Genomic DNA, 115343 nt, shown 5'->3' on the forward strand with positions numbered 1-115343 from the left:
CTATTGGATTTATCTATGCCGATCGTGAATTTGCTGCACCCGAAGGGATAACACCTGAAGAAACAAGGCTCATCAAGACGTTAAAAGGGCAAATATTGACAGCTTTAAACTTGAAATAAATACAGACTCGATATTGATATAAAATGATTAAAACTGCAGGTTGTTTATTCATTATTAGCGCGCCTTCCGGTGCCGGAAAGACCAGTCTGGTCAGGGCATTGCTTCAGTTAGATACCCATCTCAGCCTATCGGTTTCGCATACTACGCGCCTGCCGCGTTCGGAAGAAATGGATGGCAAGGACTATCATTTTGTGGATAGCGATACATTTCGGAAGATGCTGATCAATGGAGAATTTCTGGAGAGCGCGGAAGTGTATGGCAATCTGTATGGCACTTCACAACAATGGATCAACGAAGCTATCGCATCTGGGCAGGATATCTTGCTTGAAATAGACTGTCAGGGTGCAAAACAGGTGCGCCAGATTTTTCCTCAATCAACAGCTATTTTCATTCTTCCTCCATCAATCGAAACCCTGGCTACGCGCTTAAAAACACGGGCACAAGATAATTCAGAAGTGATTCAGAAACGGCTTGCTGCAGCACGTGAGGAAGTCAGTCATATCGGTGAGTTTGATTATGTTATTATTAACAGCAAACTGGAAGAAGCGCTGAGTGATCTGATTTGTATCATCAAGGCGGAGCGCTTAAGTAAAGATCGGCAAGTGGTAAAATATCAATCACTCATTACCCAGCTATTGTAAGTTTTTATAAAGAATGGCGTAGCTTGCTAATTCTTTGTTGTAAAATCCAATTGTTATTCCTAATATCCGAGATAAAAACCATGGCACGAATTACTGTAGATGATTGTTTAAAGAGAATTCCTAATCGTTTTGATATGACGCTGGTTGCCACTACGCGCGCCAGACAATTGGCTATCGGTTCAGCACCTTTGGTCGAGCCCGCACGCGATAAACCGACAGTTATCGCACTGCGTGAACTGTCACAAGGTAAAATAGGGTTGGATATTCTCAATCCGAAAAACATGTAATTGTGCATTCAACATTCTTGAATATGGAATGCATTGATTTGATCTATGTTTTGACTGATAAGAACTGAGTATCAATCAGACTATTCGATGCATCGTATCACCACACCGCACCACTAGAACTTGGTTTCGGAAATAAGCAAAAATTACTTGCTTTCATTCCAAGTAGAGATCAGTTCAAGAAAGAAAGCTTAGAATTTTTCTTAAACAGACCTCTGGTTTGTGATCCACATTGAAAAATACTGATAGCACATCAAAGTCTATGCCTGAAGCAGAACTTCTATTTTCCGAGACATCTCAATATCTTAAATCCGAAGATGTTGCTCAGCTTAGAAATGCCTATTTGTTTGGCCAAGGCGCTCATTCCGGGCAGTTCCGCAAATCGGGCGAACCTTATATCTCGCATCCTTTAGCGGTGGCTAGGATTCTTGGCACTTTACATTTGGATGCACCCACTCTGACGGCCGCGTTATTGCATGATGTCGTAGAAGATACGGACATCTCCAAAGCCGAAATCAGTGAACGGTTTGGTGAGCCCGTGGCGGAATTGGTGGATGGCGTTTCTAAACTGACCAAAATTGAGTTCCAGACACAGGAAGAAGCCCAAGCTGAGAATTTTCGCAAGATGCTTTTGGCGATGGCGCGGGATGTTCGGGTGATACTCATCAAGTTGGCTGATCGGTTGCACAATATGCGCACGCTTGGTGTGATGGACCAAGTAAAACAACGCCGTATTGCCCGTGAAACGCTGGAAATTTATGCACCCATTGCGCATCGTTTAGGGCTGAATAATATCTATCAGGAATTGCAGGAGCTGGGTTTCCGATATTCCTATCCTCTGCGCTATAAAGTGCTGGTGAAAGCGACCAAAGCAGCGCGTGGTAACCGTCGTGAGGTCGTTGGCAAAATTCTTGACGCCATTGATCTCAAGTTAAAAGAGGTGGGGCTGGATGCGGAAGTGACCGGACGTGAAAAACATTTGTACAGCATTTACATGAAGATGGTAGATAAGCATTTGTCATTTTCAGAAGTTCTGGATATTTATGGATTTCGTGTCATCGTCAAAGATATTTCTTCATGCTATGTCGCGTTAGGTATGCTGCATAGTTTGTACAAGCCGATTCCGGGAAAATTCAAGGATTACATTGCCATCCCTAAGAACAATGGTTACCAATCGTTGCACAGCACTTTGCTGGGGCCGTTCGGTATACCGATAGAAATGCAGATTCGTACCGCCGAGATGCATCGAATTGCTGAAAACGGCGTGGCTTCACATTGGCTGTATAAAAGCTCGGATGACGATTTTGATGATCTGCACCCGGAAACCAGTCAATGGCTGCAGAGCCTAGTGGAAGCACTGAGTGGTTCGACAGATTCTTTGGAATTTCTGGAGCATCTTAAAATTGACTTGTTTCCCGGCGATGTGTATGTGTTCACGCCACAGGGAAAAATCATGACGTTGCCAAGAGGATCGACGGCGGTTGATTTTGCCTATGCCGTGCATTCCGATGTGGGTAATTGCTGTGTGGCTGCTAAGATCAACGGTGAGAATGCGCCGTTGCGCACCCTATTAAAAACGGGTGACCGGGTGGAAATCGTTACTGCACCTTACGCCAAGCCCAATCCCTCGTGGCTCAGTTATGTGGCAACGGGAAGGGCACGTTCGCATATTCGTTATTTCCTGAAAAACATCCAATACGACGAATCGGTCAAGTTGGGTGAACGCATGCTCAATCAGGCGCTACTGTCTTTTAATATCAATCCGGATACGATTAATGAAACGCAGTGGGAAAAATTAGTACGCGACAGTGGCGTTAAATCGAAAGATGAATTACTGGCTGAAATGGCTCTGGGCAAGCAGTTTCCTGCTGTCGTGGCAAAACGCCTGACTTTGCCGCTGGAATCGGTGTCCAATGAGCAAACAGCAGGTCCGATTACGATATTGGGAACTGAAGGATTGACGGTGCAGTTTGCCAAATGCTGTCGCCCCATTCCAGGCGATGCCATTGTGGGGATAATTAAAAAGGATCACGGTCTCGTCATTCATACGCATGATTGCGCAATCATAGCCAATAGTCAGAAAAGCTCGGAAAGTTATCTGGATGTGGCGTGGGGAAAAGATATCACCAGAACCTTTGAAGCTAACATCAAAGTAACGGCAGTAAACAAGCAGGGGGTGTTAGCCCGGGTTGCCGCCGAAATAGCCAAAGCGGAATCGAATATCGACGACATTGCGATGGAAAGTGATGGGGATTACACGCGAATGCGCTTTATTTTACAAGTGAATAATCGACACCATCTCGCACAAATTCTGCGCAGCCTGAGACGTATCAAGGATGTTGCCAGAATCATCCGAATTAAAAGTTGATTGAGCAGGACTGATTTACGGTGATGTGGAATCAATTTGCAGGTTTTTTTGTCACACGACACTGATTTTGGAGAAAATGAATGATCCGCCATACACTGATGTTATTTGCACTAAGCGTTCTGCTGCTACTGGTTGCATGCGCATCTAAAACTCAGGAGAAGAAACCTGTGGATTCGGCGGCTGGGTCAAAGATTGCCACACCTTTTGAGCAGCTATCCTTGAAAACATCGGGAAAAACGGTTCTTGAGGATGCCGGAAAATTCATCCTGATTGAGGGCAGCAAGTGCATGCAGCGCGAAAATGGCGCGGAGGCTGCAACTATTCTGCAATGGATCGAAATGCCTAGCTACGTGGATAATGGCACGGTCGTGCTAAATGGCTGGGATTTGCGTTATCTGCAAAGTGAACGCGAAGTCAATTCGATGCGTGTTGACATTACGCACAGCAAATTGGTGAAGAATACAGGATCTGCCATGCTGATGTTTGAAGTACAAGGCAAATTGACCGATCAGAACCATAAAGACGCGTACGAATTTTGTGTGTTTTATAGCGCATTCGGCTATCACTCAGCCTGGTTTAATGCCACGATAGAGAGCGATTACAGTGGTATTGAGATGTCGGCGCTGCAAAATAAAAACCAAGGCGCGGTTGCCACGCTGGAAAATACCGGCAGCAAAGGTACGCTCAAAGGCAACGATGCGATTGCGATCATGCCGCGCGGATTTGATTTTCAATTCGATGACACCTTTGAATGTAAATGGCGTTTCTCTTCCTGCAAATGGGCGGATCGTGCCGATTACCGTTTGTTGCAGGCTGCTTACAGCCTGTCCCAAACCGGCATTTCACCTAATCCGGACGGCAGTCCGCACTGGGTTACTCAGACCATTTTTAAGGATAACGCCACACGCACGCACCGAATTAAAACACGTGCTGCGTTGATTCGCGGCAGCAGCGTCAAATTGCGCCCGGATTTTCTGGCGCTGAATCCGCGCTCGACAAACACCGGCGACTGCCGCAAAAACTCTGACGGCATTGTCCGCACCCAAACATTCCGTATCAATGACTTACCCTACGATTATGCGGTACCGATGCTGACAGGCTGGGATCTTTCCTACGAATGCGAAAATCAGCAGGTACAACGAGCTGGCATCTGGATCCATGACATCCATTTTGACCCAAGATCCAGCAGCATGGAATATAAAGTGTCGTCGATTCTGCGCGACCAAGACGGCGCACCCGGCTTTAATGCTGCGCACCGCATCACGGTACTGGGGCTAAATCGCATACTCCCACCGGCTCAGCGCAGCGCACCGGAAATCAATATCAGGATTAGAGGGCACTGACGGGCAGTCAGCGCATTTAAGGCAAAGCTGGGTTGCTACATTCCAATTTGTTCTCAATTTTCCCGCTGTTGTAACCAACGTCTGCCTTTATGAGTCAAGCGATAGCGTTGCGTTGGGCTGCACGGTGTTTCCATCAGACTCGACCACATATCTTGATGAGCGGTTGTAGCGCTCTTCTTTTTGCGCATCTCCTTTGGCAAGTGCTTCAAAAGTCCTTGAAAAGGAAGTCTTCATTAGTCTATTGAGTGCATAGCTGGCATAGACTTTGATCTTTGGTTTGTTTGGATTAGAACCAAAATCAAAATCGCGATCCAAAGACTGAATACCATAACAGTTGTTGAGGCTAACCTTAAGCTTATTCATAACGCGCCCCTAAGCTCTTCCCTGTTTAATCATTCGACAAAATAGAATATCGAACCATAGCGCCACTAACGTTCAACCAAAATCACCTCAACCGTCTCCACTTTACCATCCCGCCGATATCGCAGTTCAGTTTTTTCCCCTGCCTTAAGCGTTCTTAAAATATTGGCATACGACGCCAAATCACTAATCGGTTGCCCAGCCAGTTGAGTCAAAATATCGCCTTGTTGTAGTCCCGCGAGCTGCGCCGGAGAGTCGGGGATGACGCTGTCCACGCGCACGCCGTCGCCTTGGTAGGAGAAGTCCGGCACGGTGCCGAGGCTGGTTTTGCGTTTGTCTTTGGTTTTTGCTTCTGTGGACTCGTCTTGCGTGTTCTGCGATTGTAAGGTAACGGTCAACGGTTCGATGCGGTTCGCCAGATATTCGGTAGCTTCCTTGAGGATGGCGGCGACTTTGACCAGTCCGGCGGTGTCGATTTTATCCACGGTGTCGCCGGGAGCGTGGTAATCCTCGTGTGCGCTGGCGAAAAACTGCACGGCGGGGATGCCGGCTTTGATGAATGCAGCCTGGTCGCTGGAGCCGAAATCATCTTGCACAGCATTAACGGGAATGCCGGTGACAAAGCCTGCGCCGCGGAAAACGTGCACCAATTCACGCGCACTGCCGGTGCCAAACAGGGTGACCGGATTGTTGCCCAGTCGTCCGACGGTATCCAGGTTCAGCATGGCCGCAATTTTTTCCACTGGAAAGTCTTTGGTGTTGTTGATGTAATGCTTGGAGCCGAGCAAGCCGGCTTCTTCACCGGTAAACGCTATAAAAATGATGGTGCGTTCCGGCTGCCATTTGGGAACGATTTGCCGCGCCAGCTCCAGCATGACGGCGATGCCGCTGGCATTATCGTCCGCGCCGTAATGAATTTTTCCTTGGTGGGCTGCGCGGACATCCGGCCAACCCATGCCTAGATGGTCATAATGTGCGCCGATGATGAGGCTTTGCCCGGCGAGTTGCGGATTGGTACCCGGTAAAATGCCGATGACATTGCGTAATGCGATGTTGCCTTTCGGTGCGCCGACATCCTGTTGCCAGTTCTGAAAATAACTGTTGTCATCACCGCCCGGCACCAGGTCAATCTGCTGAAATTGCTTGGCGATATAGGTTGCCGCGGTATCCAGTTCAGGGCTGCCGAGTTCGCGCCCCTTGAATGCCGCACTGGATAGATGCGTGATATCGGCCAACATGCGAGCTTCGGAAAATACCGGTGGCAGCTCTGCCAATGCGCGGCGCGGTTTTGTGGTGCCAGCGTGAGCAGCAGTCACTGTTGCATGGTCTTTTTGCTGTATCAATTGGGTGAGCGGTGATTGCGTGACAGGCCACTGGCCTTTATGCACGTTGGCCAGCTCATCGCCGTTTTTAAATACCAAATAACTGTATTTGCGGTAGTGCGGCAATTTATTGGCTAATTCTGCAATCGCCTTGGGCTGATCGGAAGCTACCCATAACAGCGTTTTATCCGGGTTGGAGGGTTGCCTGGCCGTCAATACAATGGCGTGTTCAGTCTGCTGGTACGTTTGTTGATCGAGTTGCAGCTTGCCATGTTGATAAGCGACACCTTGTTCCGCTAAGGTGTCGAGTAGTGCGTTGCTGAATTTGTTTTGCCAGCCCATGATCCAAACCGTTCGGTCTGTGGGTAAAACAGGTAATTGATCGTCGGTGATGACTTCCAGTGCGGCCGATTGGGTTTTTTGCCATTGCATCGCCAGTGAGCGATAGGCTTGCAGTATTTCCTTGTCAGCCTTTGCCGGTAGCACCAATAATGGCTTTTCAGCACCGAATCCTTGCGACAACGCAGCAGGAATCTCGCGGCTATCCAAGCGTCTGAATACATCAAATTGCGGGTCGATGTCGATGCGCACGGGGCGTGCGTGAAAATCCATTGCTATTTGGTGCGTCTTACCATCGAAAGTGATTTGCGATGAATGCGCTTGCGCTTCTCCTTCCAAAGTGACCGAAATGGGTATCGTCAACTGATACAACTCGCCGGGCTGGGTTTGTTCGAGTTGCGCTTTGAGCCTGAATCCTTGCGCAGTGGGCTCGGCTTTCGCATGGCGCAATAATAGATTGGGAGCGCCGCTGCGATGCACCCATTGATCAAATTGCCGGGAGAGATCCTTGTCTGTCACTGTGCTGAATGTGGCCTTCAAGTCGTCAAAAGTCGCCTGCTTGAATTTGAATTGTTTATAAAACTGCCGCAACGCGCGCACAAAATCCTCATCACCTAATTCCTGGCGCAGCATATGGAAAAACATCATGGTTTTTCCATAGCCGACGGCTTCCGAGCTGGCACTATGCCGCGACACAAACTGAATAATTGGAAAATCCTTTTCCTTGTTGACAAAATCTGCGTATTTTTGCAGCACGTCACGGCGATATTCTTCGCCTTTGCCGCGTTGCTCGTTGACCAGATGATCGGCGAGATAGGCGGTCAATCCTTCCGCCCAGTTTCCTTTGGCATAATCGACAAACACGCCGTTGCCCCAATAATTATGCAAAATTTCATGCGGGTACGAGGAATGCAGGATGAATGGGAAGCGAATCACCTTGGGGCCCAGCAGCGTAAAAGAAGGCATGCCGTAGCCGGTTTCCCAGAAATTTTCAACGAGCGCGAATTTCGTGTAAGGGTAGGGGCCGAGTAGCTTGTTGTACATGGCAATATATTGCGCCGTGGTATCCAGATATTTTTGTGCGAGCGCTTCATCGGCATTGCGCAGATAAACCAGCGCGTTCACCGCACCGGCGGATTGCGTGTAACGTTGATAGCGCCCGGCAACGATGTAAATGTCATCCTGCGGTTGCTTTTCTTCCCAAGTTACCTGTTGGGTTGTCGGTGTTTTGTGTTCACGCACTAAAGTGCCCTGGCTGACGACATCCCAATCGACGGGTACCTGAATATCCAACTGAAACGACACCATGGCGTCGTCAAACTGCGGATACCAGGCAGTGGAATTCGCCAGAAAAATCCCTTCATTCGAGATGATGCCGGGGGTGTAACTGAAACTGCGCGCGTATTCCTGACCGGGGCCTTGTACCGGGTGATTAATGGTGCCATTGAAATGCAGGGTGAATGTTTTCTGCTGGGGCGGCAATGTGAGTGTGTAATGCTTTAACGGGATGGCTCTGTTCGAAGTCGCGTTACTCCCTCGCAGCGTGATTTTCGCGCCTTGAACTTCAGTGATCGTTAAACCGGCGTGCAGGCTGAAATCAAGCGTAATCGGTGTGCTGTGCTGCTGGAATTGCTCTGGCACGGCGATATGGTCTTTGACACGAATCTCAGAAATATCTGGTGCCAGCACAATTTCCATCTGATGCTGAAATGTTTGATTGTTGGCTGATACGATCATGCTATAGAGCATGCAACTGACGACGGCAATCCACGTCACACTGAGGTTTATTAATTTTTGCATTCTTTTTATAGGGATAAGTTATTTATTCGAAGCATTGTGGCAGATACCGGTTATTATCACCAAACGCATTCTATAACACATAATGTTTACTTTCCTTTTACAGCTATGTTTAAATGTTTTTCATTTAGCAATAGGGCTTGTAAGTCAAATGAAACCAATGAAAAATTATATTCAAACTCCTTTCTTTACTGATTCTGCTGTCATCAGCAGCTTTTTATTACCACTGGCTTTCCTGGCGGTCAGCCATGCTGGTGCGGCGGACTTCATCACCGGCGAACAGCAGCTTTCCACCAAGGAGAAAAGAGCCGGCGAAGCGTATTACCGCCAAGACATGAAATGGATGGTTTATCAGGCGGAACTGTCCGATGACAATCCTTTTTACCAGATTTTCCTGAAAAATATTGCCAGCGGTACAGTGCAGCAGGTTTCGCCAGGAAATGGCAAAACCACGTGCGCGTGGGTTCATCCCGCGCAGGAAAAAGTGCTGTTTTCATCGACGCATGAAGATGTCGGGGCAAAAGCCAAGATGGATGCGGAAATCGAGCGCAGGAAATCCGGCGAGCGGCAATCGTATGCATGGGATTACGATGAGTTTTATGACATCTACGAAACTGATTTTACCGGCGGGAAAATCAGAAATCTTACCAAAACGCTGGGATACGATGCAGAAGCCTCCTGGTCGCCGGACGGTAAGCTGATCGCTTTCGCTTCCAACCGCAGGGCGTATACGGAAAAATTATCCGATGAGGAAGCTGCGTTGTTCAAAGCTAATCCGTCTGCCATGATCGATATTTACATCATGGATGCGGATGGTTCCAACGTGAAACGATTAACGCACACCAAAACCTATGATGGCGGCCCGTTTTTCAGTCCGGACGGAAAACGGATCGTGTGGCGGCGTTTTTCTGAGAATGGCCGGGATGCTGAAATTTTCACCATGAACATCGATGGAACCGATCAGAAGCAAATCACGCGCTTGAATGTCATGTCGTGGGCGCCTTTTTATCATCCGTCCGGAAAATATGTCATTTTTGCGACGAATGTGCATGGACACCGCAATTTTGAACTGTACATCGTCGATGTCGATGGCCAGAAAGAACCGGTGCGCGTGACGGATAAAGAAGGTTTTGATGGATTGCCGGTATTTACGCCGGATGGCAATTATCTGACCTGGACCAGCGATCGTACGCCCGAGAAAAAGGGGCAATTGTTTCACGGCAAATGGGATCATCAGAAAGCACTGGAAAGCCTTTCGTTGAAATAATGACGGAAATTTTGTAGCCAATGTGTTGCCGGAGCGAAGAGATGGGCTCTTCGCCTTGCGGTCACATCAACCACTAGCCTGAATCAATCCATGACCCAACCATCGGCGCCCAACAATCCATCTGCTGTCACCATGCAGGCTTCCGACCAGCTTTATCAGTGGCTGGAAAGTGAGCAGATCAGCTTTGCTTTCACGACTTATCAGGCCAATCGCTTGTTTCTAGTCGGACGCAAGGAAAATGGCCATTTGGCCGTGAATGAGCGCCTGTTTGACAAGCCGATGGGCTTGTACGCCAGCGATGAGAATCTCTACATGGCGACCCGTTACCAGATTTGGCAACTGGAAAATCGTTTGGCACAAAGTGAGCAACAACATGGCTGTGATCGTTTGTATGTGCCCAGCCAATCCCATACCACGGGTGATTTGAATGTGCATGATGTCGTGGTCACGGAAGAGCAAAAGCTATTATTTATTAACACTGATTTCAGTTGTGTTGCTACCTTGCAACCAGGGTTCAGTTTCGCACCTGTGTGGAAACCGCCATTTATCACCAGGTTCGCAGCCGAAGATCGTTGTCACTTGAATGGCTTGGCCATGCAAGACGGAAAACCCACGTATGTGACCGCGTGCAGCGTCACAGACGAAGCGGCAGGCTGGCGCAATCATCGCCTGGATGGCGGGGTGGTGATGCACATTCCCAGCAATGAAATCATCGCCACTGGCTTGTCCATGCCGCATTCGCCGCGCTGGTATCAAGGTAAATTGTGGCTGCTCAATTCCGGCACTGGCGAATTCGGTTATTTGGATGGCGATACATTTGTGCCGGTATTATTTTGCCCAGGTTTCGTGCGGGGTTTGGCCTTTTGGAAAAATTATGCCTTGGTTGGCTTATCAAAACTGCGCTCAAAAGTTTTTTCCGGTTTGTCGCTGGAGCAGCGGCTTGCGGCAGATAACATGACATCGCAATGCGGCCTGATGATTATTGATCTCAAGTCGGGCAATATCATCCACACGCTGACCATTGACGGCGTCGTGCAGGAATTGTTCGATGTCGTGGTGCTGCCGAATGTCCGTAAACCCAGAGCGCTGGGTTTCCAGGATGATGACATTGACCGCATGATCTCTTTTCCCGGTTCAGGGGGGATGATTGCGACCAAACCGACGGTAAAGCGCCCCGGTTTGAGTCAACCGGTGCAGGTGCCCGGCGTGCCGCGCGCTTCACAATTGGATCAACCGGGCGAGCCGGCGATAAAGTATCAGAAAGTCTTTCATCTCACCCCGGAAAGTCTGCTTCCTTACGAAGCAATGACTTATCCCAGTTTGCAAAAACGCTGGCAAACACATCCGCAACGCGGCGAATTAGTGGGCATATCCGCATCAATTGCAGGCGAAATGATTGGTTTCGCCGTAGCGGAATGCTGGCAGGAAAACGAGCAACCGCACGTTGAGTTGCTGTCATCGTATGTTTTGCCCGCCTACCGGCATCAACCAATTGAAAGGCAATTGCATCAGCACTTGCAGCAAGTGACGAATGATGTGGTGCAACGTGTTAAATCTTAGGATCTATTATTCGGATAGATGATATGTTGGATGAAAGATACTTCAACGAATTCGATGTGCTGACGTTGCGAATTACAATTTTAAGAGGCTACCGACTGATCAGTGCACTGGGATGTTGAATCAACATGGTGTAATAGTCTTTGTTGCGCGCGACCCAGCCGCGGATTTCGAGCGGTTTGCCAAGGTAAGTCGTTGGTGCGGGAAACAGCTTGAGATTGGTATTGGCGATGCGTATATCAACCTTGTCACTAAAAATCAAGCGTGTGTATTTGCGGCTTTTCTTGATACTGACCGGAGTGCCGGTGAATCGTTGCCAGCCTTTGGTGTGATTGGCAATCTGCGTAATGGGCCGGGACTGATACTCCGGCATTGACCAAATGCCCAGTTTGAGTTTTTCGGCGTGCTGTTGCGCTTGGATCAGCTTGTCGGTGTACAGTGAGTTAGGGGGAATGATACTGACGATCGCCAGACCATTCTCTAATAAAGCCAGGTTGAGGTGTTTGCCATCCGGTAAAAATACATGCGCCAATAAGCGCTTATATTTATCCCGCTTTTCCTGATCAAATTCCAGATAAACCTTCTGGTCCTGCAATTGAGCTTGCAGCCACTTTTTTGCGGCAACACCCCCTGGTTCTTCCTCGCGCTGCTGGCTTTCGATTTCGGGCGTGTTGATTCCCAGTAAGCGGACGTGCTTTTTATCGTCTAATATAATCGTATCACCGTCATAAACCCTGGCGACTTGATGCAATTGGCGGCTGGGCTGGCTGAGGATCTCGATTTGCCGGGCACCGACAGAAGGCTTGTCAGAATAAGTGACGCGTCCTTGAGGATCAACGTTGCGGTAAATTTCGGCCGCAAATCCAGTGGATGCGACAAGACAGAGGATCAGGTAGAGGATGAAATAATGCTGCTTGCTGAAAAACATCGCAGGTATTTTCAAAAAATGGATTTTGGATAGCATATGGCACACATGATGCCATAATAGATTAACTCGTAGAATAGAGTAAAACAGAGCGGATTGACGCCTATAAACTAGGCAGTCCCTCACAAAGTGATTGTGGGGGAGAAGCGCACAAAAATTCGCTGGATTAATGTGTCACTGTGACTAATGAACGGGCGAATTGATATTTGGATTTTTTCTGCGATACCTCAAAAAACCCAGCAGTCCCAATCCGGCTAACCACATGGCATAAGTTTCAGGTTCAGGAATCTGTGGTGGCGATGGTCCTTCAATACCGCCAGTTATTGTACCGCCGATGCCAAATTCACCACCGATTGCGCTGTTTAAGGCTGAGATGCCATCAGCGTTCAACAGGATGGAACGAAATTCATTGCTATCGGAGGAATTGTAAATAAACGATCCATACGATACGCCGGTCATCAAGTCGTCATAAACGGCAGCATTGGTTCCTGTCGCATGCACTTCGGACAATGGGGAAGTGACATCGAATAGCTGATAATCCACCGAGCTGCCCGCGACTGTGTAGGTGAATAAATTGAACGATGCCGAGGTTATGGTCCCACTGATACCTGATAGATCGAAGGTAAAGTAGTTGTTATGGTTGCCTGTAGTTGCAGTTGAACCGTGGCCAGCAAAGTAATTTTTGTTTGACGCATCATGACCGAAATCGCTAGTCCACCAGCCGCTATCAGTGATTGGCACAAAAAAATCTCCACTGCTGGTGGTAATATTCAAGCTATTGGAACTATTGAGACTGCTATGACCATAAACATACAAATCTGCCACTGCAGATCCCGACAACGAAATCCCGATAATAGATACCGCATAACCCAGTCTGCTTTTTAGATTCATCACTGCTCCTCAGTTCGGTTGTTATTTGAGTAATCAACAAGATATATAGCAAAGATAACTTATATCACAATTTTGTTCAGACAGTATTTCAATTTCTAAGCATGTCAGTCGCCGATTTTTTGCAAACGAGAAAATTGCGATGAAAGTCAACATAAGCCAAACTTCCGGAAGAAAGTAGATTAAAATTGGCGCTTATCGGATTTCAGGAATATTTATCAGTTCATCGCGACACGTTTTATGGTTAAAATCAGACTGGTTCAGCTGATTGATGCTAATATCGGCGCCAGTTAAGTCTGCGATGAATACTTGTACGTTGACCAGGAATATTTTAATTCATTTAAAAATCATGAGACTGTCGTTTGTTCGCTGTTTCTCCAAATAAATTTCACCATTAACATTTAGTATGCCACCTGAAGTTCTCATTGAGGCTAATAACCTGAGTTTCTCCTACGACACGCGCCCGATTCTGAAAGGTATCGATATGTCCATGCGGCGTGGTCAGGTGGTCGCCATTATGGGCGGTAGCGGGTCGGGTAAAACTACGTTGCTGAGACTGATCAGCGGCGCAATTCAGCCGACGTCCGGGCATGTGAAGTTTGCCGGAGAAGTGGTGCATGAACTCAATCGTGATGCGCTGTTCAAGTTGCGGCGCAAGATGGGCATGTTGTTTCAGTTTGGTGCGTTGTTCACCGATTTGTCGGTGTTTGACAATGTCGCATTTCAAATACGCGAACATACCAATTTGCCGGAATCGATGATTCGCGATCTGGTGCTGATGAAATTAAATGCTGTCGGTTTGCGCGGTGCGCATCAGCTCATGCCCAATGCACTATCCGGTGGCATGGCGCGGCGCGTGGCGTTGGCGCGCTCTATCGCATTGGATCCGATGCTAATTATGTATGACGAACCGTTTACCGGACTGGATCCGATCTCATTGAGCGTGATCGGGAATCTGATTCGCCGCTTGACCGATGCGCTAGGTATGACATCGATCGTAGTGACGCATGACGTGCAAGAATCCCTGAAAATTGTGGATTATGTTTACTTCATTGCAGATGGTGTGATCGCTGCGCAGGGTACGCCGAAAGAAGTGCGCGAATCGGTAGCACCGTTTGTGCACCAGTTTGTGCATGGTGAAGAAGATGGACCGGTACCGTTTCATTATCCGGCACAAACTTACCAAGAGGATTTGAAGTTGGAGGATACTTTTGCCTAGACGTATCGTATCCGCTGTTCAACATATCGGGCATCGCGTGATTGAAAGCATCTGGCGGTTGGGCTACGCCAGTCGTTTTTTTATTCTGGTGCTATTAAAATCCGGCACCAGTTTGCGCCGCTTTGGTTTGGTCATGCGGGAGCTGTATTTTACCGGTGTTTTGTCACTGATCATCATCGTGGTGTCCGGGCTTTTTGTCGGCATGGTGTTGGGTTTGCAAGGCTATGAAACGCTACAAAAATATGGGTCGGAATCTGCGGTCGGCACATTGGTTGCCTTGTCTTTGGTACGCGAACTGGGTCCCGTAGTGGCTGCCTTATTGTTTGCCAGTCGTGCCGGTTCGGCGATTACCGCAGAAATAGGTTTGATGAAGGCAACGGAACAACTGGCAGCGATGGGCATGATGGCGGTTGATCCGGTCGCCCGCGTAGTGGCGCCGCGTTTCTGGGCAGGCGTTATTTCCATGCCACTTCTGGCAGCAATATTTTCTGTCATGGGTGTTTTTGGTGGTTATCTGGTCACTGTGGTATTCATTGGCGTGGATGAAGGTTCCTTCTGGTCGCAAATGCAAAGCGCGGTTGATTTCAGGTTTGATATATTGAACGGTTTTATTAAAAGCTGCTTTTTTGGCGTGGCTGTGACGGCTATCGCAGTGTTTGAAGGCTACGACGCGCCGCCCACGGCGGAAGGCGTTTCAGGCGCAACAACACGTACCGTGGTGACTTCGTCATTAGTGATTTTAGGGCTTGATTTTATTTTGACCGCTTTCATGTTTAGAGGAGTTAGTTGATGCAGCGGACAACAATGGATTTGTGGGTGGGATTGTTTGTGATCACAGGAATTATCGCACTCATGATATTGAGTCTTAAAGTCGGTAATCTGAATGTTTACAATCCGTCACAAAGCTATGTAATTACTGGGAATTTTGAGAATATCGGCGGCCTGAAAGTGCGTGCACCGGTAAAAAGCGCCGGCGTTGTCGTGGGACGTGTCACGGATATTCAATTCAGCACACAGACTTACGATGCGGTGGTAACTATGGATATGGATAGTCGCTTTCCCTTTCCCAAAGATACCTTTGCCAGCATTCTGACAGCGGGCTTATTGGGCGAACAGTACATCGGGTTGGCTGCGGGCGGGGATGAGGTGATGTTGAAAAATGGCGATAAAATCATGAAAACCAACTCCGCTATGGTACTTGAAGAATTAATTGGCCGTTTTCTATTTAATAAAGCTGCTGATGACGATTCTTTCTGATTAAGTGGAATTTGTTAATTTGATGTTGATTGGTTTAGTATTGCGTAATACTTAAAATTTTGGTGAGGAAACGATGAAAAGATTTTTTGGGATAATTTTATTAATATTTTCTAACTTGCTGGTATTCCCTGCGTGGTCAGCGGATTTGGCGCCTGATAGACTGGTTGATGAGACCGTCAAGGAAGTGATCGAGATTATTCAGAAAGATGAGCAATTGAAGAATGGTAACAAGGAAAAAATGCTCGACTTGATCGAAACCAAAATTTTACCGCATTTCAATTTCACACGTATGACCCAACTGGCGATGGGCCAACATTGGTCAGCAGCAGTGCCGGATCAGCAAAAAAAATTGGTGGATGAGTTTCGCACGTTGTTGGTGCGTACCTATTCCAACGCATTGACCAGCTATAACCACGAAACGATTAAAGTGAATCCGTTAAAGCAACTGGGTAATAATGTGGAAACTACGGTTCGGACGGTAGTCATTCAGGGCAACGGAAAAGAACCGGTACCGATTGATTACAGCATGGAGAAAAAGTCGGATGGTTGGAAGGTTTATGATGTCACGGTTGCTGGCGTGAGCCTGGTTACCAATTATCGCGGATCCTTTAACAGTCAGGTTCGCAAGGGCGGCGTAGAAGGACTGATTAAAACGCTGTCTGACAAAAATAAATCGTTGGAAGGTAAAAAATAATTCGGTCGAATCAGTAACTCGAGTTCTTTAACCTCATGGTACTTCGTGAAGATCATAAAATTATCGTGCAAGGCGCGGTCACCATCGAAAATGTGGTGACCATGACGCGGCGCGGGGTGGCGTTATTCGACGAACAGCATGTCGTAATTGACCTGAACAAAGTAACCGAGGTGGACTCGACCATTATCAGTATGCTGTTGGAATGGTTACGTGCAGCCCGCAAGAAAGGCTGTCAATTACAGTTCATTAATTTACCCGCTAACCTTGAAAGCTTAATTCAATTGTACGGTATTGCCGAATTGATTCCGGTGATGCCAGGTCATGAAACTCAGCAGCGCAATGCCTGATTCGATTCATATTCGTTGTTGTTAAAATCCCAGAGTAACCCTTCTGATTGATACGTCCAATGTTGCCTGCCATTGAAGTCAAGCAAGTGAGTAAATGCTATGGCAACTTGTGTGCGCTGACTGATATTGATCTCGAAATTCATTCCGGTGAATTTTTTGCGCTGTTGGGTCCCAATGGCGCCGGCAAAACAACACTGATCAGTATTATTGCCGGCCTGTCACATGCCAACAGCGGCTCGGTGCGTGTGATGGGGCACAATGTTACTTCGCAGTATCAACAAGCACGGCGAAATCTAGGCGTAGTGCCACAAGAGCTGGTTTTTGATCCTTTCTTCACTGTGCGTGAGACCCTATTAATACAATCGGGTTATTACGGCATCAAGGGGAATGCGGATTGGATCGATGAAATCATTGAACGCTTGGATTTAGCGGATAAGGCGAATGTGAACATGCGTGCGTTGTCAGGCGGCATGAAACGCCGCGTTCTGGTTGCGCAAGCACTCGTGCACAAGCCGCCGGTGATTATTCTGGATGAGCCGACAGCCGGCGTGGATGTTGAGTTACGCCAAACACTGTGGCATTTCATTCAACAACTGAACCAGGATGGGCATACCATTGTGTTGACCACGCATTATCTGGAAGAGGCCGAGACACTCTGTCATCGTGTTGCGATGCTGAAGGCAGGAAAAATTATCGCACTGGATAGTACGCAGAACATGATTGGAAAAATGACTTCGGGAAATTCGTTGAAACTTCGACTGCTGCCGGATACCTTGCCACCGGTGTTACAAGCGTTACAAATTAGCCACCACAATGGAATGTACGAACTTAAGATCGAGAACTATGCACATGTTGAATTTATTTTGGCGTCATTGCGGTCTGAAAATAACCAGATATTGGAAATGCACTTGCAGCAACCCGATCTGGAAGATGTCTTTATCAATTTGATGAAACACGACAGGAAGCGAGCACAATGACCGGATTCTTGACATTGCTGTATAAGGAATTACTGCGTTTTTGGAAAGTGGGCTTCCAAACCATCATCGCACCGATGGTGTCAACGCTATTGTATTTGCTGATCTTTTTTCATGTGTTAGAGGTGCATACGCAGGTTTATCCGGGAGTCGCATATACTACTTTTCTGATCCCGGGATTGGTTATGATGACGGTCATTCAGAATGCATTTGCCAACTCATCCTCCAGCATGATTCAATCAAAAATCAGCGGTAATATCGTATTTGTCTTGTTATCGCCATTATCGTATCGCGCCATTTTCTTTGCCTATATTCTGGCGTCGATTGTGCGGGGATTATTGGTTGGCATGGGTGTTTATCTGGTTACACTGATATTCTTCGATATTCCGTTGCTATTACCTTTATGGACGTTACTGTTTGTGATCCTGGGTAGTGCGATGCTGGGTGCATTGGGATTGATCGCAGGTATCTGGGCTGATAAATTTGATCAATTGGCGGCTTTCCAGAATTTTATTATTCTGCCTTTCACATTTTTATCGGGTGTGTTTTATACCATACATTCGCTGCCCATCGGCTGGCAGTACTTGTCGCATCTCAATCCATTCTTTTATATGATCGACGGATTTCGGTATGGCTTTTTTGGGGTATCCGATATTTCGCCTTATATTAGCCTCATGATTGTGGCAATATGCTTAATGGTGATTTCACTATTGGCCATTCGAATGCTTAAAATCGGCTATAAGTTGCGCTACTGAATTTATGATGTTAATACTAACTGACTTAATTTTGCATACATAAAATGTATGATGGAGACTAAAATGATTACAGCAGAAAATATAAAGACGACGATTGAATCATCGTTGCCGTGTGAACATGTACAGGTCGAGGGCGATGACGGGCGCCACTTCAGTGCACTGATTGTGAGTGCTGAATTTAACGGAAAAAATACAGTTCAGCAGCATCAATTGGTCTATAAATCGTTGGGCGATAAAATGAAGCAAGAAGTTCATGCGCTATCCATGAGAACACTGACACCGGAACAGTGGGGACAAGAATCCTAGGAGTTTTGATATATCCCTCCTAGGTGGTTAAGCAAGTCTCAAAACAGCTCTGCCGATTGACAATTCGTTATAATCACTGCTTTTATCACTCAGTCTGGAATTCCATTGTTTAGAATACTTGGCGCCATAGTTGGCTTCTTCATGCTTGGTTTTTTGGGTATCTTCCTGGGGTACTTAGTCGGGAGTTTCATTGATCGATTTAAAGCGCTGGGACCGAGCGGAATGAATCCGTTTAATACCACGCGCCGTCAATCGGTTTTTCTTGAAACTGCTTTTGTTTTAATGGGGAAATTGGCCAAGGCGGATGGCCGCGTTTCAGAAACGGAAGTGTCCCATGTAGAGCAATTCATGCAAAAACTGGGTATGACGCCTGAACACCGGCTCAAGGCAATCGCGCTGTTCAAGCAAGGTGCCGCGGTAGATTACGACATTCATCCCAAAATGAATGAATTCCTTGCAATATGCGGTCATTCCAATAACCTGAAGCAGATGCTATTGGTTTATCTGATTATCATGGGATTATCCGATGGACATTTGAATTCCGACGAAGAAGGATTACTGCATGTGATTGCCGGTCGCCTGGGCTATAGCCATGCTGCGTTCAATCAATTGCTCGACATGGTGCTGAATCAAATGCATTTTGCCGGAGGGCAAAGTACATCGGCCAGCGCGCTGGATGATGCATATAAAGCATTGGGTGTCAGCAAAGACAGTACCGATCAGGAAATCAAGCATGCTTATCGCAAGTTGATGAGCCAATATCATCCGGATAAATTGATGGGGCAGGGCGTGCCGGAGGAAATGATCGCGGTGGCAACCGAACAAGCCAAAGAAGTGCAAACCGCCTATGATTTGATCAAAAAAAGCCGCGAATAGAGTCGTGCCGCCGCTTAGCAGGCCGCTGAAAGATGTTTTCGGGGCAAGCCGGTACCAGTCAAGAACAGGGGAGAAAGCGCAGCTTATGCGTAATAAATGAGCATTTTGAGCCTATTTTTAACACCGTAGCGGCAACGCAGATAGTTTTTCAACGGCCTATTAGTTTTTTTGTATCTTGATTTAATTGATTTTCAAAATGAAACCGTTACTCTATAGCTTTCGCCGCTGCCCTTTTGCAATCCGCGCCAGACTGGCAATCCAAGTCAGTGGCGTGGCAGTGGACACACAGGAAGTCAGCTTGCGCGCCAAGCCGAAAGAAATGCTGGCATGTTCGCCCAAAGGCACAGTGCCGGTGTTAAAGTTTGCCGATGGCCATGTGCTCGAACAAAGCTTGGACATCATGCACTGGGCGCTGGCTCAGAATGATCCTGAGCACTGGCTGGATAACGATCAGACGGTAACGGCTGAAATGATGTCATTGATCCAACACAATGATGAGTCGTTTAAGCCGAAACTGGATCTGTATAAATATGCGGTGCGTTATCCGCAGCACTCTGAGTTCTACTACCGTGAGCAAGCCGAACCCTTTCTGGCTGAATTGGAGTCACGCTTAAGTAACGATGGCTATCTGCTGGCGGGCCGTTATACGCTGGCGGATATGGCGATTTTTCCGTTCATCCGGCAATTTTCCAACGTCAATCCGGATTGGTTTTATGCCTCTCACTATCATCATCTGATTGCATGGTTAGATCGGTTGGTCAGTTCAGAATTATTTCAAAATATAATGCGGAAAGAAGCTGATTAATAGTCATGGTAACCAACTGTTTGTATTAATACTTAGCGCGTCAGTGCCCGTCAATAATCGTCAGATTTATCACATTCTGCTTTTGATAATTTTCTTCAAATTTGATATTTTGCCAGGAAGATGCACATAATATGATCTGCACTGCAAAGTCAAACTTGGTATAGTCCACAGGTATCCTGTGCACTTTAATGGTGCTTCATTGGTTCCATTAGCTGATGGTGAGATGTTTTTGACAACAATTGATGGTTTTTAGCTTTATCTTTGCTTGTTTCAGAATTTTCTGTTTCTGCAGCAAATAGGTGTCTTTCCCATAAGAAACATCCAATAATGAAAAAGACCGTCCAGCAGATAATTTGAACTTTCTTCCAGTTAGCCATAATCTTATGTTCCTCTCGATATTGAGTTGTGCTCAGGTGAAAATCCAACTTCTTAAACTCTTTATAAAATATTACTTGGGATTAGTAGCTGGCAAAATCCGTGCAAGTACTTAAGCGCTAACCCTTATACGCGAATGTTCGGAGTGCTCTGGAGTGATAACTATCTATATCAGGCATGAATATTTTATTGGCAATGAAAACCGAAGTAGGATCGTCAAGAGCCTGAAGCTTTCATACCTGGCAATCGTAGGACAGTGCGACGAGATGAAGCCGATATTCATTATTGCCAACTGGAAGAAGAGTCAGCTGATGCAGCTTGGCTCAAACTAAAGAGTCTCCGGGAAACCCGGGGTGATTCAGCAGATTAACCGTTCTTATATACGCGACCAAACTGAATCAAAATAATCGCGATTCAGTTTGGTCTATCTGTCTAAATTATGCCGCTTGGAGTTATTCTACGTCGGTCTAGTTCTGTATCAGATCGGCTGTCCTGTGGTCCATTGACAATCGGAAAGTATGCATACTCCTCCAAAGCCTCTCAACTTGGGATAAAGCATTGTGACGATCTTTTCTGCTTGATCCTCTTCGCAGATGAGAACTATTATGGCATTGGGTTGTTCCAAACTATAGTCATTCGGATCCCGTTCACCGGTTGACCCAAGCCCCCCTACTTTTTTGACGACTGTGTAGCCGCGCACGTTGGCGTCTCGAAGTACGCTGAGCAGATCATCTAGCGCTTCTTCATTAATGACAATCTCGATTCGCTGCATTCTTTTTAAGATTCCTGGGCTTAATGGCATGATTTTTCTCCAAAAAATTATGTTGTTGCCGAAATTTGAACACTCTGATGCGTCATGGAGGCAATTCCGGAGGATTTCAAATAATTGGTAATTAATACAATAAAATAAATCAATGGGTTATCTTTCGCTGCCATCCTCGAGCATGGCGGCAGCGCTTTTTTATGGCACTACCGGCCTGATACTCGCAGCATTACATTAATGTATCTACCAGACGACAGCTCTTAATAACCGGATGCTAAAACCATGGGTAGTAGGTTTCATGTAAGTATTGGGCAGCCGCATAATACATGGGAATACCGATCACTATATTAAATGGGAAAGTGACCCCGAGCGATAAAGTCAGATAGAACGACGGATTGGCCTCCGGAACTGCAAGTTTCATCGCCGGTGGAACTGCGATATAGGAGCAACTTGCTGCCAGTACTGTTACCAATGTGATACCGCCTATCGAGTAGCCCAGCATGAAATGACCCACGGTTAAACCAAATGCTGCGCCAATCAAAGGCATGACAATGCCAAAACCGACCAGGAAGAAACCTACGGATCTGAATTCGGATATCCGTCTGCCGGCCTCCATTCCCATGTCGCACAGAAAGATACATAACGCACCCATAAAGATCAGTTCAAAGAAAGGTTCGATTTTCTTGTAGCTGGGTTCCGAAATCACCCAGCCAATCGCCATGGAGCCAAACAGCAGCAAGATACTGCCGTTGGTAAAGGCATCGAGTAGCAGATGCTTCATCATTCCCTTCTGATTTTTGGATTCTCCACCCAGGGCTCTTCGGGAATAGCCGGCAAGGACCAGACCAATCATGATTGCGGGCGATTCCATGATTGCCAGCATGATGACGGGATAGGCTTCATACGTCACGCCAATGCCTGCCAGAAACGCGACTGCCGTCATATAGGTTCCCGCGCTCACCGAACCGTAGTGCGCGGAAATGGCTGCGGCATTCAGGGGATCGATTCTGCCGATCACTCGCAGAATAATGTAAGCAATGATGGGCAGAATAATGCCAAATGCAAACGCCGCATACACGGCGGAGATCGCATCTGCCATGTTTGCGGCGGCGAGCTCTTTGCCGCCATGCAGCCCGATACCGATCAGCAAATAGATAACAATCATTTTATGCATATCGGGCGGAAATTTCAGATCCGATTTGATGAGGCAAGCAAACATACCCAATGCGAAGAACAGTATCGCCGGTACCAGAAGACTGGATAATGACATGGTTAGGCTCCTTTTATATTAAAGTCAGTGATTGAAGTTGCCCGCGCTGAAGTTCAATTGGGGCTTGCTCTATTACTGGCTGGTTCTTTGATACATCTGCAGCGAATAGTGTGCCCGATATCGTTAATAGGGCAGTCAGAATAAATCCGTAAGCTATTATATTTTTATACATTTACCATTTCTCCTAATTGTTAAAAGGCTTAACATAACGTAGTTGAAAACAACACATCAGAGACTGTAAGAAGCTTTTGGAACTAGAATAATTTCTTTGTTTTTCTAGGCCATTATTTTTATCTTTTACTAAGCTGTAACTTATCTGGGAATCGGGCTAATTTCTTGCCCTTTAAAATCCTACAAGAAAATAACGGATGGCAATATCCGTGCTGGCACGTAAGTGCAAACCCTTATGTATCAAATATCTGTAGAAAATAATTGTCTATTATCGTAAGATTTTTTACCGTAGTGGATATGCATTGCAGTAGGAAGATAATTTGATTAATGCGCTAAAAGACTTAAGCTTCCAAGTAGTATTTGAGGCAGCGGCAGATGCGATGCTGGTGACTGAAGATTCTGGTGACATAGTGTCGATAAATCCATCTGCGCAGCAGCTATTTGGTTATGCTGCAGACGAGTTGAATGGAATAGCGATTGAGACGCTGATAGCACCCCAGTATCGAAAACAGTATCGATATTATCAAGAATTCTTTTTTAACGAGCCAGTAAAGCGTTCCATGAGTGTTGGAAATGAACTTGTTGCGCTGGACCGTAATGGTAAAGAGATATTACTAGAAGTTAGTCTTAGTCCTATAAAAGTGCAGCATCAGTTATTTATTCTAATCAGATTAAATGTTGCCCATGAGCGTTTTGAAGCCGAAGAGGCGCTTCGGATTAGTGAAGAACGCTTGCGTTTAGCTAAGCAGGCAGCAGGTTTGGGTATTCTTGACTACGACTGCAATCGCAATATTGTTTATTGGGATAAACAGGTGCGCGAGCTATGGGGGGGTGAACATTCCGAAACCGTAAGCTATGAGGAATTCGTAGCGATGATACATCCAGAGGATCGTGCAGCGAGACAAACAGCTATCGATTATGCGATGGATCCCACTAGTAATGGTGAGTTCAGAGCAGAATATCGTGTTATTAATCCCAGCAATAATGCTGAGCGTTGGATATCTGCAATGGGACGGGTGTATTTCGAAAACGGATGTGCGAATCGTCTTGTAGGTGTGACGCGTGATGTGACAGAACAGAAAAATGCCCAGAAAAAGCTGCAAGCGCATCGCGACGAAGCAGAAAATATTCTTAAACAGCAAGTGGCAGCGCGCACGGCTTCAGCAATTGCTCATGAGCTTAATCAACCACTCGCTGCAATTTCTGCTTATAGCGAAGTATTATTACACGCATTACATAACGATACTACTAACTCTGATAGCTTGGAAAGAGCGCTCAAAGGCTGTGTCGAACAGGCCCAGCGTGCTGGCCGCAGCTTGCATGAGTTGCTGGCTTTTCTACAGAAAGGCGAATTGGTAACCGAGCGATTAAATCTTAATGATGCTATCAATGAGGCGCTAAGCATTTTGTGCAATGACGGTTACGAGAAATTCTGCGCAGTCCTTCATTTGGAGAAAAATCTTCCAGCGGTTCAATGTAACCACACTCAAGTGCAGAAAGCTTTGCTCAATTTATTTAGGAATGCTGTAGAAGCTATGCGTGCAGTGAATTTGCCTACCCTAACGATTGAAACTGCAGTGCAAACCGTAGCCGGAGCGAGCGTAGCGATAGTGACTATACAAGATAGCGGACCGGGTCTTGATCAAACCACGGCTAAGCGCATATTTGAGCCTTTTTTTACGACCAAGCCAACGGGTATCGGCATGGGGCTTGCGATCAGTTACGCATTGATTGAAGCCAACGGTGGCCAACTCTGGGTAGATCCTGACGCTAAGTCAGGCGCAAAATTCCATCTTACTTTACCTTTGGCGCCAGATCATGCATGAACCAGTTGTTTTTATTGTGGATGACGACGCGGCAGTGCGGGATTCTCTTACTTTGATGATCGAACAAGCAGGTATTCGCGTGCAATCTTTTGATAACGCAAGGATTTTTTTGAGTGCTTATCGACCGGATTTTTTCGGTTGCATCATTATAGACGTGCGGATGCCAGGAATGGATGGTCTGCAACTTCAAGAGGAACTAGTCTGGCGCAAAATCGAATTGCCCATCATTTTTCTTACCGGGCATGGCGATATTCCTATGAGCGTCAGGGCTATCAAAGCTGGCGCGGTGGATTTTCTGACTAAGCCGATAATACGGGAGAAGCTCTTGGTATGCGTGCGGGCTGCTTTTGCTGAAGCTAAAAATAAGATTAGCGACATTGCGCAAAATCGAAAAGCGCTATCATTTTGCCTGGCAAAGCTTACTGTCCGTGAGCGAGAAGTCACGGTACTAGCGGTTAAAGGGTATTCTAATAAGGAGATCGGATCGCGCCTGGGTATCAGTCACCGTACTGTAGAAATCCACAAATCTAAGATCATGCGCAAGACGGGTGCATTGAATTTGCTTGATCTTGCGCGTATTACCCGTGAAGGTGGATTGTGCAGCGGGAAGCCTTGAATAAATCATCGAGCAAGGCAGGGTGGTCAGTATTACAGTCACATACCTCAGAATGCACTAGTTGTTGAATATGGCATGCACAGCCCAATGAGCAGAGAAGGAAACTGTTCTTGGTTTCTTAGGGCGTATTGATAGCAAACACCTGCACTTACCTTCCGCTTGGACATAGGCCGCGAATTTTTGCAATTCGAGTCTGGTCAGAATGGTCGTTTGATACAATGATGAAATTTGATAAGACGCGATATGGATGCCAATCGACCTGAAACCAAAAATCCGATATGGATCGCCAGGGAAACATTAAAACATTTGGCTACCCAGCGAATTGCCCCCACACCGGATCAGTATGAATCGATTTATTATCAGATTGCCGGCACCAAACCGCCAGAGCATCCCGCTTCGCTCACGTTGGCGAATAAGTTAGTGACCACGTTACACGCCCTCGGTTTGCCCCAGGAAGCAAGTCGTCATATCGTCGATATCAATTTGGCGGCAAGCGATCAGAACTGGACGGCGGTTGCGCAATCGCTGGGTCAGTTGATCCTGTCGCAAGGCATGCTTGATCGTCGCTTGGAGCAGCCGTGGGGTGAGTTGCTACTGATGCTGTGGGATACGCGAACACAATCAGGTAGCGACCCGATTCGGCGCGAACAACTGACAGATGCCGTCAGGTCGTTTGCAAACCGCCCCGAACGATTGAATAGCGAAATACATGCCTTGGTTAAGCGTTGGCAGGATGAAACCCCTGCCAGCCTGGTGCCTGCAACAGTAAATGGTCATACTGATGCAGCTGGTACCGGACTGGAGGTCATTGAAGACCACTCGCTGGCAATAGCATTCTGGCGGCAATGGAAAGCACTCCTCGTCTCCACCTTGCGCGACGGATTGATTCCTCGTCTTGCCACGCATCAGCACTGGATCACGGAAATCGAATTCATCATCCAAAGAATCGAAACCGTCGATCAACCAGAAAATATCGACTGGTTGGAAAAGCGAATTCGGCAATGCTGGATTCACATGGCTTTACGGGTCGATCAGGAACAACGATTGATCGATGGGCTGGTGAATATGCTTGATCTATTTATCGAGCATACGTCATTACCACCGGATCTGGATCCCTGGATATTGCATCAACTCGAACTGATCCGGGAAAATCTCAAGACTCCTCTGGCACTGCACCGCATTTACGACGCGGAATCGATTTTGAAAGAACTTGTTTACCAGCAGGGCTTATTGCAGCATACGCTTGCCGAGGCACAGCAAACGCTGAAAGCCATGATTTCGCTGTTTCTCGAGCGTTTGGGAATTGTGACGGAAGCCACCGGCGAGTTTCAGGAAAAAATTGATCATTACACCGAGCGCGTCAAGCAGACCGACCAGGCCGTTGATCTCAAGTTGATATTGGAAAAACTGATGGAAGATACCCGGCACATGCAGCTCGACATGCTGCGCGCCCGCGATGAATTGATCAAAACAAGGCAACAGGCAGATGCATCGCAACAGCGTGTGGATGAATTGCGGCACCATTTACGGCAAGTCAGCGAACAAACGCGTGACGACCGACTGACCGGGGCCCTGAGCCATCGTGCGCTGGTCGAGACTTTCAATGAAGAGCAAGCGCAAATGATGCAAAGTGGCAAGCCATTGTGCCTGGTATTGCTCGATGTGGATAATTTGAGTGAACTCAGTTCCGAACTCGGCAGTCAGGCCGGCGATGACACGCTGACGCATTTGGTACAGATCATCAAGACCGTGATCAGACAGGATGACAGCGTGATCCGATACGGCTCAGAAGAATTTCTTATTCTGCTGCCCGACACCCTGCTCAGTACCGCTGCCGATATGATGCGGCGATTGCAACGCGAACTGACGAAACGTTTCTTCATGAGCAACAACAATCGTCTGCTGATTACTTTCAGTGCAGGCGTCACGCAATACCTGGCCAATGAAAGTCGCGAACAGGCTCTGGATCGCGCGGATTACGCTGTATTTCTGGCAAGAAAACAGGGTAAGAATCAGGTCGCCATCATTGAAGCCCTGGAGTCACCGGTAATTTAGACTATGTGCTTATCGTTCACCCGCATTCTGCCAAAAAGAAAAACTGAGATAGGAGGGCGTAAATGTGTTCCACGTCAAAACATCAATCGCGTTTGGTATGATCAGAGAAACCAGATGCTGAAAGATGAGAGTATGCGGATGAATTTGGAAGGGTATTGTTAAGCTTCCGGCACTCGGATTGTTACATGGTGGCTCCAGCATTGAACTAGACCGGTTGCAACACACTATGCCAGACTGGTAAATTCAAACCACCAATCATTGTTACCCAGGAGAATCCAGTGCAAAAAACTCGAATGATCATTGTTTGTTTGCTGATCTCAATCTCAACCACAACCCTCGCGGCCGATAAAGGCAACTGGCAAACCCTCACACTTTCCGAAGCTCAACGCAGTCACATACTGGAAGAAATGCGGGCATTGTTATCGGGTGCGCAAAACATACTGGCAGCACTAGCTACGGATGACATGGCGTCGGTTTCCAAATCTGCCCGCCCTCTGGGGTTGGGCATGGCGCATAAAGCTGAGGATCACTTGAAGAGTGTGTTGCCCAAAGAATTCATGCAGATGGGCATGTCTTTGCATCAGGATTTCGATCGCATTGCCGCAGATGCGGAATCCAAAAAAGATCCCAAGCTCACTCTGCGGCAGTTGAGCGACGCCATGACCAAATGCGTTGCCTGTCATGATACCTATCGAATCAGCACAATACCGGCATCCGTACAACCTGCGCAAGTGCAGCAGCACAATCACCATCATCATTAGCACCAGGCAAGGATATTTACATAGGAAGTTGCGAATATCGGCATACGTTTTGCATCGCTGATTCCAGATTAATTCGTTCAGCGCGGTAACCAGCCCAACCCTTTAGCATGCAAGCTTTGCACATAAAGTCGCTCATGGGTTTCTGTGATTGCAGTGGTTTCTGGATAAGCTCCTGTCGGATCTTGCAGATCGGCGACCACTTGCCCATTTTCAGTGAATGCCATGATGTGGCCATACGCTTTGGGTACAGGCCACAATGCACGTGGCAGTCGCAATGTAACCTTGCGTAGGAACGGTTTATCACTCATGGCATCGATAACCGGATTGCGCGGTTTGACGAAGCCAAGCCAGATTTTGCCATTGAGTCCGCGCATCAGGTTATCAGGGTAGCCAGGCAGATTGTCGAGTAACACGCTGGCGTGCAATGAATTTTTAGTGACATCAATCTCGTCAGCGGTCACTTGTATTTTCCACACGCGGAATTTTCCGGTTTCACAGACAAACAGCACTTTTTCATCACTGGATAGTGCAATTCCGTTGGCGAAACTCAATCCTTTTGCAATGATGCGTGTTGTTTTGTGTTTGGGGTCATATTCAAGAATGCGTCCGGTGGATGATTGTTCCAGGATATCCAAAATGCTTGCTTCGAAAGTACCCTTCCAGTTCACGGGCGCAAAGCGTGTTGAAGCATCGGTGAAGTAAATTTTGCCATTTTCTGCCACCACGATGGCATTGGCGTAACGAATCGGATCACCATGCACTCGGTCTGCTAGAACCCTGATGGTGCGATCCGATCCAACCGACAGCAAGCCCTTGACTGCGTCGGCTGCAATCAGGTTACCCGCTGCATCAAAATCAAAACCCAGTACACGCCCCCCACTGTTGATGAACACTTCCTGGGCGGTACCGTCAGGATTCATGCGAATGATGTTGCCACTTGCCATTGCCGCATAGAGCTTGCCGTCATGGCCTAGCACGACATGCTCCGGTCCAGCTTCGGTATCAAGGTCAATTAACTGGATGTCAGTAAGTCGATTATTGGGCGCATGTGGGCCAGCATATCCTGGTGCAACTGGCGCTTGCCAACTCACCGGATCTATCGGTACCGACCATAAGCTGAGATAAGCGGTCATTATCAGCACAGTGCTGGTAAGTGCCCAAATGATGGTCTTCATAGTATTCTACTCAATTAGGAATCTTCGGGAACTTGCATTAGCCAGATTGGGTGCAAATCACGAACCCAAGGCAAGCGATATGCACATCACAAGGGTGCTCAACAAAATTATACCTAATTCATCAACTGTATTCTCAACTCGCGACCGGTCCCCTTGTTGTGCGATTTTGCAAAGGTCTCGATGTGTCAAATAGTAGTGATGTAGACAGAGCATACCCAGCAAAACTGGATTTGTTCGTGCTTGCTCATTCATCTCAAACCGGAACTTTTACTTGGCTGCGCGTAACTGGTCGCTGAATATCTGAGTAAGCGCTAAATATGGATTACAGGTAAAAAAAGGCTTCTTTTGTACCCTAAGTTTTAAATGACACTTTGATACAGTCCGCATAGGCGATCCTACTTGTTTAGATTACCGGTATGTTTTGTCATAAGGACCGGGGTGAGAAGTTTCACTTCTTTCTATTTATATGGCATCTGAATCAGGTTTATGACTGATTTCAAATGCGGACACGTAAGTTAAAAAAGGGATTTACAATATGAAGATTCGATTCTTGGTAGCATACTTAATTGGTTCCAGCTTGATCGTAACTCCCATGGCGTTCAGCGCTGATCTCAATGCTATGAAAGTCACTAAGTATAAAACGTATAATCATAATATTTGGTTGTACTCGCTGAATGGAGATGTTCAGCAGAATGTGAGCGGGTATAAGTACGATGATTTTTTAGGTGTAGAAAGAATTAGTTTTAATGCCACCTCATATAACCAAGTGAATGGTGAATATTGGTCAATTTCTTGTGACTATCCTGCTGGCACAGCGGTGGTGTCGATTAATAAAGTCAGTAATAAGAACTGGATCGTGAGTTTAAAGGCTACTCTGGACCCGGCTGATCCACAATGTGGCTCTTATAACGTAGCTACACCAGTAGTGATTGATCTTAGCGGGAATGCCAATGATGCTTATCGAAACTCCTCGTCAGGACAAGGAAAATCTACCTATTCGGGAAATTCTTGGAAGTATAATTACCAAAGTGACGAACTCTCTGTAGATTTAGCGGGAACAGTCAATTCTATGAGTGGAACTTTGAGTGGTTATGCTAATGTTAGTCGAAACAGTAATCTTCAAAAAATAATCAAATAATTGGTATAAGCAGTCACTTCTGAAATGCAATAAGTCGGCTTGAGTTGGCTTATTGCATTTGCGAGATCAAGCTGCTCACTTTATTCCATCTATGCAGTAAAAAGATTCGTATCCAAGAATTGCTGTAAAAAGAAAAAGTGTCAGATCTAGAATTCAGAATCAAAAATCCTTGTTCTCTCGAAACATAATCAAGGCCAGGTATCGAGTCACGAAATCGAAACTGGCGATACGTACATTCAGACAGCATCCTCCAGTCCCTATCTTGCGAACTCGGTAAAAGTGACGCGCATCATTAGCAACTTATTCTAACGATTTCGACTAGATAATTCCTCTAATTGAAGATTTAGGGATAAATAATTCTGTGTGGTAAATATCACATTCCTTCTAATTATTAAGTCATAAAATAATTATTACCAATTAAGGAGACTCTGAATAACTCGTGTTTGCCATTCCGAGCGTAGGGGGAATCTTTAATAATCAATGTAATAGATTTCTCGCTCTTGCTCGAAATGACACTTGTTAAGGGTTTCCTTAAGGCGATAAATAAGGAATTTTAATCTCTATTAATTTGGAGGATCATCAAGATGAATACCCTTAGCGTTCATAATACTAAAGTGTCAATCAAGACTATATTAAATTTTGTTTTTTGCAGCTCGCTTATATTTCTGTCTCTGACTAGCACTAACAATTTGTTGGCTGCACGTGATTACTTCATACACACAGAAGCTTATAATCCACAAATTACGCAGCAGCCATGGACAATTACTGTCAATGAGTTAAATGGCGCAGCATTGATACCGCCAGATGATGCCTGCGGTATGCGTTTCGAAGGTGATTTGAACCTTGTGTGGCGCTCTGATGACTACAATTTAATTCACAATATTGCAACAAATGGAGGTGCTGATGTTTACTTACCACGTCCAACCTGCGGTGCTTGGAACGGTGTCGTAGTTGAACCAGATGGAAAAGCAGATTACGCGCCGCCTCACGATTTGAATGGTCGTATTGAAACATATTCCAACGGTTATTGGATTAACAGCAGTGGAGAAAAACTAATATACGTACACCAGCCGTGCACCCCAATGCCGGATTGTATTATTGGATCTCAAAGATTTGTTGCTAGTAATTGGTCGCGCGGGCTAGGCGTGCCCATTCAAGAACTCCAATTAGCACTCAATGCTATCGAGAAATCCAGGACTGTGAGCGTAATACTGAAAATCGCTGAGCGAGCTGCCACAACCGCAGCCACAGCTGAGAAAACTCTAATCAAGCAATTAACAATCCGCCGCGGTGTTGACACAGGTAATCTTGAGAAAAGCATCCGGCAACTTGAAGATACTGCTCGAACTGGTGTAGCCGCTACCCGCACGTCAATTGACCTCTGCATTAATGCCTTGCGTCAAAATAATCGTAATGATGCCTATCGTGCATGCAATTCAGCCCTGCTACAAGTACAACGTGCGCGTTTTTTACTCGACACTGGAGATGCCTGGGTACAGTAATTAGTCTTTGCTGGAATAAATAAGGTAATCCCTCGGCTCTGCTGCGGGACTGAATTGCCTCGGGGGAACAGAGATTGTTTAAGGCAAAAAAGGTGTCAAATCTAGAATCAAGAATCCTTGTTCTCTCGAAACATAATCAAGGTCAGGTATCGAATTACGAAATCGAAACTGGTAATACGTGCATCCGGACAGCATTCTCCAATCCCTGCCTTGCGAGCCCGGTAAAAATGACGCGAATCATTCCTCCTTATATATTTTCTCCATCGGGATTCCTTCCACTAGGCTGAATTGTTCCCCGGGTTTTAGTTTCATCGCCGCATCCAATAGCGCTTTGGTACTTATTATTGTGTTGCACCTCTTAGTTTCATAAAACATAACGTAAAGCTAAGGGTCGGGCGTGATAGCTCCCGTCCCGCTTGAGCGCGATGTTACCATTTAGCATACGCTGTACGCTTCGGGGCAGAGCGAAGAAAGAACCAAGGTTTTGCTTCAAATTTTGCTCGCTTCCAATTTTTTATGAGTTATCGTTATGTATTTTAATGGAAATTAAGAAACGAGCAAGACAAATGATGTCAACAAATGCGACAATACTGCCCGCTAAAAACTGCTTGATCGTCAGGCTGTTAACTGATCCAGACATGCAACTGATATTTCTATGAAAAAATTTTCTCCCGATGTCATCACAAGACGGCTTACCAATCTTCCCAATCCAACGTATGCGGAAGACTTGCCCGTGCATGCCAGACGGGACGAAATCAAGCGTGCGATAGAAAATCATCAGGTGGTCATCATCTGTGGCGAGACGGGGTCCGGCAAAACCACGCAAATTCCCAAAATTTGCCTGGAACTCAAGCGCGGTGTGGCCGGTATGATCGGGCATACGCAACCGCGCCGTATCGCGGCCCGCACGGTTGCCGCGCGCATTGCGGATGAGCTGAAAAGTCCGCTGGGGCAGGCAGTCGGCTACAAAATCCGTTTTTCCGACAAAATCAGTTCTGACGGCTATATCAAACTGATGACCGATGGTATTTTGCTGGCGGAAACACAGGGTGATCCGCTGTTATGGGCTTATGACACACTGATTATCGACGAGGCGCATGAACGCAGTCTGAATATCGATTTTCTGCTCGGTTATATCAGCCAGTTATTGCCGAAACGGCCTGACCTCAAGTTAATTGTGACTTCCGCCACCATCGATGCGCAGCGCTTTTCCCGGCATTTCAATGATGCGCCGGTGATTGAAGTGACCGGAAGACTTTATCCGGTAGAAATCTGTTACCGTCCGTTGGTTGCCGATGACGAAGAAGATGGCGATATGCAACAGGCCATTGTCAACGCGGTCGATGAATTGATTGCATTCGGTCCGGGAGATATTCTGATTTTTTTACCCGGCGAGCGCGAAATCCGGGAAACCGCTGAAACCTTGCGCAAGCACCATTTCGACCGCTTGCGTCCAGGATTATCCGGGGTGGAGATATTGCCACTGTTTGCACGCCTATCGTTTACTGAGCAGGAACGCATATTCCAACCCGGCAGTACGCGCCGCATCGTATTGTCCACCAATGTTGCTGAAACGTCACTGACCGTGCCGGGCATTCATTACGTCATTGATACCGGCTGGGCGCGCGTCAATCGTTACAGTTATCGTAACAAGGTTGAACAATTGCTGGTGGAGAAGATTTCTCGTGCATCGGCCAATCAAAGGGCAGGGCGTTGCGGCCGCATTGCCAATGGCGTTTGTATGCGCCTGTATGCAGAGCAGGATTATCAGGGGCGGCCTGAATTTACCGATCCGGAAATCCTGAGATCTTCATTGGCAGCTGTCATTTTACGCATGAAGTCGCTGAAAATCGGCGATGTGGAAAGTTTCCCGTTCCTGGAACCGCCGTCGCCACGGATGATTGCCGACGGCTATCAATTGCTGGCGGAACTTGGGGCGGTCGATGACAACCGGCAACTGACTGCAATTGGCTGGCGCTTGGCGAAATTTCCAATCGATCCCAAAATTTCCCGCATGATTTTGGCGGCAAAACATGAAAACTGCCTGCATGAAGTGCTGATTATTGCGGCTGCGCTGAGTTTGCAAGATCCGCGTGACCGGCCGTTTGAGCATCAAGCCGCGGCTGATCGCGCACACCTGCGCTTTGTCGATGAACACTCGGATTTTCTGTCTTACTTGAAATTATGGGACTTTTTTGATGAATTGCTCAAGCATAAAAAATCTACCCGCAAGCTGATCGCGCATTGCCGTGAGCACTTTCTGTCGTATCGGCGGTTGCGAGAATGGCGTGAAATTCATGGTCAACTGCACGTGCTGATGAGTGAATTGGGGTTCAAACCGAATGAAATTCCGGCCGGTTATGATGAGATCCATCGTGCGTTGCTGGCAGGATTGCTGGGCAATATCGGATTTAAAACTGAGAAAGAGGGCGAATATCTGGGCGCCCGCGGTATCAAATTCGCCATTTTTCCCGGTTCAACTCTGAAAAAGGGTAAAACGAAATGGGTGGTTGCGGCGGAATTGGTTGAAACCAGCAAATTGTATGCACGTTGTGTGGCTCGAATTGATCCGATTTGGCTGGAGAGAATTGCCGGGAATTTATGCAAGAAGCATCATTTTGATCCGCATTGGGAAAAGAAACAGGCGCAAGTGATGGTGTTTGAGCGCGTCACGTTGTATGGCTTGATGATTGTTCCCAAGCGCACGGTTCATTACGGCACCATCAATCCTGAAGAATCGCGCGAGATTTTCATCCGTTCGGCGCTGATTGCCGGCGAGTACGTGACGGATGCGCCGTTCTTTGTGCACAATCAGGCATTGATTCATGACATCGAGGAACTGGAACATAAAGCGCGGCGCCAGGACGTACTGGTCGACGAGCAGGAAATTTTTGCCTTCTATGATGCCATCATTCCGCAAAAAATCATCAACGGCGCGGGGTTTGAGAAGTGGCGCAAATTAGCCGAGCAGCAGAATCCGCAGGTGCTTTATCTGCAGCGCGAGTTGCTGATGCGCCATGCGGCCGGACATATTACTGAAGTGCAGTTTCCGGAGACCATGACATTGCCGGACGACAGCGTACTGCCGTTGACTTACCGGTTTGATCCCGGTCACGCGTTGGATGGTGTGACCGTGTGCGCGCCGCTGCCGTTGCTCAACCGGTTGGATACCCGACAATTGGATTATCTGGTGCCCGGCCTGATTCGCGATAAGGTCACCTGGTATTTTAAGGCGCTCCCCAAGCAGATCCGTCGCATGCTGGTGCCATTGCCGGAATCGGTCACGGCGTTTCTGGAACGGCAAGCGAACGCTTTGCAGCCGGTGTCATTACAAGATGCTTTGGCGCAATTCATTTTACGCAAAACCACGCTGTCGGTTGCGCCGGAAACTTGGAACATCCAAGACATGCCGGTTCATCTGCGCATGAACATTCAAGTCGTCGATGACGCCGGGCAGGAACTGGCGATGAGCCGTGATCTGACCGAATTACAACTACAATTGGGAAAGGCCGCGCAAATGACCTTTGTCAAACGGGATGCCGGGAGCGACAAAATCGGTATTGAACGCGATCACATCACGCAATGGGATTTCGGCGATTTACCCGTAACCGTGACATTCCAGCGCAATAATCAGCAACTGACAGGTTATCCCGCACTGGTCGATCAGACCGACAGTGTCGCTATTCGCTTATTTGATACATCCGCGGCGGCAGACAGCACAATGCGCTTGGGTATCAGGCGATTGCTGTGTCTGGCGCTGAAAGACCAACTCAAACAACTGGAGAAGAATCTGCCGGGACTCAAACAAGCGACCATGCAACTGACAACCCGAATGAATCCGGGCGATTTGAAACAGGATATGTTGGATGCCATCATCGATCGCGCATTGTTGGCGGATGATCCTTTACCGCGAAGTGAATCCGAATTTGTTGCACAGAGTCAGCGGGCTAAAGGTCGCCTGCCAGAAGTCGCCACAGCGCTGGCCGGCTTGCTGCAGCAGATAGGCAGCGAATATCAAATCCTGATGGGGCGATTAACAACATTTCGTATCGACAGGGTAAAAACTGAAGTCAGTAATCAGCTTGAAAATCTTATTTATCCTGGTTTTCTCAGTCAAACCGCTTGGCAAAGACTACAGCAAATTCCACGCTATGTGAAAGGCATGTCGCTGCGCCTGGAAAAATTCTCCAACAATCCTGAGCGTGATGCGCAAAACAGCCTGGAAATCGCCATGCTTTGGCAGCAATATTGTCAGCGCCGAGAAAAACACCAAAAGATTGGATTGATTGATGACAATATCAGCGAATTTCGCTGGCAGATCGAAGAATTGCGCGTATCGCTGTTCGCACAGGAATTAAAAACCCCGCATCCGGTATCGGTTAAACGATTACAGAAACTATGGGAGAGTGTGCGGGCCTGATTTGACAGGCCACTGAAAAACGCGATCTGCCATGTTAAAAAACAGGCTCAAAATGTGCGTTGATTATGCAGAAACTACGCTTCTTACCTGATAAAGAAACAGGAACCAAAGCTCCTGTTCCGCATTAACAAGCCGTTGAAAAACGTTTTCGAGGCAGCCATACAAGGCAAAAAACAGGCGAGAAAGCGCAGTTTATGCGTAATAAATGAGCATTTTGAGCTTGTTTTTAGCACCGTAGCGGCAACGCAGATAGTTTTTCAACGGCCTGTTAAATGTAAATCAACAAAATTTCACAGCGCCGAATAAACCACCGCGGCAACCAATCCGCCGATAAAACCGCCCACTACCGGTACCATGGCATAGCCCCAATCGCTGTCGCGTTTGTTGGTCATCGGGAGAATCGCGTGCATGATGCGCGGCCCCAGATCACGAGCAGGGTTGACGGCAAAGCCGGTGGGCCCACCTAATGACAGGCCGATACCAAACAGTAGCAATGCGGCCGGTAATGCATCCAATGAGCCCAGGCTCGCCTGTGGTGAAACCATCATCATTACGCCGAATACCAGCATGAATGTGCCGACTGCCTCGGTAATTATATTATTGAAGGGGCTGCGGATAGCTGGGCCGGTACAAAATGCCGCCAATTGCATATCGGGATCGGTCGTTGCATCAAAATGCTGGCGATAGGTAATCCATACCATCAGTGCGCCCAACATAGCGCCCAGCATTTGCCCGAGCGCATAAATCGGCACATCGTTCCACGCGAACTTGCCTGCAGCAGCGAGGCCGATACTGACCGCAGGATTCAAATGTGCGCCGCTGGAAGCGGCTACGGCATAAACCGCCACGAAAAGCGCAATGCCCCAACCGGCTGCAATCGTTAACCATCCGGCATTATTACCTTTGGATTTATTCAGCACCACGTTGGCAACGACGCCATTGCCCAATAACACTAAAATAAAAGTACCAATCAATTCACCAAGAAAAGGACTCATCGCTATCACCTTACAATTAGGTTGAACTTCGGAAAATCTACTTCAGGATCAGCAAGGAAAATTAATGTATTGATTGTGCTATTGAAATTTTCCAGCCACTCAGAAGGAAAAATGATTATTACATAAAATAGGTATAAGATATATTTGAATAATATGAGCATTGGAAATGATTGCTTTGCTGGCGGCAGCTTCTTGAATTATCGTTTTTCGTTAAGCATCCAGTTAAATTCCAGAAATTTAATGTCTAAATTTTCGATGATGAGTAATTCTTTTGCGCGTGAGGTATCGGCTAGGCTATCGCGATAATGTGCAAAGAATTGCGACAGGCTGGACCAGCCTCGCCAGCCGCGCTCGAAATCTTCGGCATACCAATCGAAGATTTCAGACACTTCGAGTTTCTCGGTTTCTTCGTTATACCGGTTGCGTGATCGATCCGACAGAAAAGCGCGTGTCGCTGCTTCCAATTGTTGTTCCAGTTCTATGCCGGTATATGCGCGATTACGTAGCGCCGGACAGTCGATAGATGCGCGATTAAGCGCAAAATGAATGCGCGGTTCGTCATAATTTCTCGGTTTGCGGATCAGGTCTTTTTCAAGATCATCCAATGAAAGGAATTCTCCAAATAGCGAGATAAAATTTATTTTCCGCTGGTTCTTCAGCATGGAAATTAAACGATATTTCCATGACAGTGTAACCGGCGCGTAGGCTCTCAGGGTAGCGATCGAAGCATAACTGCGCAGCATCATTTCTACAGTCGACGCGTTGTATGCGTTGATTAAAAAAGCCAGCTGTTCGGATTTATCCCAATCTAAGAAATCACTTTTCTGGACTTTTGAGAGTTGGTCCAAATACTTTATCAACTGACCGTGATACGACGCAAACCCAATGTAATAGACCCGACTGACTTGTCCTTGATTCATCATATGAACATGCTCCCGCAGCAACTCATCCCATATCGTGTGATCGAATCGAGCTGCCGAAGCGGTATGCGAAGTGATGCACAGTAATACTATTATTAGTAATAATCGTTTAAGTATCAATAGTGTGCGCCTTTATTCGTGGTTGGAAATGTAGCACGGGGTCATGCATAGCGTCACCTAAACTTATAGGTAGTGAAGATTGTCCATCGTATCAGGGAAGTGTGAAAAAGGAAAAAGCTATGAAATTGTTAAGCTGGAATATCCAATGGGGAAGGGGCATGGACGGGCGAGTCGATCTTTCGCGTATTCTGCAGACCATTCGTCAATTAGGTGATTTCGATGTGATTTGCCTGCAGGAAGTCGCGGTTAATTTTTCCGGTTTGCCAGACAGCAAAGGTGAAGATCAAATGGCTGAATTATCGGCTGGATTGCCCGGCTACACGCCGATTTATGGTGTGGCTACGGATGTGCCGGCAAGGAGGGGCGGTCGAAGTCTGTTTGGCAATGCTATTTTTACCCGCTTCCCGGTTGGCCAGGTGTGGCGGCATTTGCTGCCCTGGCAAGCGGAATTGGCAGTGCCCAGTATGCAGCGGATGCTGGTGGAGGCTGTCATAACGACGGATATCGGTGCGGTGCGCGTGATGACCACGCATCTTGAGTATTACTCGCAGCGTCAGCGTGAAATTCAGATTGATGCGATTCGTCGCTTGCATGGTGAAGTCTGGGCCATGTCGCAACGAAAATTTCTGACTGAAGAACAAGGGGGGACTTTTGAAGTTTTTCCGAGGCCGGCGGAAGCGTTCTTGTGCGGTGATTTGAATTTCCCAGCAACAGCGACTGAGCGTGCGCAAATTCTCGCGCCTTTCGGCGGCGATGGCACGCCGAGTTTTCAGGATGCCTGGTCGGTATTGCATCCCGCTACACCGCATACGCCAACTGTGGGCATTCATCCGGTGGATTTCGTTGATCAGCCTGAGTGCTTCGATTTTATTTTTATCACTGATGGATTGGTGCATCATCTCAAAGCGTATGGCATTGATGTCGCGACGAAAGCTTCCGACCACCAACCGGTATGGGTTGAGCTTGGGTGATGGATATCTGAAGGAGTTGGTTGCTCTGCAGATATCCAATGGATGCATTCTCATAATCATAATTGATATACTGCGCGTTTCAACCATTAGAACTCAAGGGAACGAAAGTTACATGAAATTACATTATTTTATTATGGGCGCATTACTACTGGCGATATTGACCGCCTGTGAACAAAAACCAACCACTGCTACTGACAAAGTGGTGGATAAAGTCAATGACGCGCTGGATCGCAGACCGAACGAGAAAGTTCGCGATGCTGCGGAAGATGTGAGTGATGCTGTCAAAGACGCTTCCAAGGAAATTCAGAAAGGCGTGGAAGCAGTCACTGAGGAAATGAAAAAGTAGGATTGACAGGGTGTGATTAACAGGTCGTTGAAAAACGTATTCGAGGCGCAATTGCTGCAAGGCAGAAACGGATAAAAAAAGCGCATTCATTTCCGATTAATGAGCATTTTTGCCTGTTTTTGATACCACGGTGGCAACGCAGAGAGAGTTTTTCAACGGTCTGTTAGTTAGTGATTGAGATCAACATCTAAGCCACAGTTTTTCGGTAGGGGAAATTGTCCTTTCGTAGGCGCAGTATTCCTTTAAAAAATACGAGCACCAAAATTCTCAAAATAGTATTGGCCAATTTCATCACGGGTAAATTGATGATTCTGCCCGCCGCGTTGGGCGATTTTCAGGGCACCCATCAGTGAACCGAGTTGTCCTGTCGTTTGCCAGTCCAGGTTATTGACGATACCGTACAATAAGCCAGCGCGATAGGCATCGCCGCAACCGGTAGGATCAATGATTTCGCGGGGCTTGATGCAGGGGATGTCGAATTGTTTGCCATTGGCATAGATGACGGAACCTTGTGCCCCCAATGTGATGATCAGCGCTTTGGCTTTATTTGCCAGGGACTCAAGATTGTGTCCTGTACGGTCTTGCAGCATCTGACCTTCATAGTCGTTGACAGCGATGTAGTCTGCTTTGTCGATGAAGTCCAATAGTTCTTCACCGTTATACATCGGCAAACCTTGTCCTGGATCAAAAACAAACGGAATGCCGGCTGCGTGAAATTCGCGGGCGTGCTGCATCATGCCGTCACGTCCATCCGGCGCGATAATGCCTAGCCGAATATCGTTGGCATCCGGCACGGAATTCAGGTGCGAAAAATTCATCGCGCCGGGATGAAAAGCGGTGATTTGATTGTCATCCAAATCGGTAGTGATGAATGCTTGCGCAGTGAATGTATCCGGAACGTGCTGCACATGACTTTGGGTCAGGTGCAATTGTTCAAACCGTGCGGCGTAGGGTGCATAGTCGTCACCGACAGTAGCCATCATCACAGGTTCGCCACCGAGCATTTTCAAATTATAGGCGATATTACCCGCGCATCCACCGAATTCACGGCGCATTTCAGGAACCAGGAACGCGACATTCAGTACGTGAATCTTATCCGGCAGGATGTGATTCTTAAAATAATCTGGGAAAACCATAATATTATCGTAAGCGATCGAACCACAAATCAGTGTGCGCATAGTTTTTGATAGATAGTGATGATTAGATGGGACGAACAGCTACGGCAGGCTTCACAGAAATTCTAATGATTCGATAAATCTGTGTTTTCCTGCCGTGATGCTGAGAATGAAATGCAATGATTCTGCTTTTAGGCGCTAGGTTTCCAGGCCAAATCTAATTCGCGCGCTGCTTTAACATCATCCAGCTTACGCACCGGCATGGTGTGCGGTGCACCTTTTACCATATCTGGCTGCAGTTCGATTTCCTGTAGAATTTCTTTCATCGATTTGACAAACGCATCCAGCGTTTCCTTGGATTCCGTTTCTGCCGGTTCGATCAATAAGCATTCAGGTACCAGCATCGGGAAGTACGTGGTGGGGGCGTGATAGCCTTTATCCAGCAGCCGTTTGGCCAAGTTCATCGCAGTGACGCCAGTTTTATCTTTAATATCTTTCATGGTGACAATAAATTCATGGCTGGCGCGGCGGGTAGGGTAGGCAATCTCAAAACCTGCTTTACTGAGCTCGGCCATCAGATAATTGGCATTCAGTGTGGCAAATTCGGAAATGCGGTGCATGCCGTGCATGCCTAGCAAGCGAATATAGATATACGCACGCAGTAGAACGCCAGCATTCCCCATGTGAGCGGATAAGCGTCCGATCGATTGAGGCTTGTCTTTTTCAGTAATCCAGCGATAGGCATTACCTTCCTTGGCGACAATCGGAATGGGCATAAACGGTAATAAACGCTCGGCTACGCCTACGGGTGCAGAGCCGGGTCCACCGCCGCCATGCGGCGTGGAGAAGGTTTTATGCAGATTGATGTGAATCACGTCAAATCCCATATCACCCGGTTTTACTTTACCCAGTACGGCATTCAGATTAGCACCATCGTAATACAGCAATCCGCCGACTTGATGCACGACACGACTCATTTCAGCGACATTCTTCTCAAATACGCCTAATGTGGAAGGATTGGTCAACATCAGTCCGGCTGTTTGCGGCCCAACCGCAGCCTTCAGTGCATCCAGATCCACATTGCCTTCTTTGTCGGTAGCGATTTCCACCACTTTGAAGCCGCACATCACAGCAGTAGCCGGGTTAGTGCCATGCGCTGCGTCCGGCACAATGATTTCGGTACGAGCAAAATCGCCGCGCGATTCGTGATACGCGCGAATCATCATTACACCGATCAATTCACCTTGTGCGCCGGCCATTGGCGTCAGACTGACACCGGCCATGCCGGTGACAGCTTTTAGTGTTTCCTGTAATTCATACATGCAGGCTAGAAAACCTTGTCCCGTATCTTCCGGTGCGAGGGGGTGCCGGGACAGATACTGCGGCAACATGGCCAATGAGTTACACGCGCGGGGGTTGTATTTCATCGTACACGAACCCAATGGATAGAATTCGGTGTCAATGGAGAAATTCTTCTGTGATAAACGGGTGTAGTGACGTACCGTGTCCATCTCAGAGACTTCCGGCAGAAGCACTGGCGATTTGCGCAGCAAGTTTTGTGGGATCTTCGACTTACTGGCCGGTGTTGCCGGTGACTGAGAATAATTACGACGCCCTGGGCGCGAGTGTTCAAATATCAGCATGATGTATGGTATGGATAAAGCGTTAATTTATTTTAAGGCAGCCAAGGCGGCTTCATAATTTGGTTCGTCGGCGATTTCCGGAACCAGTTCAGCATGAATAATGGTGTCAGATTCATCCAAAACAATCACCGCGCGTGCCGTGATGCCGGCAAATGGGCTGTCTGCGATGAAAACTCCATAGTCCTTCATGAAATTGGCGCCACGCATGGTTGACAGCGTAATTACCTTATCCAGACTTTCGGCATCGCAGAAGCGACTCATGGCAAAAGGTAAATCAGCAGCAATGATCAGCACGACGGTATTATCCATATTACTGGCTTGTTGATTAAACTTGCGTGTCGAGATCGCGCATACCGGCGTATCCAGGCTCGGAACGATGTTTAGTACTTTCTTTTTACCGGCGTAGTTAGCCAGCGTGACATCTTGCAGATCTCTATTGACAAGAGAGAAGGGAGGCGATTTCTGTCCGACTTTGGGAAAAGTGCCTTCAATTTTGATAGGATTTCCTTTAAGAGTAACCATAATTTTTTCCTTAATAACTACAAATATTAAAATTGAAAAATAATACGTTCCGAATGAGTATCAACTGAGTGCTTGTTTTAAGGCTGCAGCATAATTCTGTAAGTCAGCGGCAGTCTTGGTTTCTGTGGCACAGACCAATAATGTGTTACCCAATTCAGGATAATATCCTTGTAAATCGAGTCCGCCGAGTATGCCTTTTTGTTTTAATTGAGATAATATTTTTGCGACCGGTACGGGCAAGGTTAGTGCGGCTTCGTGGAATATTGGTCCGGTGAATGTTCTTTTTACACCATTTATTTTTTCCAATTGCTCAACCAGTTCCAATGTGTTGGCATGCGATTGTGCCGCAATCCGGCGCAGGCCTTCCGGTCCTACCAAGGACATGTAAATAGTGGCGGCGGTTACCATTAATCCTTGATTGGTACAAATATTGGAGGTAGCTTTGGAACGGCGGATATGTTGTTCGCGTGCCTGTAATGTCAGCACAAAGCCTTCTTTGTTATCCAGATCGGTAGTGCGGCCGATGATACGTCCGGGCATTTGGCGGACTAACTCATTTTTACAGGCCATAAAGCCAAAGTAGGGGCCACCGCTGGAAAGCGGAATGCCCAATGGTTGACCTTCACCGACAGCAATATCGGCACCTTTGCTACCCCATTCGCCCGGTGGAGTCAGTAAGGCGAGTGCGGTTGGATTGACGACACCGATGGCAAGAGCATTTTTGCTGTGCGCCCAGTCGGTCAATGCGTCTACTTGTTCCAACACACCAAAGAAGTTGGGTTGTGGAATGACCAATGCGGCGAATTCCTCGTGTACTGAATTTGCGAGGGATTCCGGTAGAATTTGCCCACAATCGGTGCAAAATGGCAATTCGACCACTTCAATTTTTTGATTGCTGACAATCGCACGAACGACTTGTCGGTAGATTGGATGCACGGTTTGCGGAATCAAGATGCGCCGCGATGTCTTGTGCGAACGAACAGCCATCAGCGCAGCTTCTGCCAACGCAGTCGCGCCGTCATACATGCTGGCATTTGACACATCCATACCGGTCAGCGAAGCCATCATGGTTTGGTATTCATACAATAGCTGCAAGGTTCCTTGGCTGGCCTCCGCTTGATACGGTGTATAAGAAGAATAAAATTCACCGCGCGTAGTGATTTGCCATACTGCTGCAGGGATGTGATGTTCATAGGCGCCTGCGCCTATGAAATTTTGATAAAGCCCATCTTGTCCGGCACGCTCCATCATCAGTCGGGTTATTTCCATTTCGCTGAGTCCGGGCGGAACGCCCGTTAACTCGCCACTGATCAAATCTTTGGGAATCTCATCAAAAAGCTCTTCAATAGTCTTTGCGCCAATGCTGGCGAGCATTTCGGCGATATCTTCTTGGGTATGTGGAATAAACGGCATGATTTATTTTAAAAACTTAAAGTATTAAAGTAGATGGTTAAATCGAAGTCTTAACGCAAATATGATATATGATTTTAGTGATCTTCGTTTTCAACTAATTTGGTATAGGCTGCGGCATCGAGTAATCCATCTAATTCAGCAGCATTGCTCGGTTTTAATTTAAACAACCAAGAAGAATAAGCATCTTCATTAATTTTTCCTGGTTCATCGACTAATGGAGAGTTGACGGCGGTTACTACGCCAGAAATCGGAGAATACACATCAGCAGCTGCCTTGACAGATTCAGCGACAGCGCATTCTTCCTTTTGTTTAAGTGTGCGTCCAACTTCAGGGAGCTCGATAAATACCATATCACCGAGCAATTCCTGTGCATGATGGGTAATCCCAACAGTTACCGTGCCATCGGCCTCAGGTTTTACCCATTCATGGGATTTGCTATATTTTAAATTTGTTGGAACACTCATTTTTCACTCCAGATTAAATTAATATTTTGTTGCAGCTTTGAATTAAACCAATGTTTTTCCGTTACGCACGAACGGATATTTTACCACTTTGGCGCGTAATTTCTTATCGCGCACCAGCACATCGACCTCATCGCCGACGGCTATCTGTACCGATAAGCGTGCCAAGGCAATAGATTGGTTCATGGTCGGTGAAAATCCGCCACTGGTTATTTCACCTTGATATTCTACGCCATTCTGCTGGCTGACGACTTGCTGATGGCTGCGCAGCACACCGCGATCGATCAACACCAAACCTATGAGCTGTTGCGTCACAGATGCATCTAATAATGCCTGTTTGCCAATGAAATCTCGTTCACTTTTCAAGTCGACCGTCCAAGCCAGACCGGATTCCAGTGGATTCTTGGTTTCATCCATGTCCTGGCCGTACAAATTCATACCTGCTTCCAGGCGTAACGTGTCACGGGCGCCTAATCCGGCAGGCGCAACGCCAGCTGTATGTAATGCTTGCCAGAATGCTGGTGCATCGGCGGCAGGGAGGATGATTTCAAAACCATCTTCGCCAGTATAGCCCGTGCGTGCAATGAAATATTGATTCACTACAGTGGATTGAAACAACTTTAATTCTTCTGTTGTAGATTGAGAACCCGGAATGACCTGCCAAACCTTGGCACGAGCATTGGGGCCTTGTATGGCAATCATGGCAAGATCACGTCGCGGGGTAATTTCCAGATGGGGCGCGAACGCATCACGCTGTTTCAACATCCAGGCCACATCTTTGTCGGCCGTGCCAGCATTCACGACGATGCGAAACCAAGTTTCAGACAGAAAGTAGATAATCAGGTCATCAATGATGCCGCCCTGTGGAGTCAGCATGCAGGAGTACAGTGCTTTGCCGGGAAGTGTCAATTTATCAACGTTGTTGGCAACCAAACGACGCAAAAAGTCGCGTACATTGTCACCTTTGATATCGACCGGAAGCATGTGAGATACATCAAACATGCCGGCATCTTGGCGTACTTTATGGTGTTCGTCCAACTGCGAACCGTAATGCAGTGGCATATCCCAGCCACCGAAATCCACCATTTTGGCATTCATGTCACGGTGGGTTTGATTAAGGGGTGTCATTTTCAGCACGGATTATTCTCCCGAAAATAAAAAAAAGCCATTTTATTTCAAATGACTTCACGCCCCTCTGTCCTTTTTACCTGAGAGATTTACAGATTAGCATCTGTGTGCCCCTTCGGTGGCCAAAAAAATTTCTCGGCACTCTCCAGATTGCCTGTCACAAGCGGTTCTTAGGGAACAAGTTTGGCTTGACCGTGCCTGAGCGATTCCGGGGGGGTTACGCCTTCGGCGGCGCTTAAACATTCAGCGCACTCTCCTGCTTGGACTTATATGGCAGAGTGCGAACTATACCTTAGTAACAGCGATTTATACAAGTTATTCAGCTAAATTTTCTGGCTGGCTGCAAGTTGTTTGAAGCTCTAATGCTCCGGCTGTCTGTGGTTATTCGAAAAAATGAGATAATTACTTTAGCAGGCCGTTGAAAAACTATCTGCGTTGCCGCTACGGTGTTAAAAACAAGCTCAGAATGCTCATTTATTACGCGTAAACTGCGCTTTCTCGCCTGTTTTTGCCTTGTATCGGCTGCCTCGAAAACGTTTTTCAACGGCCTGTTAGTCTGCTGAAGTCGTTTTTGTCACAAAACAGGCAGTCAAAATGCGACTTGCATACGTGAAAATAAAACTCTCTCCTCTGGTCGATCAGTTCCGCCATTGGCGCCGTTGGTGAAATGAGTTTGATTGTAATCTAATTGGAATTTAACATTGCGATTAAGATACCAGTTAATGCCTATACCGAAATCCTGTGCTTTTTTAACAGATTGATCCGGATTAAGTAAACCATGCGCAAATGCATTAGAATCTAAATTTAGCTCCGAGTAACGTGTTACTAGCTGCACAGCACCCAAGGCACTAATGTTCTCAAGTGTCAGTGGATTATTTGGCCTTATCCTACGAAAAGAAGCATCGCCATTGAATAGCACCCATGATAACTGAACTTGTGCAGCATCATTGGTGACTTTATCCGTTGCCGTCCCGATCTTAATATTCTGTTGGGAAACGGTATATTCGCCGAGTATGCCAAACGGGCCATAATGATAGTAAAGCTGTGGGCCGATTCTCTCACGACTGCCATCTGCAAAAGCGCCTGATACATAAGAAGCAATCAGCTGCTGACCGGGAGAAATAAAGGCTGGCAAATTATGACCACCCGGTTGCGCACTGCCTTGCTGGGTTCCATAACTATAAGCAACTCCCAACCCGAGACCTTGCAAAAATTCAGCATTGCTATGCTTGAGGGGATGGGAAAATATGCGTGCTACAAAATCGATACCGCTGTGGTTGGCATAAATGACATTGCCGCGTAATCCAGAGCTATTGTCGATAGCGCCACTAAATAACCCAATTTGGTATTCAGTCGTATCCCCAAGAAGATTCCCAAAAATTTGTGCACCAACTTCACGATTGGGTGCCAAGTTCGTAGGAAAAGCACGTTCATTGAAGGCTAATGCAGTAGCTGATTGCAAGCGCTCCAAGCCGAATGGAGGTTTAAACTTACCCACACGGACGTTAAACGGCTTGGTGAAATTACCCTCCAAATATACGTCCAGAATTCCTGGGGTCGACGTAAAGTTTGACATGATGTAAAGACTATAAGTCTTATTGAATTCAACCTCGAGTGATGGTTGTATTCGCCTAAGCAAGAAGTTATCTTTGCCAAATTCGGCTGAATCTTCAAAATATGTGCGAGTATCAGCTTGTATAAAACCACTCAGCCGTATTTCACTTTCGCCTTTATTCCACCTGAGCCCTGAGCCTGCATTTCCATAGAAAAAACCGGATTTTCTTTTTTGTCTTTTTTTGTCTTTGGAAGATTTTTTTATAGTGGACTTTTGTGATCTGTCAGGAATATCTTCTTGTGCATAAGCCGCAGTATTGATAAAAAAGCTGCAAATCGTTGCACATAGTACAATCTTTAACCAGAATACTTTCATTTGAATACACGATAGGAGCACGGCTTGGTTTGGCTTTTTGTTACTACCCAATTGCAGATTTGGCTTTAGTTAAGCCAACTTGATGTGTTGCGGAAAATAAATGACATTCGATCATCCCTCAGAAAATAGAAAATCAAATGTCTTTTCTCCCATGCCACCGCGTTTCATGCTAATGGAAAATGAATGCGGTGAATCTGGTAGCAGGTGAAAAGCATAGGTTGTCGACAAACCTTTTGCTCGGGCTTGGTAAGTCATTTCTTCGACCCAATGCCGGCCGCGTTCGATCCGGGTTTTGCCTTGTAATTTGTCAATTTTTGCTGATTTGTTGAGCTCCGCGTCGCGCTGATTATCTTTTTCTCCTACTAATACACAGGCAGGAATATGCAAGAATTGAGCGGGATTAAACTGCACTTGCGGTAGGCTTTGCGATTGTTGTATTCCAATCGGGAATGCCAGTGCTGGATTAGGAAGGGTATACCAGCCTGGCGCTCCTAATACAATTTTTGCCACATGGTTTGGATAAGCGAGCATATAGCGATGTACAAACTGTGCGCCGCCAGAATAACCAAACAAGTAGAGTTTTTTTGCATTGGCTCCTGTAAGCTGCGCGACTTCAGATACAATTTCATTTAGCACTTTATCAGCGCGCTTGCCCTTGCGTCCCAATCGCTGATAATCAGGAAAGCGATCGCTGGGAAAATAGGGGGCAATCAGTACAACGCCAAATTCTTCAGCATAATCAGCAAATTTCTTAGCATGTTCGGAAACATTGCGGGAGATTCCATGAACTGTAATAAAAATTTTTGCATTGTTTCCGCCACTGCGAGGAATATACAAATAGTACTTTTGATGTAAATCGACTCGCAAAGTACGCTGCAATACCGTACCTCGTTCTAGTGGCTTGGAACGGGGTGTAATATCCATTGCGCTTACGGGAATCGCTTGGAATATCATGAGTGCCAAGATCCAAATAATCAACTGCAAATTGCTATCGATTTATTGGTGCCAAAGAATCGCGCAGTTGGCCCATTTCCAGCCAACAGCTCAGCAGGTGGACCGACTTCCAACAAGCGTCCTGCTTCAAGATACCACACCACATCGGCAGCCATAATATGGTTTAATTGGTGCGTTACCATTAATACCGTGCCATGATGTTCTGTGAGTATGCGATCAATGACTTTACTGGCTTGTTTGTCAAGATTGGCATCGGCTTCATCGAGCAGCAGTAATGCCGGATTACCCAGCAAAGCACGTGCCAAAGCAATACGTTGGCGTTGGCCTACCGACAGACTCAAACCGCCTTCCGTCACGCGGGTTTTTTCTCCTTCTGGAAATTGCGCTAACAATTCGTTTATACCGCATAATTTACGTACTCTGGCGACTTCTTTATTGGGTGCCTTGCGCCAGCGATAACGCAAATTCCTTTCGATTGTGCCACGCAATAATGGTAGATCAGGCCCTGCCATCCCAATGGCATGACGCACTGAATCCAGGCTGTGTTCCGCTAAGTTTTGTCCATCCAGTAGTATTCTTCCTTCCTGAGGATCAATCAGTCGTGCAGCTAATAGCAAGAGTGTTGATTTGCCGGCACCATTGGGTCCCACGATGGCTACCACGGTGCCTGGGTCAACGACACCACTTAATTGATTTAACCCTCCTGTTACGCTGACAGAATCAAACTCCAATCGACCTGGGCCTACAATCAGATCAGGAGCATTTGAATTTTGTGCGACCAATGAAGGGCTATCTAAAAATTCCTTAATCCTTTCCCGTGCAATACAAGCGCCATGCCAGTATTCTTGCACACGCCCTAAATCTCGCAAAGGCGGCAATAAGATACCGACAATACTAATGGCCGCAATCACCGCGCCTACGCTAGCGGTTCCAGCAGTTACAGCAAATACACCTGCCAGTAAGGTTGTTGCCGATATCATGGCAACAGAGAACTCAGTAATGCCGAGAATTTGTCCGGCAACCTGCGCACGTGCAACCATTGAATCATGTAAATACTTACCTTGACGCACGATATGTTCACGCTCACGGTCAACTTGACCAAAAACTTGTACGACCGCGATGCTGGTTACTTTTTCATTGACATTCGCTGCCAAATTAGATAATCGGCGCCGTGATTCTATTGCAGCAGCGCGCATGCGCTTACCAAATAAATAGGTTAACCATGTACCTAACACTAACGATACGGTAACAGTTAGTGTAAGTTGCCAATTAATAATACTCAATATTAGTAATGCCGCGATAGTTGAAACTCCCGCGACTGTGACACGTGCTAGCCCCATGCTGATCCAACGGCGCAGTGACGTCATGTCGCCGACAAATCGCAGTGATACACCGCCTCGACTACGTTTTTGTAGTGTTCGAGGAGTTAGGAAACTGAGGCAGTCGTATAAGAGAATGCGTACCTCAGAGGCATAATGCTGACCCATACGCTCAGCGTCAATGCGTTCCACCATGCGCAGCCAGCTAATGCAGCCAGCTGTCACTACAAATCCAATGATGAGCCATACCACATACATGCTGAATATTGGATGATCCGAAGTTAGAAAATCATCAAAAATTCCTTTTACTAGCCAAGCAGTGCCAATTGCCAATGCGGCTTGAGCTAACCCATTGACGACCAGGCGTACGAACAAAATTCGGCGATGACCATGAAGGATCGACGGAATAGTCATGTTGTCTTTATCAATAGCATTGAATATTCAAAGGAATGATTAATGTATTAAGCTCTATTTGCCAATTGAGCTTGTGCAGATATCATTTTCTGTAAGGGGATTTGCAATATATCCACTATCGCTGGGGAACTGAGAGTAGCCTTATCTAAAACGGGTAACCCAGTAGCGTTTGCGGTTTCAGCCGCCGCCAAAGGAGAAGCCGTCAATCGGCCGCTGATTGCAGTTATTGGTAGCTTCTTGCGTTCTAATAGTTCTGCGCCTGCTACTGCACCCATTGCATCACCAGCAGCAAAGATAATGCTGTCGACAGTTTTTGCAAATATTTTGGAGTTAAGCAAAGCGGCTGTTTCACGTTGAAATAAGCCATCAGCTACCTCAATAACGATTACATCCACTCTGGCTACATTCAAATGCGCTACAAGCGTCTCGATAATCGCATCAACTTGCTCAGGTGCAATCAAGTAAGTCGATGGAAAGCCTGCATGGGTAAAATCTAAAGTTAATTTTGATCCGGCATCTGTCATCAACCAAGTATCCCGACCTGACCCGGTTCCAGTTACCTTAGCAGCGCCCACAGCATATCCTGCATTGGTCAAGCCACGAATCAGTGTTGCTGCAGTGGTTGTTTTGCCGGCATTCATTGATGTGCCAACGACTCCAACAGTATACGGGTGGGAATGCAAACTAGCCAATTTAGATAGTGCAGTGTCTTTTAAATTGATACGCCGATTATTGCTATCCGCTAGCAAACCAATGGGTTGAATAGTGGTTGGCGCTTTGATACTGGCATGGCGGTGATTCATGAGCGATGCAATACCCCCCGATGCCACTAGATCACAAGCTCCCAAATCCCTAGGTACTTGCGCTTCAAACTGATCAGGAGCATAGCGATTACCATAGCACACGATTATTTCATCACCAACAAACAAAGCAGAGCGTCGGCCGTGTGCCAGTTCTAGCCCGCTGTGCTGACCTATCTTTGTTATCTTGGCCAATACCATGTCTCCGGGATTAGGAATAACATCGTCTCCTTCCAACAAAGCTCTCACCGATTCCAGTCTTAAATTGCGTGACGTATAAGCTACTTTCGCTTTAATAAGACGTTCTTGGCTAATAAGCGATTTGTTCATTTTGCTCCCTTTAGTAATAAATCCTAGACGATAGGATATTAATTGATCGATCTATATGATTATTTTTCTTTTCCATGTGGCGTTGATCCAGTTAAAACTAGAAAAGGTTCAAATTCTTAATAATTTCTATTTGTACTACTGCAACAAATCGTTACAAGCTCAGACTTTATATACTTGCTTAGTAAGTTAGATGAGGTAGACTGAAAAAGATGGAATCCGGCGTTTCTGTAAAATGCTGGAAATGGAATTGCAACCGACCTCAGCAGAAGATCTTGCGGTTACTACAGCTCAATTAATTTGAAAAACGTAATCTGATGGCTTGGTTGCGAGGAAATCCGCCTAACCTTAATCGCTCACAGGATATTCAGAGGATTCTATTGAGGAAATTAGCGGGATAGTGGTGAAAAGCTATGCGCTTTGAACAGCGTGAACGTTCACTCTTTAAGCCTATTGAAAGGCGACCAGGGATAATCTTTCAAATGTTCCTGCAATTCTTCTTCACGATAGCGATTCACTCGTGCAATAGCCAGAATTGTTACCATAAGAATTGGCAGCGTAAAAATAAAAATGCCGGTTAGTGCGATCAGATTCTCACCAATCCAGAGTGCTACCACCCAGTTGAAGATAAGTACCGACAGATAGAGCATCGGCCCCAGCAGCGAGCGGAACGGTAGCGCAAATATTCCGTACGGCGTCTTTTCTTCGCGTCTGCGGTCTATCTGCTGGAACACGGCTACCAGCGCAAAACTGGTTAACAACCAACCAACGTAGTTTGAGATCGGTACACCAAAATGTAATCCTGGCTCGTGATAGCCATATATCTGCCCGAGAAACCAGCGATTGCCCTGCAGTGCTACTGGATCGATGATGATGTCTAGAAAGGTCTGTAAAAAGGCTCCTAGTACCAGAGCAGCCCATGAATACCGGATGGCACGGGTTTCCAATGTAATTAGATCAAGACTGCGTGTTGCTAGGGGGGATAGGATGAATAACGCCGTGGTGTAACTGCAGTAAGTTAGGAAGACATAAGAGAGTGAATCGAAGAAAGGCACTCCCCAGATCCACAGTTCTCGGTGGCTTGTGCTGTCTAGGTAGTAATACCAGCCATAGGGAAAGCCGGTGGAAATGGAGAGTTTCTCCGATATGAAAGCGATCAGGTATGCGGCGACGGTGAAAATAAGGGTCTTGCGCCAGCCGACATGCGGCACACAGATTAGTAGAAATGCCGCAAAAAAAGTGAATACATAGGGACGCATCACAATGGTGTCGAAAGCGATATCAAGCATGAATAAGTCTTCTGCGTCGAGTGGTTTCAGGTGAATTCATATTAGGCTCATGAGCATCCTGATGCCTAGGCCGTATAACAGCACCACAAAAATTGTTCTTAAAATGGCGGTCTTGGTGGAATGCGTAAGCTTTGCACCCAGCGGCGCTGTTAGCATACTGGCTAGTACCAGCCAGACCAATGCCGGCAAATATACATAACCCAGACTATGTTCCGGTAGTGTCTCGGATTGTAGATAGCCGTTAGCGATATAGCCCACCGTGCCAGCCAGTGCAATGGGGAAACCGATGGCTGCCGCGGTGCCGATGGCATGCTGAAGCTTCACATTGCACAGTGTTAAAAACGGCACCGACAATAATCCGCCGCCAATGGCAACCAAGCTGGAAAGTGTACCGATGATGCTACCGACAAGAAACATACCGATTTTTCCTGGCAGCTGAAAAATAGGGCTGGGGCGGAATTGTAGCAACATTTGCGTGGCGGCATAAAAAATAAAAATGACAAAAATGATGCTTAATAACTGACCTGTCATCGAACTTGCCAAAGCGGCGCCACCGAAAGTACCCACAAAAATCCCGAGCGTGATATTTTTAACAATCTGCCAATCTACGGCATGGTGTCGATGATGCGTGCGCAAGCTAGCGGCTGAAGTGAATATGATGGTGGCCATCGTGGTGCCCAATGCCAAGTGGATGACGCGGTCGGCCGGGAAACCTTGCGCTGTGAATATAGAAATCAACACGGGCACGATGATGAGCCCGCCGCCAATGCCCAGTAAGCCAGCAAAAAAACCTACAAATGCACCCGTAAGCAGATAAATCAGCCACCATTCCATTTAATTGGACCTTATAAGATTGAAGGGAAAACAAAAATACCTAGTTTTGCATTACAGAATAGCCATTATGAATTGCCATTCTGCCGGATCAACCGGGGTGATTGATAAACGATTGCCTGTCTGTAACACCCGCATTTTTTGCAGCTCCGGGTATTGCCTGAGTTCCCTGATTGCAATGAGGCGGGTTTTTTGCACCAGAGTGATTTCAACATTGAACCAGCGTGGATTGTTGAGCGTCGCTTTAGGGTCAAAATACTTATTGTTGGGATTGAATTGCGTAGCATCCGGATAAGCGGGTTTGCTGACCGTTGCGATGCCCATAATGCCGGGATCCTTACAACACGAGTGATAGAAAAAAACCTGATCGCCAATGGTCATTTGATTGCGCATAAAATTGCGCGATTGATAATTGCGCACACCTTCCCACGCAATCGCTTGATTGGGTAGTGCTGCAAAATCATCGATGCTGAATTCATAGGGTTCCGATTTCATGAGCCAGTAACGCATATTAGTTCCATCTTATTCCTAATGGGTTTCCCCTGAAGAAAACCTCGACGATTGCTAATTTGAGGGGCAGATTTTCCTGCTGCATGTAGAAAACAATTTTCTCTGATTGGAGCGAGCGGGCTGAACGCGTTATCGTTATATCCATCCTTCGTGCATCATGACGCTGCCGATCAAGTGGGATTCCGCTTCGGAACTTTGCGCAATCTCGACGGTGAGCCACTCACGGCTTACTTGGCTACTTTCCAACCGGAATAGTTGCAAACTCAATTCATCACTCGTGGCATCATGCCCCAGCGTCCTATTGTAAATAGTTTGTACATAATCCACATTAGACAGGCCATCCAGATCGGCACGCTGTTGAAACCAGTCCAAAATCGCATCATAACTTACCTTATCCGCTAATGCATTTAGTCCAGCGTGCCATTCGTCCAGGTTGGCGTCACGATCAAAAAAACCATGTACTAAACGAGCTAAAACAGCTTCTATCTGATCATGCGCGATTACCACGGTTTCATGGTTGTCGAATGCAATCATTTCGGCGTTTTTCAGGCTGAATATGGCGCCGTCGCTGAGTTGCGTCAGTTCCAGGCGATCGCCGGAAAACTCCAGGTGCACATCGTCGCGGCCACCTGGCATCTGTAAAATATCCAGGCCTGCGCCGCCATCTGCATTCAGAGCCAATCCCAATGGCAAATAGCCCCGATCGTTTTCAGCGCCACCGGTAAAATAGCGCGTGGCGTCGATGCGGATAATTGTTGGGTCGGTATCCCAGCCGGATAGCAGCTCACTGCTGGTTTTGTCCTGCAAGCTCAGTTTGACTGTTTCCGGCAAGCTGCGGAAGATCGCTAAAACATCCGCCGCTGTTGCGCCTGCCAAGTTTTGCACTGCATCTCCTTCCGCAGCCGTCAAGTCGCGCCCCAGCCAGGTTCTGACCAGATGATGCGCAACCGCTTCAGCTTCAGAATAGGCAATTGCCAAACTCGAGCCGCTGGCAAACTGGACTAATTCGACATCGGTCAGGATATCGGTTTCGCCATTCGCCTGCTGCGTCAGCGAGACTGTGTTGCCATGCACATCAACCCGGTAATCGGATAACTGTCCCGCTTGAACGGCACTATCGAAACCAAAGCCGCCATTGAGCTGATCATTCCCACTACCGCTGCTCAAGACATCGTTACCGGCGCCACCATAAACAATATCGTTGCCCGCATCGCCGGAGACTCGATCGTTGCCACCCAAACTACCGACAGTGTCATTGCCGCTGCCACCGAACAAGGTATCATCATCAGCGCCGAGCACGATGAATTGATTCTGATCGTCGCCTGCGACGAAATTCTGTCCGCTGCCGCCGGCAATCTGGGCAGCGCCGACAACCAGTGCGAAGGGGACATTATCCATTTGAATAACAGTGCCAGTAGGCAGTTGACGGGCATCAATCACCAGCATGTCGTTGGTTGCGCTCGCAACTGCCGGGCTGCTGATAATAATCGGCAACGCTGGTGGATGGCTATCTGAAACATTCGGTGTAACGGTTTGAATGTTGATCGGATTACTGTTCGGCAGTTGTGCCAAAAACGCTCTTGCTGCCGTAGTCAAGCCATTGGCGGTGTCACTGCTCAAACCGCCGATTTGTGTCAGCACGGCAATCACGCTTGTTTCGGCCTGTGTCGGACTGGCAGCCTGCGGCCGTTCCGCGGCCGTCAGTCCGGTACCGGTTGGCAGGCTGACTGTCAGCAAGGAATTGCCTTTTGCGTCTTTGGCTACCGGAATATCCGCACGATCGCGGAACAACGAAGCAGGATCATCCTGCCGGGAAGATTGAATAGTCGAAACGACGATGACGACAGTACCGTCCGGTTGCGTGGTCATCGTAGCGGCTGCGCCGTCGATGATTACGTTAGTGTGGCTACCACCGCCGCCTGGAGTAGCGGGGTTCGATACGGTAATGCCGTTGCCGCTGGTGTCAGCGATCGTAACGGCAGCGTCGGCACCTCTTGCCCAATCTTCAGCAGCGGCCAGGTTGTAAGCTGTCGCATCGCTGGAAGCCGTACCGGCCTTGTTCAGCAGATGATTGACCGCAGTTTTGTCGGTAGCATTCAGCGTGATGGTAAATGCCGTGCCGGAAGTAATCTCGACATCCGGCGACGTCAGTGTATAGGTTGCGCCGCCCTGCCCGGTGAGTGTCAGTTTGGAGGTATCGATATCGTTGGCAGCGCCGCTGGCTTGCAGAAAACCGGTTCCAGTGACCACCAATGCGCCGTTGCTGGCGTCGTACGTGGCCGATGTGATGGCCGGTGCTACAACATTCGAAACCGTGATGCCATTACCGGTGGTATCGGCGATGACGACGGCGCTGTCCGCACCGGCCGCCCAGTCTTCCGCCGCGGTCAGGTTATACGTAGTGCCGCTCGTTGCGGATGTGCCATTTTTGTTGACGATCTGGTTGACGGCGTCTTTGTCGGCAGTACTCAGCGTGATGGTAAATGCCGTGCCGGAAGCAATCTCGACATTGGCGGAATCGGTGAGTGTGTAGGTACCGCCGCCTTCGCCGGTGAAGGTGAACTTGGGGGCAACGATATCGTTGGCAGCACCGCTGGCTTGCAGAAAACCGGTTCCAGTGACCACCAATGCACCGCTGCTGGCGTCGTACATGGCTGATGTGATCGTGGGCACAGCCACATTGCTGACGGTGATTGCGTTACCAGTTATATCGGCAATATTGGCGTTGGCGATGTTCGTATTCCAGTCATCCGCCGCAGCCAAATTGTAGGTGGTGCCATCGGTTGAGGATGCACCGTTTTTATTGACGATCTGGTTGATGGCAGCTTTGTCGGTAGCGCTCAGCGTGATGGTAAATGCCGTACCGGAAGTAATCTCGACATTGCTGGTGTCGGTCAGCGTATAGGTCGAGCCGCCTTCACCGGTGAAGGTCAATCGCGAAGCATTGATATCGTTGGCCGCACCGCTGGCTTTGACCAGATGCGAGCCGGTCACGGTGAGCGTGCCGGTGCTGACGTTGTACACGGCGGAAGCAATCGTGGGCGTTTGCACGTTACTGACGGTAACGTCGTTGCCGGTAAGGTCGGAGTTGCCGCTTACTGCCGGATCCCAGCCAATTGCCGCAGCGATATTGTAAGTGTCGCCACTGACCGATAACGTGCCATTATTATTCAACAAGCCTGCGATATTGATCTGATCGATGGCATTCAGTGCAACGGTGAATTGCGTGGCGGAAGTGAGTTCGACATTCGGCGACGTGAGTGTATAGGTTGCGCCACTTTGCCCGGTTAGCGTCAGTTTGGAAACATCGATATCGTTAGCTGCACCGGCAGTGTCTACCATATTGACGCCGGTGACGACCAGTGCATTGGCACTGGCGTCATACGTAGCCGAGGTGATCAGCGACGGGACGGGGGAAATATCGATATTGTCGATGGACAGTTGTGTCGAAAAGCCGGATGTCAGGCGGATTTCGTCGATATTGTTGAAGGCTGAACTGAAACTCAACTGGCCGCTATAAACAGGACCAGAACCGCTAAGCTTGGTATAGGTGATATTGTCGACGGAATGGCTGTAACTTAGATCGAGACCTACACCGGAGACAACCAGGGTGCCGTCGCGGTAACCGGAAATCGTCACCGTTGCCGTGTTGCCATTCATACCATTGTCGAGATTGAATGAATTCAACTGGAAATCGGAACCGTCCGAAGATTTGAAATAAAAATTGTCAGCGAAGTGAGTACCGTCGTAATTGAGCAGAATCGACCGTCCGCCGGATTGATTCAGCGGTACGGACCAATGGATGACGTCGGCGTTGGCGATATTGATGCTATTACTGGAGCCGAATGTCCATCCGCTGTAGGTGGCTGCAAGTACGCTGACATTATCGATGAATGCTCCGGTATCGAAAGTGGTAGTCGTCATGGTGTGTAAGAAATCTCAGAGGTGTTTACAGATAAGTTGATTGAAATAAGTGTTGAGTATTTCATAGAGAGTAGCATTATTCAAACTCTTATGCGGTTTCACGGTATTGTAGAAGTTAATTGTTTCTCTTAAGAAAAAAGCGATTGCAGCTCAATCTGAGGTATGCTGATTTTCATGGAGTCCCAGGTTTTATAGAATGGATGGATGAAATGGAGGAGGAACAGAGTGCTTCGTACCGAATAAAGCTAAGGTGTATAAAAAGTATGTTATTTTCTAGACAAAGTCGCGCACAGTCATGTCGAGCTTCTATAATATGCAAGGTTTTTACTCATTCTAACTATTTTTAATCATGAATAATCACTTACTTTCTGATATTGCGGTTGATACTTGGGTGCAGGGCGGGCCGATTGCGTTAAATGATCTGATTGGTTCGGTGGTATTGGTCGAGGTTTTTCAGGTGAATTGCCCAGGTTGTTTTATCTATTCATTACCCAAAGCCGTTGGTTTGTATGAAAGATACCAGCAGCAGGGATTGGTTGTGATTGGCTTGGCGACTGCGTTTGAAGATTATGACAAAAATACGCTCGAGAATTTGCAAAAATTAGTGACAACGGGCGAAGTGATTGGTGAAACGTTCAAGGCACTGAATCAACGTGGTTTATTATCGCAACGCAAATTGACATGGAAAATACCGTTTGCGGTCGGTATGGATCGTGTCGTGGCGGAAACTGAGCCAGTTACCGATGAACGAGTGCTGCGCTATGCGCGTGAGTTTCTTGCTGAATTCGATAAACTTGGCGATGAGCGAAAGAAATCTGCGCTGCAGCAAGTCAGGCATTATTTGGAGCAAAAATCCATGAAAGCTGAAACGTTCGAACGTTTTGCATTGCAGGGAACACCTTCTTGTATTTTGTTTGATCGCAAGGGGCAATTAAAAGATGTTTCATTTGGCCAAGTAGATTATAAACAGGCAATGGTTGAACATTTTCTGGCAGAAAAATAGTTTAATCTGCGCACCAGAATCAAATTTACATCATCGAACGAAGCTTATGCAGTCAGCCAATGCACATAATGCGCTTATGGCCAAGTACCTGATCATAAGCATATTATGTGCATTTTGAAAAAGATGCGGTTTGATTCGATTCGATGAATTATGGGTTGGCATGAACGGTAGTCAATGTTTTTTCAAGCCAGTTTTCAAAAGCCTGGTGATTAGTTAAATCATAGTGCCAACACTGAAATCCTAATTTTTCCCCGGATTCGATATTTTGTAGCTGATCATCAATATAAATCGTTAATGCCGGATCGAGCTGATACCTATCGATAGCGTATTGGTAGATGGCCAATTCCGGTTTCAGAATACCAACTTCGAATGACAGTACTTTATGTTTAAAATACGAAAATTCCGGATAGGCTGCGAATATCCAAGGACAGTGGATCGCATTGATATTTGAAATCAAAATCAACGTATGGTTATTGCCGGTAAGCTGACGAACACAGCGCCACATTGGTTCATTAATAGTAAAAATTTGTTGCCAGGCGTGATAAAACTGTTCCGCTGTCGCATCACTTTGAAGAATCTGCAGTGCCCAGTTCGCATAGCTTGCCGCATCGACTGATCCGGCTTCTAGTGCGTCCTTTTGTTCAAGCACTTGTCGGATAAGCGGTTGATGGTTATTTATTCTGGCAGGTATCAGCGTTGCCAATGATGATTTAAAATCGAAATCGAGTAAAACACGGCCAATGTCAAACAAAAATGTTCTAGGAAAAGCAGATAAGATTGTTTGGTTGCTTGATGGCATGGTGTGATTGTAAAAAATAGCAAGCCAAAAATTAAAAGGACAAGAGATGCTAATTTAACGTCTCTTGTCCCGTAAAAGCTCCCCGCCTATGCCGTCAGACTATCATCTTGAACCATGGGTCCAAGGCGGCTGTTTCACGGACACATTGGGCACATCCAAAAAGGTGCGCACACCAGTATCACTAAAGTCCACAGCCATTTTCTAACAATTGGTTCAAAGAATATAAGCCTTAAACGAACACCGCAGGGATTAACCTTATTACCAAAAACTCTAACTTTCTTTCTTGATCATTACTTCATCAACTTTCTTCTTCAACGATACAATTCTACGCTTAAATTCATCCATGTCAAAGCCGGTTCCATTACGCAGCATCAGCAGTTCGTGCGTAATACTTAACGCTGCAACAATGGCAACACGGTCAGAGTCAACAACCTTGCCTTCCGCTTTGATCTCCTGGATTTTTTTATCCAAATAAGCTGCAGCAAGTTGAATGTCTTCTCGCTCCTCATCAGGGCAGGTGACGTGAAAATCACGTCCCATAATATTGATATTCAGTGTTTTGCTATTCATTGTCTGGCATATTTAATAAAAGTGTTTCTAGTCGACCGACCGCTACGTGTATTTTTTCATTGAGTTCTTCATTCTGAGCGTGTGTGTCCGCGAGCTCTTTACGCAATTTATTATTTTCTATGCAAGTATCCTGATACAAACGTAACAGCAGAAAAATTTTATCTTCAAGAGATTTTAGTTCTGTTTCCATGGACAAACTAAACCATTACAGGTTAATTGGTGACCACATTCTATTTGTTCTATCCCTACCACAATACTCAGCGCGCTTTTACATGAGATTACAATTTGCGATGTGTGCCATCGCAATAAGGCGCATTACTGGTTTTTTTGCAGGTACACAACCAAGCTGTTTTGTTTTCAGCGACACTAAATTTTTTGGGTGTGAATTCTGTATTTTTATGAGAACCATCGCAAAAAGGCTGGGATTTACTTTGACCACAAGCGCACCAATAATAATCTTTTCCTGCTTCCAATTTAACTTCAATAGGTGAAAAAGTTTGTCCGGTGTTCGAAGATTCGCTCATTCTTATCTCCACGCCAAATTTAAAATTTTTGTCTATACGGTTTAATGACTTGCTCAAACCGTATTGTTGCATAATCAAGTATACCTAATTAATTGTATTTAAGAAATTTCTTATACAAATAGTCGTAAAGCACTCGGACTGCCGGCATGAATGTGATTCTTCTTCATTGCAGCTTGTATTTCAATCAATTGTTGCTTGCTTTTTTGAATACCGCTGTCGCTCAGAGGTACACGATTATCATCAACCATAATACCGCCCAGCGTATTGGAAAAAATTTTTGCCAGATGCGTCATTTGATCGAATACTCTTTCGCCATGGGCAACTCTTGGAACATCCAACAGGAAAGTGACACCATGCGTTGTCAACGATTTCATATTCTCGGGCAAGAACGGAGACGATTCATAATTGTTCAGGGTAAACAATATATTATTACTGTCATCACGATATTTGAATATGCCTTCCGATTCGAGTCTGAACCCGGAAGCTTCCGCTAACGCGCGAACCTTGGTTCCAACAAATGCGCCGTCATCTCTGCTAATGATATTAATACCGATCATGACATCCACTTCAGCACAGAATTTATCCAATATGACAGCTTTTTCATGCACACTGACAATATCAGGGCATTCGGCTATGGCATGTACTTGTGATGCAAAATCTTGTACCAAGTCCCGGAATTTGGATAAATTGACTTCACTGATGGAGCCGGATCGATCGGCAAGCTGAAGGCAACCCTTTAATTGTACGTAACCGTCACTATCGACATTGGTTTCGTTGGTGATTTCTTCCCAGGACTCATTTTTATGCCGTTGTCCCAGCCAACAAACAGGTTTTCCAAAATCAAATTTTCTTTGCAATAATTTAGCGATATACGTGTTGGCAATGACTGATTCTGATTTGACATTGACGATATAGTTGGTGTTGCTGTCATAATCCAGCAATGGTGAAGTTGTGGGTGTGCTGGTCGAAGTATTGATCGGTGGACTTTGTGCGATTGATGGCTTTTTAAATTCAGTGTGAGCAGCGGTTAAATCAGGCTGCGCAAATGTGTCGAACGACACGTCGGGAGTCGGAGTTTTATTGAACTTCGGTTCGATCCTTTGCGCAATATCCTCAGAATCCTGCGTATCTAAAAGTATGTCACTATGCTCATGGTCAAATGCTGCTTGTACTTTACGGCGATAACGTTGTTGTTGCAGCCAGTTGAAGATAACAACACCGACGATTACGATAATGCCGATGATGATCAGGCTTAACTGCAAGTCACTAATATTACTTAATATTTCCATGCTATCTCCTAAAAATACCTTGATATAAAGCACATCAATTAGATCATGCCAGCTTGATATGATCAATTACAAATCTAGCACAGGCCGCTGGCAAGCTATCTGTGGTCGCTATGGCGTTAAAAATAAATAGGCTAAGAACAACATTGATCACGCATAAATTGCGCTTTCTCGCTTGTTTTTGCCTGGTATCAACGCCTTTGTTTTTCAATGGCCTGCTAGACTGCAGGTTGTTTAATCCGTTTTCCCAGTTTGATCGCATCTGCGATATCTACAGCAACTATCCTGGATACACCTTGTTCTTGCATTGTAACCCCAATTAATTGCTGTGCCATCTCCATGGTGATTTTATTATGACTGATGAATAAGAATTGAGTTTGTTTCGACATATTTTTTACTAATTCACAAAAACGATTGGTATTGCTGTCGTCAAGCGGTGCATCCACTTCATCCAATAGGCAAAATGGCGCGGGATTAAGCCGAAATAATGAAAAGATGAGCGCTAGTGCGGTAAGGGCTTTTTCACCACCCGATAATAAATGAATGGAACTATTCTTTTTCCCGGGTGGTTGAGCCATCAGTAACAATCCGGCATCCAGAATCTTACCATCGCTCAACTCTAGTCGGGCTTGCCCACCTGCAAATATAACCGGAAAGATTTCGCTCAGATACCGGTTGACCAGATCAAAGGTTTCTTGCAGGCGTAATTGTGTTTCACGATCAATTTGTTGAATGACATTTTCCAAAGTGGCGACGGCTTCATTTAAGTCCTGTAGTTGATTCATCAAGTTGGACTGACGTGTACGGGCAATGTCGAGTTCTTCCAATGCCGCGAGATTGACGGACCCCAGCGCCGTAGTTTCAGTGTTCAGTCGATTGATTTCTGATTGTAATGCCGCAATACTTTTTTTTCCTAACAGCGGTAAAAATAATTGGGTATCGACTTTGGCGTCATGGATCAATTCATCAAATTGGCTGATGGTGATATTTGCCGCTTGTTCTTTGAGTCGGGCTTGATTGATGGTGTCTCGTAATGAATATGTTTCTTGTTCGGATGTCAGGCGGGTATTTTCTATTTTCCGTAAATGGTGTGCAGTGTCTTCAACTTCCTGGCGTACTTGTACTATCGTTTGTTCAATCGATTTGCGCTGTATTCGCGCAGCTTCTAATTGATTATTCAGTGGGATTGGATTCAAGTTATCTTTTTCTTTGAGCAGCCTGGTATGGTTTTCTGCCAGTATGTGTAAATCATCGTGAATGGCTTGTACAGTCTGCTCTATTTCATTGATTTTATTGTCACATGTCTTTACATAAAATACCGCTTCCTGCATTTGCTTAGCGGATTGTTGCAGGCTTTGTCGTTGATTGGCGAGTGAGTGATTAGCAGCTTCCCATGAGAGCTGAGCTTGCTGTGTCAGTTGTTTCAGCACATCAATTTGCTCTAAGTTTTTTATTAATTTTGCTTGCGCGGATTGCTGCAGCGAGGTTTCGTTATCCAACGCCTGCTTAATTTCAGCTAACTCGGAATTAATCTGATTGCTGCGATGAATCGTGCGTTCGTTAATTTGTGAAAGCTTGACGATTTCAAGCTGTAGTTCATGTCGGTGCTGCTGTAATTGTTTGTTACGTTCACGCGATTGTTGAATGTCATCACTTAGCTTGGTATTGTGCTGTTTTGCGGTTTCCAGCAAGTCATGTTGATTGTGGAGCTGAGATTCATGCTGATTAATTTCTAGCTGCAGATTTTTTAATTCCTGCTGTCTCGATAACACGCCATGTAATTGGGAGTCAGGCGCATAAAAAGTGAGGCTGGTGCGCGTAATGATATGCCCCTGGCGCGTTACCAATGATTCACCAGCGCTTAACATGGGTTTTCTAGTGAGACCTTCCTGAATATTTTCTATCACATATACTTGGCATAGCCAATCTTCCAATACACGATGCACTTCGGGTTGGTTGATTGTGACATAGGTAAGTAGTTTTTCGCAGCCGAAGTGGGGTGGTATGGATTGTTGATCATCGGAGGATATCGCGGGTTGAGTTTTCTCAAAAATGGCCCATTTCCCTGATGGTAAGTCGTTTATCCAATTCTGAATGAACGCAAGTTGATCAACTTCGATACTATTGAGTCGTTCGCGTAAAACTGCTTCCAAGGCATTTTCCCATTCGGATTGTATTTGCAGGTGTTGCCATAAGCGAGGTAAGCCATCCAGTTGATGCTTGCTGAGCCAAGTAGTTAGCTGCTGATTGCTTTCCAATTTTTGCTGTAGATTTTGCAATGCATGGAAGCGAGCCGTCGTCTGTGATAATGCATGTTGCAGTTGTTGAATTTTGCTTGTAATTTGTTGTTTGTACTGAATTGTAGCGGATAATTGATTTTCTATATCCTGATGCTTCAGGTTCTGTTCCTGCAAAGTACATTCGGTTTGATCCATTGCTGACTGTAATTCAGTTAACCTGGATGTTTCAACGGAGATAAGTTCGTTTTGCTCTTTTAATAAACGGGAATAACGCGCCTCAAGCTGCTGGATATTTTTTGTGGCATGAGCGGAGTGACTATCTTCAAGCTGTCTGACTTGTTCGGTCATCAGAAGATCACGCCGGCATTTGTCTAGCGCTTCCTGGCATCGATGAAAATCGGCTTCCACGATCGGCAGTTGTTGGCTGAGCACATCATTCTTAAGCATACTTTCTGCATGCGATGCTGTGGCTTGTGTTTTTTCCTGATGCCAGTTTAATAGACTTGCTTGCGCGGTCTCTTTTAGCTGATTGTTTTTTTGCAGTCGATTTTCAACCTCCTGAATTTGCTGTGTTAAGCGTTCGGCATTGTTCTTCAAATGATTGATTTCTTGTTCTACACGACCTATCTCGGCATTGACCGTATAAAGCTGCCCTTGTACTTGCAGTAATTTGTCACTGATTTCATGTTCTTTTTCACGTGCTGTTTCATATTCTTTTTCAGCTTGATGTTGACTCGAGAGTGCAGCCTCTAATGCCGATTCAAGCGCCTGAATTTCTTTTTCTGCGTGGGTGCGTTGATTGACTGCGTCGTTTCTCCGTTGCAGCCACAGCAGCGACTGTGCGGTATGCAATTTTTCTTGCAACGATTGATATTGCTGTGCAGTGTTTGCTTGAATTTGCAGGTGCTGTAGCTGCGTTTCCAGTTCCTGCGAGATATCCACTAAACGGGTTAGATTTTTGCGAGTCTCTATCAGATGTGAAAAAGTTTCCTGTCTTCTCTCGCGGTATTGAGAAATGCCTGCAGCTTCTTCCAGGAAACTTCTTAATTCTTGCGGTTTCGCTTCAATAATCCGTGAGATCATGCCTTGCTCAATAATGGCATAACCTCGACCGCCAACACCCGTTCCCAGAAAAAAATCGGCAATATCGCGTCGCCGTACTTGCAGGTTATTGATGTAATAACTTGAGATACCATCGCGCTGGAGAACACGTTTAATCGCGATTTCGGAATAACTGGACCATTGCCCGGTGACCTTGCTCAAATGATTGTCAAAAACAATTTCGACACTTGCGCGACCGATTGCTTTGCGATGATCTGATCCGGCAAAAATAACATCCTGCATGGAATCACCACGCAAGGCAGAAGCCTTCGATTCGCCTAGAACCCATCGTACCGCGTCAATAATATTGGATTTTCCGCAGCCATTGGGGCCGACGATACCTACGAGATCTTGAGAAACGGGAATTAGCGTTGGATCGACAAATGATTTGAAACCGGCAAGTTTAATATGAGCTAAGCGCAATTTTTTGTTTATGAGATAAGACAGTTATAATAGGCGGTGTGTATGAGAGAACGATCAAACGATTATTGATTATTGTAACGGAATTAATTTAAACATGAGTGTGAAGAATGACCAGTAAGCCTGAGAAAACGCTTGAAACATTTCCAAATCCCTATGCCGACAGAGATTATCATATTCATATGGAAATCCCTGAGTTTACCTGTTTGTGCCCGAAGACAGGGCAGCCTGATTTTGCAACCTTGGTTCTTGATTATATTCCAGAGAAAAAATGTATTGAGCTCAAAAGCCTGAAACTTTATATCTGGTCATACCGGAATGAAGGGGTATTTCATGAAGCGGTTACCAACAAAATTCTCGATGATCTCGTTGCTATTTTAAAACCAAGATATCTTCGCTTAATTGCGCGTTTTTATGTACGTGGTGGAATTTTTACCAACGTTACAGTGGATTACCAAAAGAAAAATTGGCAACCGAAACAAACAGTTGTGCTGCAGGAGTTTAGTAGTCAATCGAATATTCGAAAATAATTATTGATAATTTACTTTAAGTAAAAATTTTAATATATTGTTTTTAATCTATATTATTAAACTTGACATTTCTTGCCACATAAAAAAATAGTTTGCAAAAGTCAAAAATTTATATATGCTGTCAACCAGTGTAAAGACAAATTAATCTATGTAAATGATTTTTAAAAGAAATGATCAATTCGCCTTACTAGTGTCGTTACTTTTCTGGACTTGCTCACTGATACCAGTTGATGCAGTTGCTGACAGATTAGTGCAGAACGAATATCAATATCAGACCGATTTGTGGGATCGCATACGCAGCGGATTTGCATTAAAACTCCCACCTGATAGTAAAGCAATACGTAAAATAGAGACTCCGTATACTCGACAGCCGAACACACTCAATCGCATTATTGAGCGTAGCGAACGCTACTTGTATCATATTGTAGAGGAGCTTGATCGCCGTGGTATGCCAATGGAGATTGCATTAATTCCGGTGATTGAGAGTTCTTATGATCCCCTGATCAAATCAAACAGTCACTCTGCAGGACTTTGGCAAATTATCCCGGAAACAGGCAAGAGTCTAGGTTTGGAACAAAATGTGTGGCATGACGATCGGCGTGATGTTATTGCGTCAACAGAGGCGGCGCTTGATTATTTACAATACCTTCATAAAAGATTTGATAACTGGAAGCTGGCGATAGCGGCATACAATATCGGTGAAGGTGCTGTAAGCAAAGCATTATCCAGGAGCGTTCATAAAGGTAGATCAAGTAGTTTTTACGATTTGAATCTTCCAGTTGAAGCTAAGCATTATGTATATAAGCTATTAGCAGTTAAGGATATTGTTGCTAATTCAAAGAAATACGGCGTGCGACTTCGACAGGTACCTAATCGACCGTATTTTGATACAATCAAAGTACATGAGCATATCGATATCTCCCTCGTTACCCGTCTTGCCAATATCTCCGAAGTTGAATTCACCGCACTAAATCCCGCTTATAATCGTTATGTCATTAAAGTACTCAATGCACCTCGTACTTTATTGTTACCTAAGGATAAAAAAGAAATTTTCTTAACAAATCTGGAAACATTTCAAGATCCGAGAATTTCGTGGCAGATTTACCGTGTCAAGAAAGGTGAAAATATCAATGAAATTGCTGGGCGATACCGTACAACTGTCAAACAATTACAAGCAATCAATGGTATAGCGCGGAACAAAAATCTTACACTCGGGCAGAAGATTTTGGTGCCTCAAGCGGTAGCGGAAAATCTTGTAGATGCTACTGCACAAAAGAAACAGTTGTTGCAAAATTATCTAGCAAGCGTTCACGTAGTTAAAAAGGGCGATACTTTGTATGAAATCGCAAAGCGATATGGCACGACAGTGAATCAGATTAAGTTGTGGAACAATAGTGATGAGAATTTGTCGATAGGCCAGAAGCTCGTTTTATCAAGAAGTTAAATTGGATCAAATGTTTTTCAAAAATTCAATACCCCAATTGACGCCAAATCCAGTAATTTCACTATCAACAGCGCCTAGTCCGTCTTTATGACTGCTGGCTGATAAATCCATATGTAACCACGGTATATCGTTAACGAATCGACGTAGAAAACATGCGGCGAGAATATGATCGAATTCTCCGCCAAGTTCGCATTGTTTAATATCTGCAATAGTACTTTCAAGGCTTTCTTCATAATCCATATCCATCGGAAAAGCGCAGACACGTTCTCCACTCTTGTTGCCTGCTGCGACGGCTTTCTGAACTAAATCGTCGCGATTGCTGAAGAATCCGCTATAACGTGATCCTAAAGCAGTTTTCATGCTGCCCGTCAGTGTGGCGAAATCAATGATCAGATCGGGTTCCAGTTTAATCGCCAATGTTAAGGTATCTGCTAGAACCATGCGCCCTTCGGCATCGGTGTGAACAATCTCAATCGATAGTCCATTAAGCGCTGAAATAATATCGTTCTGCTTGTAAGCACGTGGGCTGATATGGTTTTGTGCTATTGCAAGCCAGCAATCAATTTTGACTGGAATTTCAGCCCGCGTTGCCGCAAGCAGAATACCCAGAGCGACAGCAGAGCCGTTCATGTCTTCATGCATTCCCTGCATATACCGGGCCGGTTTTAAATTATGACCACCGGTATCAAAACAAATGCCTTTGCCGACAATAGCGATGCTTTTGTGTGGTGAATTCTGCTTGCAATTGTGCTGCAGATGCACAATGGCGGCATCTTCCGAGTCGCTGCCTTGTGCGACAGCAATAAAAGCGCCTGCACCGATTTCTTTGAGCTTGTTGAAATCGAATTCCTGGTATTTCCAGCCTTCATTTTCTGCCAGTTTCTTAATTTGCTGACGATAAGTTTTAGGGGTTAATTCATTAGCGGGTAATACCGTTAAGCCGCGAGCTAATAAATTGCCTTCCGCTAGTGCGCGCTGCAGTGTGAAGTTTTCAGCATCCTTGTAGCCATAGAGAAAAATCTTTGTTAAGGATTTTTTGATGGGCTTGTTTTTTCGTACAGGTAGTGCGGCGCCATTGACCCACATAGTATAAACAGCCAGTTCTGAAAAAACTTTCTTTTGGTGAGGGGTTCCATACACCGCGATATGGATTTCTGACGGATTCTCTGCAAGTAGTAATCTGATTGCTTTACGCACACAAGTTTGTTGCTCGAACACGGATTCACTCGTATCAATCATAACCCAGGCGCATAACTCACCATTTGCAAGATTTGCACAGACCGGAGTGCGATGAAGATCGGTCAATTGCATTTCGCGACGTAACAGCAATTTTTCTAGTGAATCTTCGCCAGTGACGCTGTATTTCTTGGGCAGCTTTTCTGATTTAGGGAGTATTACAAGAATATGCGGTGTTTTAATGGATTGATCAATAGGTGATGTATTCTGGAAGAGTGATGCCAGCATTGAAATCTTTCCTGTCAAATATTATTTTTTGAGTGACAATATCGGGAGTCATCGCGTAAAGAGTGGCCGCTATTAACTGTTAAATTGCTATTATTATATACGTTCTGTGGGCGGGATAGCTTGCAACAAATAGATTTATTCTGGTTCTAATAAGGAGTGTCAAATAGCAATGCGCCAATATCTCGAGCTAATGCAGCATGTTATTGATCATGGATGTCAGAAATCGGATCGTACCGGTACCGGTACGCGATCAATCTTTGGTTATCAAATGCGCTTTAATCTGGCTGATGGTTTTCCATTGGTAACGACAAAAAAGTGCCATTTAAAATCTATTATTCATGAATTATTGTGGTTTCTGCAAGGCGATACGAATGTTGCATATCTTCACAAAAACGGTGTGTCGATATGGGATGAGTGGGCTGATGCAGAGGGAAATCTGGGGCCCATATATGGCTATCAGTGGCGATCATGGGCAACAGCGGATGGTCACCACATTGATCAGCTCATGCAAGTGATCGAACAAATAAAAAACACACCGGATTCGCGGCGCATGCTGATTTCTTCATGGAATGTAGGTGATTTGCATAAAATGCGCTTGGCGCCATGTCATGCACTCTTTCAATTTTATGTGGTGGATAATCGGCTCTCGTGCCAGCTTTATCAGCGCAGCGCTGATATTTTTCTGGGCGTGCCCTTTAATATTGCATCGTATGCATTGCTAACCCTGATGATTGCACAAGTATGCAAGCTGGAACCTGGGGATTTTGTACATACCTTGGGTGATGCGCATCTTTATTTGAACCACCTTGAACAAGCTCGTGAGCAGTTATCGCGTGAACCGAAGCCGTTACCGACCATGACATTGAATCCGAATATACGAGAGATACTGGATTTTAAATATGAAGATTTTATTTTGGAAAATTATCATCCGCATCCAGCTATCAAAGCGTCGGTGGCCATATGACATTACCACGTTTATCTATTCTGGTGGCGATGGCCAGGAATCGAGTGATTGGTCAGCACAATAAATTGCCTTGGCATTTGCCTGCTGATTTAAAGCATTTTAAATTACTAACAATGGGACATATTATTGTCATGGGTCGTAAAACCTATGAATCCATTGGCAAACCTCTGCCCGGGAGAACTAACATCATCATCACGCAACAGAAAAATTTTGAAGTACCTGGCGCGACGGTCGTCAATTCCATTGGGGATGCTTTGCTGGCATGTGAACAAGCCAATGTAACTAGTGGTGAATGCTTCATCATTGGAGGAGAAAAACTGTACCGGCAAACAATTGAAATTTGCCAACGTATGTATGTCACGGAAATTCAGAAAGATTTTGAGGGAGATACTATCTTTCCGGAATACGATCCAAATGAATGGGAAGAAACGCAACGGGAGAAATATTTTTCTGATAGCGATAACACGATGGAATACCATTTTGTCATACTGGATCGTAAAGGATAGTGATCGTATTAAGTGGGCTGGATTGTCATGCTGTTATAAAGAAAAAATGGTGAAGCGCATGTTTCATGCGACTTCACCATTTTGTTGTAAGATGAAAAATTAAGTGTATAAGTATAACGAGTGCTTATATCACTTGAACATCCGGTAGCGGGAATCCGTTGAAGTTGCTGGCATAAGCCGTGGTGTATGCGCCCGCATTAGGAATATAAATAAAATCACCTTCCTGCAAGTCATTGGGAAGCATCAAATCATGAGTCAGAATATCCACTGAATCGCATGTGGGGCCAGCAATTGACCAAGGAATATCGTTGCCTTTGCGATCAGTAAGGATTTCATAGCGCAAGCCTTCTGTAATTTCTATAACTCCGCCAAACATGCCTGCATCCCAATACATCCACCGTTTACCATTGCGAGTTGCAGTGCCGACTACACGACAGACAAAATAAGCTGAATCGGATACCAAATAACGACCAGGTTCTGCCATTATATGGATGTTATCAGGTAAATCAGCGATAGCATCATTGATGATTTCAGCGATGATTTCAATGGAAGGAATAGGTTTGACGTGACGCACCGGATAGCCGCCACCAATATTCAGTAATCTGGGATTCAACCCTGCGACTTGCATATCGGCAAAAACCTTTTTTGCGCGCTCAATGCCAACTCGCCAATTTTGAGGGTTACGGCATTGCGAACCTACATGAAATGTGACGCCGGCTAAATCAGCTTTGAGTTGAACGGCTTCATGGATGATTTCATTAATGTCTGCGAGATGTGTTCCAAATTTGCCGGCTAGCGGCCAATCACTGCCAATATTCGGCGTATCAATACGCAAATACATTTTTGCATCAGGCTTGACGCTCACGATTTTGCGTAGTTCTTCTACACTATCAATCACATACCATTCGACACCTTTAGCCGCAGCGTATTCGAGGTAAGCACGAGATTTCATTGGGTTGCTATAAAACACTTCAGCCGCAGGTACGCCCAGCGTTAGTAGCAAGTCAAGTTCAGCAATGGAAGCGATTTCAAAACCAACGCCTTCTTCAATCAGCGCTTTTAACACACGATGATCAGGGTTAGCCTTGACAGCATAATGCGGATGAACGCGCGGCATTGCCATTTTAAATCGTCGGGCTTTGTGTCGGACAATATTACTGTCAACCAGTAAAAATGGGCGTTGATAGCCTTTTTTTAGTGCATTCTGAACGTGTTTAAAATTCAGACTACTTTCTGGGTGGGTATCAAATAAGACTTCAGATGGATCAGATTTTTGAAGTGTGGACGAGAATGCAGACATGAGTGCGCTCCTTAAAATCGCTACGTTTCAGGGATATGAACATTGACTAAATCAACCGGAGCAAAAAAGTTCTTGGTGCTTCTCATGATGACCTCCTTATCGGCTAAATATATTGAGTGTTAATTTGCACGCATTATAGTCTGCATTCAGAGCAAAGCAAGTGTTTTTTTGCATAAAAATTATTTTTTTATATAATTTGTTTATATGCGCAAAAACAATGTGTTGTGTAACTATCGCTAGGGTGTATTTGACGGTCTTTTTGCAGAAAAGTTTATATGATTTTTGTCACCTTCAGCGTAATGAGTCTATATGAAGCCTGTTAGTGCCAATGAAATCTTAAGTAGCTATCTTTTTTTTCATTGAACCTGAAATGAAATCGATTTTCTCCGCGACCAATTGCATGCTGTTTGGGAAGAAGTTTGAATGGTCCAGCGGCGGAGTATGATTCTTCAATTGTCAGTTTTCCAGAATGCGGTGAAAAAAATCTTAATTCAAACCGGCCAGGGCTGATTTCCCGTAATAGGGGAGCAAATGGTTTGGCTAGCGGCTCGCCGATGAATACGCCTTGTCCTGGCCAGGCTACACTTTTCCAATAGGCTTCAATGACACTGGTTCCCGATGCATAATGAAACATGGCGACTGCGGGCGATGGAAACTTTTGTGGATAGCTGCAAGGTTCGACAACGGTGCCATAGCTTGCTGTGGCACCGGCTTCCAACCAACGCAAGCTGCTCATTTGAAGTGAATCGGTCAGCATGCCGCCGGCCGATGTTAAGTGGTCTGCCAGCGCACCTGGCAGAAAGCCTAACGTCTGTAGCATGGGCACTTCAGTCAATCCGGTAAAGTAAAAAAGCACGTCCTGATGATCGGAAATAGCATCGGTTTGAAGTATTTGTATCGAAAAAACACCGGCCAGATCTTTTGCGGTGTGCGCAAAGCTGCCTGCGCGGCTGTTACGTGCTTTATCTGAAGTGCTCAATAGATAAGCCTGGCCTTTCGGAAAACTATGATCTGAAGCGATGCCTCGGTCAATGAGTGCTTTGACTTGTTCGAAGGAAGTTCCAGCTAACATCATGGCGGGGCGCAGCTTGTAACCATCGAACGGAGACAGGCTGGGCGAATTGAAGTAAGGGCTAGGTGCTGTCGGTTCACACTTTTTCGAGCAAAATTTTCTATCGAAGCCAAACGCTAGGGCAGAAGTCAATGACATGCAACCCACCCGGTAGGGAGTGGTCCAGGCAACAGCGAATGCTTGCACATGATCCGGCGTCAGTTGATCAATGGTAGCTTTCAATTGTTTGAATTCTTTGGGAGTCATGACACTGCGTTCAGAGGAGAAACGTAGATGAATTATGTTGGCTTCCGGTATCTGCCGTGCCTGCTGATAATAATGACCGATTTGTCGGGACAAGGGGTCATCATCATTAACAATGACAGCAATATCATGGGATTCTAAGCCGGTGCGCGGCAAGGAGATGTGCTTTTGCGCCTCTGCTGGGAAAGCTGCGAAAAACAGCATGAGCGCCAAAATAATAGAAAACCGTTTGATCAGATGTAAACTTTCCCGTGCCAACATCAAAGCGCCTCCACACCAATGAACGGATGTTACAGCCTCAAATTTTCGGCAATGTCACACCATGCTGCCCTTGATATTTACCACCTCGATCTTTATAAGAAGTCTCGCAGACTTCGTCCGATTCAAAAAAAATGACTTGCGCAACACCTTCGTTGGCATAGATTTTAGCGGGCAGGGGAGTGGTGTTGGAAAATTCCAGCGTGACATAGCCTTCCCATTCCGGTTCAAAAGGGGTGACATTGACGATAATGCCACAGCGCGCATAGGTTGATTTGCCCAAACAAATGGTCAATACATTGCGTGGAATACGGAAATATTCCACAGTACGCGCCAGCGCAAAGGAATTGGGAGGAATGATGCAAACATCGCTTTTGATATCAACAAATGAGTTGGAGTCAAAATTCTTCGGATCGACGATGGTGGAATTGATGTTGGTGAACAACTTGAATTCATCCGAGCAGCGAATATCGTAGCCATAGCTTGAAGTGCCGTAGGAAACAATGCGCTGATTGTCTTTCTGGCGAATCTGGTCAGGCTCAAATGGCTCAATCATGCCGTGCGCTTGTGCCATCCGACGAATCCATTTATCTGATTTAATCGTCATGCTTTAGCCTTTTCTAGTCATTTTCCATGATGATCTTGGCGAACAATTCCGAGTGATCTTCAGCAGATTCAGCCACTTTAACAGCGATTCGTCGCGCAATCAGCCGGTACATTTCGGCTATTTTTCCATCCGGTTCGGCAACGACGCTGGGCTTGCCCATATCGGTATGCTCGCGGATTTTGATATCGAGCGGTAATGTGCCGAGAAATTCCACATTGTAATCCTGGCACATTTTCTCACCGCCGCCGGTTCCAAAGATGGGCTCGGTGTGTCCGCATTGTGAGCAGGTATGCGTGCTCATATTTTCCACAATGCCAAAAATTGGGATGCCTACTTTCTCAAACATTTTTAACCCCTTGCGTGCATCGAGCAAAGCGATATCCTGCGGTGTGGTGACAATGACTGCGCCCGTGACCGGGATTTTTTGTGCCAGCGTCAGCTGAATATCTCCGGTACCGGGTGGTAAATCGACGACGAGATAATCCACGTCTTTCCAGTTGGTATCATTCAACAATTGCTGCAACGCCTGGGTAACCATCGGGCCGCGCCAAACCATCGGGGTTTCGACGTCGATCAAAAGGCCGATGGACATGGCCTGAATGCCGTGTGCCAGGACCGGTTCCATGGTTTTGCCATCGAGTGATTCGGGGTGGTGGGTGATGCCCAGCATCTGCGGTTGTGACGGACCGTAAATATCCGCATCCAGAATGCCCACGGACGCGCCTTCCGCGGCCAATGCCAATGCCAGATTGACTGCTGTCGCCGATTTTCCGACGCCGCCCTTGCCGGATGCCACCGCAATGATATTTTTAACGCCGGGAATGAGCTTGACGCCGTGTTGCACGCTGTGCGGAATAATTTTGCTGCTGACTGTCACCTGAATATTTCCAATGCCAGGAATTGATTTCAGTGCTGCAACGATCTGCTTCTGGACGTTGTCTTTGACGCTATTGGCCGGATAACCCAATTCGATGTCAATGGATACATTATTTTGATCAATCTGAATGGCATGCACTGCTTGCGAGGTAACGTAATCTTTGCTGGTGGTTGGATCGATGGTTTGTCCAAGTATGGACTGTATGTTTTGCTCAGAAATGGTCACTGCGGAACTCCTTGTTACTGCTGGTTAGCGATTTAAATTTAATAGGGGGATGGTAACAAATATCAGGAATGCGCACACAGTTTGTTACAATTAGCCTTTATTCAACCCGGTTTGCGAACAGCTAATGAACAAGCGAAAAATTCTGGTCACCTCTGCGTTGCCTTATGCCAATGGCAGCATCCATTTAGGTCATTTGGTGGAATATATTCAAACGGATATATGGGTACGATTTCAGAAAATGCGCGGTCATACGGTTTACTATGTGTGCGCGGACGATACGCATGGCACGCCGATTATGCTGCGCGCGGAAAAAGAAGGCATTACGCCGGAAGCTTTGATTGCGCGCGTACATGATGAACATTTCGGGGATTTTGCCGGTTTTCATATCCAGTTTGATAACTATTACAGCACTCATTCGACGGAAACGCGGCATTTTTCCGAAGATATCTATGGCAAGCTCAAGGCCGCCGGTTTGATCGCGGTGCGCGGCATCGAACAACTCTATGATCCGGTCAAGAACATGTTTCTGCCTGACCGCTTTGTTAAAGGGGAATGTCCGAAATGCGGCGCCAAAGACCAGTACGGTGATTCCTGCGAAGCCTGCGGCGCGGCTTATACGCCAACGGAATTGAAAAATCCGTATTCATCTGTTTCCGGCGCCAAGCCGGTGAAGAAATCATCGGAGCATTACTTTTTCAGTCTGTCGGATCCGCGCTGCGCAGACTTTTTACGCCGCTGGACTCGGGAAGCGGATCATTTACAGCCGGAAGCCGCCAATAAAATGCGTGAATGGCTGGGTGAAGCGGGGGATAACAAGCTTTCCGATTGGGATATTTCGCGGGATGCACCTTATTTTGGTTTTGAAATACCCGATGCGCCAGGTAAATATTTTTATGTCTGGCTGGATGCGCCGGTTGGTTATATGGGTAGTTTCAAGCATTTGTGTGCACGGGAACACATCGATTTTGACGCATTCTGGCAGCAAGCATCGGATACTGAGCTGTATCATTTTATCGGCAAGGATATTTTGTATTTTCATGCGTTATTCTGGCCAGCCATGCTGCAAAATGCGGGCTACCGTACGCCGACCAAGATTTTTGCGCATGGTTTTCTCACCGTGAATGGTGAAAAAATGAGCAAATCCCGCGGCACGTTCATTACGGCGGAAAGCTACTTGAAGCAAGGCCTGAATCCGGAATGGCTACGCTATTACTACGCGGCAAAACTCAACAGTACGCTAGAAGATATCGATCTGAATCTGGAAGATTTTGTCGCGCGTGTCAATTCCGATCTGGTCGGTAAGTTTATTAATATCGCCAGCCGCTGCGCGGGTTTTATCAGTAAGCGGTTTGATGGCAAGCTTGCGGATGGTGCGCAGTATCAACAATTGCAATCCTTGGTGAATGAACGTTTTGCCACCTGGCGACCCGATTCCATTGAGAAAGCGTTTGAAGACAGGGAATTTGCTGCTGCCATTCGCCATATCATGAAATTTGCCGACGAGGCGAACGAAATGATTCATGAACTGGCGCCGTGGGAAATCGCCAAAAATCCGGATCGTAGCGATGAATTGCAGCGCATTTGCAGCTTGGGCATTCAATTGTTTTACCTATTGTCGCGCTACCTGAAACCGATCTTGCCGGAAACGGTGAAGCAGATTGAGCTTTTCCTGAATTGCGCACCATTGACGTGGCCCGAATTGGGTGAGGAGCAACCGGTATCGGATTTATTGCTGCCCGCCGGACATACCATCCATGTCTATCAACATTTGATGACACGCATCGATACCAAACAAATTGATGCATTGATCGCCGCCAATACGCAAAGCCTGGTACCCGCCGGCCAAACCGATTCTCCCGTACGGCATGCGCAAAAGCAGCAACACGCCGTGACACCCATTGCCGAGACGATTTCCATCGACGACTTTAACAAAATTGATTTGCGCGTGGCAAAAATTGTCAATGCCGAGCATGTGCCGGGCGCGGAAAAATTGCTGAAATTGACGTTGGATATCGGTAATGAACAACGCACGGTGTTCGCCGGTATTAAATCAGCCTATGACCCGGAACAACTGAAAGGGCGCTATACCGTCATGGTGGCGAATCTTGCCCCGCGGCAGATGAAGTTCGGTTTGTCGGAAGGCATGGTACTGGCAGCCGGTGGCGGCAATCCGGGTGAATTATTTATTCTTTCGCCCGATACCGGCGCGCAGCCGGGAATGCGGGTTAAATAACCGGCATCGCGTCGATGGATCTGACCGAACACATCAGGCAACGCGAGCTTGCATTGTTGCACACCGATCTTGCGGCGAATCCTGCATTGATTGATGAACTGCTAGCTGCCGACTTTGAAGAAATCAGCAGCAGCGGGGAAGTGAATGCAAGAAATGACGTGGTCAACTGGTTGTTGAGCAAGGATCAGCACATTCAATGGGTGTTGACTGATTTTAGAATCAGAGTGTTAGCCGATGATTGGGTGTTGGCGCACTATACCGCACAAAAGTGCGATGATCCGAATGTCACCAGCAAAGGATCGATCAGAACCTCGATTTGGCAACATCAGGGGAATCATTGGAAAATGGTATTTCATCAGGCATCCAGGAAAAGTTAACGTTTCGAATAATAGGAGAATGCAGTGGAACTCAATGAAGAGCAGCAACTCAACGAAATCAAAACCAACCTTGCAACCGTCCAGCAACGCATCGTCGATACCTGCAAGCGAATTGGTCGCGATCCTGCCAGCGTGCGGCTTTTGCCGGTCACTAAAACCGTATCGGCGGAAAGACTGCGCATTGCCTATGCGGCAGGCTGCCTTGAGATGGGAGAAAACAAAATCCAGGAAGCACGCGAAAAATCCGAAGTGCTGAAAGACCTGGACATCAAATGGTCGATCATCGGTCATCTGCAAACCAACAAAGCCAAATACCTAGCGCGCTTTGCCAACGAATTTCAGGCGCTGGACAGCCTGAAAGTCGCCGAAGAACTCGATAAGCGTTTGCAAAATGAAGGACGGGCAATTGATGTCTACGTGCAAGTCAACAGCTCCGGCGAAGAAAGCAAATTCGGCTTGCCGCCGGAAGCCGTGCGCGATTTTGTCCAAAGCTTGCCGCAATTTTCATCGCTACGCATCAAAGGCCTGATGACACTCGCCATCTTCTCATCCGATCACGATCGGGTGCGCGAATGCTTTATCAAAATGCGGGAAATCCAAAGCATGCTGCGCCAGGAAGCACCGGCAGGGTTGTCGTTCGACGAACTATCGATGGGTATGTCGGGCGATTATGAATTGGCTATCGAAGAAGGCGCAACCGTTGTGCGCGTCGGGCAGGCTATTTTTGGTAAGCGGCCGTTGCCGGATAGCCATTACTGGCCTGGGCTTGGTTAAAGAATAGGTAGTTGCGAGTATTCAAATGCAGGTTAACGGCTATACTCCGGTTGCAGGGCATGCTAACTTCTCCCAAAACGTCGCACACTTTTAACCAGGCCACTAACTGGTGTAAAAAATTTACATGATAGCAACTTTCCATTTACTTATAATCGCTAAGGCACCGTATCAAAACCTTTGTGAAAACAATTCTTTCGAGTAGTAAAACACCATTCTTTCAAGGGATCATCATGAGCATTTCATACAAACGCCCAAAACTTAAATTCATTGCTATTTTTTTTATTGGGATTTGTGCCGCGTCAAATTCTGCAATAGTGAATGCGGAATGGTCAATTAGAGGATTGGGCAATTTAGGCGGAATCGATACTTTTGTAAGTGCGATTAGCGACTCTGGCCAGATAACGGGGAGTTTTCTTAACGAGGATGTTTATCACGGTTTTATATCAGGTAATAACGGCATAGGTATGACTGATATTGGCACCCTGGACGGGAGCGACAGTTTTGCTCGAGCGATAAATAATCTCGGGCAAGTAGCGGGAGAGTCTCCGAATTTTGATTCACCTTATTCTCATGCATTTATAACAGGTCCTGGCGGTAAGCCCATAAATGATGTAGGTAACATAGGGGTTAATGGTGACGTTTATGGCATTAATGATTCTGGACAAATCGTCGGAGATCTCGATACTGTCAGTGTCAGCGGTTTTCATGCTTTTATCACGGGTTCTAACGGTATTGGCATAACGGATCTGGGTACTTTGGGGGGAGTGTATAGCTCTGCTACTGGCATCAACAATTCCGGACAGGTGACGGGATGGGCTCAAACGGGAAGTAGTGGCAATGCTTCTGTTGATAGCCATGCTTTTATTACCGGGCCTAACGGCGCAGGTATGATCGACTTAGGCACGTTAAATGGCAATTTCAGCGCTGCCAATAGCATCAATAATTCCGGACAGGTTGTGGGAAATGTTGGAGAACTCAGCGATATCTATTATCACAACGCTTTCATTACAGGGCCTGACGGTATGGGTATGACCAACCTCGGTACTCTGGGTGGATACTTCAGCGATGCCCTTAGCATCAATGACGCAGGGGAAGCAGTGGGGTGGGCTGAAACGGCAAATGGCGATTTCCATGCTTTCTTATATAGTCATGGTGGGATAACCGATCTTTCGCTATTGGATGTTGTCATCGCTGGCGGGTGGGAGAGCATTTCCACGGCTGTTGACATCAACAACAATGGGCAAATTATAGGAAGTGGAGTTAACGCTCATGGCGTATCCGAAGCATTTTTGCTGTCCTATACACCTGATACCATATTTACGCCGAATCCCATATTTATTCCACCGCCTCCTCCACCAATTCCTGAACCTGAAACTTATCTCATGTTATTGGCTGGATTAGGATTGATGGGTTTGATGGCATGGCGGAGAAAACATAACGTTTAATCGCATCGCGAAAATCTCGAGTGACCTGGTTTAATGAAACCGGATAGTCCAGTTAAGAGAAGTTAGTTCGCATTCTTCTGATTCCTGCGCGATAACGAGGATGATTGAGGAATCTTGCCAATACCAAAATAATAGAAAACATGACACTGATTGACCGGCGAAGAGAATATGTTTATTGCCGTTCTTGTCATTTTTAGATTATTGTGAGGACAAGCTTGCCTAATGGGTGACTCTGCTCAAGGAAGTGTTGCGCCGTTGCAGCTTCCGCTAAATCAAAGCGTTGTGCGATTTCAATGGTCAATTTGTTTTCATCGAACAATGCGGCGCATTGTCGCAATATGTCGGCCTGATGTAATTTGGCGTCTTCCAATTCCATTAAAACAGGGGATAGCATCAGTTCAAGACTGAAACGCACATTGCGCAGTCGTGCGTCGTTCCAGTTGGTATCAGGTTCGGGCTGCAGAATCGTCACGACATCGCCATAATATTTGACGCAACTAAAACAGCTTTGTAGGACACTTGCGCCAATGGTGTCAAATGCAATATCCACGCCCTTGCCGGCAGTCCATTGCAATACTTCCGCGACGACGTCTTGTGTTTGATAATTGACAATTTTATCGGCACCCAGATGCCTCACAAAGTTGGCTTTTTCATCACTGCTTACGGTTGTGATCACCTTGGCACCAATCCGTTTTGCCAATTGGATGGCGGCATGACCTACACCGCCGGCGCCCGCATGGATTAATATCGTTTGGCCGCTGGTGATATGTGTCCGATCATGCAGCGCTTCCCATGCGGTGATGAAAACCAGTGGCACTGCCGCAGCCTGCTCGAAAGATAATGAACGTGGTTTCAAGGCAAGTAAGCTGGCATCAACCAGCGCGTATTCAGCGTAAGTGCCTTGGCGGCCATTAAGTCCCGGTTGTGAGAAATAAACTTCATCCCCGGGCTTGAAGTTTTGCACATGACGTCCGACAGTTTGTACAATGCCGGCGCCATCGCAGCCCGGTATCACCGGAAAGGAAACAGGAAAACGCTCTGGTGCAGCGCGAATTTTGGTGTCAATTGGATTGATGCCGATGGCTTTAATATGCACCAATACCTGATGATCACCACATGGACCGGGAGATTTGACATCGCCATAGCGCAAAACACTGACTGGGCCACCTTGTTCAAAATATACCGCTTTCATAACGATCTCCAATATTATTTTTAGCCTGCCAAATTCTAGTGAAACTTGTAGTACGAAAGCCATGGGGTATGTTAATTTCTCCCAAAACGCCGCACACTTTTTGATTTGATCCTATATTTTGCCAATTATTAGAATAAAGTTGTCAACTTAGCGTGTAGCTATTGGTGGTTTTTAATTAACTTTGATTGTCAATTGAGTATGTTGATAGCAATTACCGATTTCAAACTTCAATAAATTGTATTGTTCTTAAAAAAATATTGCCTAATAGTGGTTTGTCAAAAGCGTGATGGCTACATTCTTGGAATATTTATCGGCCACGGCAACTTTGAATCTCTACCGGGTTAAATTCATTGCTCCTTGGGGCGGGATCGTTCATTTCGACGGATAATATACTAAAAGAAACATGACAATTCCTACTCATTATTTCAAATTACTCAATCCCTTGCGATCTAAGATAATCTTCATAATTACCTTTGAAGTCGTTAATGCCGTCCGGCTTCATTTCAAGAATTCGTGTGGCCAGTGAGGAAACGAATTCCCGGTCATGGGAAATAAAAATCAACGTGCCGGTAAATTTCTCAAGCGCGCTATTCAGCGATTCGATGGATTCCATATCCAGGTGATTGGTCGGTTCATCCATCAGCAAAACATTCGGTTTCTGCAAGATCAGCTTGCCAAATAGCATGCGGCCCTGTTCTCCACCGGAAATCACACGCGTGGATTTCTTGACGTCATCGCCTGAGAACAATAACCGGCCGAGTGTGCCGCGTATCGTTTGATCGTCGTCACTGCCTTGCCGCCACTGATCCATCCATTCGGTCAATGACAGTTCTTCCTCAAAATCAGCCGCATGATCTTGCGGAAAATAACCGGGGCGCGCTTTCTCGGCCCATTTGATCGAACCGGAATCCGCTATTAATTCACCAGCAAGGCAACGCAGCAGCGTGGTTTTTCCGATGCCGTTGGGGCCGATGATGGCGACTTTTTCGCCGGCTTCGATGTCGATGCTGAGATGATCAAATAAAGGTTTATCCAATCCGGGAAAGCCCTTGCTGATTGCTTTGATGGAAACCGCCAGCCGATGCAGTTTATCCCTATCATCCACTTCAAAGCGGATAAAAGGATATTGGCGGCTGGAGGGTTTGACATCTTCCAGTTTGATTTTCTCGATCTGCCGCGCACGGCTGGTGGCTTGCCGGGCTTTCGACGCATTCGCAGAGAAACGGCTGACAAAAGATTGCAAATCGGCAATCTGCGTTTTCTTCTTGGCATTATTGGCCAGCATGCGCTCGCGCACCTGGGTCGAAGCGGTCATATAGTCATCATAGTTGCCGGGGTAGATCCGCAGTTCGCCGTAATCCAGGTCGGCCATATGCGTGCATACGCTGTTCAGAAAATGCCGATCATGCGAGATGATGATGATGGTGTTTTTGCTGGCATTGATGACATCTTCCAGCCAACGGATGGTATTGATATCGAGGTTATTGGTCGGTTCATCCAGCAATAAGATTTCCGGATTGGAAAATAACGCCTGTGCCAACAATACGCGTAGCTTGAATCCTGGCGCAATCGCGCTCATCAATCCCTGATGCTGGTCCGAGGGAATACCCACCCCAAGCAACAGCTCCCCGGCTCGCGCCTCAGCGGAATATCCATCCAGTTCGGCAAATTGAGATTCCAGTTCAGCGGCATGCATGTAATCGGCTTCCGTGGCATCCGGATTGGCATAAATGGTGTCACGCTCCTGTTTGATTTGCCATAATTCCGTGTGTCCCATCATGACCGTATCAATGACGAAACAATCTTCAAAAGCGAATTGATCCTGCCGCAACTTGCCCACCCGTTCGCCGCTGTCAACCGCGATATTGCCGGCAGTGGGCTCAAGATCGCGGCCAAGGATCTTCATGAAGGTCGACTTACCGCAACCATTCGCGCCAATCAAACCATAGCGATTACCACCGCCAAATTTTACGGAAACATTTTCAAAAAGCGGCTTGGCGCCGAATTGCATGGTGATATTGGCTGTTGTAATCAAAGTGGATACCTACAGATAGATGGTTGCAAGAAAGGGGGGCATATTTTAAACGTTTTTCAATGGAATTGCTGGGTTAAGGTGCATATTAATCCACAGACTCGGCGATTCGTTGCACGGAACGGCGGTTGATGGGTGATCTATGTAGGCTAACATGAGTGCTTAACCTCGCTCCCTGCCTGCGGTCGCCGTGCGACAAAGTCGCGCAGCACAGTAGGTTAGACGGCATTAGGAATCCCAACATCGTTCAACCTAAAAAGCAAGCGGTCAACTGAGGTTTTTAGGTTAAATATTGGCATCAGGTGTGAGGGAATGAACAATATGCAATATTTCAAAAAATTTGAGTTAGCTGATCTTTAGCCACAGATGCTTATATATTTTCATTGATAATTCTTATTAAATACTTATAATGGCATCTATGAATGCGATCATCTGGAAAACGAAGGCAATCAAACAAGTGCTGAAACTGCAGCGGCAAACGCACAAATCATTCGCGATGTGATCGAAGAAAAACTCTCTGTTTTCCTGATTGCACAGGTGTCAAGAAGCTGACCAATCATCAGTTTCAATATCGCCTTCGCATCGGAAATTACAGAGTTTTCTTTGATTTCGATGGAGAAATTCATATCGTCAACATTGAAGAGGTGAAAAAACGCGATGAAACCACTTACTAATTATCAAACAATCAATGATTCGGAAGGCCGTCCGGCTTTTGTGGTAATCCCTTACGCGGATTTTGTTCATTCCCAAACCTATGTGCCCAAAGATGGCGTGCCGCATGCAGTAGTCAGTAAAGCCATTGACGGCATGAGTATGCTCGCCGCTTGGCGCGAATACCTGATGCTGACACAAGAAGAAATGGCGCAGCGCATGGGTATCACGCAGGCCGGTTATGCCCAGATCGAAGCCGCCAAGCGCTCGCGCAAGGCAACACTGGAAAAAGCCGCTGTTGCTATGGGTATTACACTGGAGCAGTTGGCGTATTGAAGTGGTTGTGCAGCAATAAGGTACCAACAAGGAACCAGGTCATGAATGAACACGTGTCACTAGAATTACCAAGGTAGGCTAGGATGACATTAGAATCCCAATACCGTCCAAGCATATTCCCATCCGGTGCCGATCTGCAATAGTTCACGCTGCGGTTTAATGCACTATCGTTTTGTTTACCGCGACGATCATCGAATCACAAATAATGGAAAATACCGATCAGTGAAACGCCTCCCGCTGCATAGATGAGTGGACTGTCCCAGGTATGTGGAGAAAAAGCCTCGGCTAAGGTAATCAGGATCGGCATTAGCAGTAGCGCGGCAACAAGTTGAGTGGGGCTGAAATAGGAGTGAAATGCCAATATTGCAATCATAGTGGTTATCCATACGCATGCGCTGCCCATATAACTGCGAACGTACTTTTGCTGGGTAAACAGCGCATAAGTGGTATATTTTCTTTTGCCGAATCTTATCCCGACGGGTTCCGCCAGACCGTCTCCGACGCCATTGGCAATGATGATGATCATGACGGGCGGTAGCATGTCGCGGCTTTCGAAGTAAACCAGCAAGGGGATGAGTACCAAGTAGCTTGCGATAAACTGTGTGTAAAGCCAGATCAATGTAAATGGCCTATCTTCCGGCCTGTCAATCGAGCAGAACATTACGGAAAGCATTCTGACCTTGTTGCGCAAGGGCGCGATAAAAAATGTTAGGAAAACGAATGCGCAGATGATATTGACGAAAAATGTGGTTGCGCTGTATGGGTATTCAATGACGAGTGACAGTAAAGTCGGCAGAAAGAAAAAGGCGAAATGATTTATTTTTCGCGTGTAGTTAACTTTGAAATTTCGATGGATGACTAATAGCCCGCACGCATAGTGAATTAAAAATAGTAGCGCGTAGAAAATTGCATGGTGTAACCAGAATTCGAAGGGGATAGGCATATGCGGATCGGCTATGGTTGCATCGACGAGTGGTGAGTGCCATTCTATACATGTTGCGTCCGATCAGATATACCGTCCGTTCTCAGGCTCATAATAACGGGAATAGTTTTAGTGCAGACTTGTTTTGCGATCAGAATACTGCTTGGGAAATCCCAGTTTGTATTCTAATAATTGGCTATTACCGCCCGGGTCTTCATCGGATAAATTGGTACAGCCGTATGTATATTTTCCCAGCGCCAAGCGGAGGCTTTTTAATGGGTACAGATTATTTAGGTTCGTATAGCATTTCTTTTTTACTACTCAATTTATCGATATAAATAATTCCTTTCATTTTTAAAAAAGCATGATAATTATAAATTGTGATTTTTATCACATAGTTAAGAGCCATTAAAGAATAGATTAAACGCAGGAGTAAATGAAAAAAATGAATTTATTCCTAGAGAAGGTGATGTCAAAGTTTAATTTTACTTTAAGAGGTGATAGTGATGATTAAGTTATTGAAATTAATGTATCTATGCTTGTTTCTTGCATTAACATCTATGAGTGTGCAAGCACAAAAAACTAATTCAGCCACAATAACACCTGATGAAGGAGTTAGTGCATGTCACACAGGATTATATGGCAATACCGGTTTATGTGAAGACCAATTACCAAAAGCCATTAAGAAAGAAACAGCAAGAGCTTTAGAAGTTGAAACTGCATCCGTACCTTCAGCTGTTTGTCGAGCAGGATACCTTAGACAAGGTTCTCGGTTATGCATGACAGGTACTCGTGGACCGGCAACTTTTGCAAATGCAGTAATTAATTGCCAAGACAGTGGAGGACGCGTTGCTGATTATGGTGATTGGCGCTATAGAATATTTCGTGGAGACGGCATACCTGCTCCTGTAAGCTGGTGGCTTGGTCCAAATACAGGTGATAATGAGGCGCTGTTTGTTAATAGCGCAAATGTAGGGGACTATGATGGAGTCACAAGCCGCTTTGATAATAGAAGTTACGCTTGTGCACACGACCTTTCATTCTAAGATCCAAGGAAGATTCTAGACTAACAGAAGGAATCTGTTAGTCTAGTAAGATGTTAATAAGCAGTATATTACGTTAAAAATAACGCAATGTCTTTGCGTTGATATCCCTGCCAGCAAAACAATCTTACCGCCAGGCTCTCAACATACCCTAACGTATTCAACCCACCCATCAATCCAATCGGGTCACTCCCCAAATACCGCCCGATCTTCGGATCATAATCGCGGAAATAATTGTAGTGCAACCCGTTTCCTTGTCGAAATACTGACCGAGGAAACGCAGATTGACGGTGGTTGTCGTGCCGTTGCCGTCGAGGTCTTCATTGGGCAGCAGACTACCGAAGGCGTCGCTGTTCCATTGCCATACGATAGTGCCGCTGCTGTTGGTGCCGATCCTTGGGGTGTCGAGGTGGTCGGCATGCAGATAAGTCAATGCCGTATCCATCTGCGCAATAGGCATGTCTTCCACCCAGAAATAGACGCGAATGAGATTACCGGCATCACTGGTCTCAGCCAGCAGCAAGCCATCCATGCTGTAGTGGAAAACAGTGGTGCCGCTGGGTGCGGGTTTGGTCGTGCGCTGTCCATCGGCGTTGTAAGTGAACGGGCCGAGGTTACCGACTGTCGCCAGGCGGTTGGCCTGGTTATATGTCATGGTCACTCCCCGCTGCACCAGCGTATTACCGGCTGCATCCAGCAAAACCGGCGCGCCGTCGAGAAAATTCATGCGATTCGAGCCGAACTCATAGCCGCACTGACTTTGCACGCCGCCTGCGTCGGCAGTCAGGCGATTGCCGTTGGCGTCGTAGCTAAATGTATAGTTGGTGCCGGCACCAAAATCGGTGAGCAACCGATCCATCGCATCGTAGGTGTTGGTGCGGGAAAACAGGCCGCTCACTTGCCAGGTCTTTAAAGGCGCTTGGTATCGTAATTGCGCGTTTCCAGCAAGCCGTTGCCAAACGTTTGCTTGGTCAGCAGGCCATCGGCGGTATAGCTGGCGCCTGAGATGATCGAAGTGGTTTGTCCGCTCAGAGTCAGGCTCGCAGCAGTAATGCGACCCAATACATTGCGCGTGTAGGTAATGACGTGCCCGGTTGGATAAGTCACCTTATTGTGGCGATTATCGGTGTTATAGGCAAATTGCGTCGTGTAGCTGATACCCAATGCGCTTGATGACATTGCCGAAAGAATCATAGGTATAAGCCGTCGTGCCGCTTTGATCCTGCACTGAGCATAATCGTCCGGCTCCTTTGTAGCAATTGTCGTAACCAAAGGCAACATCTTCCACGGTGCCGGGATAGCCGCGCGTCAGAACGCGGTTCAATGCATCGTAAGTCATGGTGACGGTTACACCGCGCGCATCAGCCTGGCTGAGCAGGTTACCGGCCGCATCGTATGTGTAGGTCGTGGTGCCACGATCCGGGCTGGTTGCCGCTACAGTATTGCCTTGCTTGTCATAGATTTCTGATTGAGGTCAGCATTAAGAAACATAGCACTATTACCTACTATCAAGGGCTTGTGGTTCTTATGTGAGCGATTCATTAACTTGCAATTTGATCGCTTATCGGCATTTTGTTATATTCCATACCTAACGAAAAAGGCGTTTAAAATTTCCAACTTGCATCCATCCAGTTTTCCGATTCGCTGCTTATCTATCGTAGTGCCTTGTTTTAATGAAGGCGATGGCCTAGATGCCTTCTTCAGTAGATTGGAATCGGTGCTATTCAAACTGCAGGCATACGATTACGAGATTATTTGCATTGATGACGGCAGCTTCGATAACACATTGGAAATACTTTGCCGGCATGCAGTGCGCAATCCCCGCATTGTGGTTTTGGAGCTGTCGCGCAATTTTGGTAAGGAAGCCGCGCTAACCGCCGGCATTGATACGGCAAGAGGCGATGCGGTTATTCCGTTGGATGCTGATTTACAACATCCGCCCGAGCTGATCGTCGACATGGTAAAACAGTGGGAAAATGGCAGTGATGTTGTTTTGGCGCAACGCCAGTCACGAAAAATCGATCATCCTGTGCAGCGGTTGGTCACACAATGGTTTTATCGACTCCATAATTGGATAGCCGAGTGTGCAATTCCCCGCGATGTCGGGGATTTTCGTTTAATGGATAAGCGGGTTGTCGAAGCATTAAAACGTTTACCCGAACGCAGGCGCTTCATGAAAGGATTATTTGCCTGGGTGGGATTCCGGCAGAGCATCGTTGAGTTTGTTGTTGAGCCACGCAAATCCGGACGATCATCTTTTAGTGCACGCCGCCTGTGGGTATTGGCATTAGAAGGCATCACCAGTTTCAGCACGGTTCCGCTCGCTGTCTGGGCATATATCGGTTTTACCGTTGCCATGCTGGCATTGGTTTACGGTTGCTGGATCATTATCAAGACCCTGCTGTTTGGCATTGATGTGCCGGGCTATGCTTCCTTGCTGACCGCCATCCTGTTTCTGGGCGGCATTCAATTGATGGGAATCGGTGTACTGGGCGAGTATATCGGGCGAATCTACAGCGAAAGCAAACAAAGACCCATATATATCATCCGGCAACGGTATGGTGGAGAAAGCCCGGATGCTTAGTCGTGAGACGGGGCGGCAATTTACCGGTTTCTCCTTGATCGGCATCGTAAATACGCTGATTCATCTGATCATCGTCACCGGATTGGTCGAATTATTCTCCGTGCATCCGCTACCAGCCAATGGTATGGCATTCATCAGCGCCAATGTTTTTTCTTTTTGGGCAAATAGTCGCTGGTCATTTCGGACTGCCGTCACAGGTCAACGCTATATGCGATTCTTTGCGGTATCGCTTGCCGGATTGGCGATTTCTCTCATTGCCATCGCTATCAGTGAAACGCTGCAATGGCATTATTTGGCGGGCGTTTTTCTGTCTTTTGTTTTTCTTCCCCTGATCACCTTTCTCGCTCACAGGAACTGGACATGGAGGACCCCGGATTGAAATCCGCTACTTCGCATTGGCAGCAGGTCTTGACGCAACCAACCATCGCCGCGATTCTTTTGGCGCTACTCTGCTTAGGATTGCATCACAGCGTATTATCAGGTGGCTGGCGGTTCGATGATGGTGACCATCTCAACTTTGCAAGCACTTATGCGCCTTGGCAATACTTCTTTATGCCTGAAATCACTCGGCTGCAATCCGGTGCCAATCTGACGCCGTGGAATACCTTGTTTTATGACATCAATCTGTCATTATTCGGCTTGAATCCCCAAGGATTCTATATGCACCAGCTCATGCTGATATGGCTTACCAGCGTTGCAACCTATTTTCTGCTGAAACTATGGATTGCACCGCTGTGGTCACTGATGGGCGCCGCCACATTTCTGGTTGGCGCACCCACCGTTCACATTGCCAACGAAATCATGACCGGTCATTATGCGAGTGGATTGTTATTTACCGTAATCGCCCTGTATGCCTATGTTCGTGCAGTACGTGAACAACGTATATCGCTGGCACTCATCGGCACATTGTTCTACTTGTTAGCCGTCACATGCAAGGAAATCTATGTGCCGCTCATCGCTATTTTTCCATTTTTGCCGGTGGGAACACTCAAAGACCGACTACGATTTGCTTTGCCATTCTCGTTCGTGGCGTTAGCCTATATTTTCTGGCGCTTGCATGTGTTGGGACGGCTATTTGGCGGCTACAACCTGGGCGGCAACTACGACTTTTTGTTGATTATCGAGACATTCCGCAATCTTCCTTTTTTGTTATTTGGAAATCATCTTGTCGGGAAGTTTGCAGTAATCATCATCGGCCTGCTCATTCTGTATTGGATTTATCGTCGAAAGGTAAACCTCAAGCTAACGGCGGCGGCACTGGGGTTGCTGTTGTTTCCATTGATTCCGCTGGTGAATTTTCCCGGAATTACCGCACCGGATCGCTATTTGTATTTCATCGGATGGGGATTAGCGCTTTTGGTGGCTTATCTGCTTTCATTAAGCGCCAGTAAATTGGATAAACGATTGGCATGGCCGATTGGCATTATTCTAATCAGTATCAGTTGGGCGCATTCCCGTGAAGAACAGCAGAATCTGTTGAATATGGCTATGCCCACTGAAAAATCCTATGAATTCATGCTCAATAGCCATGCAAATCAAGTTTATATTGAACCCAACTTCGATTATTACTTTGGCGCAGTATTACCCGGGGCGGTAGCAACACAAAAGAAACTAGCGCCATCCAGTCCGGAGCGCGCGCGCATAGTGCCTGACATGGAACAGTTAGCGGCTCTCGATCTGGCCCATATCAGTGTCTGGAGTTACAGCGATGCTTGTCGCTGTGTGGAAGATGTGACTGCAACCGTACCCGCGCGCATCGCCGATTATCACAACAAACTTGCACAGCGTGCATTGTCGGTCAGCCTGCATATCGAGAATTTAAAAGCCACATGGCAGTTTGGACCCTATCAGGATGGGGAATATGCCATTATGATCAATAATCAGGGCTTCTTCCCACTACCCAGAAGTGGCGCTCATTCCTATCCACGCAAAACACTGGAAGGTTATATTCTCTATAAATCCCCACAAGGCTGGATAACCAAAAGCCCACAATTTCATATTGATTCTCTGATCCAGCCGCGATGGGAATGGTCGCGTCTATAACAGGTCGTTGAAAAATTATCTGTGCTGCCGCTAAGGTGCTAAAACAGGCTCGAGATGCTCATTTGTTACGTATAAACTGCGCTTTCCCGCCTATTTTGCCTGGTATCGGTTGACTCGAAAGCGTTTTTCAATGACCTGATAAAGTGTTTTTTCCAGTCATAAGCCAGCGCGCGCATTCCGCTCCCAGTTCTTTGACGGCACGCGCTTCATATGCAGCCGAATCCTCGGCAGTGAGCGTATCCATCCAGCGACCATTCACGCCTTTATTGATGAATGTCTCGGCGCCGCCATCCCAGAAAGCGCCGCCGAGCGGTACGGTTTTGGTGGCGTTCTGTTTCATCCAGTCGAACGTACAATACTCGACAATATCAGGCCACCGGGATTCATCAATGGGAATATCGAGAAAACGGGCAATGCGCCGCATCTCTCCAGGCATGTCGCGTTTGAGGTCGCTGAAGTGAATCAACAGCAGATTCGGCAATTCACGAATTTGCCACCAGGAACGAATATTCTCCCAGAATGACCAAAAAGGATAACCATCCTTCTCCATCCATTCCAGCCAATATTCGCGAATATCGGCGGGCGGTGGCAATAGCGGCGGACCAACCCGACCCGGCGTATCGTTCAATGCCTCATAATAGGCTTGATTGCCGTTAGCGTGATGATGATACATACTCCACATGACATCCCGGCCATCACGGCCAATGTAGATATATTTAGCCTGAGGCGAGTACACCAGCGCATCGACCGGCAGGTGCGTTTTTAGAATCCTACGATGCGTCTGCGCTTCCACCAACGGCAACTTCACATCTTTGGGCGGCACGCGCAAATCCAGCCATGGAGACATTTCCGCCACCGCCAGATCAGGGTCGCCGTTGTGCATCATTTGTGCGACGATTTGCTGCATCCACGTCGTGCCGGACTTGGCGTACGTCGCAATAATGATATCGTCGGGTCTGAATTTTAAATCATTCCAGATCGTCGAATCGATGTGGTGGCTGTGCAGTTCTCTGGTTTTTTTGGGCCACGTGATAGCGGTAGACATAGGGATATCCTTTTAAGTAATAATATATGAACTCTTTTGATGACATTGCAATTACCCGTGCCTTACTTGCACGATCTTGTCTAATACCCTCAAAACCGTCCGACGCGGCGCACCAATATTCAACCGCATAAACCCGCTGCCTTCCGTGCCGAATAGCGTGCCGGGGCTCATGCCGACATCAGCTCTACCGACGAAGAATTGCTTCAGTTGTGCATCGGTCATGTTCATTGCGCGGCAATCCAGCCAGAGCAGATACGTGCCTTCGGTTTGGATGACCTTGATTTCCGGCAGATGTTGAGCCAAGAATGTTGCAACGCTGTCACGCGTGTCGCGAAGGTAAATCAGCAATGCTTCCAGCCAGGTTTCGCCTTCGCGGTAGGCGGCTTCGAAGGCGGTAATGCTGAATGGATTGGAGGCGCTGACGTGCAGCGTGTTGAATACTTGTGTCATGGCGTTGCGGGTGGATTTGTCGGGAATGATCAGTGCGGATAGATTCAATCCGGGAATGTTGAATGTTTTACTGGGGGCGACGGCGGTGATGATATTGGCGGCGTGTCCCGGGAAAGCACCCAGTGCGTAGTGCCGGTTGCCGGGGTAGATCAAATCGGCATGAATTTCATCGGAGAAAATGATCAGGTCATGTTTTTCGGCGATTTCCAGTAAGCGTTCCATTTCGGACGGCTGCCAGACCCGGCCGACCGGATTATGCGGAGAACACAGCAATAACAAGTGTGCATCCTTGGCGCATTGTTCCAGGTGGTCAAAGTCGATGGTGTAGCGGCCATTCTCCAAGTGCAGCGGATTCCGGATCAGTTCTCTGCCGGTTTCGGTAACGGCGGAGAAAAACGGAAAATACACCGGTGGTTGGACGATGACGGCTTCACCCGGCTGCGTGAATGCCATGACTGCGGCATTAATCGACGGTACTACGCCGGGGCACATGACAATCCAGTCGCGTTGGATGGTCCAGTCGTGACGGCGTTGCATCCAGTCGATCAGCGCTTGATACAAACTATCCGGGAAAAGCGTGTAGCCGTAAATCGGATGCGCGGCGCGTTCAATCAATGCCCGGGTGACCGCGGGTGGTGCGGCAAAATCCATGTCCGCCACCCATACCGGGATGACGTCACTTTTGCCGAACATGGCTTGTCGCCCGTCGTATTTGACACTACTGCTGCCTTCGCGGTTGATTTCCTGGTCAAAATCGAAACCACCACTCAAGAAATTTTCTCCCAGATGGTCACTTCCGACAACGTGTGCTGGAATTTGCGCTTGGTTTCACGAATAACAAAAGGCACGGCCTGCGGACCTTGAATCAGGCGGAAATGCTTGCCCAGGATTTCTTTCAAGCCGTCCAGCGTGGTGAAATTCTCGCCATCGCGTTTGAATCCGCCGATCCAGGCTTCTTTTTTGGTGTGCTCGGTCAACCAAGTGTACGGCGATGTGATCATCAGCAGGCCACCGGTGTTGATGCGCGTGTGTATATTGTTGAGCAGCTTGGCCGGATCGTATAGGCGGTCGATCAGATTGGCGGCGAGAATCAGGTCGTAGCCGGTGAAAATGGATTTTAGGTTGCATGCATCACCCTGGTAAAACTCGACTTTATGCTTGACATGATCCAGTCCCAGATTGGATAGCGTGCGTTCCTTGTAGGAAACCAGTTCACCTTCATCGATCAATGTATAGCGCAGAACGCCTTGTTGCACCAGTTGCACGCCCTGACCGATGAAACGCGCGGAAAAATCAACACCCGTGACATGATCGAAAACGCGCGCCAGTTCAAAAGTGGAACGACCGGATGCGCAGCCCAAGTCCAGCGCGGCACGCGCAGGCCGGCTACCCATCGCCGCGATGGCGATTTCCGCCAGCGCTTTGGAGAAATTGGGTACGTCAAAATAGCTGTTGCCATAATGAAATTCGGCATATTCCGACAGCAATTTGTCGGTTTCATAGTTGGAACTCGGTTGCGTCGCTGGTGCATCCGAAACCACATAGCGGAAGCCCGCATGCTGAAAGAAATGGCGACGGAACGCATAGCGTGCGCTGTGCAGCGATTCGTTGCCGCAAGCAATCCATGAGCCGCCCTTGATCAGATTGTGCTGGCTGTCAAACGTTGGTGTGGTGAAATCGTCGTACAGCGGATGCACATCAAAGCCCGCAAACGGATAGGTGGGTGTTTCAGTCCATTGCCAGACATTACCGACAATATCGAAAAACTCGCCGTGTGCAAATTCGGTGACCGGACAACTGGAAGCGTAGTAATCCAGGTGCAGATTACTGGAAGTTCTCGCATCCATGGGTACTTCGGACAAGTGCGCGACATCGTAGAGGCGATACCATTCGTCTTCAGTCGGCAATCTCACCGGCTGTTTGGTGATCGTGGCTTTCCAATTGCAAAATGCTTTTGCCTCGTGATAATTGACTTCAACCGGCCAGTCCCAAGGCATCGAGATTTCTTCAGTCATGAGCCGAAGATACCACGCATCGCCTTTTTTTATCCAGAATGTCGGGTGTTCCGCGTGGGTGAATTGCTGCCAGGAGCGGCCCTCTCCCTGCCAGTAAGCTTCGTTGCGATAGCCATTGATTTCGACGAAAGGCAGAAATTCCTGGTTGCTGACCAGATATTTGCTGGCCTGAAAAGCGGCGATATTCGCCGTGTGCGATCCGTATTCGTTATCCCAACCGTAATGCTGTTGATCGGTTTTGCTTTTGCCGATGGCGATGGTGCCTGCCGCAACAGCAACCAATTCATTGTGCGGCGCCATGCCTGATTTGTGGCATGGTTGCCAATCCGCATGCGATTGCACGAATTCAAGTTTATGCTGGCGGATCAATACCGACGACGTTTCCAAGTGGATACGTTCGTGCTCGATGCCCATCAAAATCGGCCACCAGGGGCTTTCCCAGGTAATCGGCAAGGTTAGAGGCAGCGTCGTGATCAGTTGGTCGACCAGATTGCGCATGGTTTTGCGATAAGCGCGTACTTCTTCCACGCTGGGCCAGTCGTAGTGCGTGCTGTCGAGGTCGTCCCAGCTCATTTCATCGACGCCGACAGCAAAAATGGATTCCAGTCTGGGATTGATGCGTTCGGAAATGATCCCGGCCAGAATCAGCTTGTTGACAAAAAATGTGGCCGTATGCCCCAAATAAAAAATGAGCGGATGACGCAGTGTAATCGGTTTTTTATAGTAGGCATCATCATTACGCAACGTTTCAAAAAGCTGCTCATAACGGTTCAACGTGGTGTGAAAGTAACTGCGGATTTCTTCACGTTTTACATCGATATCGCTACCGTCAAGTAATGGTGTTCTTTGAAATAAAGGTTGTGACATAACTTAATTTTTAATGGGTTATTCAGTTTTCTGACCGGTATTATACCGCTTCAAATTTTTCAGATTCTACCCAATCTGGGTAAGGGTCATTTTTTCTTGCAGGATTGGCGCTTAACAGCTTGCTGAAAAAACACGGCAATGTAACAGGTGGCTTGTTCTGAGGTAAAGTAAGAGATGATAAGAGTAAATATTAGGGATTTAGTTTAACCTAAAAACTTCAGTTGATCGCTCAGGTAGATATTGAGTGTTATGAAATTGATGAGCTTATAAATAATCCGTCACTATCACTCTTCTCGTTGGGTGAGTGTGCTACGAGACGAGTTGCATGGTTTTCAGGACACATTGCGGCGTTGCAACTTCTTGAAATGGAATGATCATTTCGCGTTGTTGCGCCTTGCTCTGCATCCTAAGAACCACGCACTTTGTCTCGTTCAACTGAGGTTTCTAGATTTAATAAATACGTATTTAACTGCAAAAAACAGCTGAAAATGAATGAAGTTGCCTTGGTTTTGGTATGCAAAAGACCCGCTCCTGGTATCGGTAAGCAGCGCTTGGCAGCCAATCTGGGTATCGAGATTGCGCAACAGGTTGCTCATGCATTACTGGCGTGTGCGCTGGAAGACGCTAATGATTGGCATGGTCCGGTGGTGATTGCGCCCGCCAGCGTGGACGATACGGAATGGGCACGCACTTTGTCAGTACCGATGACTACACCGCTGATCGTTGTGCCGCAGGTGGCGGGTAATCTGGGGCAACGGCTGAATGCGCTGGATCAGACATTGCGCGCGCAAGGTATGGCGCAACTGGTATTTATTGGCAGCGATGCGCCGGGATTGACTGCTTTAGACTATGTGGCGACTTGCACAGCATTGCAGGATAACGATGTGGTACTGATTCCGGCGCAAGACGGCGGTGTCGTGCTGATGGCCAGCCGCTGTGCATGGCCGGATTTGTCTCTTTTGCCATGGAGCAGCGACCAGTTGGGTGCTGCGTTGATGCATGTATGCTGTGCTGCAGGGCGGTCGATAGCAACGCTGGCGCAAGGTTATGATGTTGATGAAGTGGCTGATCTGGTGAAATTAGTTACCTTGCTGCAACAGGATCAACGGTCGGCACGTCGTGCGTTGCTTGAATTAACTAACACGATTATTGCTACGATGAGAATCTCTCATGCCTAGGTTTAGCATCATTATTCCTTGCTACCGCGATGAAGAAAAACTGGCGTGTTTGCTTGCACAACTGCAGCAATTTTCGCCTATGCCGTGCGAGATGATCGTAGTGGATGCTGCCGACAGTGCGCGTTGTGCGGAGATTTGTGTGCAATTTCAAGCGCATCGGATCGTCAGCGAACCTTGCCGTGGACAGCAGTTGCGGGTCGGGGCAGCGCAAGCAACGGGCGATATACTGTGGTTTTTGCATGCCGATGCGCAATTATCCATGGATGCGTTGACGGCGATGGCGAACGCTATTCAACACGGCGCCATCGGTGGTTATTTTCGTTTCCGTTTTGCCAAACCGTGTGCTTGGCCGGCATGGATTCTGGAGCCGATGATTGCGTTGCGATGCCGTTTCGGCGTGCCGTATGGCGATCAAGGAATTTTTATAAAGCGCTTGGTTTATCATCAAGCGGGCGGGCATGCGCCGTGGCCATTGTTTGAGGAAGTACCCTTGGTCCATGCGGTGCGTCGATTGGGCAAATTTTTGCCGCTGTCCGAGCCGATTTTTGTCGATTCGCGCCGCTGGCAGCGCGACGGCTGGTGGCGGCGCACGTGGCACAATCGCATGCTGGCTTTGCGTTTTATGTGTGGAGCCGCGCCGCAAAAATTGGCTGCACGTTATCATTCTAAAAATGGCGCTTGAATGACATAATGATGCAAATCATCCAATGCGAAGGAATACCATGCAAGAGATTGTTCAAAAATATTATGGCGAAACATTGACCGGCAGTCAGGATTTGCAGACCAATGCATGTTGCACGGATGCGGGCTTGCCGCATTTTGTCAAACCGTTGCTGGCGCGGGTACACGCCGAAGTGCAGACACGCTATTACGGTTGCGGCCTGGTTTTGCCCGAATTATTGGAAGGACTGACTATTCTGGATCTGGGCTGCGGGGCAGGGCGTGATGTGTATGTGCTGTCGCAATTAGTCGGGGAGAAAGGGCAGGTGATTGGGGTGGACATGACGGAAGAGCAGTTGGCGGTGGCGCGTCAGCATGAAAAATATCACCACAAAGCATTTGGTTACAAACGCAGCAATGTGTGCTTCCTGCATGGCTACATTGAGCGCCTGCACGAACTTGAGTTGGCAGATGCCAGCGTGGACTTGATCGTATCCAATTGCGTCATCAATCTGGCGCTGGACAAGGCAGCGGTACTGCGCGAAGCGTTTCGTGTGCTGAAACCCGGCGGGGAATTGTATTTTTCCGATGTGTACAGTGACCGGCGTATTCCAGCGGCGTTGACGCACGATGCAGTACTGTATAGCGAATGCTTGAGTGGCGCGCTATATTGGAATGATTTTCTGCAATTGTCACGAAAACATGGGTTCACCGATCCGCGTCTGGTGGAGGACCGTCCGATTGACATCGGTAACCCGGAATTGGCGGAGAAAACCGGCAATATCCGCTTTTATTCGGCGACCTATCGCTTGTTCAAATTGCACGATCTGGAACTGGCTTGTGAAGATCATGGGCAATCGGTGGTATATCGCGGCAGCATCCCGCACCATCGCCATGCATTCCGGTTGGATAAGCATCATTTTATTGAAACCGGCAAGCAATTTCCGGTATGCGGCAACACCTGGCGTATGTTGCATGACACGCGGTTTATCCAGCATTTTGATTTTTACGGAAACTTTGATCAGCATTTCGGCATTTTCCCGGGTTGTGGCATGGGCATTCCATTTAATGACGATGCCGCCGCGGGTGAGCAAAAAAGCGAGTGTTGCTAGGATGAATACCAGTGCTGCACCCATACCCAGTGAACAGCATACGCGTTCCAAAATGTGGTATGTCACGCCCGATAACAAGCCGCGCGGTTTCATTCGCTCCCATGCGTTGGAAGAAGTGTGGTTGCATACCGGCACCGCATGTAATCTGGCGTGTCCTTTTTGTCTGGAAGGTTCCAAGCCCGGTGATGATCGTCTGCAATTGATGCGTTTTGACGACGCCAAGCCATTTATTGACGAAGCACTGGCACTGGGTGTCAGGCAGTTTTCCTTTACCGGTGGCGAGCCTTTTATTAACAAAGACATGGTGCGCATTCTGGATTATGCATTGCAGCATCGACCATGCATGGTGCTGACCAACGCCACGACACCGTTGCTCAAACGCGCATTGCAGTTAGAACCACTGCGTGAGCGGCCATATGCAGTGCATTTTCGCGTCAGCCTGGATCACTTTCTGGCGGATGAGCATGACAAAAGCCGGGGTGAGGGCATGTTTGCAATGGCGTTGGACGGCTTATGCACATTGCATGACATGGGATTTAGCGTATCGGTGGCCAATCAGGCCATTCCAGGTCTATCCGCAAATCAAGTGACCAAGTGCTTCGCGCAAGTTTTTCGCGGCGCAGGCTTGCCGGAGAATCTGCCACGCATCGAGTTTCCTGAGTTCCACCCACCCGGCGCGGCAGTCGCTGCACCGCAGATTACGCAAAGTTGCATGGTGGATTATCAGACTGAATCGACCCGTCGGGAATTTATGTGCGCATTCAGCCGCATGGTTGTGAAAAGCAATGGGCAATGCAAGGTTTACGCATGTACTTTGGTGGATGATGACGCGGATTACGCACTCGGCGCGACGCTTGCCGAAAGTTTGCAGGTATCGGTCAGCATGAAGCACCATCGCTGCTATAGCTGTTTTCGTTATGGTGCTTCGTGCAGTGAAATGAAACGATAGGGAGCAAGCATGAAAAACCGTTGGTGGGTACTGATTTTGCTCGGCCTGCTGATCGGGGTGTTTTATGGTTTCGATTGGGGGCGATTTTTCACGCTGACAGCGCTCAAAGATCAGCGTGAAGCACTGCAACAGGCGTATCAAGCGCGGCCGTTTTTCGTGCTTGGTATTTATTCAGCGGCGTATATCGTCATGGCGGCATTATTATTGCCCGTTGCAGTGCTCATGACATTGACCGCTGGCGCTATGTTCGGGTTATGGGTCGGCGTACCGGTGGCACTGGCTTCAGCAACGATTGGCGCCACACTGGCTTTCTGGATGGCACGTTATGTGTTGCGTGATGCCGTGCAGCGCCGTTTTGGCGAACGCTTGGAAGTTATCAACAAAGGCCTGGAACGCGATGGCGTTTTTTATTTGTTCACCTTACGCCTGGCACCCATTTTTCCATTCTTTCTGATCAATGCGCTGATGGGATTGACCACCCTGCGCAGTACGACTTATTTCTGGGGCAGTCTGGTTGGCATGTTCGCAGGAACGGTTGTGTATGTGAACGCAGGTACGCAATTGGCGGCGATTACGCAGTTGTCCGATGTCATGTCTGCGGCAATGATTGTTTCTTTTGTCTTGTTGGCATTTTTTCCGTGGTTGGCGCGTTGGGGTGTTGAATTGGTTAAAACGCGGCGACTTTATGCACGCTGGCCAAAACCCACTCACTTTGATCGAAATCTGATCGTGATCGGTGCCGGTGCGGCCGGATTAGTGAGTGCGTATATTGCTGCAGCCACCCGAGCCAAGGTGACGTTGATTGAGCGCCACAAAATGGGCGGCGATTGCCTCAATTACGGCTGCGTGCCATCCAAGGCGTTGATTCGTACGGCCACTTTCCTACAACAAGTGAAAAACTCCGCCTCTCTGGGCATTGCGCAGGCGAGTGTGGATTATGATTTTGCTGAGGTGATGGCGCGTGTTCAGCGGGTAGTCAAAACCGTCGAACCGCATGATTCGATAGCACGGTACACGCAATTGGGCGTCGAAGTGCTGCAAGGGCAAGCAACCATTACTTCGCCGTGGTCGGTGGAAGTCAATGGGCGAATACTGACGACACGTGCCATCGTCATCGCTACCGGTGCACGTCCGATCGTGCCGAATATTCCTGGATTGGAAGCGGTGCGGTATTACACCTCTGATACCATCTGGTCACTGACCGAGCGGCCGCAGCGCCTGATTGTATTGGGTGGCGGGCCGATTGGTTGCGAACTGGCGCAAGCGTTTGCTCGCTTGGATTGCCAGGTGACACAGGTGGTGCGCAGTGATTGTTTGCCGCATGAGGATGCAGATGCGGTGGATTTGGTTAAAGCCGCATTACAAGCCGATGGCGTCAAAATACTGACGCAAACCGACGTGCTGCGCTGCGAAACTGAAGACAACGCACAGTATTTAATTGTGCGCGGCAAGGATGGTGAAGAAATGAGGCAGCAGTTTGATGCGTTGTTATGCGCTGTTGGCCGGATGCCGCGCACGGAAGGTTTTGGATTAGAGCAATTGGGTATTCCGGTATCGAACCAGCATACCATCGAAACCAATGCTTGGTTACAAACTATTTATCCCAATATTCTTGCTTGCGGCGATGTCGCCGGCCCCTATCAGTTCACGCATACGGCTGGACATCAGGCCTGGTATGCTGCGGTCAATGCGCTGTTTGGCGAATTCAAACGTTTCAAGGTGGATTATTCGGTGATTCCGCGGGCGACATTCACCGATCCAGAAGTCGCGCGGGTAGGGCTGTCGGAAAATGAAGCGAAAGCGCGCGGCATTGCCTTTGAAGTGACGCGTTTTGATCTTAAAGATCTGGATCGTGCGATTGCCGATGAAGCTGCACAAGGTTTTGTCAAGGTATTGACCGTGCCCGGCAAGGATCGCATGCTGGGTGTCAGCATCGTCGGCGCACACGCCAGCGATTTGTTGGCGGAATTTGTACTGGCGATGAAACATGGCTTGGGCTTGAACAAAATCTTGAGTACCATCCATACCTATCCGACCTGGTCAGAAGCCAATAAATATGCAGCAGGTGAATGGAAGCGTGCACATGCCCCGCAGTGGCTGCTGAGATGGGTGGAGAGGTATCATACGAAACGCCGAGGAAAAACGGGGGACAGGACTGATTAGCGTTTGGATTGCGAGATCAAATCTGAATGACTACCGTTCAATGTGTCCCGGCGTACCGTACAAGTTATCAGTTTCAAGTTAAGCTGATGTTCTATTGAATTTAATGTGAGGTTTTTTCCATGTTCATGCGATCAATCAATCCCGCCACAGGTAAAATCCTACGATCTTTTCCGATATGGCGAGCCGATGAAGTCAATACCGCATTGAGCCGGGTAGCATCCGCACAGCCCGATTGGGCGGCACTCAGTTTTGCGCAGAGAGCGCAGTTGATGCGCAACCTTGCGCAGATATTTCGCCAGCGCAGCGAGGATTATGCCAATCTGATCACTGACGAGATGGGAAAATTATTAAAAGAGGCGAGGGCGGAAATAGAAAAATGTGCAATCGGTTGCGAGCACTACGCAGCATATGCGCAATCGTATCTTAGCGATGAAGTCATTGCATCCGATGCCAGCCGCAGCCTGGTTGTTTATCAACCTTTGGGCACAGTGCTGTGCATCATGCCGTGGAACTTTCCTTTTTGGCAATTAATTCGCGCTGCAGCGCCAGCGATGATGGCGGGCAATACCGTGGTACTGAAGCATGCGTCCAATGTTCCCCGTTGTGCCTTGGCACTGGAAGATGCGTTTCGTCAGGCAGGGTTCCCGGCGAATACATTTCGTACCCTGATGATCAGTGCTGACCAGACCGAAGCTGTCATCGCCGATAAACGGATTGCAGCCGTTACTTTGACCGGTAGCAGCACGGCGGGGCGAAAAGTGGCTGCTATCGCCGGACAGCACTTGAAGAAATGTGTGCTTGAGTTGGGTGGATCGGATCCTTTTATCGTGCTTGACGACGCCGACATCGAATTGACAGCCAAACAGGCACTATTCGCTCGATTTCAAAATATGGGACAAAGCTGTATTGCTGCGAAACGCTTCATTCTCGTGAATAGTATCGCCGATTCATTTGTGGAATGTTTTAAAGCCTTGGTAAGCGAGCTATGCTACGGCGATCCCAAAAGCGACTCTACCGGTATTGCGCCTATGGCACGTGCGGATTTGCGCAATGAGCTGCATGTCCAAGTTGAGCGCAGCGTGGCATTGGGAGCGGAGCTTGTGATTGGAGGCGCCATTATGGGAACGCAAGGTGCCTATTACGTGCCTACGATTCTGGATCATGTGCAACCGGGTATGCCAGCCTTTGATGAAGAATTGTTTGGTCCTGTGGCTGCAATAGTGCGGGTAAACAATGCAGAAGAAGCGATTGAATTAGCCAATTGTACTCAGTTTGGCCTGGGGGGCAGTGTATGGACGCGCGATGTGGTGCGCGGCGAAGTATTGGCGCGACAAATTCATGCAGGTTGCACATTCGTCAATGGCATTGTGAAAAGTGATCCACGTCTGCCATTTGGGGGAATTAAAGATTCAGGGTATGGTAGGGAATTGTCCTATCACGGTATTCGTGAATTTGTGAATGTCAAGACAGTGTGGGTTAAAAGAGCTTAAGGCCAAGTCTCGCAACGGCAACCAATCCTCATTCGATATCCATACCTTCTAACATCAGACGCAAATTGCGTTCGTTATAAATAGTACAAACAAACTACTAGGAATATGTATTAATGTACTAATAAAAAAGGAATAATTTCCTATAGATATGTAAGATTAGCTCGCCTAAAATGCACACATCGGCAGTTAAAAAATAAATAACTACCGTTTGACACAAGTAAGCTTGAATATGTACTAAGGATTCAACGAAGCTTGCCGAAATCAATGAAGCCTATCTCACAAATAGGCGATTATTAACTTTTATAGCAGAGGAAAGAATCATGGAAAAATTAGTACAAACAGTCAAACAATTCTGGAATGATGAATCAGGTGCGACCGCTGTTGAATATGGCATGATGGTCGCGCTGATTGCCGCGGTCATCGTTATTGCAGTTAAAGATTTAGGTGGCTATATAAATACAGCGTTCGGATTGATCAATACCCAATTGCAGTAACTTCTAGCTTGAGATTAGCTATAGTTTTATAGACGCAAGAGACCATTAGACTCTAAATAATGGTCTCTTGCATTTTAATGAGGGATTTAATGATGATTCTGACAACAAGCGCTCTGATATCAATGCTTTTGATTGCATGCTGGCAGGATTTTCATGATTACCGCATTAAAAACAAGCTGTTTATTTTAGGTGCCTTATTGGGTATCGCATTGAATACATTCTTTTCCCTGGAAACGGGATTCTTGGATTCTGTAATTGGGCTGAGTTTTGGATTACTGCTGCTGCTGCCACTTTATCTGCTACGCATCATGGGTGCCGGGGATGTCAAACTTATGGCGATGGTTGGGGCATTTGTAGGGCAAAGTGATATTCTTTGGGTGGTTCTCTATACATTGATTGCAGGTGGATTACTTGCGTTGATTTTTTCATTGTGGCAGGGCGCTTTGCGTAGATTGATTGACAATGTCGCACTCATGTTCTTATTGGTATTGTCGACGCCAAAATCTGAATTACTTAAAGGCAGTTCTTCATTTTCTGTTGAAGCGTCCCAATCTGTCGGAAAATTGCCTTACGCCATTGCGATAACAACTGGAACCGGAGTTTTTCTGGCCCTGAAACACTTGCAATAAAGATTCAAGGCAGTAAAGGTACTCCCCCGGGATTCTACAAATTGCAGATTCAAATTCGCTGAATCACATTCCAGATCTCTTGTTGCCAAATGAAAGCTTTGCGCGACACTGCACTTATTTTCTGCTGTTCATTGATTATTTCTTATCTACGTATATCCAGAGAAAAAAATATCAGCCTTATAACCTGCTTATCCTGATGCGCCAAAAACACAAAGCCCAATTACTCCCTATATTATCAAGTACAAATTGTTTCACTAAAGTCCATTGAGCAGAATTGACCCCAAATTGACGCTCTCTTCCTGAAATCATCCTGCCTTACTATTTACTACAATTAGGCCATCAAATGCAGATGGTTTGATTGAACCTGGAAATTAAAAAGATTCGGCAGCTTTAACAAATTAAGGCTATCAATAATGTTGTTGGAAGAATGATTCAAAAGATTATACAAATTTTAGGATTGTAAAAATGAAAAACACCAGAGCACTTTTGATGATTTTGGTTTCACTGTTGCTAGGACTAGCCGCCGTGACAGTCGCTGGCAAATGGATCAACGAGCAAACGCGAGTTGATGCATCCACCGTATTTGTCGCGGCCCGTGACATTGATGCCGGTACGCGGTTGACGCCCGACATGCTGAAGAAAACTGACTGGCCACGCGGCAGTATACCTGTTGGCACATTCCAGGATATCGAATCGCTGCAGAATCGGGTACTCAAATCGCATCTGGTTCTGGGAGAGCCTGTTTTGGAATCCAAATTAGCACCCATTGGCACTTCTGGCGGTTTATCTGGCGTGATAGCTGAGGGTAAACGAGCCATTACAGTGCGCGTAAATGATGTCATTGGTGTGGCTGGTTTTGCGTTACCTGGCAATCTAGTGGATATACTGGTTAGCGCCAAGGATGAGAACCAGAAACCATTTTCGAAGTTGGTGCTGGAGCAAATTCCAGTCCTCGCCATCGCACAGGATGTGGGGCGTGATGATACCAAGCCTAAGGTAGTCACGGCCGTGACTTTAGAGGTATCGCCTGAACAAGCAGAAACTCTCGATCTTGCCCGTAGTATCGGCACACTTTCTTTGGCATTGCGCAACCAAGTCGATGGCCAACATACCGATACCCACGGAAGACGTATTTCTGATTTGCTCAAGCAACCCGTACCAGCCCCGACGGTAGCATCGGCTGAACAAAAAATTATTTACCGCTCCAGAGAACCACATTATGAATCCATTGCGGTTATCCGCGGAACCAATAAAACCGAAACCAAATTAACAGAAGGACGAGGCAAATGAAAGAACTGTTCATTAAAGACTGTTCGACAGCGGTCATCAGAAGTCATTTCTATTTCCTCCTGTCGCTGGGCTTGATTTCATTGATGGTGTTGCAGCCGCACGCAAATGCGCAAACTACCACACCACTCAAAACTGTGGCGATGCAAACAGAACAAAGAATGCTGCCTGATCAATTTCTATCGCAGACAGATGCGGCCAAATTAGATGTCACATTGGGCAAGTCAACGTTGTTGAAATTGCCCAATGCCATTAAACGAATCTCAGTTGGCAGCCCCAGTGTCGCTGATGTCATGTTGATCAATCCGCAAGAAGTCTATATTTTAGGCAAGATTGTGGGCATGACCAACATCACGCTTTGGACCAAAGACGGCAAATCGACCGTCATTGACGTCACTGTGTTAATGGATATTTCCGCTCTGAAGCACCAAATACAGATCATTATGCCCGATGAGAAAGATATTCAGATCACTGCGGCCGGTGACTCACTGGTTGTGTCAGGTATGATCTCGAATACCTTAAAAGCAGACCGAGTTATCGCCTTAGCCGAAGCATTTATGCGCACATCAGTCCTCAATATGATGATGAATGTTCAAGGGGGAAGTGACCAATCCACTACTGGAGCGCAAGCAAGCGGCGGTGGAATGGGCGGAATGCAAGCTATGCAGACACTGAGACAAGGCTCGCAACATGATGAAAAATCTAAAGGTGCAGGTTCAGGTCTTGGTAATTTTAAAGTCATTAACTTGCTAGGTGTTCGAGACAACCAACAGGTCATGCTGGAAGTAAAAGTTGCTGAAGTGAATCGAACGGAAGCTGAAAAACTGGGCTTTGATTTTCAAGGTGCTTTAAGAAAATCAGGAAGCGCTTGGACTCAGATTATGGGAGGCTTGATCGGCGGTAGCCCAGCAAGTCTGTTGCTCGGAAAAAATCCGGTCGCCACAGGTTTACCATTCGCTGCCAGTGAAGGTGGTGCTTTCTTGATTGACGCTGAGAAAAAAGACAACGTCATAAAAATCCTTGCTGAGCCCAATATTGTTGCGATTAGTGGGCAGGAAGCCAGCTTTTTGGTCGGTGGCGAAATTATGATCCCCGTTACTTCAGGCGTAGGTGGCGCTGTCAGACTACAATCCAAGCAGTTTGGTGTCGGATTGGTTTTCCTTCCTACAGTTTTAGAAGAAGGTCGTATCAACTTAAGAGTCAATCCAGAAGTTTCCGAATTGGTATCATTTCAACAGGTAGCTTCCACAGGCTTGGGTGCCATTGTGGCTGTGCCAACTTTCAAAACACGCCGTATTTCAACCACTGTCCAATTGCGGGATGGTCAATCATTGGCGATCGGAGGATTACTACAGGATAACTTCAAAGAACAAATCAAACGCTTTCCGATGTTGGGAGAAGTACCGGTACTGGGCTCTCTATTCAGTAGCAGTGATTATCTGATGGATAAAACGGAGTTGATGATCATCGTGACACCACGTCTGGTACAGCCATTGCAACCGGATCATGGCGCACCAACCGATGCATTTATACGGCCAGGACGCGGAGAGTTTCTACTGCAAGGAAGATTGGAACGCGAAAATGATCCTTCAGATAAGAAAGATGCATCTCAGCAAATGATTGAGCAACCTAGAACCTCACCAGGCGCTGTTGAACCAAGTGGATTTCAAATGAAATAAGGACAAGATTATTATGAACAAATTTTCTACCAAAACAACTTTGTGTTTGCCAATACTCATGCTGGTATTAACTGCTTGTGTTACCCATCCTCCGAAGCGGATGGATACCAGATTCGGTAATGCTGTGGGTATGGCAAAGGCTCAGCAAACGGTGAATCCTGATGCATCGCTGAATACTGCACCGGTTAGAGGGGTTGATGGTCAGGCCGGCGATGCCATGTACGATAATTACCGGGATTCCTATATCAATCGCCCAGCACCAGCTCGTGGTGCATTGGATGTGGGAACCAGTGGTGGTAGCAGAGGCGGCAGTCAGCAGTAAGAAGCTACACGTTTCCATCACATCAGCTGTTGAAGTTGACACATCACCAGAGGAATTGTTTATGCGTAGCATGAGTACTCCTAGTTTAGGAAGAAGATGGCAAGGTATGCCAAACATCAGAAAAGAGCGCGGTGCCGTTGCAATCATGGTAGCGCTATCAATGGCAGTTCTGATCGGTTTTGTTGGGCTTGCCTTGGATCTGGGCAAACTCTATGTTGCCAAAACCGAATTACAGAATAGTGCAGATGCCTGTGCTTTGGCCGCTGCGCGTGAATTAAGCGGTGCTAACACCAATCAGCTTGTACTGGCTGAAGCCGCTGGAATTACCACTGGTGAACGCCACAATGTGCTCTTCCAGGATGAACAGGTTGTCATCAGTAGCGTGACATTCAGTACAGCGCTGGCGGGAGGCTATCAATCTGCCTTTAATGGCTCAGGGGCGACCGATATGCGATTTGCACGTTGTGAAGCCAGTCGAGCAGGCATTGCCAATTGGCTTATCCAAGTGCTCAATATTCTGCCGGGTATCGACATCGGTGATCAGACCGTTGCTGCAAGTGCAGTGGCTACTCTCTCGCCATCACAGATTACCTCTTGCGCCATTCCGGTAGGCGTTTGCAGCAGTAATGTACCTGCGAGTACAGCTGTTGGGACATGGCTGACAAGTGTGCTTGGTCCCGGTAAAGGCGGTAAAAAAGGCGATCAGGCCGATCTGACAGGTAATTTCATGTGGACCGACTACACTCCGCCCGGTGGCGGTGCATCTGAACTGGCAGGGCAACTAACAGGCCCCGGTGTCTGCGATCTTCCCGCACTAGGCACTGAGGTGGGGGAAGCTGGCGTCAAATCCTCGCTCGCCGATGACTGGAACAGCCGCTTTGGCATTTACCAAGGCAGCGTTAAAGTTGGCGATGCGATACCTGATTTCAGCGGTTATGCTTACACTGAAAAAAACTGGCCTTCGAAATTTGGCGCATTCTCCGATTTTCAGAGCAAACGAGGTAGCAATGCGGCTTATCAAGGTGATACAAGTACCGGACTGAAAACAAAGGGAACTGTAGAACCTTCCTCGTATTTACAAGTGCATGGTGCAGACCGCAGATTAGCCACTGTTGCTGTCGTTGATTGCGATGGCCTACAGAAGGGCACTACCTCAGGTGTTCAAGCTTGGGCGTGTGTGCTGATGCTGCATCCAATCAATAATTCCCAGGGTGGCACAGGTACCGGCGCAGACCGGATGTACCTGGAATACCTGGGGCGGTCGAATCAGGCCAATAGCCCATGCGCTACCAACGGCGTACCTGCTGGCCCTACTGGGGTTGGTCCGATGGTTCCGGCCCTTGTGAGGTAAATAACATGTACCAGGCAAAATACATCCCAAAAAAATCTCTTGGAAACATGCAGAAAGCAATGTGTGGAGCGGTTGCTGTTGAGTTTGCGTTGTTATTGATCCCAATGCTAATGCTCGCACTAGGTGCGGCTGAGTTTGGGCGGGCGCTGTATCAGTACAACACACTCGTCAAGGCAACCCGCGATTCGGTGCGGCATCTTTCGCACTTGAATCCGACAGGTACTGGTTATTCACAAGCACAAACAGAGGCCAAATGCCTCGCGGTATACGGCAATACCGGTTGCACCGGGCAAGCCTTGGCACCTGGATTGACTACCGGTCTGGTAAGCATCAATCCCATCAATACCACGACGGCAGTAGGTACAGCGATCACGCTGGTTGAAGTTAAAATTACGGGTTATACGTTTAATTTTTTGCTGGATCCCCGCACGTTTCTAGGTGGTGGCGATACATCAATAACATTCGGTGACATTCGCGCAACGATGAGGCAATCATGAAATCTACTCAACGATTTTACCCAAGATCTTTATTGATTAATCGATCCAGTCAGCGCGGCGCTGCTGCTGTTGAATTTGCCTTGATTGCTGCACTGTTATTTACACTTTTGTTCGGCATCATGGAAATGAGTCGCGTACTTTTCTACTGGAATACGGCCACGGAAGCGACACGGCTCGGTGCTCGCTTGGCGGTCGTGTGCAATCAGGATGCAGCAGCTATCAAACAAAAAATGCAAGCGATGCTGGGTATTCTAAATACTGGCAACATTACTGTTCAGTATATCGACAAGGATGGAAATAGCTGCGATCAAGACTCATGTAGATCAATCACAGTCAGCATTTCCGGGTTGACAGTATCAACTCTAATTCCACTTGTGCCGCTGAACATCCAGATGCCGCCTTTTAGCACGACGCTGCCACGAGAGAGCATGGATAGCGCTAACCCTGATTGTGCTTGAGCTGATATGAATAAATCATCTGTATCTGTAAAGAGGAATATGAAATTGGGAATTGTAACTGTCACACAAGACCAACAATATCTGCATGATATCCGAGAATATCTTGCTAACACCGACGTATTGCATTCATTCGCTAAATAGTGGTTAACAATAGGAAGGAATAAAAGTGATTATTGCTGCTATCTCACAGAAACAACAAATTTTGGACAGTATCCGCCAACTCTTATCTGAATTTGATGCATCACATCCATTTACTCAAGGCCAGGATCAGGAAAGTTCGCATAAGATATTAACTATCAATGGTGGTATACAGCAGGTTGCTGCGGTTGCTGAACAGGAACATCCTGACTTGTTGCTGCTGGAAAGCTCCGATACTGGAACCAGTGAGCTACAGGTTTTGAGCAATGTAACGGCGCGATTTCCAAGCTTGGGTGTCATCATGTTATGCCCGACTCAATCCCCGGAGCGGTTAATTGAAGTGATGCGCGTAGGTGTTCGCGAAGCGTTACCGACACCACCGACTCGTGAATCATTGCTGGGTGCAATTAATCGGTTTCAGCAAAGGATTAAACAGGCAGGCATGCCTGTTAGAAGCGGAAAAATTCTGGCATTTATTCCTTGCAAAGGAGGAAGCGGAGCTACATTTTTAGCCACCAATCTGGCTTATACACTGGCGGCACAAAATAACCAACGAGTTGCCCTAATTGATTTTAATCTTCAGTTGGGAGATGCCTCGTTATTTCTAACTGATAGCAAGCCTCCAGCATCTATTGCTGATGTCGCCCGACAAATTCATCGGCTGGATGGGTCATTCCTGGCTTCCAGCATGATCCAGGTTCTACCTAATTTGGGTATTTTGGCAGCACCGGATGAACCGGAGAAAGCAACGGAAATAAAACCCGAGCATGTCAATCCGATGCTTCAGGTCGCAACCAAGAATTATGATTTTGTCATTCTTGATATTGGCCGGCGCATGGATGCTGTATCGATCCAGGCACTCGACAAAGCCGATATGATTTTCCCAGTGTTGCAGCAGACTTTGCCATTTATCCGTGATGCTAAGCGTCTGCTCGATGCATTTCACTCATTGGGCTACCACAAGGAAAAGTTGCGGCTTATTGTTAACCGTTATGACAAAAAAAGCGAAATTACGCTGGATGATATTCATAACACACTTAGAAATCAGGTCTTTAAATCCATTCCCAATAACTTCTCCGTAGTCGATGAATCAGTGAATCATGGTGTGCCAGTTTTCAAATTGGCTCAGCGCAGTCCAATTTCCAAAGCGATTGAGGAAATTAGCAATGAATTGAGTCAGAATTCTGAGCGCCAAGGCCGTTGGTTTAAAAAACTATTTTCTTAACACCTGTTTATGGATCATTAATTATGTCTATACGAGATCGTTTGCAACGCTGGGGAGAGACTAATACGACTGTGCCTGAACAGGTACTGATCATGGAAGAAAACACGCTGCTCGAGAAAAGCTCATATCACGAGCTTAAATCAAGGATTCATCAGAAACTACTCGATCGAGTTGATCTATCTGTGATGGAGCGGTTACCCGCAGATCGTTTGATGAATGAGATCAAAGATCTCGTTGAACAATTGCTGAATGAAGAAAAAATACCCATCAATCTGACAGAAAGAGGCGGTTTGGTTTCCGATATTCAGCATGAGATCATGGGGCTAGGACCATTAGAACCTTTGCTGGTTGATCCGACAATATCTGATATTCTGGTAAATACATACAATCAAGTTTATGTCGAGCGCCGTGGCAAGCTGGAGCTAACAGATGCGCATTTTGCCGACAACCGCCATTTGATGAGAATTATCGACCGTATCGTATCCAGAATCGGTCGCCGCGTTGATGAATCCAGCCCGATGGTCGATGCCCGCTTAGCAGATGGTTCCCGTGTCAACGCCATTATTCCGCCACTGGCCTTGGATGGCCCGCTTTTATCTATCCGGAGATTCCCATCTTCCCCTCTCAAGATGGATGACCTATTGCGCTACAAATCTCTAACGCCGGCCATGGCTGAAGTCATTGCAGGACTGGTTAAAAGCAAGTGCAATATTCTTATTTCCGGGGGAACAGGTAGCGGCAAAACCACCTTGCTGAATATCATGTCTAGCTTTATTCCAGTATCTGAAAGGGTTGTAACTATCGAGGATGCGGCGGAATTGCAGCTTCAACAGCCACATGTCGTGCGACTCGAAACACGTCCACCGAACGTCGAAGGTAAAGGTGAGGTAGCGCAACGTGCATTAGTCCGCAACAGTTTGCGCATGCGACCAGACCGGGTCATTATCGGTGAAGTGCGTGGCCCGGAAGCCATGGATATGCTGCAAGCCATGAATACAGGTCATGAAGGTTCCATGGCCACAGTGCATGCCAATACACCTAGAGATGCACTGAGCCGAATTGAAAATATGGTCAGTATGGCTGAAATGAATCTTCCTACTAAAGCTGCACGACAACAAATTAGTTCTGCAATCTGGGTCGTCGTTCAAGTTTCTCGCATGACGGATGGAAAACGCAGGCTGATTAGTATTCAGGAGATCACTGGCATGGAAGGTGACATAATTACCATGCAGGAGATTTTTACTTATAGCCAGACAGGTATAGACGAGAATGGCATTATACAAGGACAATTTCATGCGACTGGCATTCGTCCCCAATTTGCCGAGCGCTTGAAAGTATTTGGCGTCCCCTTGCGTGACGAATTGTTCGATCCAACCAGAATTTTTAAATAAAAGGGTTCTTTGCAAAAATGGACTATGCTTATTATCTGTTTATCGCATTGGCATTTATCGCAATTGTTCTATTTCTGGAAGGCCTCTACTTGACGTGGAATGCCTATAAAGGACCGGAAGCAATTCGTATCGAGAAACGGTTGCAGACAATTTCTGCCGGTTGGCAGGATTCAAGCGATCAAAATCTGATCAAACAGCGATTATTAAGTGATTCCCCGACATTAGAACGTCTGCTATTACAAATTCCGCGAATTCATAGTCTCGACCGGCTGCTGGTTCAGTCAGGCATGCAAATCAATGTAACGGGGTTTCTAGGTTACACAAGCTTAGCAGCGCTCGGCGGTTTAGCCATCGCATCGTTACTGAATCTGCATTTCACATTTTCATTACTCTGTCTGGTAATAGCAGGATCGCTCCCTGTGCTGTTGGTAATAAGCGCACGCCACAAACGCTTATTAAAAATTGAAGAACAACTACCCGATGCCATTGATTTAATGGCGCGTGCATTGAAAGCTGGCCATGCTTTTTCGGGAGCACTGCAAATGGTTGCCAGTGAAGGTGCACAGCCCATTGCGGATGAGTTTCGCATAACCTTTGAAGAAATCAACTATGGCATTTCAATGCAGGATGCACTCATGAATCTGAGTATGCGCGTGCCCAGTACCGACCTGCGCTATCTTGTTATTGCCGTGCTGATTCAACGTGAGAGTGGTGGTAATTTGGCGGAACTGCTTGAAAGCATCAGCAGCCTGATCAGAGCACGCCTGAAGTTATTAGGAACCATTCGCGTGCTGTCAGCAGAAGGACGTTTGTCGGCGTGGATCTTGGGTTGCTTACCCTTTGCATTGGCACTGGTTTTCCAGCTGGTTAATCCAGGGTACCTGAATTTATTGTTTACAGATCCATTAGGGCATTTACTGCTTGGTGGTTCATTAACCATGATGGTGATCGGAATTTTTGCCATGTGGCGTATTATCAAAATTCGGGTATAACTCTAATCTGATACATGGATCTACTTGTATTGACTGCTGCACTGTAATCTGGAGTAAATAAATCATGATCATGATTCAAATAGCATATCTAATTATCATTTTTTTTGCTGTAGCAGTCGGTGTTTTTGGATTGATGCGATTATTAACACCTAATCCAACGCAATCGCGGCTGGAGCAAATTGCCTCAGAGCATACTGAATCCTCTTTAAACGAATCCAACCAATGGGAACAGGTTGCCAATAAGCTCACAGGCCCGTTTGCCAAGCTTTCGCTGCCAAGTGAAGATTGGGAAAACTCTCCTTTGCGCACTCGTTTTATGCATGCAGGTTACCGTTCACAATCAGTACCCTTCTTTTATTTTGGAGGAAAAACATTGCTGGCATTGATCTTGCCAGGTATTTTCTTTCTTTATGTGGGCGTCAGCCGTTTGCAGGTAAATGCTGATATCTCTTTGCTGTTTTTTCTCGCATTAGCCGCAGGGGGGTATTATCTACCAAATTTAATCTTGGCACATATCATTAAAATACGTCAACGTGACTTGTTTGAAAATTTTCCTGATGCTATTGATCTAATGACAGTTTGTGTGGAAGCGGGATTGGGGCTAGATGCCGCGATGAAAAAGGTCGGAGAAGAAATGCATGTCAAATGCAAGCCATTGGCGGAAGAACTTCATTTGGTCAATCTGGAAATGCGCGCAGGTAGGAGCCGTGATCAGGCATTACGCAATCTGGCATTGCGCACCGGCGTTGAAGAGATCGAAGGGCTGGTCGCAATGCTGATACAAGCCGATCGTTTTGGTACCAGTGTTGCAGCGTCTCTACGAGTTCATTCCGATATGTTGCGTACTAAACGTCGCTTACGTGCAGAAGAAGCGGCAGCCAAGATAGCGCTCAAGCTGCTATTCCCGCTTATTTTCTTTATCTTTCCAGCACTGCTTGTGGTTATCGTTGGCCCAGCAATTATTAGCATTTCCCGCACCCTGTTGCCCACAATGGCAGGTGGTTAATTAAAGGAGCTATGAACTTATGTACAAACTAAAACAATCACTGTTGATCATTGGCTGTCTGCTGATACTAGGAGGATGTGCCGCCCCCCAGCAAAAGAATAATAATGCAATCGGCATGCTACCTAATTCTGAAGATGCACGCTTGATGGATGCTAAAAAGTTATATCAATTGGGTCGCGAATACCATCAGAAAAATGAATATGCTGAAGCGATTAGTGTCTACGAAAAAGTTATTGAACTAATGCCTGATAATTACGAGGCCTATAATAACATGGGAGTGATTTACTCAACATTAGGTGAACATGAATTGGGAGTTCAGTATATTAGCGAAGCTATCAGATTAGCACCACTGGTATCTCACTTACACAATAACCTAGGTTACGCCTTATTAAAACAAGGACGTAATAGCGAAGCAGCCGGTGCATTTGAACG

Annotated in this window: 103 protein-coding genes, 1 other RNA gene, 1 pseudogene and 1 riboswitch (2 of these 106 cut by a window edge); of the genes and pseudogenes, 59 read left to right on the top strand and 46 right to left on the bottom strand. The window is 46.9% G+C overall.

Translation table 11 applies throughout. From position 1 onward, the window contains the following. The 5 genes from C8R34_RS03415 to C8R34_RS03435 all read left to right on the top strand — a co-directional run. Window positions 1–119, top strand: the end of a protein-coding gene (locus tag C8R34_RS03415; protein WP_258364336.1) for an HDOD domain-containing protein. 1495 nt of this gene lie to the left of the window's left edge; the window shows 119 of its 1614 coding nt (coding positions 1496–1614); its start codon lies beyond the left edge, outside the window; the stop codon is at window positions 117–119. A gap of 24 nt (window positions 120–143) precedes the next feature. Then, a complete protein-coding gene (gene gmk / locus C8R34_RS03420) occupies window positions 144–761 on the top strand; it encodes a guanylate kinase (RefSeq protein WP_110337862.1) in 618 nt (205 codons plus the stop codon). Between the two features lie 80 nt (window positions 762–841). Further along, the gene (gene rpoZ / locus C8R34_RS03425; RefSeq protein WP_110337864.1) at window positions 842–1048 is read left to right on the top strand and encodes a DNA-directed RNA polymerase subunit omega; all 207 of its coding nucleotides are present in this window, start codon (window positions 842–844) and stop codon (window positions 1046–1048) included. Between the two features lie 259 nt (window positions 1049–1307). After that, window positions 1308–3413, top strand: a complete 2106-nt coding sequence (locus tag C8R34_RS03430; RefSeq protein WP_110337866.1) for a bifunctional (p)ppGpp synthetase/guanosine-3',5'-bis(diphosphate) 3'-pyrophosphohydrolase — start codon at window positions 1308–1310, stop codon at window positions 3411–3413. 80 nt (window positions 3414–3493) lie between these two features. Beyond that, window positions 3494–4756 carry a hypothetical protein gene (locus C8R34_RS03435; protein ID WP_110337868.1) on the top strand — a complete coding sequence of 421 codons (1263 nt, stop codon included), beginning with the start codon at window positions 3494–3496 and terminating at the stop codon, window positions 4754–4756. 87 nt (window positions 4757–4843) lie between these two features. Here the strand turns inward: C8R34_RS03435 and C8R34_RS03440 are convergent, their stop codons facing one another. After that, a complete protein-coding gene (locus C8R34_RS03440; RefSeq protein ID WP_110337870.1) occupies window positions 4844–5119 on the bottom strand; it encodes a hypothetical protein in 276 nt (91 codons plus the stop codon). A gap of 65 nt (window positions 5120–5184) precedes the next feature. Continuing rightward, the gene (locus C8R34_RS03445) at window positions 5185–8577 is read right to left on the bottom strand and encodes a M20/M25/M40 family metallo-hydrolase (RefSeq protein WP_110337872.1); all 3393 of its coding nucleotides are present in this window, start codon (window positions 8575–8577) and stop codon (window positions 5185–5187) included. 157 nt (window positions 8578–8734) lie between these two features. Between C8R34_RS03445 and C8R34_RS03450 the strand changes: the two genes are divergently transcribed. Both C8R34_RS03450 and C8R34_RS03455 read left to right on the top strand, forming a co-directional pair. Then, a complete protein-coding gene (locus C8R34_RS03450; protein WP_110337874.1) occupies window positions 8735–9841 on the top strand; it encodes a PD40 domain-containing protein in 1107 nt (368 codons plus the stop codon). Between the two features lie 90 nt (window positions 9842–9931). Beyond that, entirely contained in the window at window positions 9932–11401 is a 1470-nt protein-coding gene (locus tag C8R34_RS03455) for a TIGR03032 family protein (protein WP_110337876.1), read from the top strand. Between the two features lie 88 nt (window positions 11402–11489). Here C8R34_RS03455 and C8R34_RS03460 read toward each other — a convergent pair whose 3' ends face one another. Together C8R34_RS03460 and C8R34_RS03465 are read right to left on the bottom strand one after the other, a co-directional pair. After that, window positions 11490–12362, bottom strand: a complete 873-nt coding sequence (locus C8R34_RS03460; RefSeq protein WP_258364337.1) for a thermonuclease family protein — start codon at window positions 12360–12362, stop codon at window positions 11490–11492. Window positions 12363–12506: 144 nt separating this feature from the next. After that, window positions 12507–13214, bottom strand: coding sequence for a PEP-CTERM sorting domain-containing protein (locus tag C8R34_RS03465; RefSeq protein ID WP_110337880.1), 708 nt, complete (start codon window positions 13212–13214; stop codon window positions 12507–12509). Window positions 13215–13617: 403 nt separating this feature from the next. Here C8R34_RS03465 and C8R34_RS03470 point away from each other — a divergent pair, with 403 nt between their 5' ends. The 10 genes from C8R34_RS03470 to C8R34_RS03515 all read left to right on the top strand — a co-directional run bounded on the left by C8R34_RS03470 (window position 13618) and on the right by C8R34_RS03515 (window position 20444). After that, entirely contained in the window at window positions 13618–14430 is an 813-nt protein-coding gene (locus C8R34_RS03470; RefSeq protein ID WP_110337882.1) for an ABC transporter ATP-binding protein, read from the top strand. Then, entirely contained in the window at window positions 14423–15220 is a 798-nt protein-coding gene (gene mlaE / locus C8R34_RS03475; RefSeq protein WP_110337884.1) for a lipid asymmetry maintenance ABC transporter permease subunit MlaE, read from the top strand. Before C8R34_RS03470 ends, mlaE begins: the two co-directional genes overlap by 8 nt. Next, window positions 15220–15687: an outer membrane lipid asymmetry maintenance protein MlaD gene (gene mlaD / locus C8R34_RS03480; protein WP_110337886.1), complete on the top strand. Its 468-nt coding sequence runs from the start codon at window positions 15220–15222 to the stop codon at window positions 15685–15687. The genes mlaE and mlaD overlap by 1 nt, the downstream gene beginning before the upstream one ends. 73 nt (window positions 15688–15760) lie before the next feature. Continuing rightward, complete coding sequence (locus C8R34_RS03485) at window positions 15761–16381, top strand: phospholipid-binding protein MlaC (protein WP_110337888.1); 621 nt, start codon at window positions 15761–15763, stop codon at window positions 16379–16381. A 35-nt stretch (window positions 16382–16416) separates the two neighbouring features. Then, on the top strand, window positions 16417–16728 hold the full coding sequence (locus C8R34_RS03490; RefSeq protein WP_110337890.1) for a lipid asymmetry maintenance protein MlaB: 312 nt from the start codon (window positions 16417–16419) through the stop codon (window positions 16726–16728). Between the two features lie 59 nt (window positions 16729–16787). After that, on the top strand, window positions 16788–17705 hold the full coding sequence (locus C8R34_RS03495; RefSeq protein WP_110337892.1) for an ABC transporter ATP-binding protein: 918 nt from the start codon (window positions 16788–16790) through the stop codon (window positions 17703–17705). After that, window positions 17702–18457 carry an ABC transporter permease gene (locus C8R34_RS03500; RefSeq protein ID WP_110337894.1) on the top strand — a complete coding sequence of 252 codons (756 nt, stop codon included), beginning with the start codon at window positions 17702–17704 and terminating at the stop codon, window positions 18455–18457. Before C8R34_RS03495 ends, C8R34_RS03500 begins: the two co-directional genes overlap by 4 nt. Before the next feature lie 63 nt (window positions 18458–18520). Continuing rightward, on the top strand, window positions 18521–18763 hold the full coding sequence (locus C8R34_RS03505) for a BolA family protein (protein ID WP_110337896.1): 243 nt from the start codon (window positions 18521–18523) through the stop codon (window positions 18761–18763). A 105-nt stretch (window positions 18764–18868) separates the two neighbouring features. Beyond that, window positions 18869–19639, top strand: a complete 771-nt coding sequence (gene djlA / locus C8R34_RS03510; RefSeq protein ID WP_110337898.1) for a co-chaperone DjlA — start codon at window positions 18869–18871, stop codon at window positions 19637–19639. Window positions 19640–19835: 196 nt separating this feature from the next. Continuing rightward, window positions 19836–20444, top strand: coding sequence for a glutathione S-transferase (locus C8R34_RS03515; RefSeq protein ID WP_110337900.1), 609 nt, complete (start codon window positions 19836–19838; stop codon window positions 20442–20444). A gap of 185 nt (window positions 20445–20629) precedes the next feature. Here C8R34_RS03515 and C8R34_RS03520 read toward each other — a convergent pair whose 3' ends face one another. From C8R34_RS03520 to C8R34_RS03530, 3 genes are all read right to left on the bottom strand, one after another. Next, a complete protein-coding gene (locus C8R34_RS03520) occupies window positions 20630–20821 on the bottom strand; it encodes a hypothetical protein (RefSeq protein ID WP_110337902.1) in 192 nt (63 codons plus the stop codon). Between the two features lie 476 nt (window positions 20822–21297). After that, on the bottom strand, window positions 21298–21621 hold the full coding sequence (locus tag C8R34_RS03525) for a P-II family nitrogen regulator (RefSeq protein ID WP_258364338.1): 324 nt from the start codon (window positions 21619–21621) through the stop codon (window positions 21298–21300). Between the two features lie 235 nt (window positions 21622–21856). Next, window positions 21857–22852, bottom strand: a complete 996-nt coding sequence (locus tag C8R34_RS03530) for a sodium-dependent bicarbonate transport family permease (protein ID WP_110337904.1) — start codon at window positions 22850–22852, stop codon at window positions 21857–21859. A gap of 491 nt (window positions 22853–23343) precedes the next feature. On the opposite strand from C8R34_RS03530, the gene C8R34_RS03535 reads away from it, so the two are divergent. The 4 genes from C8R34_RS03535 to C8R34_RS03550 all read left to right on the top strand — a co-directional run bounded on the left by C8R34_RS03535 (window position 23344) and on the right by C8R34_RS03550 (window position 28281). Further along, complete coding sequence (locus tag C8R34_RS03535; RefSeq protein WP_110337906.1) at window positions 23344–24849, top strand: PAS domain S-box protein; 1506 nt, start codon at window positions 23344–23346, stop codon at window positions 24847–24849. Further along, window positions 24842–25465 (top strand): response regulator transcription factor, encoded by a 624-nt coding sequence (locus C8R34_RS03540; protein ID WP_110337908.1) that lies wholly within the window; start codon window positions 24842–24844, stop codon window positions 25463–25465. Before C8R34_RS03535 ends, C8R34_RS03540 begins: the two co-directional genes overlap by 8 nt. Before the next feature lie 228 nt (window positions 25466–25693). Beyond that, entirely contained in the window at window positions 25694–27520 is a 1827-nt protein-coding gene (locus C8R34_RS03545) for a GGDEF domain-containing protein (RefSeq protein ID WP_132467055.1), read from the top strand. 278 nt (window positions 27521–27798) lie between these two features. Then, window positions 27799–28281 (top strand): hypothetical protein, encoded by a 483-nt coding sequence (locus tag C8R34_RS03550; RefSeq protein WP_219999585.1) that lies wholly within the window; start codon window positions 27799–27801, stop codon window positions 28279–28281. A gap of 77 nt (window positions 28282–28358) precedes the next feature. Here C8R34_RS03550 and C8R34_RS03555 read toward each other — a convergent pair whose 3' ends face one another. Further along, the gene (locus tag C8R34_RS03555) at window positions 28359–29456 is read right to left on the bottom strand and encodes an SMP-30/gluconolactonase/LRE family protein (protein WP_110337914.1); all 1098 of its coding nucleotides are present in this window, start codon (window positions 29454–29456) and stop codon (window positions 28359–28361) included. 535 nt (window positions 29457–29991) lie between these two features. On the opposite strand from C8R34_RS03555, the gene C8R34_RS03560 reads away from it, so the two are divergent. The 3 genes from C8R34_RS03560 (at window position 29992) to hrpA (ending at window position 36516) form a co-directional block, all read left to right on the top strand. Further along, window positions 29992–30594 carry a hypothetical protein gene (locus C8R34_RS03560; protein WP_110337916.1) on the top strand — a complete coding sequence of 201 codons (603 nt, stop codon included), beginning with the start codon at window positions 29992–29994 and terminating at the stop codon, window positions 30592–30594. 692 nt (window positions 30595–31286) lie between these two features. After that, the gene (locus C8R34_RS03565; protein ID WP_132467056.1) at window positions 31287–32096 is read left to right on the top strand and encodes a hypothetical protein; all 810 of its coding nucleotides are present in this window, start codon (window positions 31287–31289) and stop codon (window positions 32094–32096) included. A 655-nt stretch (window positions 32097–32751) separates the two neighbouring features. Further along, entirely contained in the window at window positions 32752–36516 is a 3765-nt protein-coding gene (gene hrpA, locus C8R34_RS03570; RefSeq protein WP_110337920.1) for an ATP-dependent RNA helicase HrpA, read from the top strand. A 290-nt stretch (window positions 36517–36806) separates the two neighbouring features. On the opposite strand, the gene C8R34_RS03575 is transcribed toward hrpA, so the two are convergent. Both C8R34_RS03575 and C8R34_RS03580 read right to left on the bottom strand, forming a co-directional pair. Further along, window positions 36807–37511: an MIP/aquaporin family protein gene (locus tag C8R34_RS03575; protein ID WP_110337922.1), complete on the bottom strand. Its 705-nt coding sequence runs from the start codon at window positions 37509–37511 to the stop codon at window positions 36807–36809. Between the two features lie 197 nt (window positions 37512–37708). Beyond that, entirely contained in the window at window positions 37709–38434 is a 726-nt protein-coding gene (locus C8R34_RS03580; RefSeq protein ID WP_110337924.1) for a DUF547 domain-containing protein, read from the bottom strand. Window positions 38435–38670: 236 nt separating this feature from the next. Between C8R34_RS03580 and C8R34_RS03585 the strand changes: the two genes are divergently transcribed. After that, a complete protein-coding gene (locus tag C8R34_RS03585) occupies window positions 38671–39522 on the top strand; it encodes an endonuclease/exonuclease/phosphatase family protein (RefSeq protein ID WP_110337926.1) in 852 nt (283 codons plus the stop codon). 112 nt (window positions 39523–39634) lie between these two features. Continuing rightward, on the top strand, window positions 39635–39868 hold the full coding sequence (locus tag C8R34_RS03590; RefSeq protein WP_132467057.1) for a hypothetical protein: 234 nt from the start codon (window positions 39635–39637) through the stop codon (window positions 39866–39868). 242 nt (window positions 39869–40110) lie between these two features. Here the strand turns inward: C8R34_RS03590 and C8R34_RS03595 are convergent, their stop codons facing one another. From C8R34_RS03595 to C8R34_RS03660, 14 genes are all read right to left on the bottom strand, one after another. Continuing rightward, window positions 40111–41046, bottom strand: coding sequence for a carbohydrate kinase family protein (locus C8R34_RS03595; protein ID WP_110337930.1), 936 nt, complete (start codon window positions 41044–41046; stop codon window positions 40111–40113). 128 nt (window positions 41047–41174) lie between these two features. Next, the gene (gene gcvPB / locus C8R34_RS03600; RefSeq protein ID WP_110337932.1) at window positions 41175–42626 is read right to left on the bottom strand and encodes an aminomethyl-transferring glycine dehydrogenase subunit GcvPB; all 1452 of its coding nucleotides are present in this window, start codon (window positions 42624–42626) and stop codon (window positions 41175–41177) included. A 27-nt stretch (window positions 42627–42653) separates the two neighbouring features. Then, the gene (tpx, locus tag C8R34_RS03605; protein WP_181415472.1) at window positions 42654–43148 is read right to left on the bottom strand and encodes a thiol peroxidase; all 495 of its coding nucleotides are present in this window, start codon (window positions 43146–43148) and stop codon (window positions 42654–42656) included. Between the two features lie 60 nt (window positions 43149–43208). Then, window positions 43209–44561: an aminomethyl-transferring glycine dehydrogenase subunit GcvPA gene (gene gcvPA, locus C8R34_RS03610; RefSeq protein ID WP_110337936.1), complete on the bottom strand. Its 1353-nt coding sequence runs from the start codon at window positions 44559–44561 to the stop codon at window positions 43209–43211. Between the two features lie 74 nt (window positions 44562–44635). Beyond that, complete coding sequence (gene gcvH, locus C8R34_RS03615; RefSeq protein WP_110337938.1) at window positions 44636–45025, bottom strand: glycine cleavage system protein GcvH; 390 nt, start codon at window positions 45023–45025, stop codon at window positions 44636–44638. A gap of 42 nt (window positions 45026–45067) precedes the next feature. Then, window positions 45068–46159 (bottom strand): glycine cleavage system aminomethyltransferase GcvT, encoded by a 1092-nt coding sequence (gene gcvT / locus C8R34_RS03620; protein ID WP_110337940.1) that lies wholly within the window; start codon window positions 46157–46159, stop codon window positions 45068–45070. A gap of 48 nt (window positions 46160–46207) precedes the next feature. After that, window positions 46208–46309: riboswitch (glycine riboswitch) on the bottom strand. Between the two features lie 430 nt (window positions 46310–46739). Next, the gene (locus C8R34_RS03625) at window positions 46740–48080 is read right to left on the bottom strand and encodes an OprO/OprP family phosphate-selective porin (RefSeq protein WP_110337941.1); all 1341 of its coding nucleotides are present in this window, start codon (window positions 48078–48080) and stop codon (window positions 46740–46742) included. Window positions 48081–48191: 111 nt separating this feature from the next. Next, complete coding sequence (locus C8R34_RS03630) at window positions 48192–49004, bottom strand: hypothetical protein (protein ID WP_258364339.1); 813 nt, start codon at window positions 49002–49004, stop codon at window positions 48192–48194. A 50-nt stretch (window positions 49005–49054) separates the two neighbouring features. After that, window positions 49055–50767, bottom strand: coding sequence for an ABC transporter ATP-binding protein (locus C8R34_RS03635; RefSeq protein ID WP_110337943.1), 1713 nt, complete (start codon window positions 50765–50767; stop codon window positions 49055–49057). 47 nt (window positions 50768–50814) lie between these two features. Further along, window positions 50815–51897, bottom strand: a complete 1083-nt coding sequence (locus C8R34_RS03640; RefSeq protein WP_110337945.1) for a molybdopterin-guanine dinucleotide biosynthesis protein MobB — start codon at window positions 51895–51897, stop codon at window positions 50815–50817. Between the two features lie 434 nt (window positions 51898–52331). Then, a complete protein-coding gene (locus C8R34_RS03645) occupies window positions 52332–53183 on the bottom strand; it encodes a carotenoid biosynthesis protein (RefSeq protein ID WP_110337947.1) in 852 nt (283 codons plus the stop codon). Window positions 53184–53219: 36 nt separating this feature from the next. Then, entirely contained in the window at window positions 53220–54017 is a 798-nt protein-coding gene (locus C8R34_RS03650) for a sulfite exporter TauE/SafE family protein (RefSeq protein WP_110337949.1), read from the bottom strand. 51 nt (window positions 54018–54068) lie between these two features. Beyond that, window positions 54069–54524 carry an EVE domain-containing protein gene (locus C8R34_RS03655; RefSeq protein ID WP_110337951.1) on the bottom strand — a complete coding sequence of 152 codons (456 nt, stop codon included), beginning with the start codon at window positions 54522–54524 and terminating at the stop codon, window positions 54069–54071. 135 nt (window positions 54525–54659) lie between these two features. Beyond that, window positions 54660–58448: an S-layer family protein gene (locus C8R34_RS03660; RefSeq protein WP_110337953.1), complete on the bottom strand. Its 3789-nt coding sequence runs from the start codon at window positions 58446–58448 to the stop codon at window positions 54660–54662. A 349-nt stretch (window positions 58449–58797) separates the two neighbouring features. Here C8R34_RS03660 and C8R34_RS03670 point away from each other — a divergent pair, with 349 nt between their 5' ends. Continuing rightward, window positions 58798–59451: a TlpA family protein disulfide reductase gene (locus tag C8R34_RS03670; RefSeq protein WP_110337955.1), complete on the top strand. Its 654-nt coding sequence runs from the start codon at window positions 58798–58800 to the stop codon at window positions 59449–59451. A 148-nt stretch (window positions 59452–59599) separates the two neighbouring features. Here the strand turns inward: C8R34_RS03670 and C8R34_RS03675 are convergent, their stop codons facing one another. The 7 genes from C8R34_RS03675 to smc all read right to left on the bottom strand — a co-directional run bounded on the left by C8R34_RS03675 (window position 59600) and on the right by smc (window position 66394). After that, window positions 59600–60250 carry an HAD-IA family hydrolase gene (locus tag C8R34_RS03675; protein ID WP_110337957.1) on the bottom strand — a complete coding sequence of 217 codons (651 nt, stop codon included), beginning with the start codon at window positions 60248–60250 and terminating at the stop codon, window positions 59600–59602. A 75-nt stretch (window positions 60251–60325) separates the two neighbouring features. Then, window positions 60326–60502: non-coding RNA, 6S RNA (gene ssrS, locus C8R34_RS03680), on the bottom strand. Window positions 60503–60520: 18 nt separating this feature from the next. Further along, window positions 60521–60820, bottom strand: coding sequence for a cell division protein ZapA (locus C8R34_RS03685; protein ID WP_110337959.1), 300 nt, complete (start codon window positions 60818–60820; stop codon window positions 60521–60523). Then, complete coding sequence (locus C8R34_RS03690) at window positions 60813–61010, bottom strand: hypothetical protein (RefSeq protein WP_110337961.1); 198 nt, start codon at window positions 61008–61010, stop codon at window positions 60813–60815. Before C8R34_RS03690 ends, C8R34_RS03685 begins: the two co-directional genes overlap by 8 nt. Window positions 61011–61098: 88 nt before the next feature. After that, the gene (locus tag C8R34_RS03695; RefSeq protein ID WP_258364340.1) at window positions 61099–61416 is read right to left on the bottom strand and encodes a CDGSH iron-sulfur domain-containing protein; all 318 of its coding nucleotides are present in this window, start codon (window positions 61414–61416) and stop codon (window positions 61099–61101) included. A gap of 38 nt (window positions 61417–61454) precedes the next feature. Then, the gene (locus C8R34_RS03700; RefSeq protein WP_110337965.1) at window positions 61455–62633 is read right to left on the bottom strand and encodes a cell division protein ZipA C-terminal FtsZ-binding domain-containing protein; all 1179 of its coding nucleotides are present in this window, start codon (window positions 62631–62633) and stop codon (window positions 61455–61457) included. Between the two features lie 215 nt (window positions 62634–62848). Continuing rightward, window positions 62849–66394, bottom strand: coding sequence for a chromosome segregation protein SMC (gene smc, locus C8R34_RS03705; RefSeq protein ID WP_110337967.1), 3546 nt, complete (start codon window positions 66392–66394; stop codon window positions 62849–62851). Window positions 66395–66501: 107 nt separating this feature from the next. On the opposite strand from smc, the gene queF reads away from it, so the two are divergent. Continuing rightward, entirely contained in the window at window positions 66502–66921 is a 420-nt protein-coding gene (gene queF, locus C8R34_RS03710) for a preQ(1) synthase (RefSeq protein WP_110337969.1), read from the top strand. 412 nt (window positions 66922–67333) lie between these two features. After that, a complete protein-coding gene (locus C8R34_RS03715; RefSeq protein ID WP_258364341.1) occupies window positions 67334–68365 on the top strand; it encodes a LysM peptidoglycan-binding domain-containing protein in 1032 nt (343 codons plus the stop codon). Between the two features lie 6 nt (window positions 68366–68371). Here the strand turns inward: C8R34_RS03715 and C8R34_RS03720 are convergent, their stop codons facing one another. Further along, window positions 68372–69829, bottom strand: coding sequence for a leucyl aminopeptidase family protein (locus C8R34_RS03720; RefSeq protein WP_110337973.1), 1458 nt, complete (start codon window positions 69827–69829; stop codon window positions 68372–68374). Window positions 69830–69998: 169 nt separating this feature from the next. Between C8R34_RS03720 and C8R34_RS03725 the strand changes: the two genes are divergently transcribed. Together C8R34_RS03725 and C8R34_RS03730 are read left to right on the top strand one after the other, a co-directional pair. Next, window positions 69999–70793 (top strand): thymidylate synthase, encoded by a 795-nt coding sequence (locus tag C8R34_RS03725; protein WP_110337975.1) that lies wholly within the window; start codon window positions 69999–70001, stop codon window positions 70791–70793. Next, window positions 70790–71299 carry a dihydrofolate reductase gene (locus C8R34_RS03730; RefSeq protein ID WP_110337977.1) on the top strand — a complete coding sequence of 170 codons (510 nt, stop codon included), beginning with the start codon at window positions 70790–70792 and terminating at the stop codon, window positions 71297–71299. Before C8R34_RS03725 ends, C8R34_RS03730 begins: the two co-directional genes overlap by 4 nt. Window positions 71300–71423: 124 nt before the next feature. On the opposite strand, the gene C8R34_RS03735 is transcribed toward C8R34_RS03730, so the two are convergent. The 4 genes from C8R34_RS03735 to apbC all read right to left on the bottom strand — a co-directional run bounded on the left by C8R34_RS03735 (window position 71424) and on the right by apbC (window position 75881). Continuing rightward, window positions 71424–72599: a type III PLP-dependent enzyme gene (locus C8R34_RS03735; RefSeq protein WP_110337979.1), complete on the bottom strand. Its 1176-nt coding sequence runs from the start codon at window positions 72597–72599 to the stop codon at window positions 71424–71426. Window positions 72600–72918: 319 nt separating this feature from the next. Beyond that, entirely contained in the window at window positions 72919–74175 is a 1257-nt protein-coding gene (locus tag C8R34_RS03740; RefSeq protein WP_110337981.1) for a TIGR03790 family protein, read from the bottom strand. Window positions 74176–74212: 37 nt separating this feature from the next. Next, window positions 74213–74779 (bottom strand): dCTP deaminase, encoded by a 567-nt coding sequence (gene dcd, locus C8R34_RS03745; RefSeq protein WP_110337983.1) that lies wholly within the window; start codon window positions 74777–74779, stop codon window positions 74213–74215. 13 nt (window positions 74780–74792) lie between these two features. Continuing rightward, window positions 74793–75881, bottom strand: coding sequence for an iron-sulfur cluster carrier protein ApbC (gene apbC / locus C8R34_RS03750; protein WP_110337985.1), 1089 nt, complete (start codon window positions 75879–75881; stop codon window positions 74793–74795). Window positions 75882–75978: 97 nt separating this feature from the next. Between apbC and metG the strand changes: the two are divergent. The 4 genes and pseudogenes from metG to C8R34_RS03770 form a co-directional block, all read left to right on the top strand. Next, window positions 75979–78114: pseudogene (metG, locus tag C8R34_RS03755) on the top strand (methionine--tRNA ligase); the annotation flags it as partial. 14 nt (window positions 78115–78128) lie between these two features. Beyond that, the gene (locus C8R34_RS03760; protein ID WP_110337989.1) at window positions 78129–78491 is read left to right on the top strand and encodes a DUF4440 domain-containing protein; all 363 of its coding nucleotides are present in this window, start codon (window positions 78129–78131) and stop codon (window positions 78489–78491) included. A 24-nt stretch (window positions 78492–78515) separates the two neighbouring features. Next, entirely contained in the window at window positions 78516–79265 is a 750-nt protein-coding gene (locus tag C8R34_RS03765; RefSeq protein WP_110337991.1) for a YggS family pyridoxal phosphate-dependent enzyme, read from the top strand. A 230-nt stretch (window positions 79266–79495) separates the two neighbouring features. Beyond that, the gene (locus tag C8R34_RS03770; protein ID WP_110337993.1) at window positions 79496–80710 is read left to right on the top strand and encodes an HAF repeat-containing PEP-CTERM protein; all 1215 of its coding nucleotides are present in this window, start codon (window positions 79496–79498) and stop codon (window positions 80708–80710) included. Between the two features lie 193 nt (window positions 80711–80903). Here the strand turns inward: C8R34_RS03770 and C8R34_RS03775 are convergent, their stop codons facing one another. Next, entirely contained in the window at window positions 80904–81902 is a 999-nt protein-coding gene (locus C8R34_RS03775; RefSeq protein WP_110337995.1) for a zinc-binding dehydrogenase, read from the bottom strand. A 430-nt stretch (window positions 81903–82332) separates the two neighbouring features. Continuing rightward, on the bottom strand, window positions 82333–83937 hold the full coding sequence (locus tag C8R34_RS03780; protein WP_110337997.1) for an ABC-F family ATPase: 1605 nt from the start codon (window positions 83935–83937) through the stop codon (window positions 82333–82335). A gap of 654 nt (window positions 83938–84591) precedes the next feature. On the opposite strand from C8R34_RS03780, the gene C8R34_RS03790 reads away from it, so the two are divergent. Then, complete coding sequence (locus tag C8R34_RS03790) at window positions 84592–84921, top strand: helix-turn-helix transcriptional regulator (RefSeq protein ID WP_110337999.1); 330 nt, start codon at window positions 84592–84594, stop codon at window positions 84919–84921. 196 nt (window positions 84922–85117) lie between these two features. Here C8R34_RS03790 and C8R34_RS16830 read toward each other — a convergent pair whose 3' ends face one another. After that, window positions 85118–85582 (bottom strand): hypothetical protein, encoded by a 465-nt coding sequence (locus tag C8R34_RS16830; protein WP_258364342.1) that lies wholly within the window; start codon window positions 85580–85582, stop codon window positions 85118–85120. 767 nt (window positions 85583–86349) lie between these two features. Here C8R34_RS16830 and C8R34_RS03800 point away from each other — a divergent pair. Beyond that, window positions 86350–86889: a hypothetical protein gene (locus C8R34_RS03800; protein WP_132467058.1), complete on the top strand. Its 540-nt coding sequence runs from the start codon at window positions 86350–86352 to the stop codon at window positions 86887–86889. 68 nt (window positions 86890–86957) lie between these two features. On the opposite strand, the gene C8R34_RS17330 is transcribed toward C8R34_RS03800, so the two are convergent. Genes C8R34_RS17330 through C8R34_RS16840 form a run of 4 tightly spaced genes read right to left on the bottom strand, consistent with a single transcriptional unit; the run spans window position 86958 to window position 88348 of the window. After that, on the bottom strand, window positions 86958–87131 hold the full coding sequence (locus C8R34_RS17330; RefSeq protein WP_375342111.1) for an RHS repeat-associated core domain-containing protein: 174 nt from the start codon (window positions 87129–87131) through the stop codon (window positions 86958–86960). Then, on the bottom strand, window positions 87059–87784 hold the full coding sequence (locus C8R34_RS16835) for a hypothetical protein (RefSeq protein ID WP_258364343.1): 726 nt from the start codon (window positions 87782–87784) through the stop codon (window positions 87059–87061). The genes C8R34_RS17330 and C8R34_RS16835 overlap by 73 nt, the downstream gene beginning before the upstream one ends. A gap of 11 nt (window positions 87785–87795) precedes the next feature. Next, window positions 87796–88065: a hypothetical protein gene (locus C8R34_RS03810; RefSeq protein ID WP_132467059.1), complete on the bottom strand. Its 270-nt coding sequence runs from the start codon at window positions 88063–88065 to the stop codon at window positions 87796–87798. Further along, on the bottom strand, window positions 88016–88348 hold the full coding sequence (locus tag C8R34_RS16840; protein ID WP_132467060.1) for an RHS repeat domain-containing protein: 333 nt from the start codon (window positions 88346–88348) through the stop codon (window positions 88016–88018). Before C8R34_RS16840 ends, C8R34_RS03810 begins: the two co-directional genes overlap by 50 nt. An 84-nt stretch (window positions 88349–88432) precedes the next feature. Between C8R34_RS16840 and C8R34_RS03820 the strand changes: the two genes are divergently transcribed. The 3 genes from C8R34_RS03820 to C8R34_RS03830 are packed head-to-tail and all read left to right on the top strand — an operon-like array spanning window position 88433 to window position 91513. Further along, on the top strand, window positions 88433–89470 hold the full coding sequence (locus tag C8R34_RS03820; protein ID WP_258364344.1) for a glycosyltransferase family 2 protein: 1038 nt from the start codon (window positions 88433–88435) through the stop codon (window positions 89468–89470). After that, window positions 89463–89849: a GtrA family protein gene (locus C8R34_RS03825; RefSeq protein WP_165872516.1), complete on the top strand. Its 387-nt coding sequence runs from the start codon at window positions 89463–89465 to the stop codon at window positions 89847–89849. The genes C8R34_RS03820 and C8R34_RS03825 overlap by 8 nt, the downstream gene beginning before the upstream one ends. Next, complete coding sequence (locus tag C8R34_RS03830; protein ID WP_110338011.1) at window positions 89831–91513, top strand: hypothetical protein; 1683 nt, start codon at window positions 89831–89833, stop codon at window positions 91511–91513. The genes C8R34_RS03825 and C8R34_RS03830 overlap by 19 nt, the downstream gene beginning before the upstream one ends. Window positions 91514–91640: 127 nt before the next feature. Here C8R34_RS03830 and C8R34_RS03835 read toward each other — a convergent pair whose 3' ends face one another. From C8R34_RS03835 to ovoA, 3 genes are read right to left on the bottom strand one after another with little or no spacing between them, the layout of a single operon-like run. Then, window positions 91641–92558: a sulfotransferase domain-containing protein gene (locus tag C8R34_RS03835; RefSeq protein ID WP_110338013.1), complete on the bottom strand. Its 918-nt coding sequence runs from the start codon at window positions 92556–92558 to the stop codon at window positions 91641–91643. 51 nt (window positions 92559–92609) lie between these two features. After that, a complete protein-coding gene (locus tag C8R34_RS03840; protein WP_110338015.1) occupies window positions 92610–93779 on the bottom strand; it encodes a MalY/PatB family protein in 1170 nt (389 codons plus the stop codon). Further along, window positions 93776–95890, bottom strand: coding sequence for a 5-histidylcysteine sulfoxide synthase (gene ovoA, locus C8R34_RS03845; protein ID WP_110338017.1), 2115 nt, complete (start codon window positions 95888–95890; stop codon window positions 93776–93778). Before ovoA ends, C8R34_RS03840 begins: the two co-directional genes overlap by 4 nt. Before the next feature lie 488 nt (window positions 95891–96378). Here ovoA and C8R34_RS03850 point away from each other — a divergent pair, with 488 nt between their 5' ends. The 19 genes from C8R34_RS03850 to C8R34_RS03940 all read left to right on the top strand — a co-directional run. Next, window positions 96379–97068 (top strand): DUF2064 domain-containing protein, encoded by a 690-nt coding sequence (locus tag C8R34_RS03850; RefSeq protein ID WP_110338019.1) that lies wholly within the window; start codon window positions 96379–96381, stop codon window positions 97066–97068. Then, window positions 97061–97750, top strand: coding sequence for a TIGR04283 family arsenosugar biosynthesis glycosyltransferase (locus tag C8R34_RS03855; RefSeq protein WP_110338021.1), 690 nt, complete (start codon window positions 97061–97063; stop codon window positions 97748–97750). The genes C8R34_RS03850 and C8R34_RS03855 overlap by 8 nt, the downstream gene beginning before the upstream one ends. 40 nt (window positions 97751–97790) lie before the next feature. Continuing rightward, window positions 97791–98840: a methyltransferase domain-containing protein gene (locus C8R34_RS03860; protein ID WP_110338023.1), complete on the top strand. Its 1050-nt coding sequence runs from the start codon at window positions 97791–97793 to the stop codon at window positions 98838–98840. Between the two features lies 1 nt (window position 98841). Beyond that, the gene (locus tag C8R34_RS03865) at window positions 98842–99789 is read left to right on the top strand and encodes a radical SAM protein (protein WP_110338025.1); all 948 of its coding nucleotides are present in this window, start codon (window positions 98842–98844) and stop codon (window positions 99787–99789) included. A gap of 9 nt (window positions 99790–99798) precedes the next feature. After that, window positions 99799–101952 carry an FAD-dependent oxidoreductase gene (locus C8R34_RS03870; RefSeq protein ID WP_110338027.1) on the top strand — a complete coding sequence of 718 codons (2154 nt, stop codon included), beginning with the start codon at window positions 99799–99801 and terminating at the stop codon, window positions 101950–101952. 119 nt (window positions 101953–102071) lie between these two features. Then, complete coding sequence (locus C8R34_RS03875; protein WP_110338029.1) at window positions 102072–103442, top strand: NAD-dependent succinate-semialdehyde dehydrogenase; 1371 nt, start codon at window positions 102072–102074, stop codon at window positions 103440–103442. 320 nt (window positions 103443–103762) lie between these two features. After that, window positions 103763–103936, top strand: a complete 174-nt coding sequence (locus C8R34_RS03880) for a Flp family type IVb pilin (protein ID WP_110338031.1) — start codon at window positions 103763–103765, stop codon at window positions 103934–103936. A gap of 89 nt (window positions 103937–104025) precedes the next feature. After that, window positions 104026–104565 carry a prepilin peptidase gene (locus C8R34_RS03885; RefSeq protein WP_165872517.1) on the top strand — a complete coding sequence of 180 codons (540 nt, stop codon included), beginning with the start codon at window positions 104026–104028 and terminating at the stop codon, window positions 104563–104565. Between the two features lie 465 nt (window positions 104566–105030). Next, on the top strand, window positions 105031–105855 hold the full coding sequence (gene cpaB / locus C8R34_RS03890; protein WP_110338035.1) for a Flp pilus assembly protein CpaB: 825 nt from the start codon (window positions 105031–105033) through the stop codon (window positions 105853–105855). Then, window positions 105852–107531, top strand: coding sequence for a type II and III secretion system protein family protein (locus C8R34_RS03895; RefSeq protein ID WP_110338037.1), 1680 nt, complete (start codon window positions 105852–105854; stop codon window positions 107529–107531). Before cpaB ends, C8R34_RS03895 begins: the two co-directional genes overlap by 4 nt. Window positions 107532–107544: 13 nt before the next feature. Continuing rightward, a complete protein-coding gene (locus tag C8R34_RS03900; RefSeq protein WP_110338039.1) occupies window positions 107545–107853 on the top strand; it encodes a tRNA dimethylallyltransferase in 309 nt (102 codons plus the stop codon). Beyond that, window positions 107810–109204 carry a pilus assembly protein TadG-related protein gene (locus tag C8R34_RS03905; protein WP_258364345.1) on the top strand — a complete coding sequence of 465 codons (1395 nt, stop codon included), beginning with the start codon at window positions 107810–107812 and terminating at the stop codon, window positions 109202–109204. Before C8R34_RS03900 ends, C8R34_RS03905 begins: the two co-directional genes overlap by 44 nt. Window positions 109205–109251: 47 nt before the next feature. After that, complete coding sequence (locus C8R34_RS03910; RefSeq protein ID WP_110338043.1) at window positions 109252–109701, top strand: TadE/TadG family type IV pilus assembly protein; 450 nt, start codon at window positions 109252–109254, stop codon at window positions 109699–109701. Continuing rightward, window positions 109698–110159, top strand: a complete 462-nt coding sequence (locus tag C8R34_RS03915) for a TadE/TadG family type IV pilus assembly protein (RefSeq protein WP_110338045.1) — start codon at window positions 109698–109700, stop codon at window positions 110157–110159. Before C8R34_RS03910 ends, C8R34_RS03915 begins: the two co-directional genes overlap by 4 nt. Window positions 110160–110325: 166 nt before the next feature. After that, window positions 110326–111522: an AAA family ATPase gene (locus tag C8R34_RS03920; protein ID WP_110338047.1), complete on the top strand. Its 1197-nt coding sequence runs from the start codon at window positions 110326–110328 to the stop codon at window positions 111520–111522. A gap of 23 nt (window positions 111523–111545) precedes the next feature. Further along, window positions 111546–112913 (top strand): CpaF family protein, encoded by a 1368-nt coding sequence (locus C8R34_RS03925; RefSeq protein ID WP_110338049.1) that lies wholly within the window; start codon window positions 111546–111548, stop codon window positions 112911–112913. Between the two features lie 17 nt (window positions 112914–112930). Continuing rightward, window positions 112931–113905: a type II secretion system F family protein gene (locus tag C8R34_RS03930; protein ID WP_110338051.1), complete on the top strand. Its 975-nt coding sequence runs from the start codon at window positions 112931–112933 to the stop codon at window positions 113903–113905. A 64-nt stretch (window positions 113906–113969) separates the two neighbouring features. After that, the gene (locus C8R34_RS03935; RefSeq protein ID WP_110338053.1) at window positions 113970–114911 is read left to right on the top strand and encodes a type II secretion system F family protein; all 942 of its coding nucleotides are present in this window, start codon (window positions 113970–113972) and stop codon (window positions 114909–114911) included. A 19-nt stretch (window positions 114912–114930) separates the two neighbouring features. Beyond that, on the top strand, window positions 114931–115343 hold the 5' portion of the coding sequence (locus C8R34_RS03940) for a tetratricopeptide repeat protein (RefSeq protein WP_110338055.1). It continues 121 nt past the right edge of the window; 413 of the gene's 534 nt are visible here — the first part of the coding sequence; the start codon lies at window positions 114931–114933; the stop codon falls past the right edge of the window.

Origin of the sequence: Nitrosomonas sp. Nm84 (assembly GCF_003201565.1) — a bacterium.
In the GTDB taxonomy this organism is placed as follows: domain Bacteria; phylum Pseudomonadota; class Gammaproteobacteria; order Burkholderiales; family Nitrosomonadaceae; genus Nitrosomonas.

Coding starts and splice junctions, on each gene's coding strand:
- C8R34_RS03585 (WP_110337926.1), top strand. CDS start 38,671: ATGAAATTGTTAAGCTGGAATATCCAATGGGGAAGGGGCATGGACGGG.
- C8R34_RS03885 (WP_165872517.1), top strand. CDS start 104,026: ATGATGATTCTGACAACAAGCGCTCTGATATCAATGCTTTTGATTGCA.
- C8R34_RS03850 (WP_110338019.1), top strand. CDS start 96,379: ATGAATGAAGTTGCCTTGGTTTTGGTATGCAAAAGACCCGCTCCTGGT.
- C8R34_RS03655 (WP_110337951.1), bottom strand. CDS start 54,524: ATGCGTTACTGGCTCATGAAATCGGAACCCTATGAATTCAGCATCGAT.
- C8R34_RS03685 (WP_110337959.1), bottom strand. CDS start 60,820: ATGAATAGCAAAACACTGAATATCAATATTATGGGACGTGATTTTCAC.
- C8R34_RS03875 (WP_110338029.1), top strand. CDS start 102,072: ATGTTCATGCGATCAATCAATCCCGCCACAGGTAAAATCCTACGATCT.
- gmk (WP_110337862.1), top strand. CDS start 144: ATGATTAAAACTGCAGGTTGTTTATTCATTATTAGCGCGCCTTCCGGT.
- C8R34_RS16830 (WP_258364342.1), bottom strand. CDS start 85,582: ATGTTCTGCTCGATTGACAGGCCGGAAGATAGGCCATTTACATTGATC.
- gcvPB (WP_110337932.1), bottom strand. CDS start 42,626: ATGCTGATATTTGAACACTCGCGCCCAGGGCGTCGTAATTATTCTCAG.
- C8R34_RS03630 (WP_258364339.1), bottom strand. CDS start 49,004: ATGGATATTACACCCCGTTCCAAGCCACTAGAACGAGGTACGGTATTG.
- tpx (WP_181415472.1), bottom strand. CDS start 43,148: ATGGTTACTCTTAAAGGAAATCCTATCAAAATTGAAGGCACTTTTCCC.
- C8R34_RS03810 (WP_132467059.1), bottom strand. CDS start 88,065: ATGTCATCAAGCGCATTGGGTATCAGCTACACGACGCAATTTGCCTAT.
- C8R34_RS03880 (WP_110338031.1), top strand. CDS start 103,763: ATGGAAAAATTAGTACAAACAGTCAAACAATTCTGGAATGATGAATCA.
- C8R34_RS03500 (WP_110337894.1), top strand. CDS start 17,702: ATGACCGGATTCTTGACATTGCTGTATAAGGAATTACTGCGTTTTTGG.
- C8R34_RS03485 (WP_110337888.1), top strand. CDS start 15,761: ATGAAAAGATTTTTTGGGATAATTTTATTAATATTTTCTAACTTGCTG.
- C8R34_RS03455 (WP_110337876.1), top strand. CDS start 9,932: ATGACCCAACCATCGGCGCCCAACAATCCATCTGCTGTCACCATGCAG.
- C8R34_RS03660 (WP_110337953.1), bottom strand. CDS start 58,448: ATGACGACTACCACTTTCGATACCGGAGCATTCATCGATAATGTCAGC.
- C8R34_RS03760 (WP_110337989.1), top strand. CDS start 78,129: ATGGATCTGACCGAACACATCAGGCAACGCGAGCTTGCATTGTTGCAC.
- C8R34_RS03830 (WP_110338011.1), top strand. CDS start 89,831: ATGGAGGACCCCGGATTGAAATCCGCTACTTCGCATTGGCAGCAGGTC.
- gcvH (WP_110337938.1), bottom strand. CDS start 45,025: ATGAGTGTTCCAACAAATTTAAAATATAGCAAATCCCATGAATGGGTA.
- C8R34_RS03905 (WP_258364345.1), top strand. CDS start 107,810: ATGTGGGAACCAGTGGTGGTAGCAGAGGCGGCAGTCAGCAGTAAGAAG.
- C8R34_RS03560 (WP_110337916.1), top strand. CDS start 29,992: ATGAAGATTCGATTCTTGGTAGCATACTTAATTGGTTCCAGCTTGATC.
- hrpA (WP_110337920.1), top strand. CDS start 32,752: ATGAAAAAATTTTCTCCCGATGTCATCACAAGACGGCTTACCAATCTT.
- gcvPA (WP_110337936.1), bottom strand. CDS start 44,561: ATGCCGTTTATTCCACATACCCAAGAAGATATCGCCGAAATGCTCGCC.
- C8R34_RS03625 (WP_110337941.1), bottom strand. CDS start 48,080: ATGAAAGTATTCTGGTTAAAGATTGTACTATGTGCAACGATTTGCAGC.
- C8R34_RS03635 (WP_110337943.1), bottom strand. CDS start 50,767: ATGACTATTCCGTCGATCCTTCATGGTCATCGCCGAATTTTGTTCGTA.
- C8R34_RS03720 (WP_110337973.1), bottom strand. CDS start 69,829: ATGCTGGCATCACTCTTCCAGAATACATCACCTATTGATCAATCCATT.
- C8R34_RS03505 (WP_110337896.1), top strand. CDS start 18,521: ATGATTACAGCAGAAAATATAAAGACGACGATTGAATCATCGTTGCCG.
- C8R34_RS03910 (WP_110338043.1), top strand. CDS start 109,252: ATGCAGAAAGCAATGTGTGGAGCGGTTGCTGTTGAGTTTGCGTTGTTA.
- C8R34_RS03520 (WP_110337902.1), bottom strand. CDS start 20,821: ATGGCTAACTGGAAGAAAGTTCAAATTATCTGCTGGACGGTCTTTTTC.
- C8R34_RS03490 (WP_110337890.1), top strand. CDS start 16,417: ATGGTACTTCGTGAAGATCATAAAATTATCGTGCAAGGCGCGGTCACC.
- C8R34_RS03645 (WP_110337947.1), bottom strand. CDS start 53,183: ATGCTTGATATCGCTTTCGACACCATTGTGATGCGTCCCTATGTATTC.
- C8R34_RS03770 (WP_110337993.1), top strand. CDS start 79,496: ATGAGCATTTCATACAAACGCCCAAAACTTAAATTCATTGCTATTTTT.
- C8R34_RS03670 (WP_110337955.1), top strand. CDS start 58,798: ATGAATAATCACTTACTTTCTGATATTGCGGTTGATACTTGGGTGCAG.
- dcd (WP_110337983.1), bottom strand. CDS start 74,779: ATGACGATTAAATCAGATAAATGGATTCGTCGGATGGCACAAGCGCAC.
- C8R34_RS03515 (WP_110337900.1), top strand. CDS start 19,836: ATGAAACCGTTACTCTATAGCTTTCGCCGCTGCCCTTTTGCAATCCGC.
- C8R34_RS03590 (WP_132467057.1), top strand. CDS start 39,635: ATGAAATTACATTATTTTATTATGGGCGCATTACTACTGGCGATATTG.
- mlaD (WP_110337886.1), top strand. CDS start 15,220: ATGCAGCGGACAACAATGGATTTGTGGGTGGGATTGTTTGTGATCACA.
- cpaB (WP_110338035.1), top strand. CDS start 105,031: ATGAAAAACACCAGAGCACTTTTGATGATTTTGGTTTCACTGTTGCTA.
- C8R34_RS03700 (WP_110337965.1), bottom strand. CDS start 62,633: ATGGAAATATTAAGTAATATTAGTGACTTGCAGTTAAGCCTGATCATC.
- C8R34_RS03860 (WP_110338023.1), top strand. CDS start 97,791: ATGCAAGAGATTGTTCAAAAATATTATGGCGAAACATTGACCGGCAGT.
- C8R34_RS03865 (WP_110338025.1), top strand. CDS start 98,842: ATGAATACCAGTGCTGCACCCATACCCAGTGAACAGCATACGCGTTCC.
- C8R34_RS03440 (WP_110337870.1), bottom strand. CDS start 5,119: ATGAATAAGCTTAAGGTTAGCCTCAACAACTGTTATGGTATTCAGTCT.
- C8R34_RS03540 (WP_110337908.1), top strand. CDS start 24,842: ATGCATGAACCAGTTGTTTTTATTGTGGATGACGACGCGGCAGTGCGG.
- C8R34_RS03855 (WP_110338021.1), top strand. CDS start 97,061: ATGCCTAGGTTTAGCATCATTATTCCTTGCTACCGCGATGAAGAAAAA.
- C8R34_RS03450 (WP_110337874.1), top strand. CDS start 8,735: ATGAAAAATTATATTCAAACTCCTTTCTTTACTGATTCTGCTGTCATC.
- C8R34_RS03895 (WP_110338037.1), top strand. CDS start 105,852: ATGAAAGAACTGTTCATTAAAGACTGTTCGACAGCGGTCATCAGAAGT.
- C8R34_RS03430 (WP_110337866.1), top strand. CDS start 1,308: ATGCCTGAAGCAGAACTTCTATTTTCCGAGACATCTCAATATCTTAAA.
- C8R34_RS03935 (WP_110338053.1), top strand. CDS start 113,970: ATGATCATGATTCAAATAGCATATCTAATTATCATTTTTTTTGCTGTA.
- C8R34_RS03800 (WP_132467058.1), top strand. CDS start 86,350: ATGATTAAGTTATTGAAATTAATGTATCTATGCTTGTTTCTTGCATTA.
- C8R34_RS03525 (WP_258364338.1), bottom strand. CDS start 21,621: ATGCCATTAAGCCCAGGAATCTTAAAAAGAATGCAGCGAATCGAGATT.
- C8R34_RS03470 (WP_110337882.1), top strand. CDS start 13,618: ATGCCACCTGAAGTTCTCATTGAGGCTAATAACCTGAGTTTCTCCTAC.
- C8R34_RS03925 (WP_110338049.1), top strand. CDS start 111,546: ATGTCTATACGAGATCGTTTGCAACGCTGGGGAGAGACTAATACGACT.
- C8R34_RS03740 (WP_110337981.1), bottom strand. CDS start 74,175: ATGTTGGCACGGGAAAGTTTACATCTGATCAAACGGTTTTCTATTATT.
- queF (WP_110337969.1), top strand. CDS start 66,502: ATGACCAGTAAGCCTGAGAAAACGCTTGAAACATTTCCAAATCCCTAT.
- C8R34_RS03465 (WP_110337880.1), bottom strand. CDS start 13,214: ATGAATCTAAAAAGCAGACTGGGTTATGCGGTATCTATTATCGGGATT.
- C8R34_RS03690 (WP_110337961.1), bottom strand. CDS start 61,010: ATGGAAACAGAACTAAAATCTCTTGAAGATAAAATTTTTCTGCTGTTA.
- C8R34_RS03460 (WP_258364337.1), bottom strand. CDS start 12,362: ATGCTATCCAAAATCCATTTTTTGAAAATACCTGCGATGTTTTTCAGC.
- C8R34_RS03575 (WP_110337922.1), bottom strand. CDS start 37,511: ATGAGTCCTTTTCTTGGTGAATTGATTGGTACTTTTATTTTAGTGTTA.
- C8R34_RS03695 (WP_258364340.1), bottom strand. CDS start 61,416: ATGCAACAATACGGTTTGAGCAAGTCATTAAACCGTATAGACAAAAAT.
- C8R34_RS03580 (WP_110337924.1), bottom strand. CDS start 38,434: ATGATGAATCAAGGACAAGTCAGTCGGGTCTATTACATTGGGTTTGCG.
- C8R34_RS03495 (WP_110337892.1), top strand. CDS start 16,788: ATGTTGCCTGCCATTGAAGTCAAGCAAGTGAGTAAATGCTATGGCAAC.
- C8R34_RS03775 (WP_110337995.1), bottom strand. CDS start 81,902: ATGAAAGCGGTATATTTTGAACAAGGTGGCCCAGTCAGTGTTTTGCGC.
- C8R34_RS03915 (WP_110338045.1), top strand. CDS start 109,698: ATGAAATCTACTCAACGATTTTACCCAAGATCTTTATTGATTAATCGA.
- C8R34_RS03530 (WP_110337904.1), bottom strand. CDS start 22,852: ATGTCATTATCCAGTCTTCTGGTACCGGCGATACTGTTCTTCGCATTG.
- C8R34_RS03445 (WP_110337872.1), bottom strand. CDS start 8,577: ATGCAAAAATTAATAAACCTCAGTGTGACGTGGATTGCCGTCGTCAGT.
- C8R34_RS03930 (WP_110338051.1), top strand. CDS start 112,931: ATGGACTATGCTTATTATCTGTTTATCGCATTGGCATTTATCGCAATT.
- ovoA (WP_110338017.1), bottom strand. CDS start 95,890: ATGTCACAACCTTTATTTCAAAGAACACCATTACTTGACGGTAGCGAT.
- C8R34_RS03825 (WP_165872516.1), top strand. CDS start 89,463: ATGCTTAGTCGTGAGACGGGGCGGCAATTTACCGGTTTCTCCTTGATC.
- C8R34_RS03675 (WP_110337957.1), bottom strand. CDS start 60,250: ATGCCATCAAGCAACCAAACAATCTTATCTGCTTTTCCTAGAACATTT.
- C8R34_RS03650 (WP_110337949.1), bottom strand. CDS start 54,017: ATGGAATGGTGGCTGATTTATCTGCTTACGGGTGCATTTGTAGGTTTT.
- C8R34_RS03735 (WP_110337979.1), bottom strand. CDS start 72,599: ATGTCTGCATTCTCGTCCACACTTCAAAAATCTGATCCATCTGAAGTC.
- C8R34_RS03870 (WP_110338027.1), top strand. CDS start 99,799: ATGAAAAACCGTTGGTGGGTACTGATTTTGCTCGGCCTGCTGATCGGG.
- C8R34_RS03835 (WP_110338013.1), bottom strand. CDS start 92,558: ATGTCTACCGCTATCACGTGGCCCAAAAAAACCAGAGAACTGCACAGC.
- C8R34_RS03730 (WP_110337977.1), top strand. CDS start 70,790: ATGACATTACCACGTTTATCTATTCTGGTGGCGATGGCCAGGAATCGA.
- rpoZ (WP_110337864.1), top strand. CDS start 842: ATGGCACGAATTACTGTAGATGATTGTTTAAAGAGAATTCCTAATCGT.
- C8R34_RS03900 (WP_110338039.1), top strand. CDS start 107,545: ATGAACAAATTTTCTACCAAAACAACTTTGTGTTTGCCAATACTCATG.
- C8R34_RS03595 (WP_110337930.1), bottom strand. CDS start 41,046: ATGCGCACACTGATTTGTGGTTCGATCGCTTACGATAATATTATGGTT.
- C8R34_RS03640 (WP_110337945.1), bottom strand. CDS start 51,897: ATGAACAAATCGCTTATTAGCCAAGAACGTCTTATTAAAGCGAAAGTA.
- C8R34_RS03725 (WP_110337975.1), top strand. CDS start 69,999: ATGCGCCAATATCTCGAGCTAATGCAGCATGTTATTGATCATGGATGT.
- C8R34_RS03555 (WP_110337914.1), bottom strand. CDS start 29,456: ATGAAGACCATCATTTGGGCACTTACCAGCACTGTGCTGATAATGACC.
- C8R34_RS03435 (WP_110337868.1), top strand. CDS start 3,494: ATGATCCGCCATACACTGATGTTATTTGCACTAAGCGTTCTGCTGCTA.
- C8R34_RS03790 (WP_110337999.1), top strand. CDS start 84,592: ATGAAACCACTTACTAATTATCAAACAATCAATGATTCGGAAGGCCGT.